Origin of the sequence: Corynebacterium silvaticum (assembly GCF_002162115.2) — a bacterium.
GTDB classification, from domain to species: domain Bacteria; phylum Actinomycetota; class Actinomycetes; order Mycobacteriales; family Mycobacteriaceae; genus Corynebacterium; species Corynebacterium silvaticum.
This window is the reverse complement of record NZ_CP021417.2, coordinates 690,461-805,445: the sequence shown is the minus strand read 5'-3', so window position 1 is coordinate 805,445 and position 114,985 is coordinate 690,461. Positions and strand designations below refer to the sequence as shown.

109 protein-coding genes, 1 tRNA gene, 3 rRNA genes, 1 other RNA gene and 9 pseudogenes (2 of these 123 cut by a window edge) are annotated in these 114,985 nt (G+C 56.0%); 37 read left to right on the top strand and 86 right to left on the bottom strand.

From position 1 onward, the window contains the following. Positions 1-1,429 (bottom strand): annotated as a pseudogene (locus tag CBE74_RS16295) (ATP-dependent helicase) (it extends 3,564 nt beyond the left edge of the window). Positions 1,430-1,634: 205 nt separating this feature from the next. On the opposite strand from CBE74_RS16295, the gene CBE74_RS16290 reads away from it, so the two are divergent. The 4 genes from CBE74_RS16290 (at position 1,635) to CBE74_RS16275 (ending at position 4,103) form a co-directional block, all read left to right on the top strand. Then, positions 1,635-2,393, top strand: coding sequence for a 3'(2'),5'-bisphosphate nucleotidase CysQ (locus CBE74_RS16290; RefSeq protein ID WP_087453628.1), 759 nt, complete (start codon positions 1,635-1,637; stop codon positions 2,391-2,393). 112 nt (positions 2,394-2,505) lie between these two features. After that, positions 2,506-3,306: a thymidylate synthase gene (locus tag CBE74_RS16285; RefSeq protein WP_087453627.1), complete on the top strand. Its 801-nt coding sequence runs from the start codon at positions 2,506-2,508 to the stop codon at positions 3,304-3,306. After that, the gene (locus CBE74_RS16280) at positions 3,306-3,833 is read left to right on the top strand and encodes a dihydrofolate reductase (RefSeq protein WP_087453626.1); all 528 of its coding nucleotides are present in this window, start codon (positions 3,306-3,308) and stop codon (positions 3,831-3,833) included. The genes CBE74_RS16285 and CBE74_RS16280 overlap by 1 nt, the downstream gene beginning before the upstream one ends. Positions 3,834-3,851: 18 nt before the next feature. Next, positions 3,852-4,103 carry a mycoredoxin gene (locus tag CBE74_RS16275; protein ID WP_013911060.1) on the top strand — a complete coding sequence of 84 codons (252 nt, stop codon included), beginning with the start codon at positions 3,852-3,854 and terminating at the stop codon, positions 4,101-4,103. Here the strand turns inward: CBE74_RS16275 and cobF are convergent. Continuing rightward, positions 4,100-4,855: a precorrin-6A synthase (deacetylating) gene (gene cobF / locus CBE74_RS16270; protein WP_087453625.1), complete on the bottom strand. Its 756-nt coding sequence runs from the start codon at positions 4,853-4,855 to the stop codon at positions 4,100-4,102. The genes CBE74_RS16275 and cobF overlap by 4 nt on opposite strands. A 6-nt stretch (positions 4,856-4,861) precedes the next feature. Continuing rightward, positions 4,862-5,140 (bottom strand): cg0963 family protein, encoded by a 279-nt coding sequence (locus CBE74_RS16265; protein ID WP_087453624.1) that lies wholly within the window; start codon positions 5,138-5,140, stop codon positions 4,862-4,864. A 183-nt stretch (positions 5,141-5,323) separates the two neighbouring features. Here CBE74_RS16265 and CBE74_RS16260 point away from each other — a divergent pair. After that, positions 5,324-5,396 (top strand) — tRNA-Arg (locus tag CBE74_RS16260). 331 nt (positions 5,397-5,727) lie between these two features. Here CBE74_RS16260 and CBE74_RS16255 read toward each other — a convergent pair. The 4 genes and pseudogenes from CBE74_RS16255 to CBE74_RS16240 all read right to left on the bottom strand — a co-directional run bounded on the left by CBE74_RS16255 (position 5,728) and on the right by CBE74_RS16240 (position 10,472). After that, positions 5,728-7,203, bottom strand: coding sequence for an ABC transporter ATP-binding protein (locus CBE74_RS16255; RefSeq protein WP_087453623.1), 1,476 nt, complete (start codon positions 7,201-7,203; stop codon positions 5,728-5,730). After that, entirely contained in the window at positions 7,155-7,982 is an 828-nt protein-coding gene (locus CBE74_RS16250) for an ABC transporter permease subunit (protein ID WP_087453622.1), read from the bottom strand. The genes CBE74_RS16255 and CBE74_RS16250 overlap by 49 nt, the downstream gene beginning before the upstream one ends. Further along, a pseudogene (locus CBE74_RS16245) lies at positions 7,979-8,936 on the bottom strand (ABC transporter permease). The gene CBE74_RS16250 and the pseudogene CBE74_RS16245 overlap by 4 nt, the downstream one beginning before the upstream one ends. After that, a pseudogene (locus CBE74_RS16240) lies at positions 8,930-10,472 on the bottom strand (ABC transporter substrate-binding protein). The pseudogenes CBE74_RS16245 and CBE74_RS16240 overlap by 7 nt, the downstream one beginning before the upstream one ends. A gap of 160 nt (positions 10,473-10,632) precedes the next feature. Here CBE74_RS16240 and CBE74_RS16235 point away from each other — a divergent pair. From CBE74_RS16235 to CBE74_RS16185, 8 genes and pseudogenes are all read left to right on the top strand, one after another. Then, entirely contained in the window at positions 10,633-11,631 is a 999-nt protein-coding gene (locus CBE74_RS16235; RefSeq protein ID WP_087453621.1) for a TauD/TfdA family dioxygenase, read from the top strand. Continuing rightward, positions 11,628-12,618: pseudogene (locus CBE74_RS24575) on the top strand (ornithine cyclodeaminase). The gene CBE74_RS16235 and the pseudogene CBE74_RS24575 overlap by 4 nt, the downstream one beginning before the upstream one ends. After that, a pseudogene (locus tag CBE74_RS24570) lies at positions 12,612-13,719 on the top strand (type III PLP-dependent enzyme domain-containing protein). The pseudogenes CBE74_RS24575 and CBE74_RS24570 overlap by 7 nt, the downstream one beginning before the upstream one ends. Next, positions 13,716-14,786 (top strand): cysteine synthase family protein, encoded by a 1,071-nt coding sequence (locus tag CBE74_RS16205; protein WP_087453620.1) that lies wholly within the window; start codon positions 13,716-13,718, stop codon positions 14,784-14,786. Before CBE74_RS24570 ends, CBE74_RS16205 begins: the two are co-directional and overlap by 4 nt. Beyond that, a complete protein-coding gene (locus CBE74_RS16200; RefSeq protein WP_087453619.1) occupies positions 14,777-16,183 on the top strand; it encodes an MATE family efflux transporter in 1,407 nt (468 codons plus the stop codon). Before CBE74_RS16205 ends, CBE74_RS16200 begins: the two co-directional genes overlap by 10 nt. A gap of 375 nt (positions 16,184-16,558) precedes the next feature. Next, positions 16,559-17,142, top strand: a pseudogene (locus CBE74_RS24565) (Ltp family lipoprotein). Positions 17,143-17,230: 88 nt separating this feature from the next. Beyond that, the gene (locus CBE74_RS16190) at positions 17,231-18,505 is read left to right on the top strand and encodes a cation:proton antiporter (protein ID WP_087453618.1); all 1,275 of its coding nucleotides are present in this window, start codon (positions 17,231-17,233) and stop codon (positions 18,503-18,505) included. Between the two features lie 239 nt (positions 18,506-18,744). After that, positions 18,745-19,653, top strand: coding sequence for a DUF1906 domain-containing protein (locus CBE74_RS16185; RefSeq protein WP_087453617.1), 909 nt, complete (start codon positions 18,745-18,747; stop codon positions 19,651-19,653). 43 nt (positions 19,654-19,696) lie between these two features. On the opposite strand, the gene CBE74_RS16180 is transcribed toward CBE74_RS16185, so the two are convergent. From CBE74_RS16180 to CBE74_RS16155, 6 genes are all read right to left on the bottom strand, one after another. Next, a complete protein-coding gene (locus tag CBE74_RS16180; protein WP_087454851.1) occupies positions 19,697-20,515 on the bottom strand; it encodes a hypothetical protein in 819 nt (272 codons plus the stop codon). Between the two features lie 147 nt (positions 20,516-20,662). Continuing rightward, on the bottom strand, positions 20,663-22,306 hold the full coding sequence (locus tag CBE74_RS16175) for a solute symporter family protein (RefSeq protein WP_087453616.1): 1,644 nt from the start codon (positions 22,304-22,306) through the stop codon (positions 20,663-20,665). A 2-nt stretch (positions 22,307-22,308) separates the two neighbouring features. Continuing rightward, on the bottom strand, positions 22,309-22,650 hold the full coding sequence (locus tag CBE74_RS16170) for a DUF485 domain-containing protein (RefSeq protein WP_087453615.1): 342 nt from the start codon (positions 22,648-22,650) through the stop codon (positions 22,309-22,311). 421 nt (positions 22,651-23,071) lie between these two features. Further along, entirely contained in the window at positions 23,072-23,902 is an 831-nt protein-coding gene (locus CBE74_RS16165; RefSeq protein ID WP_375167317.1) for an enoyl-CoA hydratase, read from the bottom strand. Positions 23,903-23,995: 93 nt separating this feature from the next. Continuing rightward, positions 23,996-24,856, bottom strand: coding sequence for an aldo/keto reductase (locus CBE74_RS16160; protein ID WP_087454850.1), 861 nt, complete (start codon positions 24,854-24,856; stop codon positions 23,996-23,998). A 77-nt stretch (positions 24,857-24,933) separates the two neighbouring features. Continuing rightward, complete coding sequence (locus CBE74_RS16155; RefSeq protein WP_166741008.1) at positions 24,934-25,110, bottom strand: hypothetical protein; 177 nt, start codon at positions 25,108-25,110, stop codon at positions 24,934-24,936. 327 nt (positions 25,111-25,437) lie between these two features. Here CBE74_RS16155 and CBE74_RS16150 point away from each other — a divergent pair, with 327 nt between their 5' ends. Both CBE74_RS16150 and CBE74_RS16145 read left to right on the top strand, forming a co-directional pair. Beyond that, entirely contained in the window at positions 25,438-26,058 is a 621-nt protein-coding gene (locus CBE74_RS16150) for a superoxide dismutase family protein (protein WP_087453612.1), read from the top strand. 186 nt (positions 26,059-26,244) lie between these two features. Continuing rightward, positions 26,245-27,750 carry a carboxyl transferase domain-containing protein gene (locus CBE74_RS16145; protein WP_087453611.1) on the top strand — a complete coding sequence of 502 codons (1,506 nt, stop codon included), beginning with the start codon at positions 26,245-26,247 and terminating at the stop codon, positions 27,748-27,750. Positions 27,751-27,824: 74 nt separating this feature from the next. On the opposite strand, the gene fkpA is transcribed toward CBE74_RS16145, so the two are convergent. Both fkpA and CBE74_RS16135 read right to left on the bottom strand, forming a co-directional pair. Continuing rightward, the gene (gene fkpA, locus CBE74_RS16140) at positions 27,825-28,184 is read right to left on the bottom strand and encodes an FKBP-type peptidyl-prolyl cis-trans isomerase FkpA (RefSeq protein WP_013241465.1); all 360 of its coding nucleotides are present in this window, start codon (positions 28,182-28,184) and stop codon (positions 27,825-27,827) included. 183 nt (positions 28,185-28,367) lie between these two features. Continuing rightward, the gene (locus CBE74_RS16135) at positions 28,368-29,663 is read right to left on the bottom strand and encodes a citrate synthase (protein ID WP_087453610.1); all 1,296 of its coding nucleotides are present in this window, start codon (positions 29,661-29,663) and stop codon (positions 28,368-28,370) included. Between the two features lie 666 nt (positions 29,664-30,329). Between CBE74_RS16135 and serC the strand changes: the two genes are divergently transcribed. The 3 genes from serC (at position 30,330) to CBE74_RS16120 (ending at position 33,709) form a co-directional block, all read left to right on the top strand. Continuing rightward, on the top strand, positions 30,330-31,460 hold the full coding sequence (gene serC, locus CBE74_RS16130; RefSeq protein WP_087453609.1) for a phosphoserine transaminase: 1,131 nt from the start codon (positions 30,330-30,332) through the stop codon (positions 31,458-31,460). A gap of 201 nt (positions 31,461-31,661) precedes the next feature. Next, positions 31,662-32,738 (top strand): septation protein SepH, encoded by a 1,077-nt coding sequence (sepH, locus tag CBE74_RS16125; RefSeq protein ID WP_087453608.1) that lies wholly within the window; start codon positions 31,662-31,664, stop codon positions 32,736-32,738. Positions 32,739-32,806: 68 nt separating this feature from the next. Further along, positions 32,807-33,709 (top strand): DUF6928 family protein, encoded by a 903-nt coding sequence (locus tag CBE74_RS16120; RefSeq protein WP_087453607.1) that lies wholly within the window; start codon positions 32,807-32,809, stop codon positions 33,707-33,709. Here the strand turns inward: CBE74_RS16120 and CBE74_RS16115 are convergent, their stop codons facing one another. The 3 genes from CBE74_RS16115 to CBE74_RS16105 all read right to left on the bottom strand — a co-directional run bounded on the left by CBE74_RS16115 (position 33,710) and on the right by CBE74_RS16105 (position 37,168). Then, positions 33,710-34,585, bottom strand: coding sequence for a TrmH family RNA methyltransferase (locus CBE74_RS16115; RefSeq protein WP_087453606.1), 876 nt, complete (start codon positions 34,583-34,585; stop codon positions 33,710-33,712). A gap of 156 nt (positions 34,586-34,741) precedes the next feature. Beyond that, positions 34,742-36,220, bottom strand: a complete 1,479-nt coding sequence (locus CBE74_RS16110) for an NCS2 family permease (protein ID WP_087453605.1) — start codon at positions 36,218-36,220, stop codon at positions 34,742-34,744. Between the two features lie 213 nt (positions 36,221-36,433). Then, positions 36,434-37,168 (bottom strand): DUF3027 domain-containing protein, encoded by a 735-nt coding sequence (locus CBE74_RS16105; protein WP_087453604.1) that lies wholly within the window; start codon positions 37,166-37,168, stop codon positions 36,434-36,436. A 56-nt stretch (positions 37,169-37,224) separates the two neighbouring features. On the opposite strand from CBE74_RS16105, the gene CBE74_RS16100 reads away from it, so the two are divergent. Together CBE74_RS16100 and CBE74_RS16095 are read left to right on the top strand one after the other, a co-directional pair. Further along, complete coding sequence (locus CBE74_RS16100) at positions 37,225-38,181, top strand: glutaminyl-peptide cyclotransferase (RefSeq protein ID WP_087453603.1); 957 nt, start codon at positions 37,225-37,227, stop codon at positions 38,179-38,181. A gap of 28 nt (positions 38,182-38,209) precedes the next feature. Then, positions 38,210-38,737, top strand: coding sequence for a DUF2771 domain-containing protein (locus CBE74_RS16095; protein WP_087453602.1), 528 nt, complete (start codon positions 38,210-38,212; stop codon positions 38,735-38,737). A gap of 70 nt (positions 38,738-38,807) precedes the next feature. On the opposite strand, the gene CBE74_RS16090 is transcribed toward CBE74_RS16095, so the two are convergent. Then, positions 38,808-39,200 carry a cold-shock protein gene (locus CBE74_RS16090; RefSeq protein ID WP_087453601.1) on the bottom strand — a complete coding sequence of 131 codons (393 nt, stop codon included), beginning with the start codon at positions 39,198-39,200 and terminating at the stop codon, positions 38,808-38,810. Positions 39,201-40,020: 820 nt separating this feature from the next. Between CBE74_RS16090 and CBE74_RS16085 the strand changes: the two genes are divergently transcribed. Beyond that, the gene (locus tag CBE74_RS16085; RefSeq protein WP_087453600.1) at positions 40,021-40,644 is read left to right on the top strand and encodes a resuscitation-promoting factor Rpf1 domain-containing protein; all 624 of its coding nucleotides are present in this window, start codon (positions 40,021-40,023) and stop codon (positions 40,642-40,644) included. A gap of 132 nt (positions 40,645-40,776) precedes the next feature. Here the strand turns inward: CBE74_RS16085 and CBE74_RS16080 are convergent, their stop codons facing one another. After that, positions 40,777-40,965 carry a hypothetical protein gene (locus tag CBE74_RS16080; protein WP_014836117.1) on the bottom strand — a complete coding sequence of 63 codons (189 nt, stop codon included), beginning with the start codon at positions 40,963-40,965 and terminating at the stop codon, positions 40,777-40,779. Positions 40,966-41,032: 67 nt separating this feature from the next. Between CBE74_RS16080 and CBE74_RS24750 the strand changes: the two genes are divergently transcribed. From CBE74_RS24750 to CBE74_RS16055, 5 genes and pseudogenes are all read left to right on the top strand, one after another. Next, positions 41,033-42,343: a hypothetical protein gene (locus tag CBE74_RS24750; RefSeq protein WP_259484473.1), complete on the top strand. Its 1,311-nt coding sequence runs from the start codon at positions 41,033-41,035 to the stop codon at positions 42,341-42,343. Beyond that, positions 42,312-43,340 (top strand): helicase-associated domain-containing protein, encoded by a 1,029-nt coding sequence (locus CBE74_RS24745; RefSeq protein ID WP_259484471.1) that lies wholly within the window; start codon positions 42,312-42,314, stop codon positions 43,338-43,340. The genes CBE74_RS24750 and CBE74_RS24745 overlap by 32 nt, the downstream gene beginning before the upstream one ends. Positions 43,341-43,453: 113 nt before the next feature. Beyond that, positions 43,454-45,104 (top strand): annotated as a pseudogene (locus CBE74_RS16065) (DNA repair helicase XPB). Positions 45,105-45,171: 67 nt separating this feature from the next. Continuing rightward, complete coding sequence (locus CBE74_RS16060) at positions 45,172-45,813, top strand: DUF3239 domain-containing protein (protein ID WP_087453598.1); 642 nt, start codon at positions 45,172-45,174, stop codon at positions 45,811-45,813. Next, positions 45,813-46,994, top strand: a complete 1,182-nt coding sequence (locus CBE74_RS16055; RefSeq protein ID WP_087453597.1) for a pyridoxal phosphate-dependent aminotransferase — start codon at positions 45,813-45,815, stop codon at positions 46,992-46,994. Before CBE74_RS16060 ends, CBE74_RS16055 begins: the two co-directional genes overlap by 1 nt. Positions 46,995-47,165: 171 nt before the next feature. Here CBE74_RS16055 and rrf read toward each other — a convergent pair. The 7 genes from rrf to CBE74_RS16020 form a co-directional block, all read right to left on the bottom strand. Continuing rightward, positions 47,166-47,282: ribosomal RNA gene (rrf, locus tag CBE74_RS16050) — 5S ribosomal RNA — on the bottom strand. A gap of 120 nt (positions 47,283-47,402) precedes the next feature. After that, a 23S ribosomal RNA gene (locus CBE74_RS16045) occupies positions 47,403-50,486 on the bottom strand. A gap of 370 nt (positions 50,487-50,856) precedes the next feature. Next, positions 50,857-52,377 (bottom strand): 16S ribosomal RNA (locus CBE74_RS16040). Together the 16S, 23S and 5S rRNA genes form the textbook arrangement of a ribosomal RNA operon. Positions 52,378-53,183: 806 nt before the next feature. After that, the gene (locus CBE74_RS16035) at positions 53,184-53,939 is read right to left on the bottom strand and encodes an iron ABC transporter ATP-binding protein (protein ID WP_087453596.1); all 756 of its coding nucleotides are present in this window, start codon (positions 53,937-53,939) and stop codon (positions 53,184-53,186) included. Beyond that, positions 53,936-54,994, bottom strand: coding sequence for an iron chelate uptake ABC transporter family permease subunit (locus CBE74_RS16030; RefSeq protein ID WP_087453595.1), 1,059 nt, complete (start codon positions 54,992-54,994; stop codon positions 53,936-53,938). Before CBE74_RS16030 ends, CBE74_RS16035 begins: the two co-directional genes overlap by 4 nt. Beyond that, positions 54,987-55,952, bottom strand: coding sequence for an ABC transporter permease (locus CBE74_RS16025; protein WP_134316251.1), 966 nt, complete (start codon positions 55,950-55,952; stop codon positions 54,987-54,989). The genes CBE74_RS16030 and CBE74_RS16025 overlap by 8 nt, the downstream gene beginning before the upstream one ends. A gap of 115 nt (positions 55,953-56,067) precedes the next feature. Further along, on the bottom strand, positions 56,068-57,060 hold the full coding sequence (locus CBE74_RS16020; RefSeq protein WP_087453593.1) for a siderophore ABC transporter substrate-binding protein: 993 nt from the start codon (positions 57,058-57,060) through the stop codon (positions 56,068-56,070). Between the two features lie 458 nt (positions 57,061-57,518). On the opposite strand from CBE74_RS16020, the gene CBE74_RS16015 reads away from it, so the two are divergent. Beyond that, a complete protein-coding gene (locus CBE74_RS16015; protein ID WP_259484469.1) occupies positions 57,519-57,650 on the top strand; it encodes a hypothetical protein in 132 nt (43 codons plus the stop codon). A gap of 54 nt (positions 57,651-57,704) precedes the next feature. Here the strand turns inward: CBE74_RS16015 and CBE74_RS16005 are convergent. The 17 genes and pseudogenes from CBE74_RS16005 to CBE74_RS15925 all read right to left on the bottom strand — a co-directional run bounded on the left by CBE74_RS16005 (position 57,705) and on the right by CBE74_RS15925 (position 75,433). Further along, positions 57,705-58,426: pseudogene (locus CBE74_RS16005) on the bottom strand (carbonic anhydrase). A 728-nt stretch (positions 58,427-59,154) separates the two neighbouring features. Continuing rightward, entirely contained in the window at positions 59,155-59,934 is a 780-nt protein-coding gene (locus CBE74_RS16000) for an ABC transporter permease (RefSeq protein WP_087453592.1), read from the bottom strand. Positions 59,935-59,936: 2 nt separating this feature from the next. Next, positions 59,937-60,764, bottom strand: a complete 828-nt coding sequence (locus CBE74_RS15995) for an ABC transporter ATP-binding protein (protein ID WP_087453591.1) — start codon at positions 60,762-60,764, stop codon at positions 59,937-59,939. A gap of 6 nt (positions 60,765-60,770) precedes the next feature. Continuing rightward, positions 60,771-61,109: a PLDc N-terminal domain-containing protein gene (locus CBE74_RS15990; protein WP_087453590.1), complete on the bottom strand. Its 339-nt coding sequence runs from the start codon at positions 61,107-61,109 to the stop codon at positions 60,771-60,773. Continuing rightward, positions 61,110-61,805: a DUF5808 domain-containing protein gene (locus tag CBE74_RS15985; protein ID WP_087453589.1), complete on the bottom strand. Its 696-nt coding sequence runs from the start codon at positions 61,803-61,805 to the stop codon at positions 61,110-61,112. It lies immediately after the preceding gene. Continuing rightward, entirely contained in the window at positions 61,805-62,131 is a 327-nt protein-coding gene (locus tag CBE74_RS15980; protein WP_087453588.1) for a PadR family transcriptional regulator, read from the bottom strand. The genes CBE74_RS15985 and CBE74_RS15980 overlap by 1 nt, the downstream gene beginning before the upstream one ends. Before the next feature lie 333 nt (positions 62,132-62,464). Then, the gene (locus CBE74_RS15975; RefSeq protein WP_087453587.1) at positions 62,465-64,033 is read right to left on the bottom strand and encodes a recombinase family protein; all 1,569 of its coding nucleotides are present in this window, start codon (positions 64,031-64,033) and stop codon (positions 62,465-62,467) included. Continuing rightward, positions 64,030-65,268, bottom strand: a complete 1,239-nt coding sequence (locus CBE74_RS15970) for a recombinase family protein (RefSeq protein ID WP_087454849.1) — start codon at positions 65,266-65,268, stop codon at positions 64,030-64,032. The genes CBE74_RS15975 and CBE74_RS15970 overlap by 4 nt, the downstream gene beginning before the upstream one ends. Before the next feature lie 81 nt (positions 65,269-65,349). Continuing rightward, positions 65,350-65,538: a hypothetical protein gene (locus tag CBE74_RS15965; protein ID WP_202971492.1), complete on the bottom strand. Its 189-nt coding sequence runs from the start codon at positions 65,536-65,538 to the stop codon at positions 65,350-65,352. Further along, positions 65,535-65,942 carry a helix-turn-helix domain-containing protein gene (locus tag CBE74_RS15960; protein ID WP_087453586.1) on the bottom strand — a complete coding sequence of 136 codons (408 nt, stop codon included), beginning with the start codon at positions 65,940-65,942 and terminating at the stop codon, positions 65,535-65,537. Before CBE74_RS15960 ends, CBE74_RS15965 begins: the two co-directional genes overlap by 4 nt. Before the next feature lie 156 nt (positions 65,943-66,098). Beyond that, positions 66,099-66,923, bottom strand: coding sequence for an N-acetylmuramoyl-L-alanine amidase (locus CBE74_RS15955; protein WP_087453585.1), 825 nt, complete (start codon positions 66,921-66,923; stop codon positions 66,099-66,101). Continuing rightward, positions 66,923-67,390 carry a phage holin family protein gene (locus tag CBE74_RS15950; protein WP_087453584.1) on the bottom strand — a complete coding sequence of 156 codons (468 nt, stop codon included), beginning with the start codon at positions 67,388-67,390 and terminating at the stop codon, positions 66,923-66,925. Before CBE74_RS15950 ends, CBE74_RS15955 begins: the two co-directional genes overlap by 1 nt. A gap of 82 nt (positions 67,391-67,472) precedes the next feature. Next, complete coding sequence (locus CBE74_RS15945; RefSeq protein WP_087453583.1) at positions 67,473-67,691, bottom strand: acetyl-CoA carboxylase; 219 nt, start codon at positions 67,689-67,691, stop codon at positions 67,473-67,475. Next, positions 67,688-68,110, bottom strand: coding sequence for a DUF1617 family protein (locus CBE74_RS15940; protein WP_087453582.1), 423 nt, complete (start codon positions 68,108-68,110; stop codon positions 67,688-67,690). The genes CBE74_RS15945 and CBE74_RS15940 overlap by 4 nt, the downstream gene beginning before the upstream one ends. A 13-nt stretch (positions 68,111-68,123) precedes the next feature. Further along, positions 68,124-71,990, bottom strand: coding sequence for a phage tail spike protein (locus tag CBE74_RS15935; RefSeq protein ID WP_225871178.1), 3,867 nt, complete (start codon positions 71,988-71,990; stop codon positions 68,124-68,126). Positions 71,991-72,062: 72 nt separating this feature from the next. Further along, entirely contained in the window at positions 72,063-72,755 is a 693-nt protein-coding gene (locus CBE74_RS15930) for a hypothetical protein (RefSeq protein WP_087453581.1), read from the bottom strand. Beyond that, positions 72,755-75,433 carry a phage tail protein gene (locus CBE74_RS15925; protein ID WP_087453580.1) on the bottom strand — a complete coding sequence of 893 codons (2,679 nt, stop codon included), beginning with the start codon at positions 75,431-75,433 and terminating at the stop codon, positions 72,755-72,757. The genes CBE74_RS15930 and CBE74_RS15925 overlap by 1 nt, the downstream gene beginning before the upstream one ends. A gap of 62 nt (positions 75,434-75,495) precedes the next feature. On the opposite strand from CBE74_RS15925, the gene CBE74_RS15920 reads away from it, so the two are divergent. Further along, positions 75,496-76,011 carry a hypothetical protein gene (locus tag CBE74_RS15920; RefSeq protein ID WP_087453579.1) on the top strand — a complete coding sequence of 172 codons (516 nt, stop codon included), beginning with the start codon at positions 75,496-75,498 and terminating at the stop codon, positions 76,009-76,011. 193 nt (positions 76,012-76,204) lie between these two features. On the opposite strand, the gene CBE74_RS15915 is transcribed toward CBE74_RS15920, so the two are convergent. From CBE74_RS15915 to CBE74_RS15780, 28 genes are all read right to left on the bottom strand, one after another. Then, complete coding sequence (locus CBE74_RS15915) at positions 76,205-76,624, bottom strand: hypothetical protein (RefSeq protein ID WP_087453578.1); 420 nt, start codon at positions 76,622-76,624, stop codon at positions 76,205-76,207. A gap of 18 nt (positions 76,625-76,642) precedes the next feature. Beyond that, a complete protein-coding gene (locus CBE74_RS15910; protein ID WP_087453577.1) occupies positions 76,643-77,239 on the bottom strand; it encodes a major tail protein in 597 nt (198 codons plus the stop codon). 17 nt (positions 77,240-77,256) lie between these two features. Beyond that, positions 77,257-77,568 carry a hypothetical protein gene (locus CBE74_RS15905; protein ID WP_233426091.1) on the bottom strand — a complete coding sequence of 104 codons (312 nt, stop codon included), beginning with the start codon at positions 77,566-77,568 and terminating at the stop codon, positions 77,257-77,259. A 29-nt stretch (positions 77,569-77,597) separates the two neighbouring features. Then, positions 77,598-78,035 (bottom strand): HK97-gp10 family putative phage morphogenesis protein, encoded by a 438-nt coding sequence (locus CBE74_RS15900; protein WP_087453575.1) that lies wholly within the window; start codon positions 78,033-78,035, stop codon positions 77,598-77,600. A 2-nt stretch (positions 78,036-78,037) separates the two neighbouring features. Next, complete coding sequence (locus tag CBE74_RS15895; protein WP_233426090.1) at positions 78,038-78,220, bottom strand: hypothetical protein; 183 nt, start codon at positions 78,218-78,220, stop codon at positions 78,038-78,040. Continuing rightward, positions 78,217-78,369, bottom strand: coding sequence for a hypothetical protein (locus tag CBE74_RS15890; RefSeq protein ID WP_233426089.1), 153 nt, complete (start codon positions 78,367-78,369; stop codon positions 78,217-78,219). The genes CBE74_RS15895 and CBE74_RS15890 overlap by 4 nt, the downstream gene beginning before the upstream one ends. Positions 78,370-78,372: 3 nt before the next feature. Further along, positions 78,373-78,690 carry a head-tail connector protein gene (locus tag CBE74_RS15885; protein WP_087453574.1) on the bottom strand — a complete coding sequence of 106 codons (318 nt, stop codon included), beginning with the start codon at positions 78,688-78,690 and terminating at the stop codon, positions 78,373-78,375. Between the two features lie 21 nt (positions 78,691-78,711). Next, on the bottom strand, positions 78,712-79,938 hold the full coding sequence (locus CBE74_RS15880) for a phage major capsid protein (protein WP_087453573.1): 1,227 nt from the start codon (positions 79,936-79,938) through the stop codon (positions 78,712-78,714). Positions 79,939-79,956: 18 nt separating this feature from the next. After that, on the bottom strand, positions 79,957-80,835 hold the full coding sequence (locus CBE74_RS15875; RefSeq protein ID WP_087453572.1) for a head maturation protease, ClpP-related: 879 nt from the start codon (positions 80,833-80,835) through the stop codon (positions 79,957-79,959). Then, positions 80,832-82,148 (bottom strand): phage portal protein, encoded by a 1,317-nt coding sequence (locus CBE74_RS15870; protein WP_202971491.1) that lies wholly within the window; start codon positions 82,146-82,148, stop codon positions 80,832-80,834. The genes CBE74_RS15875 and CBE74_RS15870 overlap by 4 nt, the downstream gene beginning before the upstream one ends. A 68-nt stretch (positions 82,149-82,216) precedes the next feature. Further along, positions 82,217-82,813 (bottom strand): hypothetical protein, encoded by a 597-nt coding sequence (locus tag CBE74_RS15865; RefSeq protein WP_087453571.1) that lies wholly within the window; start codon positions 82,811-82,813, stop codon positions 82,217-82,219. A 30-nt stretch (positions 82,814-82,843) separates the two neighbouring features. After that, positions 82,844-84,448 (bottom strand): terminase large subunit, encoded by a 1,605-nt coding sequence (locus CBE74_RS15860; protein ID WP_087453570.1) that lies wholly within the window; start codon positions 84,446-84,448, stop codon positions 82,844-82,846. A 113-nt stretch (positions 84,449-84,561) separates the two neighbouring features. Beyond that, positions 84,562-84,744: a DUF6900 domain-containing protein gene (locus CBE74_RS15855; RefSeq protein WP_087453569.1), complete on the bottom strand. Its 183-nt coding sequence runs from the start codon at positions 84,742-84,744 to the stop codon at positions 84,562-84,564. A 171-nt stretch (positions 84,745-84,915) separates the two neighbouring features. Continuing rightward, a complete protein-coding gene (locus CBE74_RS15850; protein ID WP_087453568.1) occupies positions 84,916-85,203 on the bottom strand; it encodes an Nmad4 family putative nucleotide modification protein in 288 nt (95 codons plus the stop codon). A 195-nt stretch (positions 85,204-85,398) separates the two neighbouring features. Next, positions 85,399-85,734, bottom strand: coding sequence for a hypothetical protein (locus CBE74_RS15845; RefSeq protein WP_087453567.1), 336 nt, complete (start codon positions 85,732-85,734; stop codon positions 85,399-85,401). Between the two features lie 95 nt (positions 85,735-85,829). Continuing rightward, complete coding sequence (locus tag CBE74_RS15840) at positions 85,830-86,027, bottom strand: DUF4314 domain-containing protein (RefSeq protein WP_087453566.1); 198 nt, start codon at positions 86,025-86,027, stop codon at positions 85,830-85,832. Beyond that, complete coding sequence (locus tag CBE74_RS15835; protein WP_087453565.1) at positions 86,024-86,680, bottom strand: hypothetical protein; 657 nt, start codon at positions 86,678-86,680, stop codon at positions 86,024-86,026. The genes CBE74_RS15840 and CBE74_RS15835 overlap by 4 nt, the downstream gene beginning before the upstream one ends. Further along, positions 86,677-86,862: a cell division protein gene (locus tag CBE74_RS15830; RefSeq protein WP_087453564.1), complete on the bottom strand. Its 186-nt coding sequence runs from the start codon at positions 86,860-86,862 to the stop codon at positions 86,677-86,679. The genes CBE74_RS15835 and CBE74_RS15830 overlap by 4 nt, the downstream gene beginning before the upstream one ends. A 145-nt stretch (positions 86,863-87,007) precedes the next feature. Continuing rightward, on the bottom strand, positions 87,008-88,258 hold the full coding sequence (locus CBE74_RS15825) for a site-specific DNA-methyltransferase (RefSeq protein WP_087453563.1): 1,251 nt from the start codon (positions 88,256-88,258) through the stop codon (positions 87,008-87,010). Beyond that, positions 88,230-89,414 carry a methionine adenosyltransferase gene (gene metK / locus CBE74_RS15820; RefSeq protein ID WP_233426088.1) on the bottom strand — a complete coding sequence of 395 codons (1,185 nt, stop codon included), beginning with the start codon at positions 89,412-89,414 and terminating at the stop codon, positions 88,230-88,232. The genes CBE74_RS15825 and metK overlap by 29 nt, the downstream gene beginning before the upstream one ends. 81 nt (positions 89,415-89,495) lie before the next feature. Then, entirely contained in the window at positions 89,496-90,071 is a 576-nt protein-coding gene (locus CBE74_RS15815; RefSeq protein WP_087453562.1) for a P27 family phage terminase small subunit, read from the bottom strand. Between the two features lie 280 nt (positions 90,072-90,351). After that, on the bottom strand, positions 90,352-90,480 hold the full coding sequence (locus tag CBE74_RS24810; protein WP_233426105.1) for an HNH endonuclease: 129 nt from the start codon (positions 90,478-90,480) through the stop codon (positions 90,352-90,354). Between the two features lie 400 nt (positions 90,481-90,880). After that, a complete protein-coding gene (locus CBE74_RS15805; protein ID WP_049619234.1) occupies positions 90,881-91,345 on the bottom strand; it encodes a hypothetical protein in 465 nt (154 codons plus the stop codon). Beyond that, the gene (locus CBE74_RS15800) at positions 91,333-92,709 is read right to left on the bottom strand and encodes a DEAD/DEAH box helicase (protein ID WP_087453560.1); all 1,377 of its coding nucleotides are present in this window, start codon (positions 92,707-92,709) and stop codon (positions 91,333-91,335) included. The genes CBE74_RS15805 and CBE74_RS15800 overlap by 13 nt, the downstream gene beginning before the upstream one ends. Next, a complete protein-coding gene (locus CBE74_RS15795) occupies positions 92,690-92,968 on the bottom strand; it encodes a VRR-NUC domain-containing protein (protein WP_087453559.1) in 279 nt (92 codons plus the stop codon). Before CBE74_RS15795 ends, CBE74_RS15800 begins: the two co-directional genes overlap by 20 nt. Positions 92,969-93,110: 142 nt before the next feature. Continuing rightward, a complete protein-coding gene (locus CBE74_RS15790; protein WP_087453558.1) occupies positions 93,111-95,372 on the bottom strand; it encodes a phage/plasmid primase, P4 family in 2,262 nt (753 codons plus the stop codon). Then, positions 95,369-95,812: a DUF7768 domain-containing protein gene (locus CBE74_RS15785; RefSeq protein ID WP_087453557.1), complete on the bottom strand. Its 444-nt coding sequence runs from the start codon at positions 95,810-95,812 to the stop codon at positions 95,369-95,371. The genes CBE74_RS15790 and CBE74_RS15785 overlap by 4 nt, the downstream gene beginning before the upstream one ends. Then, a complete protein-coding gene (locus CBE74_RS15780; protein WP_087453556.1) occupies positions 95,809-96,573 on the bottom strand; it encodes a phage antirepressor in 765 nt (254 codons plus the stop codon). The genes CBE74_RS15785 and CBE74_RS15780 overlap by 4 nt, the downstream gene beginning before the upstream one ends. A 270-nt stretch (positions 96,574-96,843) precedes the next feature. On the opposite strand from CBE74_RS15780, the gene CBE74_RS15775 reads away from it, so the two are divergent. After that, positions 96,844-97,656, top strand: coding sequence for a TIGR02391 family protein (locus CBE74_RS15775; protein ID WP_225871179.1), 813 nt, complete (start codon positions 96,844-96,846; stop codon positions 97,654-97,656). Positions 97,657-97,666: 10 nt separating this feature from the next. Here the strand turns inward: CBE74_RS15775 and CBE74_RS15770 are convergent, their stop codons facing one another. The 8 genes from CBE74_RS15770 to CBE74_RS15735 all read right to left on the bottom strand — a co-directional run bounded on the left by CBE74_RS15770 (position 97,667) and on the right by CBE74_RS15735 (position 103,301). Beyond that, complete coding sequence (locus CBE74_RS15770; protein ID WP_087453554.1) at positions 97,667-99,634, bottom strand: DNA polymerase; 1,968 nt, start codon at positions 99,632-99,634, stop codon at positions 97,667-97,669. Between the two features lie 76 nt (positions 99,635-99,710). Further along, positions 99,711-99,908, bottom strand: coding sequence for a hypothetical protein (locus CBE74_RS15765; RefSeq protein WP_002531048.1), 198 nt, complete (start codon positions 99,906-99,908; stop codon positions 99,711-99,713). Between the two features lie 12 nt (positions 99,909-99,920). Next, complete coding sequence (locus CBE74_RS15760; RefSeq protein WP_002536741.1) at positions 99,921-100,466, bottom strand: DUF2815 family protein; 546 nt, start codon at positions 100,464-100,466, stop codon at positions 99,921-99,923. A 5-nt stretch (positions 100,467-100,471) separates the two neighbouring features. After that, positions 100,472-101,614 carry a DUF2800 domain-containing protein gene (locus CBE74_RS15755; RefSeq protein ID WP_087453553.1) on the bottom strand — a complete coding sequence of 381 codons (1,143 nt, stop codon included), beginning with the start codon at positions 101,612-101,614 and terminating at the stop codon, positions 100,472-100,474. Continuing rightward, complete coding sequence (locus tag CBE74_RS15750) at positions 101,607-102,014, bottom strand: hypothetical protein (RefSeq protein ID WP_087454846.1); 408 nt, start codon at positions 102,012-102,014, stop codon at positions 101,607-101,609. Before CBE74_RS15750 ends, CBE74_RS15755 begins: the two co-directional genes overlap by 8 nt. Further along, the gene (locus tag CBE74_RS15745; protein ID WP_034236395.1) at positions 102,014-102,268 is read right to left on the bottom strand and encodes a hypothetical protein; all 255 of its coding nucleotides are present in this window, start codon (positions 102,266-102,268) and stop codon (positions 102,014-102,016) included. The genes CBE74_RS15750 and CBE74_RS15745 overlap by 1 nt, the downstream gene beginning before the upstream one ends. Before the next feature lie 101 nt (positions 102,269-102,369). Then, a complete protein-coding gene (locus tag CBE74_RS15740) occupies positions 102,370-102,876 on the bottom strand; it encodes an RNA polymerase sigma factor (protein WP_087453552.1) in 507 nt (168 codons plus the stop codon). A gap of 281 nt (positions 102,877-103,157) precedes the next feature. Then, a complete protein-coding gene (locus CBE74_RS15735) occupies positions 103,158-103,301 on the bottom strand; it encodes a hypothetical protein (protein WP_166741061.1) in 144 nt (47 codons plus the stop codon). A gap of 185 nt (positions 103,302-103,486) precedes the next feature. Here CBE74_RS15735 and CBE74_RS15730 point away from each other — a divergent pair, with 185 nt between their 5' ends. From CBE74_RS15730 to CBE74_RS15705, 6 genes are read left to right on the top strand one after another with little or no spacing between them, the layout of a single operon-like run. Next, a complete protein-coding gene (locus CBE74_RS15730; RefSeq protein WP_087453551.1) occupies positions 103,487-104,530 on the top strand; it encodes an ABC-three component system protein in 1,044 nt (347 codons plus the stop codon). Beyond that, positions 104,520-104,942, top strand: a complete 423-nt coding sequence (locus tag CBE74_RS15725) for an ABC-three component system middle component 2 (RefSeq protein ID WP_134316315.1) — start codon at positions 104,520-104,522, stop codon at positions 104,940-104,942. The genes CBE74_RS15730 and CBE74_RS15725 overlap by 11 nt, the downstream gene beginning before the upstream one ends. Then, a complete protein-coding gene (locus CBE74_RS15720) occupies positions 104,935-106,797 on the top strand; it encodes a coiled-coil domain-containing protein (protein WP_087453549.1) in 1,863 nt (620 codons plus the stop codon). The genes CBE74_RS15725 and CBE74_RS15720 overlap by 8 nt, the downstream gene beginning before the upstream one ends. Further along, the gene (locus CBE74_RS15715) at positions 106,770-107,000 is read left to right on the top strand and encodes a helix-turn-helix domain-containing protein (RefSeq protein ID WP_087453548.1); all 231 of its coding nucleotides are present in this window, start codon (positions 106,770-106,772) and stop codon (positions 106,998-107,000) included. Before CBE74_RS15720 ends, CBE74_RS15715 begins: the two co-directional genes overlap by 28 nt. Next, on the top strand, positions 106,997-107,665 hold the full coding sequence (locus CBE74_RS15710) for a XamI family restriction endonuclease (protein ID WP_087453547.1): 669 nt from the start codon (positions 106,997-106,999) through the stop codon (positions 107,663-107,665). Before CBE74_RS15715 ends, CBE74_RS15710 begins: the two co-directional genes overlap by 4 nt. A 16-nt stretch (positions 107,666-107,681) precedes the next feature. Beyond that, a complete protein-coding gene (locus CBE74_RS15705; protein WP_087453546.1) occupies positions 107,682-108,209 on the top strand; it encodes an HXXEE domain-containing protein in 528 nt (175 codons plus the stop codon). 128 nt (positions 108,210-108,337) lie between these two features. Here the strand turns inward: CBE74_RS15705 and CBE74_RS15700 are convergent, their stop codons facing one another. The 6 genes from CBE74_RS15700 to ftsE form a co-directional block, all read right to left on the bottom strand. Continuing rightward, positions 108,338-108,676 carry a cupin domain-containing protein gene (locus CBE74_RS15700; protein WP_087453545.1) on the bottom strand — a complete coding sequence of 113 codons (339 nt, stop codon included), beginning with the start codon at positions 108,674-108,676 and terminating at the stop codon, positions 108,338-108,340. 30 nt (positions 108,677-108,706) lie between these two features. Continuing rightward, on the bottom strand, positions 108,707-109,507 hold the full coding sequence (locus tag CBE74_RS15695) for a methyltransferase domain-containing protein (RefSeq protein WP_087453544.1): 801 nt from the start codon (positions 109,505-109,507) through the stop codon (positions 108,707-108,709). A gap of 559 nt (positions 109,508-110,066) precedes the next feature. Next, positions 110,067-110,448: a transfer-messenger RNA gene (ssrA, locus tag CBE74_RS15690) on the bottom strand. A 138-nt stretch (positions 110,449-110,586) separates the two neighbouring features. Further along, positions 110,587-111,078, bottom strand: coding sequence for an SsrA-binding protein SmpB (gene smpB, locus CBE74_RS15685; RefSeq protein WP_087453543.1), 492 nt, complete (start codon positions 111,076-111,078; stop codon positions 110,587-110,589). A 122-nt stretch (positions 111,079-111,200) separates the two neighbouring features. Then, entirely contained in the window at positions 111,201-112,103 is a 903-nt protein-coding gene (gene ftsX, locus CBE74_RS15680) for a permease-like cell division protein FtsX (RefSeq protein WP_087453542.1), read from the bottom strand. Between the two features lie 21 nt (positions 112,104-112,124). Further along, a complete protein-coding gene (ftsE, locus tag CBE74_RS15675) occupies positions 112,125-112,814 on the bottom strand; it encodes a cell division ATP-binding protein FtsE (protein ID WP_087453541.1) in 690 nt (229 codons plus the stop codon). Positions 112,815-113,121: 307 nt separating this feature from the next. On the opposite strand from ftsE, the pseudogene CBE74_RS15670 reads away from it, so the two are divergent. Beyond that, positions 113,122-114,757, top strand: a pseudogene (locus tag CBE74_RS15670) (AbgT family transporter). A 47-nt stretch (positions 114,758-114,804) separates the two neighbouring features. Then, on the top strand, positions 114,805-114,985 hold the 5' end (the start) of the coding sequence (locus tag CBE74_RS15665) for a P-loop NTPase family protein (protein ID WP_087453540.1). 293 nt of this gene lie beyond the right edge of the window; 181 of the gene's 474 nt are visible here — the first part of the coding sequence; it begins with the start codon at positions 114,805-114,807; the stop codon falls past the right edge of the window.

Here is a 114,985-nt window from a genome sequence, read left to right as displayed (position 1 = left end):
ACCATGTGACCTGCGCGCCCCACTCGTTGCAGCCCTGATGCAACTGAGGGCGGGGACTCCACCTGGACAACAAGTTCCACAGCGCCCATGTCGATGCCGAGTTCAAGAGAACTGGTGGCTACCACGGCTTTGAGGCTGCCCTCTTTGAGCATCCTTTCGGTCAAGGCTCGCTCGTCTTTGGAGACTGACCCGTGGTGTGCTCGCGCAATGGTCATGGGCGCTAGGCCCGCCACGTCACTGGCTTTCATGAGTTGCGCGGGTGTTCTGCGAAGTTGCGGGGAAGGCGATTCCGGGTCGTATTCTTGCGCGTAAATCTCGTTGAGCCGGCTGGTGAGACGTTCCGCAGTCCTCCTGGAATTCACAAAAATTAGCGTGGAGTGATGCGTCATCACGTCGTGATAAACGCGTTCCTCAATAAACGGCCATATCGATCCCTGCGTAGGAAGGGAAGATTCTAGCACGAGTTCCGTCTCCACTAACGCGGATCCGAGGCTGCGGGGGTCGTCGTATACGGCTTCCCCGATGGCGGAACCAGGCTGTGCCGTGGACACATCGCTCATGTCTGGAACAGGCACTCTGACGGTAAGATCCCACTGCTTGTCCGCGGGTGGATCCACGATGTCTACGGGGCGGTCTCCCGCTAAAAAGTGCGCTACTGCGTTAATCGGACGCACTGTTGCTGATAGCCCCACACGCTGGATGGGGCGGCCTGCCAGGCGTTCTAATCGTTCTAACGTGAGAGAAAGGTGTGCTCCGCGTTTTGTTCCGGCCACCGCATGGATCTCGTCCACGATGACGGTCTCAACGTTTTTCAGGATTGCTCCTGCTTTGGACGTCAGCATCAAGTACGCAGACTCAGGGGTGGTAATCAGGATGTCTGGGGTCTTCTCACCTGCCTGGCGCGTTCGGCGGCCGGGGTGTCCCCGGAGCGAACCGCCACGCTGATGTCGGAATAGTCCAGCCCTAACCGGGCAGCTACCTGGTTGATGCCGGTAAGCGGGGCACGGAGGTTGTTTTCTACGTCTACCCCCAATGCCTTCAGCGGCGATATATAGAGCACTTTGACGCCTTGGCCCGTGCCTTTGTCCGTTGAAGATCCCCTATGAGGTGCGGGGAAAGCCACGGTTTGGCCACCTGCCGCAGTCAAACCGTTGATCGCCCATAAAAACGCAGCGAGTGTTTTACCAGAGCCAGTTGGCGCAACAATGAGTGTGTTTCCGCCCGCTGAGATCTTTTCCCACGCACCTTTTTGTGCAGGTGTCGGAGCCGCAAAGACCTCTGCAAACCACGTTGCTGCCTGGGGGTTAAAACGCGACAGCACCGGAGAGTGTTCCTCAGAGCGCTCGCAGGAAGCGTCCGCATGGGCCGCAACGCGAGGCGTCTGCGGTTGATGGGGCTGGGGTTGCTCGTGGTGCTCATCCGACGACATGCCCTTATTTAACACCGTATGAGCCGTGTGAGGAGACGACGGCGTCATTATGGTGCGGTTGTTCCTGTTGTCCCTGTTGTTCCGCGGATGATTTTTCTTGAGCACGTAGGCAAGAGGAGGCAAGAAGCAATGAAAAAACTCACAAAACCAATACGCTGGTGTTCTAGTAGTGCGAAACGCCCGCACTCCACTAAACTTTAGAGTCATGACTGCTCACTTTGACGACGCGACCCTAACCAAGCGACTTTCCCAGGGAACGGGCGAAATCCTCAAAGGGGTAAGAAACGTAGGCCTTTTGCGCGGACGTGAACTGGGTGACGCAGGAGACGATCTGGCACAAAACTGGATTGCGCGTGTGCTGGAACAGCACCGACCCGATGATGGATTCCTTTCCGAAGAAGCCGCAGATAACCCAGAACGCCTAGGCAAAGATCGCGTGTGGATCATCGATCCGCTCGATGGAACCAAGGAGTTTGCTACGGGACGTCAGGACTGGGCTGTGCACATCGCTTTGGTGGAAAACGGCATACCAACCCACGCTGCGGTTAACCTCCCCGACTTGGGAGTTGTGTTCCACACGTCTGAGGTTCGTGCAGTGCGCGGGCCCTACGCCAAGAAGATCGCGGTCTCGCACAACCGACCTCCTGCTGTAGCCAACCACGTCGCTGAAAAACTAGGTTTCACCGCCGAGCCGCTCGGTTCTGCAGGCGCAAAAGCCATGCATGTGCTTCTTGGCGACTACGACGCCTACATTCATGCTGGTGGCCAGTACGAGTGGGACTCTGCGGCCCCCGTTGGAGTCAGCCTTGCTGCAGGACTGCATTGCTCGCGTCTCGACGGCTCCCCCTTGACCTATAACAACAAGGACACCTACCTGCCGGATGTCCTCGTCTGTCGTCCCGAGCTTGCCGACGACATCCTCTCCATGGCAGCCGCCTTCCGCGAGGAAAACGGCTCGTACTAGTTGCCCTTCGCCTCCCACTCGGGTTACTTTCGAGTGGGTTTTCTTGTGTCTTGTCCCAACTAATCCAGAGAAATAGTTAGGAAGCCACCACTAAAGTGGACTAGGATCAGGCATCATGATCTCCACACCTTACGAGGACCTCCTGCGCACAATTCTTTCTGAAGGATCTCACAAGGATGACCGCACTGGCACCGGAACCACGAGCCTTTTTGCACAGCAGATGCGCTTTGATCTGAGCGATTCTTTTCCGCTGATCACTACAAAGAAGGTTTATTGGAAAGGCGTTGTGGGCGAGCTCTTGTGGTTCCTGCAAGGCTCATCAAACGTCAAGTGGTTGCAAGACAATAACATCCATATTTGGGACGAATGGGCCTCCGAAGAAGGCGAGCTAGGTCCCGTGTATGGCGTGCAGTGGCGCAGCTGGCCTACGCCTCATGGCACCCATGTTGACCAGATCAGCGGCGCTTTAGACATGCTCAAGCGCAATCCGGATTCCCGACGCAACATTGTCTCAGCGTGGAACGTCGCGGAGCTAGAGAATATGGCGCTGCCTCCTTGCCATCTGTTGTTCCAGCTCTACGTTGCAGATGGGAAGCTCAGCTGCCAGCTATACCAGCGCAGCGCGGACATGTTCCTAGGCGTGCCCTTCAACATCGCTTCCTACTCAGCGCTCACGCATATGTTTGCGCAGCAGGCAGGCCTAGAGGTTGGTGAGTTCATCTGGACCGGAGGTGATTGCCATATCTATGACAATCACTTCGAACAAGTGGAGACCCAGCTCGCCCGTGAGCCTCGCCCCTATCCGCAGTTAGAGCTAACAAAGGCCAAGGACCTCTTCTCCTACGACTTTGCTGACTTCCAGGTCATCGGCTACGACCCACATCCAGCAATTCGCGCTGAGGTCGCGGTCTAATGCTGCGGGCGATTTGGGCGCAGTCCTGCGACGGAGTCATCGGCAATGGGGTCGATATGCCCTGGCATTTGCCCGAGGATCTCGCTCATTTTAAAAAAACCACGCTTGGCTGCCCAGTCATCATGGGGCGCAAGACGTGGGAGTCGCTGCCGCCGGCTTTTCGCCCGCTGCCGGGACGCCACAACTACGTACTTTCCCGCTCCGCAGCCGGTCAGTGGAGCGCCGGTGCCTGCGTGGTGAGCAAGCTACCCGACGTCCCAGACGCGTGGGTCATGGGAGGCGGACAAATTTATGCGGCAACCCTACCTAAGGTGGAGGAAGTAGTACGCACCATCGTGCGCATTGAGCTTCTCGACGTCCTCGGCAACTCCGCGGTTTCCGCCCCTGCGCTTGGCCCCGAGTTTGAGATCGTATCGGAAACTGAGTGGATGGCGTCGATAAGTGGAAAAGTGAACGAAGACTACCAAGCAGTAACTTCCCCACAGCCGCTGCACTACAAATTCCAAAGGTTGCGACGCACTCCCTGAACCAGTCATGATGGTGGGATGAAAGAACACGTAACTATTTACGCGGCCGACTGGTGCCCCTTCTGCCAGCGACTCATCGGTGCACTCAAGCGCACCAACACTCCGTTTACGCTTGTCGACGTGGAGACCGATGCCCAGGCCTCCGAATGGGTCAAATCCGTTAATAACGGCAACCGCATCGTCCCCACTGTCAAGTACTCGGACGGCACCACCGCCACCAATCCTCCAGCCTCCGACGTTCGCCGCAAGCTGGAAGAACTCACCGCTTAATCCGTAAGCTCACGGAGCAAGTAGGTATCCATAATCCACCCATGCTCGGCGCGAAGCGTTCGCTTCAAATCAGCGACCTGCGCGCCGATCTCTTTGACGTATCCTTCCCGGATGATCTGCTGTGGCGTGCCCAGGAAAGCGCCCCACCACATGTAAGTGTGCTCGGTGGCAACATCCATCCAAGCCGACTTGCCGTCAAGCATGACCACACAATTCCGACGATCTTTTTCCGACGTAGACGCAAGATTGCGCCCTGTGGTGATATGAATAGCCTCGCCGATGCGGTTGAGCAGAATCCCATGCGCCGCAGTAAGAACCTGAACAGCGGTAATCCCGGGGATTACCTCAACAGAGCACTCAAGGTCCTCTAGCTTCTGCATATGATCGATGATCCGCAACGTGGAGTCATAAAGTGAGGGATCGCCCCACACAAGAAACGCTACGGTCCCGTCCTCCGAAGAGGCACCCCGGATCGCCTCTGCAAGGAGGTTCGCGCGCTCTTTATGCCAGCGCAATACCTCTGCATCGTAATCCTTGGGGTCACGATCCCGCTCCGGGTCAGTCACCGCCACAATCGGCGTTCCTGGCACATGCGCATCCACAATCCCCTGGCGTAAAGCCAGCAGATCCGATTTGGTCTCCCCCTTATCAAGCGCGACCACCGCTTGAGCGCGACGAAGCCCCGAGATTGCCTGCAAGGTCAAAAACTCGGGGCTACCTGCGCCAATTCCTATAACAAGTATTGTGCGCACAGTTGTTTATTCGTCGTCTTCATCGTCGTACAAAGCGGCGCGATCAACCTCGGTGAGAAGAGCGTTCACGTTGGCATAATCGATGGAATGCTGCTGATGAAGGTAACGATCGCACACTGCAGACAGCTGCTTTGCATCAAACTTATTAAGCGTTAAAATCCGACGGCTGGTTCCGTCCTCTGCGGTCTCATCGAGAGCAAGAACGGCAGTTCCTTTTTCCTCAACCACAGTCGCGGTAATGGCACGACGCTCAACATCGTGAAAAATAGGGTGCTTGTCAGTCATGACATTTTCCTCCACACTTTTGAATCTCTCAACGAGCAACTGCTTCCAGCATAGAGGGCAAAACACACTTGCGGGAAGCTTTTCGCTTCCCAATACCAGCCAATTCTTAACTTCCTAGCAGTGTGCGGTATTCTTTTTGCCGAAGGCTCTTAGATCTCCACGATCTTCCCTCGATGCCTTTGCGCCCTAGTAGCTCAGTGGATAGAGCACGGCTCTCCTAAAGCCGGTGTCGGAGGTTCGATTCCTCTCTGGGGCACTTTTAAAATCCTCTTCTACCTGTACTTTTATGGGTAGGAGAGGATTTTATTTTTGCTGTTTTGGGGCTTTTTGAGGTGCTTTTGTCGTGGGAATGTCGTGGAATTTATATTCCCTATGCGCTAGACCCCACCTTCTCTTCCCCGGGCCTGCATTTCCATAGACAAAGTCCTCGTATCATGCCGCAAAGCCCCCTTTTGTCTATGGAAATGCAGGCTACGTCACCCCGCCTCCCAAAAAATTGTCGTTTTTGAGAACGCTAGAAATCCCCACCTGGCGTTTTACAAAGCACACCCTCGCTAGCGTTCTCAAAAACGACAAATACAGCAGTCTCAGAGGAAACCTCTGCTGTTTTCCCCGCAATGCTCTGCTACGAGTTGTTCATCGTGGGTAACAAAAACAACTCCTATCCCGCTGCGGCACAAGTCGTGCAGCACCGCCATCACACGTGCTGCGGATTCTGGGTCAAGTGCAGAGGTTATCTCGTCGCATAGGAGAACTGCCGGTTGTGTGGCTAGGGCGCGGGCAATGGCAACGCGTTGTCGTTGCCCACCAGAAAGTCCCGAAGGCAAGCGATAAGCGAGCTCCCTAGATATGCCTACGCGTTCGAGCAGCTCTACTGCCTGTTGCGTGGCCTCTTGACGGCCAATCATCCGCCGTTTTCCTACTCTCCCTAACCACCGCTTCTGGGTAGTGGCATCGCGTACGGCGCGAGCAACCGCGTCGACAGCTCGCATCTTTGGGTTAAGGGTGGATGCCGGATCTTGAGGGATTATCTGCAATTTTTTCGCATGCAATCGCGGCCACGGTGTAGACGCCTCACGGTGTATGCCGCGGTATTCCACTGTCCCTCGCCCTTGAAGATTACTTCCCGCTAAGTACCTCAACAGCGTTGATTTTCCGCTGCCAGATGCCCCCATAATGGCAAGCATTCGGCCAGGTACAACGGTAAAGGATAGGTCTGAGAAAAGGGTCGCCCCCTCATCGGTTGCATAGCTTAAGCCCGAGGCTCGCAAACATGAGTTCGCCTCTTCCTGCAACACCATGTCTGTCGCCGATTCCCCGCGCAGAGTCTGCGCCGGTTCACCAGCAGCACCCGGCGCTAGCGCCGCATCTCCATCAGCATCAGCAGTCACACCGCCAGCAGCACCAACGCCCTTATCCCCAACATAAACATGAGCATCCAGCAGATCGTGAAAAGCCCCAAGCCGATGCCCCGTGATAATGATGGCAACCCCGGAGTCGGCCACGCTGCGTAGGAGGGACGCGATGGTCTTGGCTGTCACGGGATCGAGACCGGCAAAAGGCTCATCTAGCGCGATAACGCGGGGTTTCCTAGACAGCGCTCGGGCTAAGGCCACTCGGCGTTGTTGTCCGCCGGAAAGCTGGTGGAGGCGCTTTGCCGCAGTGTCAGCGGGTAGGCCCACGCTGTGCAGAATCCCTGGGACATCCGCTGTAGGCGCTAGCTCGGTGAGCATCGCGTGGATCGTCATGAGTGGTGGAAGTTCGGCACCTGGGTCTTGTCCGACAAAGGCGACTTCTTCACGGCGAAAGCGCGCAAGTTCCGCAGCGCTGAGGCCCGTGGGATCGACTCCCCATACAGACAACGTCCCGGTCACCGTAGATCCCGCTGGTCTCTCCCCAATCAGGGCGAGCAAGAGGGTGGTCTTCCCGCATCCGCTAGGGCCGATGAGTGCTGTGATACTGCCAGCCTGAGCGCATAGTGCAGTGGTGGGGACAAGTTCGATGGCTTCTAGCGTCACTGCGATATCCGCCCGAATAAGAGGGCCGTTTGATGGCGTCGCCATCGTGTCTCCTTCTGCCCTATCAAAGCCATGACCGCGATGGATGCCACCGCCAGCATGGCTGCCGGAGCCAGGACGGCAAAGGGATTGAGGGTGATTCCCCCGGCATTGTCGCGCACCATGACTGACCAGGCAAACTCCCCCAAACGTGCTCCCACGCCAAGGAAGCTTGCCACGGCTAGTAGGTGCAATGCCTCCACTACTCTTAAGCCCCATACTGAACGCAGTACTGCAGACATGTTGGGCAAAATGTCGCGCATAATCACGGAGATGTCAGAGGCCCCCGCGTTCCGAGCAGCTTGGACATACCCCGAGTGCGCTACCGGGTATGCCGCAGCAGCGATGACCCGTGCAGCGTAGGGTGAACCGACGACCACCGCCACTACGACCAAAAGCCATAGGCCAGAATCCGGATACAGCACGGAGACAAGAAGAAGCACGATAACCGCTGGTGCTGGTACCAAGATCGTGGCGTCGGCACATGTCTCTACGATGAAACCCAGCTTTGGCTTTAAAACGCCAAAGCAGCCGACGATGGCACCTACCGCTGTGGTCAACGTTCCCGCAACCACAGCGGTGAGGATAAGCGCTTGTCCTCCATGCAGCACAGCACTGACTACACTGCGCCCCAGATGGTCAGTTCCCAATAATGCGCTGTTTCCTGCTGTATCAAAGGGCAGTCCTGCCGCCGCAGTCGGCGCGGGCAGATGAAAAAGCTGGGCGACGAGCGGCCCATATATGGCTGTAGCTAATACGAGCAGCGCAAGTATTTTCCGTGTCATACATTCACTTTCGGGGTGCACACGACTTTGAGAATGTCCGCCATCGTCAGTAGGAGGAGGATCAGTGCGCCAGTGGTTGCCAGGACCGCAAGAAGCACGGACACATCGCGCTGAGAAACAGCCGTGGCCACGGGTAAGCCCCACGCCAGGGTGGTTAAAGAGCGCTTCTACTGAGACTGTGCCGGCAATGAGAACACCGGCAGATGTTGCCATTGAGGTGGCAAAGCTAGGAAGCGCCAGCGGCAGCACGTGTCGTCGTAACAGGCTCGTACCCGTGATTCCCGCAAGGACGGCGCTGTGTACAGGTCGCGTGGAGGTGGCGTCGATAAGCGCTGCGCGCAGCACTCTGGAATTCCACGCAACCTGGGGTATCACAAGCACGAGCACGGGCAACACGTACATAGCCATTGAGCTGGGTAGGCCGCCGTCGATAATCGTGACGGCTGGCAGTACCCCCAGCCCCAGGGCGAACACGGCCACGAGAAAGACGCCGATCACGAATTCCGGGAGCGCAATAATGCTTGTCGACGCCCACTCTAATCCCCGAGACAGCCCCGACCGGGGTGGCCGCTGAACCCACCAGATGGAGGTTGCGATCGATAGGACTGCGGTAAGTCCAAAGGCACTTCCCGTGGTGGTGATTGTTACTGGCAAGGCCGTGGCCAAGAGCTCGGAGATAGGTCTTCCATGAACAGATACCCCAAAGTCACCGGTCAACGCTTTTCCTAGCCAGTGTAGAAACCGCGTCGCGGGAGGTCTGTCCAACCCCAGGCTTTGCTCAAGACTCGCGATAGCCTCCGGGGTTCGATTTGCTCCCAAAAGCGAGGCTGCCGCTTTTCCGGGGAGTCGATCAATGGCAAAAAAGACAAGACCTAAAACCACGAGCAGTGCACCCGCACGAATAGCGAGCCGTGGGAAAAGCCAGGTACAAGCGCGGGAAACTGCTTTTAGCACGTTTTAGGCCTTTTTACGGTCTCTAGGAGAACACGTCCGTAACCGGGAGCTTTGGGCAAACCGGACAGGCCTTTGGCCGCAATGTCCACGCCGTCCGATGCGCCCCAGACCAAGTAACCGCCGCGCTCGAACTCAATTTTTTGGAGTTTTTTGCTGAGCTGGTCAATCTTTGCCTGGTCAGTAGACGCGAGCAGTTCAGCATAAGCCGCGTCGAACTCGGCATCGTGGAAGTTGGACTCGTTTGATTTCGACGCCCCGTTGAGTACTTTTCCGGCAAAGAAGAGCACAGAATCATTGGTTCCCCAGTAGCCGCAATACAGGTCTACTTTGGTCCAGGTGCTGTCATAAAATTGGCCAGATTCCTGCTCCACCACCTTAATACGCACCCCGATCTCCCCCAGCTGTTCGGCGATAACCTTCATGGCTTCAACCTGGCCGGGTGCTTCTGGGGTGACAAAAAGATCGTAGGTCTTGGAGGTATCAAAACCGGCTTGATCCAGCAATGCCTTTGCTTTCTCCACGTCACGGTGGCGCACCAACGATGAATCGATATTGGGATCGCCGGTGCCCAGGATGTCATGAGCAACGCTGCCGTACCCTGACAACGCCCGCTGTACTACCTGCTCACGATCAACGCCCAGCCGCAGGGCCTCACGGACTTTCGGATCGGCAAAAGGTCCATCGGATGTGCGCATGATCAGAGGAATCACGGAGTCATGAGAACGCTTAATGATCTGAACATTGTCGTTGTTTTCTGCAGACCTTGCGGCAATGGGGCCTACTGCTTGCGCAAGATCAATCTGCCCTGCGAGCAGTGCGTTCGTCATAGCCGTGGTGTCTTCAAAAGGAACAACATGGATCTCTTCAAAGCCTGCGACCGTGCCATGATAGTCGTCGAATCGCTTCAGCTTTGCTGATCCATTATCCCAGCTCACCAGCTGGAAAGGACCTGATCCCACTGGTTTTTCTGGCGAGGATCCTTCTTTCATCACAAAAGTCATCAGGCGAGCAAGCATCGGCAGCTGGCTGTTGGGGGTCGCTGTCTTCATCTGCACGGTGCGTTCGCCAGAAGCAACGATGGAGCCGTGTTCCACGGGGAGTCTAAAACCATTGGCTTCGTCGGAAAGCATCTTGGTCAGCGACCACACCACGTCTTTGGGCGTGACTGCTGAGCCATCGTGGAACTTTGCGCCAGCAGCGATGGTGAACTCCCATTCCATGGGGTTGAGTTGTTTCCACTGCTCCATGAGGCGCGGGGCAACGATCTTGCCTGCGCCGGGAACCGTCAGAGCCTCCCAAATGAGAGAGCAGATAAGCATGTCGGAATCATTGGGCAGCAGCTTATAGGGGTCACGCTGGGCGCTCGCGGCCTTACCTAGCGCGCCGACTTTAAGGACCTTTCCCGAGGCCTCCGAGGTTTTTCCCAGACGAACCGTTGCTTGAGGTGTTGCCCGAGGTACAGCTTGCCACGGTAAAGGCTCCGAGGCCGAGCGCAGCGATGCTGGTTAAGAACTGGCGACGAGAAAGGTTACTCATTTTCCACCCTGATTGTTTCGAAATTACAACAAGTATTTTTGCTTTGACTTAAAGAACCGCAGGACCTCTTCCCACGCCCAGAATAATCTGGCAAGGCTGCCCTAAATATAACCCCTCCCGCCAGTGAAATTGAAAATAAATCCCATTTAAGCCTTTACGCATGATTGCAAAAAGGTTAGCCTCACCTCCATGCAAAAAAATCTTTATAGATGACGCACTCTCACACCGATTAATTAAATCTGCCGACGAACTCGCAGCGCTCTCGTCCATCAACGACCCCGAATCTGCCGCAGCCATCGATACGCTTCTCGACGATGAACTCGCCGATCTACGCGACGTTATCTGCCTCGATCCACGCCAACACGCCGCCCTCATCTCGGGACTTCCTTTCCCTGCGGTCAACGGCCCCACCCCGGCTTCGTGGCAAGAATGCCGCGGCAAAGTCCGAACGTGGCGGTTCATGCTTGCCATAGTGGCATCCGCGGTAGGACGTCCCTTCGGTTGGCTAGGACAACAAGAAGGACGCCTCATTACCGATCTCGTCCCCACCAAGGGCCAAGAAGCACAACAGGTGGGTGCGAGTAGCAGCACTTCCCTCACACTGCATACCGAGGATGCTTTTCATCCCCGCCGTTCTACCCACTTTGCACTGTTTGGGCTCCGCAACCCAAAAAAAGTAGGGACGACTTTAGCGCCTTGCGATCAAGCCTGGAAACACTTAGACGCGGATTCCCGCAAAGTCCTTATGACTCCCGGCGCGGTCATCCTGCCCGATGACTCCTACGCTGACTTTGACAACTCAGCCCCGGAGTCCATGACCGCCGTGTGGGAACGCGACCATGGTCTAGGTTTGCGTTTTGATCCCTCTTATACCGATCGTTCAACCGGATCACCACGCTGGTGGCAGGCCTATGAACAGCTCGCCGCAGCGCTCGATTCGGTGACATATTCAGTGCCCATCGAACCGGGGCAGCTAGTAATCATCAACAATGACACCTGTGTACACGGCCGAGTCCCCTTCACAGCAGACTACAACGGAACCGATCGTTGGATGCTCCGCATTAATATGATGGAGCACAATACCCAGCGTTTACCCTCTGAATCAGCAGAGCCCGGTTATGGGCAGCGCATCCGTTGCATCGACGGGCAGGTCCTATGACCAGCACACTCCGTATACTCCGCAGCGCAGACCTCGCCCACGTGGTAGTCGATCCCCAATCAGTTCTCAGCGCCGTGCGTACTGCGCTTACAGAGCTGGGGCGCGGGGATGCCGAATGCCCCGAAAAAATTACAGTCAAGGTTCCCACCAGCGTGAGTTACTCGATGCTGGGCCGTAGTTCGACGCTGTCTACCGTGGGTTTTAAAACTTCTTTCACGCACTGGGAACCACGCAACGCCGACGGGCACCGTGAAAAATCCTATGCAACCACGCTCACGCTTTACGACGACACCACCGGCGCCCCCATCGCCATGATGGATGGTGCCCCCATCGGAGCGTTAAGAACCCCCGCCGTCTCCGCAGTTTTGGCGCAGGCCGCTGGATGCAGCCCTACATCGACACTCGTTATCGGTTCAGGGGTCCAAGGACAACAGGCCTCCCCCTTCCTACTCACAGAATTTCCCACTTTGTCCCGGCTCATAATCTCAGGACATCACCCGGATAGTGTGGAAAGAGCAAAGGACCTTGCGTTGCGCTTAAAACAGCAGCGTCACGAGGAAGGGACATCACCGTTGATCTGGTCGATGACCCTGCGCCATTAGCACGCGAATGTGATCTTGTTATCGGGGCAGCCGGGCCCGATACTCCCGCGGTGGTTACCGCCAAGGACCTCCAAGAACATGCCACCGTCGTGGTGGTGGGTTATGGCATCGATGCCAGCGTCTGCCATCAAGCGGAGCGGATTATCACCACAAGCGAACGGCAGATGCATCTCACGGAACAGACTTTGCAGATGCGCACGGTGTTATGCCCGAAATAACTGCCGAGCTCCCCGCGCTTTTAGCTTCCCAACGCCCATTGCGGGCGTCGTCAGGCATTACTTCCTGTTACAACAGCGGCCTTGTCCTTACAGACATCGCAGTAGGTTCTGTTTTCGCGGCTGCAGCCATAGAGCAAAACCTTGGGGTGGAGGTGGACCTATGGTAGCCGCTCCCGTTTGTCGTGTGCCGATCCCCTCATGGCAGGAGGAATTAGCGCACTCACCGACATTGGAGAGCATCGCGCATGTCGCCCGTGGACCTTTCCACGTCCTATACCCGCGCAATTTCACGGACACGGCGAAACACTGGATCGACACCGCTGCAGATATCGGAATCGCTTTTGGTCTGCGCTTTGGCAAGAAATCCAACAAATCCGGATGCTTTGCGCCGTGCCTCGCCGATATATGTGCGCAGGGATACGACGCCGGAATCGACGTTGCCAGCACCAACGAGCTCCATGCTGCTCTCTGCGCAGGAGTGCCTGGAGAACAACTCGTGGTTACCGGCCCCACTCCAACCGCTGACCTTATCCGGCTTGCTACCTACCACGGTTCTCTTCTAACGGTCTCTAGGCCCGAGGACGTTGATGCGATAGCCAGGGTCATGCACGATATACAGCCGATAAAAAAGCTCAGGGTCATGCTCCGTCTTAGTTCTCGCGGACCACACACGCGCTTTGGTATGAGCCCCGAACAGAGTTATGCCGTAGCGCAGGCGTTAGAGTCTGGTCGCCACCGAGGCCTTCCTGTAAGCATCATCGGCGTGAGTTTTCATTGCAATGGATACGACTTAGACGAGCGTTAAAGACAGGGCGATTGCCCACGGAATCACGCTGCTGGCCGAGCCAGGAAGAAGTTTGTGCCAAGCAGTAGGAGCAAGCTACTTTCCCGTGCTCTCCTGCCACAGGCTTCCCAATGCAGAGGGAAACGTAACCGTTGTAGAGGGTACCAGCCTGAGCCTGTCTGAGCAGTGGTTTGACTCCGAGTACTACCCGGACCCGTATCTCATCCGTGCGGGGACAATCGTTGACCAGGGTGAACCCACGAGTTCCGCCGTGGCGGGATCTACATGCTTGGATGGCGATTACCTAAGCCGGAGGTTTATCCGCTTCCCCGACCGTCCCCAACCTGGCGACATTCTGGTCTATCCCGATACGGCGGGCTATCAGATGGATTCCAACGAATCCGCGTTTCATGGCAAAGAGCCTCCCAAAAAATTTGTCTTTTCCACTACCCCACACCAGCACTTCACAGAGGATTTTTCATGACCAACACCGTTGTTACCCGCGTATCCCAGCTCATTGGCAACACCCCGCTATTCGAGCTCGTCGCTACGCCTTCTGGAAGCCGAGTATTGCTTAAACTCGAACAATTTAATCCCTCCGGGAGCGCAAAAATTCGCATGGCGGAATCCATGATCAACGCCGCAGAAGCAGAGGGCAGGCTCCAGGCCGGCGGCACGATTGTCGAGTCCACCTCAGGAAACACGGGGCAAGGCCTAGCAATTCTTGCGGTTGAGCGCGGCTATAAATTTGTGGCTGTGGTGGATAACCACTCCTGTAAAGACAAACTCAATGCCATGAGCGCAATGGACACTCACCTCGAATATGTTGCGGCAGAAGGCGACGATGCGCTTGCGACCTCAGCACGCGAGGACTACGCCGAAGAACTTGGTCAACAACCCGGATGGGTTTTTATGAAGCAACACGACAACGAGGCCAATTCCAGGGGCTACTACCCCGCCGCAGACGAAATCATAGAAACGCTAGGACACTGCCCGTCTCATCTGATCAGCGCGGTGGGCACAGGCGGGAGCCTGTTCGGGGTGACCGAACGCCTTAATGAGCTGGGTTATCGGCCACACACTATAGGGGTAGAACCCGAAGGATCTATCGCTTTTGGCGGACCGGCGCATGATTACAGGCAATCGGGTACCGGTACTCCTGAGGGGGCCGTTATCGGCACTGCTGTACGCTACGATCTCCTCGATATGGGGGCAAAGGTCTCTGACATCGCTGCTTTCGCGGCTTGCCGGACGATCGCAAGGCATACTGGTCTGCTGCTCGGAGGTTCCGCCGGCGGAGCCGTTGTTGCTGCATTAGAGTTGCTTCCTACGCTGCCGGCTGGGTCCACGTCAGTAACCATGGTCTGCGATGGCGGCGAAAAATACTTGGATACTGTCTTCAACGACTCATGGATGCGCTCTCATAACCTGCTTGATTCCGACCTTGAGGAACAAATCTGGAAGCATATAACCGCATTGCGTGAGGGAGTATCCCCTGCCCCGCTAAAACTCACCCGAGTCTCTTGGTCAAAGGAAAAAACGTGCGTCTAGCTAGCTCTGGTTCACAAGATCCCGGCTTTTTACATAGGCAACTTCTGCGGCTTTCCCTCCCCTTAGCTGGGACCCAGCTGGCCAACATTGCGTTATCCACCACGGACACCATCGTGATGGGATATCTCAGCGTTGCGGCCCTGGCAGGTGGTGGTCTGGCGGTGATCTGGTTTAACCAAATTCGCACGATGGCGGTCGGCCTCCTTACTCCCTTGGGAAACCGTATCGCGCAAGTCCATGCACGCTACGAGCATAATCCCAGTACTGAGCTGCAACAAGAGATCCGCAATCTCACGCGCACTGGCCTGTTCTTAGCAACAGCGAGCGGGGTTATTGGTGCAATCCTTCTCGTCCTGATTAGTTACGCGCTGCCGTTGTTCGGCCAGCCGTCGGCGGTTACCGACGCCGCTATCCCCATGATGTGGGCTCTAGCCCCTGGTCTTATTCCGTGTCTCTGGTTCCAGGTATCACGGCAGTTTTGTGTAGGGCTAGGCAAACCACAATCGCTCTTGGGGATCACCCTCGCCATGGTCGTTGTCAATGCCTTGCTGAACTTTGCTTTTGCCTTTGGCTACGGGCCGTTTCCTGAGCTTGGTCTCGTAGGAATCGGTCTATCCACCACGCTCGTTCACTGCATATCTGCAGCCGCCTATTTCGTCTTAATCAACAGAAATCCTGACATTAACGCGTTCCACGCCATCGACTTTTGGCGTCGCGACGCAACCTCGTTCCGCTCCCAGCTCCTGCCGCATCTACGTACTCAGCTGCGTTTAGGGGCTCCGGTCTCAGCCACCTATGGCGCGGAAGCCGGCATGTTTTCGGTCTTAGCCCTCATCATGGGGTCATTCGGCGCTGATGCTCTTGCGGCTCACAATGTGGTGTACCAAGTTACGTTCATCGTTTTCCAAATCGGAATCGGTTTTTCCCACGGCAGCTCAATACTGGTCAGCCGTGCATTTGGGCTTCACGACGTCCACCTCTCCCGACGTATCGGTCTGCAAGCGCTAGCCACCATGATGGGAGTTGTAGCCATAGCCGCGATTTTTTTCCTTTTCACACCCGAATTTGTGCTCCGTCCTTTTATGCGTGATGCCACCCCCGAAGCACTGGCTCTCGCAGTGTCTTTGCTCATGATCGGCACGCTCATGGAGTTTGTGGATACTGGCCAAAACGTGGCAATCGGTGCATTACGAGGCATCAATGACACCTCAACAGGCCTTAAAGCTTCCCTCCTAGGCTATTGGGTTGTAGGACTTCCCGCTGCTTTAGCTTTTGCCTATGGTTTTCATCTCGGTCCTCATGGAATCTGGTGGGGTTTAGTCGCCGGGCTGGCAACATCGGCGTTCCTTTTATGGACCACCTTCCTACGAAAAACCCAGGCTCTAGAAAAGTCATAGGGCGCTACCTGCGAGTACGTACACCACAAAGATTGGTAGTTGTCCTGTAATTCAGGAACAGCTACCAATCTTCTTTTCTTTACACATAGGCCTCAAAAACTGGCTAAGACACCAACACACTTCAGCTAAAAAGTTTTAAAAACTTAGCATTTCCACTGGTGTAGCACCCATCTTCTTTCCTTCTTCGAACAATCCATCGCATGCTACACATCCAATTTCACAAGGGCTTCATATCTTCTATATCAGACAAGCACCGCGGTCCAGACTCTCGTGGAAACCGCGACCTATATTTTCTACGGATGCTGTGCTCGCGGTGTTTGTCACCCATGACAATCAATGACTATTCCCTCATAGTCCATGTTCAAAGGAGCACCGATGTCTGCACCTATCCCTCAGCCAACAGATAACCCATACACCCAGCAGCCTCCTGCAAAAAAGAAAGGTGGATGTTTTAAGTGGGGAGCCATCGCTGGTGGTGGTCTCCTCGTCCTTGGAATTGTATCTTCTCTGGGAGGTGGCGGTGACACCAACACTTCTGCAGGGTCCCCAACCACCCAACAGCAAGCTATAAACAACATTGCAGCAACGCCACAGCACAACGACGTTGCCACTGCGACTCAGACAACCGATGTTGCCGCTACCCCCGATGTCCCGCGTGAATTCAAAAATGCATTGCGCAGCGCCGAACAGTATTCAAAGCTCATGCACATGTCTAAAGCTGGTATTTACAACCAGTTAACATCCGAGTACGGGGAGAAATTCAGCCCCGAAGCAGCACAGTATGCAGTTGATACGATCAAAGCCGACTGGAGAACAAAAACGCACTGGAAACAGCAAAGAAATACCAAGACACTATGGCGATGTCTTCTGATGCAATTTACGACCAACTGGTCTCTGAGTACGGAGAAAAATTTACCCCCGAGCAGGCGCATTATGCCATTGACAACCTTCCGCAATAACATAGGTAGTTGAGATAGTAGCCCGGTATCGAGCCACCTTGCCCTGCCAATAAGGTTTTTGGGCAATGGTGGCTCTACCATTTATCCCATGTTGTATGCTTCTTCCGCGTTTTCTGCGGAGATTACTCTGGCGGCCGAAGCAAGCCAGACCGATACCCTTGTGTCCTTTGCGTGGATCATGGCGGCCGCGCTCGTAGCCCCGCTGCTCTCCTACGCCACGGGGAAACGTATCCCCGCCGTCGTGTTGCTCATCGCTTTCGGATGTCTCATTGGCCCCCACGTGCTGGGCTTGGCCTCGGAAGCCGGAGGCGTTGGATTAATCAAAGAAATCGGCCTAGGTATGCTCTTTCTTCTTGCCGGCTATGAGATCGATCCGGAAACCCTCCGTGGAAAGGAAGGACGATCCGGCCTTTCCACGTGGATCATATGTGCGGTGTTGAGCTTCCTCGGAGCTTTTGCCATCTTGGGCTTTGATAACTTTTCCACAGCAATCGTGCTTGCCATCGCCGTTACCTCCACGGCAATTGGAACGTTGCTACCGATTATGAAGCAACAGAATCTGCTGAACACCTCCGTGGGATCATCCCTCATGATTCATGGAGCAATCGGAGAAATCGCCCCTATTCTGGCCATGGCTTTATTGCTGTCGGCTCGCTCAACATGGATGACAGCTGCTGTCCTGTTCGTGTTCTTCCTCATCGCTATTGTGGTAGCCATTGTCCCCAAGACCGTGAAATTGTTCCTCCCATGGATGGGACGTGCGATGGTCGATGGGGCGGGATCAACAAACCAGACAGTCCTGCGACTCATCTTGTTAATGCTGGCCATCTTGATGGCTGTCGCAGCAGTCTTTGAATTAGACGTGGTCCTCGGGGCTTTTGCTGCAGGCTTTATCCTGCGACAAATGGTTCCCCAAAAGTACCGAGTAGCACTGGAACAGCGTCTAGATATTGTCGGTTATAGCCTGCTTATACCGGTATTCTTCATTTGTTCGGGTATGGCCATTGATCCCGCAGCAGTGGCAGAAAAGCCCTGGTTCCTCATCATTCTTATCCCGCTGATTTACATCACGCGCGGTCTTCCAGTCTTCTTGCGGGAGATGTTCTTTAATACTGGCTCGGGGCTAAAAGATTGGAGAGAAAAATTACAGCTGAGCTTGTTTGCCGCGGCTGCTCTACCGATCATCGTGGCAGTTACGGAAGTCGCCACGGCTTCCCGCATATTGAGCCACGAAAATGCGTCCATCATGGTAGCTGCGGGCTCTATCACTGTACTGCTCTTCCCCTTGCTCGCTAGTCATCTCAAGCCAGCGAAAGCTTATACGGAGTCCCCGCAACAGAATCAGGACGCCTCACATTCCTAGGCAAGACCGCTTTCTTGGAGGGTAGGGAGCACATTTAGTGGTGTGCTCCCCCTCGTTCTTTACGCCCAGAGGTGTTACTGTAGTTAAAACTATTGCCTGTAGCATCAAAATTCGCCCCACGAGGTTTAAACACATCCAAAAGCCTCATTTGTATCATGCGTCTGAGTTTTGCTGCCGCTGCATATTTCTGACCGACCCAGCACTTTTACACTGTTTGAAAGACAGGAAAGTCATTTAGCATGCCCAACTTTGATACTCCGATGTCCCGGCGTGGATTCCTCAAGGCATCTGCTGCCTTTGTCGGTGGCGCTGCCACACTGGCAGTGACTCCTGCCGCATCTGCCGCACCCGGACCGATCCTGGGAACCGTCATCGACTTTGCCGCCGGAGTTCCCCGCGCACACGATGTCAAAGCAGCAGGACATATTGGCGCCGTCCGATATGTTTCCCAACGTCGCCCTGGCACCGAAAACTGGATGCTTGGCAAACCAGTCACACTCGCAGAGACCACAGCCAATGCTGCTCTAGGACTCGCCACTGCATCTGTTTACCAGTTTGGCAAGGATGCTACTGCGGATTGGAAGCAGGGCGCCGCCGGTGCAGTAGTCCACGCACCACAAGCCATCGCCCTTCACGTCGGCGCAGGTGGCCCTAAAGGACGTCCGATCTATGTGGCGATTGATGACAACCCAACGCGCGCCCAATATGACCACCAGATCCGACCATATTTGCAGACTTTTGGCTCGGCACTCAGTGCCGCTGGCTATAGCCTCGGCATCTACGGCAACTACAACGTGATCGACTGGGCTATTGCTGATCGTCTTGGCTCTTTCTTCTGGCAACATGATTGGGGCTCCAACGGCCGCATCCATCCACGCACCACGATCCACCAGAAAGCTGGATACGCAAGCAAAATCTCCGGCATCGGCGTGGACATCAACAATGTGTACGCCTCGGATTGGGGTCAGTGGCTCCCCGGCACCGCCCCGGCAGCACCGCCTTTTCTTCCAGGCAACCCCGCTCCCGTAATTCCGGGTCTCCCCGATCTCCAGCAGCTCTCTTCTCAGCTTCCTATCAATATTCCTGCACCGCAGCAGGCGCAGATTAACGCTGCACTTGAGGTGCTCAAGATGATTAGCCCGCGCTAGGACCAACATCAAGCGGCGGCCTTAACACAAGGTCGCCGCTTAGTTATTTCCGCAAGATCTGATGCTGAACCAGATCGGTCAAGTCTTTTTGTGTTCCCACCACAGCTGCAGCCACGACAAAATCGGCTCCGAAAGATACCGACGAGTGCAGATCTCTGTCATTTGACCAGCCGAGTTTGGTTCCTTCCACCCCAGGTAGCGTGTACGTACCAAAATCCTGCACAGTGCCGTCGCTTGCTTTGCTTGCAACCGACCGCATCGCGGAGAGAACTTTAGACTCGGGATTCTCCCGCAACAGCTGCACAATAAAATGAACCACGTCATACGTTGACGTATATGAATAACCCCAGCGACCAACAGTTTTTGTAGCCTCTAAGCTGTATTTCCTAGCTGTTGCGTCTATGCAATCTGGATAGGCGTCGAAAAGCGCGTCTGCTATATCGTCGTCCGTTTTTTGGATCATCCGAACAGCTTTTATTTGTTCTTTGCGAGTTCCATGCTCAAAAACATAGTCGGCGATATACAGCTTGCTCAGGCTTAGCGCCGGCCGTGCAGTTCGTTCTGCCGCAGTTCCACGGTGCTCTCCTGTGCGCACATTCACATATGTAACTTGGTCGCGCAGCCAATCCACACCAGACGATTGCAATGGCTCCGCGGTATCAAACACGAGTGGTGCGCTGGGAATATCTGCGGCCGAGGCCTTGGGCTGACCGAGAGTAGCCAGGGCAGAATCACCAGAAGGTCCCTCCCCCGAGACAAAGGGAAGGGACACAAGAGCGGCCGCGGAAACAATCAGTGGTACACACTTCCACCGCGGTAGATACGGCGCGCAATATTCTGTCGCACCCGAACCACTATCCATGCGGACAATAATAGTGTCCGACGCTGATCGCTCAACGCCGGACACCACCAGATACCCCGAACACCGCGGCAAGCTCCGGTGATGACTCACCGCGGAGGTCTGTGAACGGAAATCCGTTAGGTTACGGGGATGCGACTAGGTTCGGGACTAGTGATCCACTGGAGCTTCGACACCAACACCGGTGAGGGAACGAACTTCCATCTCAGCCTGCAGGTCATCAAAGTTATCGGGTTTGCCCACCAAGGTTCCGATGTAACCAGCTAGGAAGGCCAGCGGGATAGAGACGATGCCGGGGCTGGTCAGCGGGAACCAAGCGAAGTCTGCGCCCGGGATCATCGATGTAGGCGACCCCGATACTGCTGGGGAGAAGATAATCAGCAACAGTGCCGCACCGAGTCCGGTGTAGATCGAGGCAATGGCACCCGTGGTGTTGAACTTCTTCCAGTACAGCGAGTACAAAATCGTCGGGAGGTTTGCAGAAGCTGCGATAGCAAAGGCAAGGGAGACCAGGAAGGCCACGTTTTGCTGCATCGCCAGGATGCCCAGGGCGATAGCCGCGACACCGATCACGATAACGGTGATACGAGAGACGCGCACCTGCTCTTCCTCGGTGGATTGTCCGTCGCGAAGCACTGCGTCGTAGATATCGTGAGCCACTGATGCAGAAGCAGTAATGGCAAGGCCAGCCACCACGGCGAGAACCGTAGCAAAGGCAACTGCAGAGATCAGAGCCATGAAGACAGGGCCGGCAAGTTCCAGAGCAAGGAGTGGGGCTGCGGCGTTAGCATTACCCGGCGCGGCCATGATGCGGTCCGGGCCAACGAGAGCGGCTGCACCGAACCCGAGGACCAGGGTCATCAGGTAGAAAGCACCGATCAACACGATTGCCCAGGTGACGGAGCGACGTGCTTCCGTTGCGGTTGGCACCGTGTAAAAACGCATCAACACGTGTGGCAGACCTGCTGTACCCAAAACCAACGCAATACCGAGCGAGAGAAAATCAAGCTTGGACGTTGCAGTCGCGCCATACTTCAGGCCTGGCTCCAAAATCTGGGAGGCGTCGTAGCCCTTCTTGGCCAGGTAATCGGAAGCCGCATGCGTGGAAACAGCCTGATCGAAGAGGTTGGAGAGCCCACCCTTGACCATCACAAAGACCAGAATCGTCATGATGGTCACGCCACCAACGAGGAGCACAGCCTTGATCATCTGGACGTAGGTTGTGCCTTTCATGCCACCGATCAAGACGTAGACGATCATGATGACGCCCACGACAGCGACGACGATCGACTGGGCTGCTTTGCTGTGCAAGTCGAGAAGCACGGAGACCAGCGCACCGGCGCCCGCCATCTGAGCGATCAGGTAGAACAGCGACACAAACAACGTGCCAAAGGCCGCAGCCACACGGACTGGCTTCTGCTTGAGGCGGAAGGAAAGAACATCGGCCATAGTGAAGCGGCCAACGTTACGTAGTGGCTCTGCAACGAGGAGCAAAGCGACGAGCCATGCGACGAAGAAGCCAATGGAATAGAGGAATCCGTCATAACCACTGAGGGCAATGGCTCCAACGATGCCTAGGAAGGAGGCAGCAGAAAGGTAATCGCCTGCGATAGCCAAGCCGTTCTGTTTTCCGGAGAAGGATCCGCCACCGGTATAGAAGTCAGAGGCTTCTTTGGTGGATTTACCTGCACGCAGCACGACGGCCATCGTGATCACGATGAAAGCGACGAAGACGATAATGTTAAGGACTGGGTTTCCTGCAGACGATTCCGCTGCAACATAAGAGGTGGTCATGTTTAGCCCTCCATTTCTTCACGAATCGCACGTGCACGCGGCTCGATGTTCTTGTTTGCGTACTTGATGTAGATCCACGTGATCACAAAGGTGGTCACAAACTGTGTCATTCCTAGGATCACGCCTAAGTTGATCGAGCCAACCACTTTCGTCCCCATAAAATCTGGAGCATAGGTCGCTGCGATAACGAATACGAGGTACCAGACGAAGAACGCGATGCTCATCGGGAAGGTGAAGGAACGATATGTTCGCTTCAGCTCCTTGAACTGGGGGCTCACTTGCATGGCACGAAACTCTGCAGCAGTTGGCTGCCGCACGCCATGCGCCTCAGTTGGTGCACTCATCTCGAATGCTCCTTTCCTCTGAAGTGTTCGGGGGTTTCAGACGTTGAGAGTCCAACCCGTGAGATCCGGGTCACAAACTCAATGGGTAAAAGTTACCCAAGTCACAAGATATTTGGATAGTAAATTTTCTAAACCTCCCTACCCCTAGCGTCCCAGCCACCCCCTCAAGCACCCTTTTACTGCACCAACACGGACGCAAGCCCACCCCCACATTTGCCACAATCAGTCTTTTGCAAATTTTGTTAATCCCGTATCCGCAAGTTTTCGCGGCTTTAACTTCTACCATTTGCCTTATAAAGCCCCACCCCGCTGGGCCTCACTGAGCGCCACCGATCCCCACCGCCGCATCTTGACCAACAGAAAAGGCGGGCCCCATATAAGGACCCACCTTTATGCACAGCAGCCAGTAACAACCGCAGGATTATCGCCCCTTAAACTGCGGCACCCGTTTTTCCGCCCGCGCTTGCCGGGCCTCCCTCATGTCCTCGCTAAACCAGCACTGAGAAAATAACACTTGCGATTGCTCATCCAACGCATAGTCGGTCTCACCGTAATTAAGCGCCCCCTTGAGCTGACGCACGGCAAGAGGCGCCAGACCAGCTACCTCATGAGCAAAAGCAACCGCTGCGGCATGGTCACCTCGGGATAGAGCGAATCCACTAGCCAAGGCAGCATCAGAGGTCAACGTTGCACCAGCAAGCAACAGGTTCCTAGCAAAGGCACCACCACAGAGCTTTTGTGCACGCCCTATCGTCCACCCATCAAGCGCAAAGCCCAAAGAGGCAGCAGGAACTTTAAACCATGCCGACTCCCCAACAACGCGGAGGCCGCATGCCAGCGCAAGCTGCATTCCGGCACCCACCGCAGGGCCCTGCACATTAGCTATTACCAGCACCTTTGCCTGAATAATCGAGTGCAACATGGCAAAGAGTGCATCATGAAAATCGGAACCATACACCGCTCCATCCGGGCCTTGCTCTCCCGCAGAACCAAGGTCTGCGCCTGCGCAAAATGCCCGCCCCACTCCGCTCACGACGACCGCGCGCACCGATGCATTATCGACGGCCGCAGCCGAAGCCTCAGAAACCGCATGCGCAATCGCTAAGCACATATCACGAGAAAGAGCGTTCCGACGCTCATCTCTATCTATAACTATGTGACGTACAAAGCCATCAGACGACACCTTGACAGTTTCTATCCCGCCCAGAGCATGCAAGGCCTCATCCTCCCGATCATGTTCAAGCAATCCTATCTTCTCCTCCTACACGGGGTCCTTTTCACTCTTCACAGCACAGTCACTCCGCATTAGAGTGGGCCCTTGTACATCTGGCGGGCGTCGAAAAGCTTAATCTTCCAGGCCTGGCCATTCGCGCGGATCAGGGAATGCTCTTCCACCGGTCGCGTCGAGTGCGGTGATTGCCTTCAGCTCTTCTTCACTAAGTTCAAAATCAAAAATATTGATATTTTCGCGCTGTCTATCAGGGTGAGCGGACTTGGGAACGACCGAACATCCCAGTTGCACAACCCACCGCAATATAATCTGAGCAGGCGATTTTCCGTATTTCTTTGCGATTGCGGCAACGATCGGCTCGTTCAACGACTCTCCGTGTCCCAACGGCGACCACGCTTCCGTAATCACCCCAAGTTTACGATGAACCTCCCGTTGATCAGGTTGAGAAAATCCCGGATGCAACTCAACTTGGTTCACCGCAGGGGCAATACCCGTCGCACGAGTTATCTCTTCGAGCACGTCAGGGTAGAAATTAGCCACAGCCACTGACTGCAATTGACCCAAGCCCTGTAGCTTTGCCACGGCTTCAAATGTCTCTACATACAGCCCCTTCTGCGGGCACGGCCAATGCACCATATAGCAATCGACATAGTCGAGGCCGAGTCGGGTAAGAGAATCCTGGAACGCACGCTGAACTTTATCCGCGCCATGCATGTCATTCCACGCCTTCGTAGTGATAAAGAGCTCATCCCGGGTCACATCACCAGCAGCAATTGCGTCTTGAATAGCCCGGCCCACCTCCTGCTCATTTTTATACAGCGCGGCGGTGTCTATATGGCGATATCCAAGATTAATTGCGCTGCGTACTGCGGTAACGGCATCTTCACCGCGTAATTCCCACGTCCCAAGGCCAATAATGGGCATCTCGGTGGCGTCATTGAGCGTCACGGTAGGAACGGATTGTGCATCAATCATCATCATTCACCTCTCAGGAGTCACGCAGGCTCAAACGTTGAAGACGTTAATCAGCGGCGTTCTTGAGGATCGCCCGTTTAGCGTCGCACTACTACCTTGGAGCCGATCTTAGAGAAAACCAAGAAGCTTCGCTTGGCATTCATCCGTTCTTTGTACATTCTTTCCCCATCTGCCAGCAGCCCCTCCCCGATCTCCTCGTCTCCCACATCCACCGGCAATAGAAAGCTACAGAAGATACGGACACTGCGAGCCAATCGACGTCAACCCTCTTATCACTCCACTTATTAGCCGGAGAGAATCGAGCGATAGTCAAGCACTATGTCTCAATCGATCCCCTCCGTTTCAATGCTTTTGCCTATATTTTTGACATTCATCTCAGCAGTCAAAAAACTTTCTTGACAACAAACGGCCAGTTCAGGGCCATATATTTCCAACACAGGAACATTAAAACAAGGGCAATATATATACAATTCTCAGTTTTCGCTACAATGTACCCAACAGCTATCGCGCACGCGCATACTGTCTCGCTAACCACAATCGTGGTTAGGGCTTTAACAGGTAATTTCCACGAAAGGAAAAACATGTCTCGCACATTGACACTCCGCGCTGCAGTAGCACTGGTCGGAGTTTCAAGCATTGCAGTCCTCAGCGCTTGTTCGAACTCAACAACAACAAAGGACTCCGCAGACAAAGCCATGACCTCCGCGGCTTCCACCGCAACCAACTCACACGCTTTTGCCACCGCCGAGCTAAAGAACCAATCCGGCGAAGGCGTGGGCACGGTTGAGTTCACTAAAACCGCTGCGGGTACCAAAATCACAGTGGCAGCAAAGGGACTGACCCCTGGTTTCCACGGCTTCCATGTCCATGACAAGGGCGTCTGCGAGGGCAACTTTAAGTCTGCCGGCGGACACCTTCATGGCAAGAATCAGCCACACGGTGATGGCTACCACCCACACGCAGGCGATCTTCCTTCCGTGCTCGTTAACGCAGATGGCACAGGACACCTTGAGGTGGTCACCGATGCTGTTGATGAAGAGCTACTTTTTGGCGCAGATGGGACGTCCCTGATTGTTCATGAAGGACGCGACAACTATGCCAACATCCCAGAGCGTTACGCACCTAACGGCCCAGATGAGGAGACCCTCAAAACTGGCGATGCCGGCGCCCGTGTCGCCTGTGGTGTCATCACCAAGAAGTAAAGCTCCTAAGGCTTTCTGATCTCGCAGCCCAATCCCAACAGCAGGCCCGTGCACAGGACTTCCCCGTTCTCATATGTGCACGGGCTTTCGCTTATTCAGACTGGCCTATTGATTCGCCGATACCCCCGACAGCATTGCGCCCGCGTTCCCGCATCTTTTCTTGCTTAAAACCGTTATCGTGGTCACATGACGCGCACATCTGCACACGATTTGATTACTGATGTTCTAGACCACGGCTCTTTTTATTCATGGGATACACCCCCACGCTATGGAGAAATTTCCGAAAGTTATCAAAGTACTCTGGCTAATGCACGAGAAAAATCTGGCGTAGATGAATCTGTTATCACCGGGGAGGGCACTGTCTGTGGGTATCGCGTAGCCATTATTCTCAGCGAATTTTCTTTTCTCGGTGGTTCTATCGGTGCAGCCACAGCCCACAGGATCATCAATGCCATCCATCGCGCTACGGCTGAGTGCCTTCCCCTGCTTATTTCTCCTTCTTCCGGCGGCACTCGCATGCAAGAAGGGACTCCTGCATTCGCGCTTATGGTGTCCATCACCACGGCGGTCTATCGACACAAAGACGCGCACCTGCCATTTTTGGTGTATCTGCGCAACCCCACTACCGGCGGAGTAATGGCTTCCTGGGGATCCGCAGGGCACTTTACTTTTGCCGAGCCAGAGGCACTCCTAGGTTTTCTCGGCCCCCGGGTAGTAGAACTCACCACAGGTACCCCGATTCCCCAAGGGGTCCAGTCTGGTGAAAACCTTGCGGCCAAAGGCGTCATAGACGGAGTAGTGTCTCCCCAACAGCTACGAGCAGCACTGAACAAGATTGTCAACGTATTGCTCATTCCTTCCACCACGAGCAGCCATACGCAGCTCCCAACTCCTGAACAAAGCTCCGTCCCCAGTGCATGGGAAGCTATCACGGCTACGCGCAGAAGCGATCGTCCGGGAATCCAATCCTTGTTATCTGCGATAGGCGAAGCCAACTACATTGAGCTCTCAGGAAGCGGCGATGGAAGGATATCGCCATCTGTGATCGTTGCCCTGGCCCGGATTGAAGGCCGCACGGTAGTCGTCGTTGGACAAGATAGACACGCACAACCCCCCTTTGCAGATTCCCAGCTAGGAACAGAGGCGTTACGATGCGCCCGGCGCGGTATTCAGCTAGACCACGACCTGCAGTTACCGCTACTTTCAGTCATTGATACTCCCGGCGCTGAGCTAAGCGCACATGCCGAGGAAACCGGGATGGCCGGCTCAATCGCCCGTACGCTGGGAGAGCTCGTCTCCGTTGATGTTCCCACGGTCTCCGTTATTTTGGGCCAGGGCTGCGGCGGGGGCGCATTGGCGCTGCTTCCCGCGGATAAAGTTTTGGCCGCCACTCATGCTTGGCTAAGCCCACTGCCGCCCGAGGGTGCGTCCGCCATCATTTATCGCGATGTTGACCACGCCCCAGCCATGATGGAAGAACAGGGAGTGTCTGCCTTCGCGTTAACGTCGGCAGGCATTGTCGACGCAATCATCCCCGAGCTACCCGATGCTGCAGAAGAACCCCAGCTATTCGCCGAACGGGTGCTCCATAGTGTCTCCGCAGCATTCACAGAGCTGCAGCTCGCTCCCCAGCGAGTAGGAAGAGAGCAGCGCTTACGCCACTATGAAAAGCTTGCCGACGCCCTCAGCTAACGGCCACGACAATCAAGAACCGCGCTGTTTTGTTCAAAACAGCGCGGTTCTTGATTTATTCTACGTGGAAAGAATTAGCCCACGTTGAGCAGATCGATCATGAACACCAACGTGCGTCCGGACAATGGGTGTCCACCGCCTGCTGGGCCGTACGCTGCCTCTGGTGGGATAGTGAGCTGACGACGCCCGCCCACTTTCATCCCTGGGATTCCTTCTTGCCAGCCTGCGATCAGGCCGGACAGCGGAAACTCGATGCTTTGGCCGCGATCCCATGAGGAATCGAATTCTTGGCCGGTTTCAAAGTCCACACCCACGTAGTGAACCTCGACGAGTCCACCAGGCTGCGCTTCCGGACCATCGCCTTCGACGACGTCAAGGATGACAATGTCCTCTGGCGCCGGACCTTCGGGCACCTCAATCTGGGGCTTTTCCATGGATCTCTAACTCCTAGGATCGTTGAATGGGGATGAACCCGGATTCCTAGCCTGCCTCGAACAGCTGAGGGCAAGACGAGGCACGCGAAAACCGAGCGCGTTTATTCCACTTTACTGGGAATTCACGCGCTCGGCCTCAAAATGCAGCTCAGCAAGCTTTGTGAGGAGCTGGTTGTGTGTCGCTTAGCGCTGTTCGCGTGGCGTCACTTTACGCAAAGTCTCACCGGTGTAGATCTGGCGAGGGCGGTTGATCTTGGTCGTGGTTGCCAGCTGCTCACGGTACTGTGCGATCCAGCCCGGAAGACGACCAATAGCAAACAACACGGTGAAGAAGTCCGTCGGGAAGCCCATTGCCCGGTAGATCAAACCAGTGTAGAAGTCCACGTTGGGGTAGAGCTTACGGGAGACAAAGTAGTCGTCGGAAAGCGCAATCTCTTCCAGCTTCATGGCTAGATCCAGCAGCTCGTCGCCGCCTAGGTGCTCCAAGATCTCATGCGCAGTTTCTTTCACGATCGCAGCACGCGGATCGTAATTCTTGTACACGCGGTGGCCGAAGCCCATGAGGCGAACGCCTTTTTCTTTGTTCTTCACGCGGTTCATGAAGTCGGTTGCGTCGCCGCCGTGGTTCTGGGCGATATCGTCCAGCATTTCCAGCACAGCCTGGTTGGCACCGCCGTGCAGCGGGCCGGACAGTGCGTTGATGCCACCTGCGATGGCAACGAACATGTTGGCCTGTGCAGATCCGATCATACGGACTGTCGATGTAGAACAGTTCTGCTCGTGATCTGCATGCAGAATAAGAAGCTTATCCAGGGCCTTAGCCACCACTGGATCGACCTCATAAGGCTCGGTGGGATAACCGAACATCATGCGGAGGAAGTTCTCACGCGCATTCAGAGAGTTGTCCGGGTACAGGTACGGAGCACCTTTAGAAGCGCGGTATGCGTAGGCCGCAAGCATCGGAACCTTGGCCAGCAAACGAACCGTTGCCTTATCAAGCTGAGCCTCATCCAGCGGGTCCAACTGATCTTGGTAATAGGTGGAAAGAATGTTTACTGACGATGCAAGAACAGACATCGGGTGGGCGTTACGCGGGAAGATATTAAATTGTGCTTTGAAGTCCTCGTCAAGGAGGGTGTGGTGACGGATCTCGGAGTTAAAGCTATGCAGCTCCTCCACGGTAGGGAGATGCCCCTTAATAAGTAGGTAGGAAACCTCATTGAAGGTTGCGTTCTCTGCAAGGTCTGCGATGTCATAGCCGCGGTGGCGCAGAATGCCGTTGTCGCCGTCAATGTACGTAATTTTCGACTCGGTCGAACCGGTGCTGACGTAACCGGGATCGAATGTAACGAGACCGGTCTCAGAGAGCAGTTTGTCTAACACAACGCCGTCGTTGCCCTCGGTTGCGTGAATGAGGTCCATCTCATATTCGCCACCGGGGTAGTGGAGTACAGCTTTGTCTTTGTTGTCAGTAGCCACAGCTTCCCTTTCAATTTGTACTTAAATTAACGCCTATTCAGGTGTAGAAGGACGCCGTATTAATCGTTAAAGACGAGACGCCGTTGCCCAAAACTATAACCTTTTCGGACTTTTAGCATCGGCACGGTGTCTCCTTATACGACGGCTGGAAGGTATCTCTACCCCCATTCAGCACGTAGTGTCCATCGGGAAAGTATCTAAATAAGTGCAGGTTACCGCACCCAGTCAGAGCAATCTAGCGCTAGGTGCCATCATTCTTTTCACGAAATAACGGCACCTATCCCAGCCGAGCGGTAGCCAACAACTGAACATACAAAGTTTACTTTATGCGTTACTTCATTAATAAAGATGTTGGCCAGCTTTACAGCTTTTCGGTCGAGCAATTCACAGCTTAGCAAATTTTGTGACTCACCCTACATTGCACCGTTTCACCCCCAGCAACAACCCCCAACATGCTGCAAAAATCATCCACCACACCCCCTCAAGCAACCCCGGCCTAACAGCGTCCTGCAATGATGCAATTTGCTAATCATTAAACCTAATTATCAACAGAAAAGACCTAGTAATTTATGCGCTTTGCCGGTACTATTCGGACTGGCTGTGACATTCAACTCACACGTTTCCGTGAGAACCCGAGGCAGCTTCCAATCTCTAGAAAGCATGAGCATGAGCGAGTTCCCCGTACTACCCAGCGATCTTCTCCCCGTTGACCCCAGATTTGGATGTGGACCTTCAAAAGTTCGCACAGAGCAACTCCTAGCGATCACCGAAAAAGGTCGCACAGTTATGGGCACTTCGCATCGTCAACCCGCAGTCAAAAACGTTGTGGGCAACATTCGGGAAGGCCTCTCCTCCCTATTCAACCTTCCCGATGGCTATGAAATCGTCCTTTCCCTTGGCGGAGCTACCGCCTTTTGGGATTGCGCAACCTTCGGCCTGATCGAATCCAAATCCGGGCATCTCACCTATGGCGAATTCTCTGGAAAATTTGCTAGTGCAGCAGCCAAAGCCCCCTGGCTACAAGAGCCCACCGTCATTTCCGCAGAACCCGGCGATGCACCGACTCCCGTTGCTTTAGACGGCTGCGACGTTGTGGCCTGGGCCCATAATGAGACGTCCACGGGTGCTATGGTCCCGGTCATCCGCCCAACAGGTTCTGAGGGTCAGCTGGTGGTCATTGACGCAACCTCAGGAGCAGGAGGACTTCCCGTAGAGATCGACCAAGCTGACGTTTATTATTTCTCACCCCAAAAATGCTTTGCCTCCGACGGCGGCCTCTGGCTTGCTGCAATGAGCCCAGCAGCTTTGGAGCGTATCCAGAAGATCAATTCTTCCGACCGCTTCATCCCGGACTTCCTCAATCTGCAGACAGCCGTCGATAATTCCCGCAAAAACCAGACGTATAACACGCCTGCGGTATCCACACTGCTCATGCTGGAACAGCAGGTTCAGTGGATGAATGACCAGGGTGGGTTGTCTGCCATGGTGCAGCGCACAACTGCGTCTTCCGATGCTCTTTATCAGTGGGCTGAGGCACGTCAGGAAACAACGCCTTTTGTTGCGTCGCCAGAAAAACGCTCCCTAGTTGTAGGAACCATTGATTTTGATGATTCCATCGATGCCGCACAGGTGGCTCGAATTCTCCGCGCACATGGGATTCTTGACGTAGAGCCATACCGCAAGCTCGGACGCAACCAGCTACGCATCGGCATGTTCCCAGCTATCGAGACTTCAGACATCAGAATCCTGACATCCGCAATCGATTACATCCTGGACAATTCATTCGCTCTCGCGTAACGGCAGTCCCGCCCCATGGGTGGCGTCGTTAAGCTTGTCGACGCCACCCAAACCTCACAGTTCTCTCAGTGCCCACCGCAGCCGCCCCATGGTTCTTCCGCAAGCATTCATCCCACATGCCGGCAGAGCACCGGCCGTTGGAGGCATCGCTGCGTTAAAGTAGAGGATGGTTATGTCCATCATCACAGCAAAGGAGTACTGATGCAGGAACTCGTTCTCATACCAAGCGAGTCCACGAAGACATCCCTTGTCTTCCACGCCGCTGAGTCCCCTGAGGACCAGTACTTCCTCGTCGTAGACGACTCCTTGCGTGCAACGCTGCTAGGAAAGACCTCCGAGGATCAATCCCCTGCGGCAACGAATACCGCTGAAGCTGATTCTGCAGCAGATGTGAAAGAGACTGCCTCTGAACCGGAAGAAGCTCGTCCCGCGGACGTTGCTGCCGTTTCGCCTGTTTCGACGGCAACAGACGCCCCTGAGCAACGCGAGCTGCGCACCAAAGAAATGGACCCCCGGCTCTCTACACCACTGGCTATGCGTCCACGAGAAATCCAGGATCGGATCCGGGGTGGCGCAACTGTAGCCCAGCTAGCAGAAGAAAACGGGGTCACAGAATCCCGTATTGAGCCCTACGCCCACCCAGTCCTGTTGGAGCGTGCACGCATCGCAGATATGGCTAAGCAGTCGCATCCCGTACGTGATGACGGGCCGGCACGTCTTACGTTGTGGGAAGTACTAGTCACTGCGTTTGCAGCTCGCGGCCTTGATCTATCAACCACACAGTGGGATGCCTACCGTGACGCCTCCGGCCAGTGGATTGCCACGGTGTCATGGAAATCCGGTGTCAGTGATCTCACCGCAGAGTGGTCTTACCACCGAAATAGCATGTCCTCTACCACCGCAATAGCTCGGAACGGGATTGCCGCAGATCTCATCGACCCCGATTTCATCCAACCCGTGCGAACAATCTCCCCGGTAGGAAGGCCACGCGCGGTCGATGTCTTTGACAATACTCGGTCTCCCGAGGCTCCTCAGGACCCGCATGCGGAGTCAGAGGTAGAAAAAACTCGCGATGATCTTCCCCCCATCACAGACGCAGAAGAAGCACAACGCGAGATTTCTTCTCAAGATTCCATAGAAGTTTCTGGCGAGGGATTCTTCCAGAGCCCAGACCAACAGCCTAAGACCCCCTCCAAGCGTCGCCGCAAGGCTGTGACTCCGCACTGGGAAGACGTTCTACTCGGTGTACGCACCAACACCAAGCGCCCCCGGTCTTAGTCATTCCCACCTCCGTTTTATCGCTTCCCTCCCCCACGTTTACTTCATTGCGATAAGGAACGATTCTTATGAGCACACCCGATTATGGAGATCCCTCAGCTCCACGTCACGACGCCGTGGTGACCTTGTGGTTTGTCACAACCGCGGACCCCGGCGCGGTTATAGCAAAGCAACCCCGAGCGGACCGAGGGTTTGGCCGAAAGCTACTAGCCCAACTAAATCCACGCTGGCCGATTACTCCCATTGGTCAGTTTTCCTTGAATCGTTCGGCACAGGCTTCCCCGCATGAGTTCTATATCGCGGGATTTGAGGGGCTTTCAATCATCCAAACAGGTGTAGCTGACGCCACTAAGCTGTCCAAGCTCAATCCAAAGCTTCGTTCCTGTATTCCAGCGGCAGATGTCTATGCCTTTGCGATCAACGAGGAGACCGGGCTAGGGGCGTTTGCGCATTGGACTGGCGACGCCTTACGGCGGTCTTTTTCCGCCCGCAGAGAACGCGTATATGAGGACCTAGGGCTTCCAGAACCCTTTGAAAACCCCTATTGGGCAGGAGAAAAAGCAGAGGACAGCGGAGGAATTACTCTGCCTTTCTGGCCCATTGAACTCATGTATGAGGCCCAAAGACAATGGCTCGGTTTTGACGTTGAGGATGCCTCCGACATCAACGTGGCTGCCTTTGCTGTCGACGGACGACCCGAGCCCAAACTCGTGGATCATCCTTCCGACCAGAAAAAGAGCATTCAGTCGTTGGTTACCACAGCTTCCTCCAAACTTGGACTGGGAGAATCTCGAAACGACTACGACGACTATGAGCAGCATGGTTCTGAGCCGCCGGTCACCGCAGAGCTGGCTCGTTACGCGGAAGTATCAAAAGATGTGGCCCAGCACCTCGCTGTTGCTGCGGGGAAAAAGATTCGAACTTTTTCCCGCAAGCTAGCTGAAAAGCTGCGTCACACCGACCGCCACTAATTACCTGAGCGATCTGTCACGCTCATAAAAAGCAATCGCGGCGGATGTGGCAAGGTTAAGCGAATCAGTTCCAGGTGCCATAGGAATGCGGGCGCGGACATCAGTTGCGCGCATAGCATGTTCGGTGAGCCCAGGGCCTTCAGCACCGACGAGGAGTGCCACTTTGTCGTATGGGCGCCCGGTGGTGGCGTCGACAAGCGCATCTGCAAGGTGTTCAGCCTCAGGGTGAGGGGTAAGGGAAACCAGATGGAACCCAGCCTCTTTCAGTTCTTCTAGTTCTCGTTGCCATGTTGTTCTTTTGCCACCAAAATGAGCAAAAGGTGTCCGGAGCACATGCCCCATGGAAACACGCACGACGCGACGATACAGCGGGTCTGTGCAACCATTGCCAAATAGGATGGCGTCCACGCCCATTCCTGCGGCATTTCGGAACATTGAGCCAATGTTCTCGTGATCGCCTACCCCCTCAAGTATGGCGACGGTATATGCTTCAGATACGGCCTCTGCGATGGATAGCCCCGCCACGCGGTCGGCCGCTGCAAGTAGTCCGCGGTGCATGTCAAAACCAGCCACGCTCGCCAGTGTCTCTCGATCCAGGGAGTAGACTGGGATATCACGCACCAGTTCGGCTATCGCGGGATCGCTAAGAAATGATTCGAGTTTGGCAGGAAAACCAATCAGACAGCGAACAGGAAAACGCGACTGTATAAGCCTGCCGACCACCAACGGCCCCTCAGCAATGACCAACCCTTTTCCGCCAGGAAGATCTGGTCGGTTGTCGGAATGATTCAAGTCTCGGAAATCATCAAGACGCGGGTCTTCAGGATCTGCGATATGCACGATGTTAAGCGCCGATGGAGTTGGTTGTTCAGTCACGCATTACATGTTATCGCGCGTGGGGATTCTTCAATGCCTCGGTAGTTCGAAGACCCTTGTGAGAGGCGTTCCGCACTTAATAAAACAAAACTCCCGATCAGGCACAGGCATGCCGTAATCGGGAGTCTCATGGGACATAACGCTGTCCACTAATGCTTAGCCAAGAGCCGACATAATCGGGTCGATGGAGAAGTACATCACAAACAACGCGGAGACCAGCCACATAATCCAGTGGATTTCTTTGGCTTTTCCAGCAAAGAGAGTCATCAGGGTGAAGGTAATGAACCCGACGCCGATGCCATTAGCGATCGAGTAGGTAAAAGGCATGATGACGATGGTGAGGAAGGCCGGGAGCGCAATGTTGAACTTTGTAAAGTCAATCTCGCTCACCTGTCCGATCATCATTGCGCCGACCACGACGAGGACCGGTGCAGCTGCTTCAATCGGCACTATCTCATACAACGGTGTAAGGAACATCGCGAGGAGGAAGAGAAGGCCCGTAACCACGTTAGACAGGCCGGTACGAGCGCCGTCTGCAATACCGGCAGCGGAGTCAACGTAAACAGTCGCGGAGGAAGCAGAGGCGCCACCGCCGATAATTGCACCTGCGCCTTCAACAACAAGTGCCTTCTTCATGTCCGGAAGCACGCCGTTGTCGTCGACAAGCCGTGCCTGCTTTCCTAGCGCCGTCATAGTTCCCATTGCGTCGAAGAAGTTAGCCAACACGAGGGTAAACAGCAGCAAGGTAGCGGCTAGGGCACCAACGCGGGTAAAAGCGCCGAGGAGAGAGACGTTACCAATGAGGGAAAGATCTGGGATTCCGCCAAAGCCTTCCGGAATCATCGGAATTGCAAGGCTCCAGCCTCCGGTGGGGTTATCCGCGGAAGAGCCAGCACCGGTCAGGGCTTCTACGATCATGCCGATGATTGTGGTCGCCACGATGCCGATGAAAAGACCGCCACGAATGTTGCGGATTACCATGAAGCCACAAATCAGCAGACCGATGATAAAGACAAAGGTAGGCCACGAAGCAATCGAACCATTGGTGCCCAATCCGACGGGGACAGTAGTGTGTGCAGCGTCTGGGAGGCGGCGCACAAAGCCGGCGTCGACAAGCCCGATAAGAGCAATGAACATGCCGATACCAACACTCATAGCGGCGATCATCGGCTTAGGAATGGCATCAAACACCGCCTGACGGAAACCAGAAACCGCCAGGATGACGATGATCACGCCGTCGAGGACTACCAGGCCCATGGCTTCTGCCCAGGTCAGTCCCTCAGTGGAGACCATAGAGACAGCAACAAGGGTGTTGATGCCAAGGCCGGCCGCAATGCCAAAGGGATACTTGGCTATGACGCCAAAAAGGATCGTCATTACGCCAGCTACAAAAGCAGTAGCTGCGGCCACCTGCGGAATACCAAGTACTGTTCCCTCGGAGTCAGGACTCGTCCCTAGGATGAGAGGGTTAAGGATGATGATGTAAGCCATCGCAAAGAACGTGACCACACCTGCACGAACTTCGGTTCCAATTGTTGAACCACGCTCACTGATCTTGAAATAGCGATCGAACGCGCCGCGAGACTTCTCAGTCTGCTTCGGCGCTGCTTGATCAGAAGTAGGCATAGAAGCCATCTGATTCGCTCCAAATATTTAAAAGAGGGATACCTCGGAAAACTTCCGCACACAAGATATTCCCATTCAGGAGCACTTGGATCAAACCGAAAATAGCCGACACACAGCGGGTTCATCCTCAAAACGAGTCATTTTTATCGTTTCTTGTGCCCCACAAGGGACATAATCGACGACAAAGCTGCTGCCCAGGGGTAGGGGTTAAAACCACCATATTTATTGGTTAGTACCAGCTGGAAAAATTTCTGGTTTTTCATCATCAAAGGGGCTATTTTCTACTACCCCAAGCGGCTCAGAGGGAGGCGTATCAGTGTGTGCACCGCACCCATACGTCGTATGAACTACGCGCCCATCCGCCGAATACTCGTTGACGCACACGCCGAAATCGTTTCCTACGGGTTCTGCAAGCGGGAAATAAAATGCGCATCCGCCACAATTGTGAGCCGCTTTCCTCGCATACTCAGACGAAGGACCAAAAGCTCCGTCTTTCCATCGTTCTGAGGCGGTCTGGATTCCCACCTTTGTCAGCTTCTTCGGCGTCCCAAAATCGTAAGCTGCTTGCTCCGAATCTTCAGTAAGCCGTGGATCATCTGGCCTAGGAGGAAGGAAGTCATTGGGGCCGAGGTCTCCCGGCTGAACTCGCTGGTGGTACGGGACCCAATCAGGTGCTTGCAGGGCTTCTTGTCCAGGCACAAGAGCAAGCTCGCTCACTGTTACCCAGCGGGAGCCACTGGCACATGCGACCACCACGTTCCATTCCCACCCGTTATATCCAGGTACGTCGGCGACAAAGCGATGCGTCGCGGAGGTTTCGTTGACGTTTCTTACCCCGATGTGGGCTCCGACTTCACCCTCCCCTAGTTCTTCTAGGGCGTGTCGTGCGACTGAAAGCGCCTTGGCACTCAATAACGGGCCGGACTGGCTATTTTTGGTATTACGTCTGTTCGGCACTCCCCTATTATCCAGCATCTATCCACAATCGATACATTGAGGGCACAATAACTGCTATGCGATTGCACCGTTTCACCTGCACGATGAAAGTCCTCAATCCACTGTTGATACTGCTACAGCGGTCGCATCTTCCGCGTAGGGATACACCCACCATGAAAGTTTTTTCAGTGGGTCTCCTCTCCATCGCGCTCGGCGTTACCTCGTGCGCTTCTCCCGCCGAGGTTTCCCAACCAACGCAAGAACCACTCGAACGTCCGTTGGAGCTGCAGGCAGAAATAATCTCGCGCCATGATTTCGACTCACGATCTTTTACTCAGGGGCTCGAAATGGACGGCGACTCATTAATCGTGGGAACAGGAGGATACGGAACCAGCTCGATCTACCGCACTTCTGTGGACAATATCCAGACAACGCGCAAGCAGCTTCCAGACTCCTTCTTTGGTGAAGGCATCACGGTGACTAAGACCGATCCGACTAAGGACAGTTCGCGGAAAATATGGCAATTGACGTGGAAAAATAATGTTGCAATCCAGCGTGATCCTGAATCGTTGGAGGAAACCGCACGGGCAACGTACCCGGGTGAGGGCTGGGGATTGTGCGCTTTCTCAGATCGCTTAATCATGTCTGACGGCACGAGCAGCCTGCGCGTTCTCGACCCACTGACTTTTGAGGAAATAAAACGGATCTCTGTTCGTGTGTCCAACGCCCAGGGACAAGCGATACCGGTAGAAGGGCTCAACGAACTGGAATGCGTTCCTGCTGGCTCAGGCGCGCAAACCGATACCGTCTATGCAAATAAATTCTTGTCCACAGAGATTCTAGGTATCGACGTAACCAGCGGCGTTGTCAGAGAGCGTATCGACGCCTCCCCTATCCCCAACAACGCACAACCAGATATTGACAACGTACTCAACGGCATCGCCCATATACCGGGCACAGACAACTTTTATATCACTGGCAAACGGTGGCCGGATCTCTACCGCGTCCGGTTTCTCCAGCGCGTATCCCCCTAGTTCTCCAGGCGAGGTAGTATTGCTCACCATGGCTAGTCGCAGAACTCGACGCAGAAACCTCATCCAGATTACCGCCCTCATCGTGGCGGTAGCACTAGTGGTAGCGGGGTCGATAGCATTCCAAACGTGGTGGAATAACCGTCCGGAAAAAGAACCGCGTGAGGTCGCGATCGAGGTTTCTTCGCCGTCATCTAGCCAAGAGGTTTTCCCTTTTAGTATCTGCGAACCCGGCGTCGAATGCCTGGAAAACACCGTTCCGGTTATAACCGTGAACGCGGATCAGGAACTCACCGTCAAAGTTCCATCACAAGTCTCCGACCATGACTGGTCTTTACTGAAAATCTATGATGATCCCACAGCAAACGATCAATCTTTCTACACCGCGCATGAGGCAAGTGAGGTCGCTGTCCCCGCTTCTGCGTCTTTGAAAAAGGATTCTCAGGATCGCACAAAGCTTGTTGTCGTTGAAGTCTCCTCCGTGCTCATAGGCCATGACGATAAGGGCGAGGAGACTCCATACACCGTCACATGGTCGATACGCGCCACGGTGACATAAAACCTTATGTAAGACAAATACCGACTATAAAGACATCCGTTTCTTTATAGTCGGTATATTATTTGTCTGCCTAGGAATCAAGTTCCTTTGCCACTGCTCGAAGTATTCCAGCTATCTGGCGTCCGTCTTTACGCTCTGGGAACCGGCCACTTCTCAGGCTTGGCTGTACCTTGAACTCTAAAATGGTCACAAGATCCGACACCATGCCATGAAGCTCCTCAGGGCTATGCTTGTGCCGATGTTGCGGCCTACGCGTCTTGGGCGCCTCAAGAATTTTTATGCGCAATGCCTGAGGTTTCTTCCCCACGTCCGCAAAATCGAACTCGATCCGCTGACCTTTTTCAAGCTTATCGACGCCCGCCGGCAACACATTCTTGCCCACGTAGCAGTCTTCGTCTCCAGGATTAGAAACGAATCCGTAGCCCTTTTCGGGGTCGTACCACCGAACTCTGCCAATCGGCACGACAAGACTCCTTCCATATTTTATCTACATGATCCTCATGGTTATCTTGCGATATTCGCACACAAAACCGCAGCAAATCACGCAATCAAGCACTCAGAGTCAAGTATGACAGGTACCTAGTTTCACTGACTCCTGCACCGACCCTTATGCGCCGATCCGAGATTTATCGCACGTTTCCCCACTGAAGCCAGCAATAAAAGAAACCACCGCGACTGGTTGTTATTCCTCAGACGATGCGGCGGCCTATGCACTGTTTTCCTAGGGAAAGTTCGAGATAGTAAAACTCAAAGTATAGCTCATTCCAGAAACCTCTCAAGACACCGTCACATCTACCTCACAGGTCACAATAAAAACAGCGATAAGGTGCAGATTTCCCCAAAACGCCTTCTTTTTAGCCTCTGTGATAAAAAATTTCTATCTCGCAACAACAGCCATTGACCAGCATTTTCACCCAAAACTCCCAGGAATTTCGCCGCTAAAAAGAAAGAAAAACGTGACACAACCGTTATAAACCAGTACCGTAGTCAATCGAGCACCGCGTAGGCCACCGTCCGATATCTTCGCCAGCCCCTGTCTGGATATCGAGCCGGTCTACGCATGAAGTGCAGAGGAATTGACCGTTCGCGGTTGAGCTCCGGCCCAACCAACTACACACAACTCACTCAGCAGACAGGGGCTCGTGGTTGACCACCGCACTCGGTACATTCGTATCGAGCGTGTGGTTCCTTCCCTGCAAGACATGCGTTTGTCCCATGGACTACAACACGCGTCCTGCGCTTACCACGATTCTCGGCGGCACAACGAGAGGAAACTTTCTTTAATGGCACGTCACGCTCGTAAGTCCGCTTCTGCACTGGCAAAGATTGCAGCTTCCACTGTCGCAGTCGGCTCAGCAGCCACCCTGTTCGCTCCCGCAGCATCTGCTGCACCAGATTCTGACTGGGATCGTCTTGCAGGCTGCGAATCCGGTGGCAACTGGGCAATCAACACCGGCAACGGCTACTACGGTGGCATTCAGTTCTCTGCAAGCACGTGGAAAGGCTTCGGCGGTGGGCAGTACGCACCAACCGCTGACAAGGCCACCCGCGAGCAGCAGATCGCCGTCGCAGAAAAGGTTCTTGCTTCTCAGGGCTGGGGCGCATGGCCTTCCTGCTCCGCAAAGCTTGGGCTTAACTCAGCACCAACGCCTCGCGATTCTGTCGCATCTGCACCAGCACCGCTACAGCAGATCGTTGACGACGCACAGAACTACGCAGCTGCATCCGGCCAAAACGCCGATAAGCTTGCTGTCGATGCGGTTTACAAGGTAGTCAAGGATCGCCTCGCTGGCTACGGCATCGGGGTTCACCCTGAAATTGACGCCTTCTACCAGGCCAACAACAACAATTTCGATGCCTTCTACCAGGCAAATCGCCAGGTAATTGATACCGCCATGGGCATGTAAAACACGCCTAAAATTTTAGGTCCCGCTAGCGCTACATTATTGGGCGCTAACGGGACCTATCTTTTTTATACACACATGTGGTGTCCTCGCTTGTTCTACAAGTGAGGACACCACAGATAGTGGAGCTACAGGCTACTTATTCACCCGGGTATAAGGGTGAACATAACCGGTTTCTTCTGCAGGAACAGGTAGCTCAATGTCGCCCCACGGGCTATTAGCACCAGCGACTTTAGCCACAAGCTCGGTCACAGCGTGCCCGCCACCCGGGACGTGTGCAGGCCAGCCCGGATCGACGTATCCTTTTTTCTCCATGTTTGCCATGTGTCCCATTGTTTCAAACTTTAGGGGTAAAAGTCACCTGAAAGAGCAACTAAACTGAAATACCATCATGTGCTCTTCTTTTGCCCCTTATACGTGGCCCCTCAATTTCCGCGAGTGGCTGAGTTCACTCGACGAGAAAAACCTCGCGGCCATCCTTAAAAATAGGCCCGATGTCACCCACCCGCTTCCTCCCGGAATATCCTCATTAGCTGCTCGTTTACAGCTACGCGCATCATTGGCGCGTGCATTGATGTCCCTCACTGCATTCGAGCTTTTGACGCTTGAGGCGGCCAGTTCCCTTGGCGCAGAACTCGAACCTGTGATTGCCCCCAATCTGGTGGATGCACTGCGTGACTATCTTGGGGAACAGGCTCCGGACAACCTTGATGTACTCGTCGAAGAAGCTGTCACCTCACTTGTACTGCGCGCCCTCATGTATGGTTCCCCCGCATCTTTCAAGGTTGTCCCTGAGGCAATGAACGCGCTTCCTACCGGATGGCAATTATTTGGGGTAAGCGCCCAAGAAGAAACCGATTTCCAGCAGGTTCTGGATACCTTGGATGAACGCGATCACAAAATCCTCACTACCCTTGACCGGTCCGGCGGCACAGGAATAACCAAAGATGCTGCTCCTGATGCAGACCCTCAGCGACCGATACCACGACTGATCGCGCAGGGGCTTCTCATACGGGTTGACGCCACGACTGTTCGGCTTTCTATGCCTGTGCGATACCTTCTGAGAGGCCAACAGCCACCGTTTATCCCTGTACTACCGAGTTCCCGCGTGGAGTTCGCCGCGTCCAGTAAGAATGATGAGAATAGCGCCGGGACTGGTCTAGAGGTGGTACGCCTTATGCGGATACTTCTGCGCGAACTCGGGCATGATCCCATGCCCCTGCTCAAAGACGGAGTTCTGGGAGTTCGTAGCGTCACCACGCTCACGCAGATTCTCGATTCCGACGAGCTCACAGCCCTCCGAGTCATGTCGTTGGCTATGTCCTGCGACTTGGTCGCCCGAGGAGTACCAGATCCTCTCCCCACCGACGACACAGGGGGTGACTATCTCTGCCCTACTCACCGCGCCGACGAGTGGCTCGTTTCTCCGCTGTCTCACCAATGGTCACAGTTGGTGTACGGCTGGTATTTTCATGGGATCTTGCGCCCTTGGGTGGTCAATACCCTAGATGATAAGGGCAAACCTCAACGCTTCCTTTCGCCAGCCACGTGGAATGAAAAACTACCGTCGCTGCGTGAGCTGGTTCTGCGGACTACGGCGCAGCATTCCACACCTTCAGGTATTTCCGATCATTCACTCCGCGCGAATATCGGTTTTGCAGCCCCACTGCGTGTGTCTAGGGTCTCCCCCCGAGCATATTGATCAGCTCGTTGCAGAAGCTCGTTGGATCGGCGTACTCACCGCGAGCAATGGCACTACTTCTGTGCTGGATGCCCTTGTCAAGGGAACCGAGACTACTGCGCTTTCGCGTCTTGATCAGATAACGCAATCCTTAACTCCTACAGAAGTCACACAGCTCATCCCCCAGGCTGATATGACAATCCTTGCTCCTGGCCCGCTGCCCCAGCTTCTTATGCAAGAGATGGCACTTTTGGGCGAGGCCGAATCGATGGGGTTGGCTAGCGTCTATCGCATCACGGAATCAAGCGTACGACGTGCCTTAGACGCAGGGCGTACGCCTGAAGAGCTCACAGGCTTTCTCAAGGCTCATGTCCTGGGTGAGCTGCCGCAATCTATCTCGTACCTCATCGCTGACGTTGCGCGTCGTCACGGCTCTTTAAGGGGTGGGCCCGCCGTAAGTTACCTACGTTGCGCCGATGAAGCTTTGCTGTTACAGGTCAGTCGGACCTCCGCGGCGGAAGCTGTTGGCCTCAGGCTCATAGCACCCACTGTCGCCATATCGCAGGCGCCGCTGGTTCGAGTGCTTCAGGCGCTGCGTGAGGAAGGTTTTCATCCAGTTGCTGAAGATGCCAACGGCATCAGTATCGATATCCGGCCCGCGCCCTCTCGCCTGTCCACACCGCTGCGGTCGCACCACCCAGAGGAAGACAATGAGGCACACATTGCTGCCGCCATAGCGTCTATTCTGCGACATGATGCTGCTAAGGAAGCCGTCGCGGCGGGCACAAAGGCGACGGTTCATGGTTCAGGAGTTCTCAGTGCGCTGCAGTCGGCGATTCGTGCCAAGCGCACCGTCACGCTCGGATTCGTGGACAAACATGGCCAAGCGGTGCATAGGGTGGTCACGCCCATCACTGTTTCTAGTGGTCAGCTTTCTGCCGTAGATCCTGTCGACGGTGCCATGCATCGTTTTACCATCCACAGGATCACCGAGATAGTGATCAACCAGTCCGAGTAATCCACGCCCTGTCGATATAACAGCGTATTCGTGCATAAAAGCTGGGATGCCACGGTGCTCAATGCCATAATGGACAGTCTGTATTTCCCTTGAGGGTTGAGGAGTGTTTCCCTGTGGCATTTGCTGACGGCCCGCTGATCGTCCAGTCGGATAAAACCGTTTTGTTAGAAATCGACCACGCCCAAGCCGGTGCCGCACGAGCAGCGCTAGCTCCCTTTGCAGAGCTGGAGCGAGCCCCTGAGCACATTCATACCTATCGGATCACTCCTTTAGCTTTATGGAACGCTCGTGCCGCAGGTCATGACGCAGAAGGCGTTGTCGATGTATTAGAAAAGTTCTCACGCTTCCCCGTCCCGCAGGCTTTGCTTATCGACGTCGCCGAGACCATGTCTAGGTACGGTCGAGTACGGCTGCACAAGCATCCTGCGCATGGTCTTATTCTGGAATCGGCAGAACCGGCAATCCTTGCTGAGCTGATTCGTCATAAGAAGATCCATCCCATGTTAGGCGCACAGATTGATGCAGAAACCATCGTTGTGCATCCGTCTGAGAGAGGTCGGCTCAAGCAAGAACTGCTCAAAGTTGGCTGGCCGGCTGAAGATCTCGCGGGCTACGTGGATGGTGAGGCTCACCCGATTGCGTTGTCCCAGGAGCATGAGCACTGGGAACTACGCGACTATCAAAAGATGGCTGCGGATTCCTTCTGGGAAGGCGGAAGCGGCGTGGTCGTGGCTCCCCTGTGGGGCAGGAAAGACCATGGTGGGAGCGGCTTCTATGGCCCAGGCGCAAGCCACCACCCTTATTTTGGTCACCAACACCGTAGCCGGACGACAATGGCGCGACGAGCTATTACGGCGCACAACGCTAACGCCAGAGGAGATCGGCGAATATTCCGGGGAGAAAAAGGAGATTCGACCGGTGACCATCGCAACGTATCAAGTGGTCACTCGTAAAACCAAAGGGGAATATCGTGCCCTTGAACTCTTTGATTCTCGCGACTGGGGACTCATTATCTACGATGAGGTCCACCTTCTTCCGGCACCGGTCTTCCGGATGACCTCCGATCTCCAATCCCGCCGACGCTTAGGCCTTACTGCAACGCTTGTCCGGGAGGACGGCCGAGAAGGCGATGTGTTTAGTTTGATTGGACCAAAGCGCTACGATGCCCCGTGGAAAGACTTAGAACAACGCGGGTTTATCGCTACCGCAGAGTGCACTGAAGTCCGCACGACCATGACAGAAGAAGAGCGCATGCTCTATGCCACAGCGGAAAACCAAGATCGGTATCGCATTGCTGCCTGCGCGGAGTCCAAGCTTCGCGCCGTCGATACGCTCCTGCAGCGCCATCAAGGCTTGCCGACGCTCATCATCGGCGCTTACATCGATCAATTAGAAGAACTCGGTACGCGTTTTGGTGTCCCCGTGATCGAGGGGAAGACAAGCAACAAAAAGCGTGAGGAGCTGTTTAACAAATTCCGCGCTGGAGACATCACCACTCTCGTGGTGAGCAAAGTAGCTAACTTCTCTATCGATTTGCCGGAAGCCGCAGTAGCCATCCAGGTGTCCGGCACTTTCGGCTCGCGGCAAGAGGAGGCGCAGCGGCTAGGAAGACTGTTACGCCCAAAGTCCGATGGCTCAGAGGCGCACTTCTATAGCGTTGTGAGCCGCGACAGCCTCGATAGTGAGTATGCAGCACATAGGCAACGATTCCTGGCCGAACAGGGCTACGCGTACCGGATCATCGATGCCGCCGACCTCATCTAGACAGTTAAGCTATAAGAGCAGCCCAAGGCTGCTTTCCGCGTATTTCTACCAAGGGACCTGACCAATCATGCAAAAGTTTTCTTTTCCTATCGACTCCGATTACGCTAAAAAGAATAATGAGTTATTAAAGGACACCAAGCGCTTACAGCTTTCAGCTGGTCTTTTTGGACTCATACAGCTCGTCATCGGCATCGCTTTGCTCTTGGCCCTAGGAGGGACCTTTGGCGGAATAGTTTTTGCGATTTTTGCGGTCATGGCCCTGATTAGCTTTGCGATGATAACCGTGATCCCTAAAAAAGTGGGAACCTCAGAAAGCCTCTACCAGAACTATCCTTTAGCAGCAGGAATGATCGCAGAGGTTAATCCCCGCGATTTTGTTGTTATGGCATTAGTCAACGCAAATGTTGATGAACAAGCTCCTCCCACGTGGGCTCTGGCTACTCGCAACATCACCAACCTTGAGGGCGTAGAGCGCACCGTGGGCGAACGTGTCCCGGTGGTTGCTGTTGCAGGGCAACGCTCTGTACACAGCCAAGGTACCTGGGACCAGATTTCTCCCATGCCCATCGGCTGGGCCACCACTGACCCCACCGTCATTGAACGCGCCATCGAGGAAATTCCTGACGAGCAGTGGAACACCTTGCACAAAAACCTCACACGGTTGGACGATGTTAAAGAAACCAAATTTGATCTGTTGGTGATCGACTAATGACGCATACTCCACATACTCCCGGCGTCCAGCGTCTAAACGAATTTGGCCAAACCATCTTTGCCACGATGAGTGCAAAGGCCGCAGAATTCCATGCGGTCAATCTTGGTCAAGGTTTTCCCGAAAGCGATGGCCCCGCGGCCATGCTGGAACGAGCTCAGCAAGAAATAGCTCAAGGCAACAACCAATATGCGCCGGCTCGTGGGATTCCTCGTTTGCGCCAGGCCATTGCCAGCGCCCGAGAACGACACTTCGGTGTCTCCTACGATCCCGACACCGAAGTACTTGTGACGGTGGGCGCAACCGAAGCGATTTCCGCCACGATATTGGGTCTCGTAGAACCAGGCGAAGACGTCCTAGTCTTCGAACCCTATTATGACTCTTATGCTGCATCTATCGCGCTCGCTGGCGCGCGTCGTATAGCTGCTGTTCCGCTCATTCCAGATGGACGCTCGTGGACACTCGACATAGATGCCTTTACAGCTGCGCTTACCCCGCGTACATCCATGGTGATTATCAATTCACCGCATAATCCAACGGGCGCTGTTTTTGATGAACAAACGCTCAAAGCCTTCGCTTCCGTCTGTGCTGAGCATGATCTCCTCGTCCTCTCTGACGAGGCTTATGAGCACTACACCTTTGGCGACCACTCTCATCTCCCGGTAGCTAGCCTTCCAGGTATGCGAGAACGCACCATTACGGTCTCCTCCGCGGCCAAGACATTCAACGTAACTGGATGGAAAACCGGGTGGGCTCTAGCCCCCGCACCGCTACTCAATGCAGTATTTAAAGCAAAGCAATTTATGAGCTACGTCGGTGCCACCCCATTCCAACCCGCTGTCGCTTACGCGCTAGACCATGAAGACGCATGGATTCACAGCACCGTCGCAGAGACCGAAGCTAAAGGCATTCTGCCTTCCGACGGCCTGCGCCAAGCAGGATTCAACGTCTACGACACCCACGGCGCTTTCTACGTTGTCGCCGATATCTCCTCTATGACCGATAAAACCGGCAACCAATTCTGCCTCGATCTTCCCCAAGAAAAAGGCGTAGCAGCCATCCCCATAGAGCCGTTTACAGGCTCTTCCGTGGGCTGGAGCAGCGCTGTTCGCTTTGCATACTGCAGAGACCGACAAGAGATCCTCACGGCGATTGAGCGTCTGATTGCCCCTGTTTGTTAGGGGTTGTGAACAACCTCCTCTAAAAAGCTTAAACCCCTTAACACCCCCTACTCGAGGGGGTGTTAAGGGGTTGTTTACGCGTAAAAAAAGGGAAGAGAGTCTAGGCACCACACCCACCCCCAAGGGGGTAAGGCATCATACCTAGACTCTCTTCCTACATATCAATTTTTTGGTTGGCGGCGACCTACTCTCCCACACCCTCCCAGGTGCAGTACCATCAGCGCAATCGGGCTTAGCTTCCGGGTTCGGAAAGGGACCGGGCGTACCCCCGACACTATAACCACCAACACATCCATAACAACACAACACACAACAGGTGTCATGTCAGACACTGCACAGTGAACACAAGCAACAAAACTCTACTATTCTTTTTAAACGCTCCAGGCACAACAATACTCGCACCACAATGGGTGGTTGTTTATCGGTAAATTAGTACCAGTCACCTCCAAGTGTTACCACTCTTCCAGATCTGGCCTATCAACCCCCTAATCTCGAGGGAACCTCAAAAGAAACCTCATCTTAAAACAGGCTTCCCGCTTAGATGCTTTCAGCGGTTATCCCTTCCGTACGTAGCCAACCAGCCCTGCCACGGGCGTGACAACTGGCACACTAGAGGTACGTCCGTCCCGGTCCTCTCGTACTAGGGACAGCCTTCTTCAAGTTTCACGCGCACGGCGGATAGAGACCGAACTGTCTCACGACGTTCTAAACCCAGCTCGCGTGCCGCTTTAATGGGCGAACAGCCCAACCCTTGGGACCTACTCCAGCCCCAGGATGCGACGAGCCGACATCGAGGTGCCAAACCATCCCGTCGATATGGACTCTTGGGGAAGATCAGCCTGTTATCCCCGGGGTACCTTTTATCCGTTGAGCGACACCACTTCCACAAGTAGGTGCCGGATCACTAGTCCCGACTTTCGTCCCTGCTCGACCTGTCAGTCTCACAGTCAAGCTCCCTTGTGCACTTACACTCACCACCTGATTGCCAACCAGGCTGAGGGAACCTTTGGGCGCCTCCGTTACATTTTAGGAGGCAACCGCCCCAGTTAAACTACCCACCAGGCACTGTCCCCAACCCAGATCATGGGCCAAGGTTAAGGTGCTCAATCCGATCAGAGTGGTATTTCAACTTGCGACTCCACCACACCTAGCGGCGCAGTATCACAGTCTCCCACCTATCCTACACAAACCGAACCAAACACCAATACCAAGCTATAGTGAAGGTCCCGGGGTCTTTTCGTCCTGCCGCGCGTAACGAGCATCTTTACTCGTACTGCAATTTCACCGGGCCTGTGGTTGAGACAGCAGGGAAGTCGTTACGCCATTCGTGCAGGTCGGAACTTACCCGACAAGGAATTTCGCTACCTTAGGATGGTTATAGTTACCACCGCCGTTTACTGGGGCTTAAATTCTCCGCTTCGACCCCCAAAAGAGATCTAACAGGTCCTCTTAACCTTCCAGCACCGGGCAGGCGTCAGTCCGTATACATCAACTTCCACGTTTTCGCACGGACCTGTGTTTTTAATAAACAGTCGCTTCCCTCTATTCTCTGCGACCACCGTCAGCTCCATCAGTCTGTCACCAACAATGGTCCCCCTTCTCCCGAAGTTACGGGGGCATTTTGCCGAGTTCCTTAACCACAGTTCACCCGATCGCCTTAGTATTCTCTACCTGACTACCTGTGTCGGTTGAGGGTACGGGCCATAATGACACTCGCTAGAGGCTTTTCTCGACAGTACAGGATCACCAACATCAACCAAAAAGGTCTACGCATCACGCCTCACCCATAATGCAGCACGGATTTACCTATGCCACGGGCCACACGCTTACACCACAATCCAATAAGTGGCTCGGCTACCTCACTGCGTCACCCCATCACTTGGCTACTACCAACGAAGGTCCCACGCACAACCACACACACCCACACAATGTATGAACACATGCAATTAATGGGCGGTTAGTACCACTGATTCACCACTTGTCGCATCACCACGGGTACCAGAATATCAACTGGTTATCCATCGACTACGCCTGTCGGCCTCGCCTTAGGTCCCGACTCACCCTGGGAAGATTAGCTTAACCCAGGAACCCTTAGTCATCCGGCGGAAAAGTTTTCCACTTTTCATTCGTTACTCATGCCTGCATTCTCACTCGCACACACTCCACACCCGGTCACCCAAATGCTTCACCACATGCACGACGCTCCCCTACCCAACCAACAAAAATGTTGACTGCCGCGGCTTCGGCGGTGTACTTGAGCCCCACTACATTGTCGGCGCAGAACCACTCGACCAGTGAGCTATTACGCACTCTTTCAAGGATGGCTGCTTCTAAGCCAACCTCCTGGCTGTCTTCGCGATCCCACATCCTTTTCCACTTAGTACACGCTTAGGGGCCTTAACCGGCGATCTGGGCTGTTTCCCTCTCGACCAACGGAGCTTATCCCCCGCAGTCTCACTGCCACGCTATAACATTACCGGCATTCGGAGTTTGGCTGACATTGCTAAGATTGTAGTCCCGCTCAACCAACCAGTAGCTCTACCTCCAGCAAGAAACACGCAACGCTGCACCTAAATGCATTTCGGGGAGAACCAGCTATCACGGAGTTTGATTGGCCTTTCACCCCTACCCACAGCTCATCCCCTCAGTTTTCAACCTAAGTGGGTTCGCGCCTCCACAAAGTCTTACCTCTGCTTCACACTGGCCATGGGTAGATCACCCCGCTTCGGGTCCAGGACATGCCACTAACAACACCCTCGTTAGGATTCGCTTTCGCTACGGCTACCCACCAAAAGGTTAACCTCGCGACATGCCGCTGACTCGCAGGCTCATTCTTCAAAAGGCACGCCATCACCCCACAAAAGAGGCTCTGACAGATTGTAAGCACACGGTTTCAGGTACTATTTCACTCCCCTCCCGGGGTACTTTTCACCATTCCCTCACGGTACTAATCCGCTATCGGTCATTACAAGTATTTAGGCTTACCGGGTGGTCCCGGCAGATTCACAGCAGATTCCACGAGCCCGCTGCTACTCGGGGACATGCACAACCAGCGCACACATGCTTTCACGTACAGGACTCTCACCTTCTACGGCAGGCGTTCCCACACCACTTCCGCTAACACATGCACAAACCAGCAAAAAGATGGCAGCCTTTTCACGCACACACCCCACAACACCACACACGCAACCCCTGCCAGGTATCACACGCACATGGTTTAGCCTCATCCACGTTCGTTCGCCACTACTAACGGAATCACAATTGTTTTCTTCTCCTACGGGTACTGAGATGTTTCACTTCCCCGCGTAAACCCCCACAACAGCTATGAATTCACTGAAGGGTAACCACACATAACTATGGCCAGGTTTCCCCATTCGGACACCCTCGGATCAACGCTCTATTGGCAACTCCCCGAGGCCTATCGCGGCCTTACACGTCCTTCATCGGCTCATAATGCCAAGGCATCCACCGTGTGCCCTTAAAAAACAACACACACAAAATATGCAAACAAAAATACCAAGAACTAAAAGAATAAAGATTTATTACTCGCGTCCACTATACAGTTCTCACACAACACAACCACCACACACACCACCAACCCCACACAAGGATCACCAGCACACACAGCAGCCATCAAGAATCAACACCAACACCACAGTGCATCATCCCAGACACCCAACAGCATACCAACCACTCATAAACACAACACTTTATTAATCAACCACACACACCATCACACAACCATGCACAGCCACCATTCTGTTGGCAGCACACAACCACACACAACTTTGCTCCACCCGGATTCAAAATAAACAACAACAAACACCAACCAGTGAATGCTGGAAAAAATAAAACTCCTTAGAAAGGAGGTGATCCAGCCGCACCTTCCGGTACGGCTACCTTGTTACGACTTCGTCCCAATCGCCGATCCCACCTTCGACCACTCCCCCCAGAAAACTGGTTGGGCCATGGGCTTCGGGTGTTACCAACTTTCATGACGTGACGGGCGGTGTGTACAAGGCCCGGGAACGTATTCACCGCAGCGTTGCTGATCTGCGATTACTAGCGACTCCGACTTCATGGGGTCGAGTTGCAGACCCCAATCCGAACTGAGGCCGGCTTTCAGCGATTCGCTTACCCTTACAGGCTCGCAACGCGTTGTACCGACCATTGTAGCATGTGTGAAGCCCTGGACATAAGGGGCATGATGATTTGACGTCATCCCCACCTTCCTCCGAGTTAACCCCGGCAGTCTCTCATGAGTCCCCACCATAACGTGCTGGCAACATAAGACAAGGGTTGCGCTCGTTGCGGGACTTAACCCAACATCTCACGACACGAGCTGACGACAACCATGCACCACCTGTATACAAACCACAAGGGATAACGTATCTCTACGCCGATCTTGTATATGTCAAGCCCAGGTAAGGTTCTTCGCGTTGCATCGAATTAATCCACATGCTCCGCCGCTTGTGCGGGCCCCCGTCAATTCCTTTGAGTTTTAGCCTTGCGGCCGTACTCCCCAGGCGGGGCGCTTAATGCGTTAGCTACGGCACGAAAGTCGTGGAAGACCCTCACACCTAGCGCCCACCGTTTACGGCATGGACTACCAGGGTATCTAATCCTGTTCGCTCCCCATGCTTTCGCTCCTCAGCGTCAGTTACTGCCCAGAGACCTGCCTTCGCCATCGGTGTTCCTCCTGATATCTGCGCATTCCACCGCTACACCAGGAATTCCAGTCTCCCCTACAGCACTCAAGTTATGCCCGTATCGCCTGCACGCCCGGAGTTAAGCCCCGGAATTTCACAGACGACGCGACAAACCACCTACGAGCTCTTTACGCCCAGTAATTCCGGACAACGCTCGCACCCTACGTATTACCGCGGCTGCTGGCACGTAGTTAGCCGGTGCTTCTTATACAGGTACCGTCACAAAAAGCTTCGTCCCTGTCGAAAGAGGTTTACAACCCGAAGGCCGTCATCCCTCACGCGGCGTCGCTGCATCAGGCTTGCGCCCATTGTGCAATATTCCCCACTGCTGCCTCCCGTAGGAGTCTGGGCCGTATCTCAGTCCCAATGTGGCCGTCCACCCTCTCAGGCCGGCTACCCGTCGACGCCTTGGTAGGCCATTACCCCACCAACAAGCTGATAGGCCGCGGGCTCATCTCGTACCGAAAAAACTTTCCACCACACACACTAAAATGTGGTCCTATCCAGTATTAGACCCAGTTTCCCAGGCTTATCCCAGAGTACGAGGCAGATCACCCACGTGTTACTCACCCGTTCGCCACTCGAGTACCCCCGAAGGGGCCTTTCCGTTCGACTTGCATGTGTTAAGCACGCCGCCAGCGTTCGTCCTGAGCCAGGATCAAACTCTCCACAAAAAATCAGTCAAAAAAGACCAACCAGGCTTCGTGAAAAGCCCAACCAAAACTGGCAAAAAACAAACAACCAACAAAAAATAATCCATTGATCATTCATCAAAAAAATAATGAAAAAAGTAAAGCAAAAAACACTAGTGACCATCGATGCCTTGACGAGACAACACAACAATCACCACACACAACAACACCCCCATATAAAAGAATGCCCTTATGTGCTCATCCACACAGCAACCACACACAACCACAGGGATTCCCATGATCATTATGGTGGATAACCTGTTTCACAGGTGCTTTCACAACATTTTCTTGGCTACCAAAATCTTTTAACAAGCAAGCCATACTTGCCGGCCAAAGCGTGTTCACCGTGATCATCACATAACCATCATGTAACAATAAATGTGTGTCAGCGACAACAACCACACGTGGTTATCATCTACCATGTTGACTAATAAAAAATATATCTATAAGTACATTGGTACACTATTGAGTTCTCAAACAACACACCCACACCCACACACACCAACCATGTTGGTCTGTGATGACTGTAAGAATAATTTTTGTTTATCGCCTGCTTGTTTTCCTCTCGCCTTACACTCACTGATTCACAATCACCTTCGTGGTGTTTGCCTCTGTGAGGGGCGCTGTCGGTCGCGGCGACTTACATAAAGTTACACACCACTTACAGAACACACAAATCCCCAGCTCAGAACATGTTTTTCACGCATTGTTTAAGCAACGTTCAATCAGCAGGGCCGTAGAAAGTATCAAAGCGCCGTAGGAAAAGAAGTTCCTACGGCGCTTTATCTCTAGTGATAACAAGCCAGTGGACCATCGGGCCCGTCAATGACGTGTACAGGAGTATTAAATATCTGGCTCAATATCTCGCTGTCCATCGCGGTGGCTACTGGACCAAAATGAGCCACGTTCCCGTCTTTAACTGCACAAATGTAGTCGGCATAACGCGCTGCAAAGTTGATGTCGTGGAGAACCACTATGACTGTTCGCCCTAGGTCGCGAGCAATATCGCGCAGGTGCCGCATCATTTGCACGGAATGTGCGATGTCCAAGTTATTGAGAGGTTCGTCGAGAAGCACATAGTCAGTTTCCTGCGCCAGCACCATAGCCACATACGCGCGCTGGCGCTGTCCACCTGAAAGCTGATCAAGGTAGCGGTTTTCTAATGGACGCAGGTTGAGAAAATCGATGTACTTAGAAACGATCTCCTCATCCTGTGCGGTTAGCTTCCCTTTTGAGTAGGGAAAGCGCCCGAAGCCGACAAGTTGACGCACGGTAAGGCGGGTGATGAAGTGATTTTCTTGTCTCAAGATGGAGACAATCTTTGCAAGGTCCTTGGATTTGGTAGCCGCAACGTCGTAGCCGGCTACGGCGATCTGGCCGGCGTCGATAGGCAGAAGCCTTCCGATCATCGTCAAAAGCGTGGACTTCCCTGCCCCGTTAGGGCCGATGAAAGCCGTGATACCGCCTTGAGGAATCTCAAGGTCAACAGGACCAATGGAGACTTCGCTGTTGTAGTTCTTTGCTACGTGATCTAGCTGAATCACAGGCGCCCCTTTTTCAGAATGACGATAAGGAAAATAATTCCGCCCACGAGCTCGATGATGATGGAGACCACACCTTGGGCGTAGAAAATATGGTTCATCACAAAGTATGCAGACGTCAGAATCACAAATCCCAACGCCCACGCCATAGGAAAGACGTACCTGTGGTCAAAAGTATTCGCGCATTGATACGCCAACGTAGCTACCAAGAATCCCAGGAACGTCATCGGCCCAACCAGAGCGGTTGAGGTGGCCATCAGCACCGATACAAGCACCAAAGTGAGCACTGATAGCACTTTGTAATTCATTCCAGCGTTGATTGCTACTTCACGCCCCAGCTGCAGCAGATTGAGTTGCCTTGCCAGCATAAGAAGCGTTCCGCCAGCTACGAGTACCAAAGGTATGGCGATCGGGAAATATACGGGGTCTGCATTGCTGATAGAGCCAAAAAGCCGTGCAGTTAGCACGTCGAATTCGCTCGGGGTAAGCAACCGTTGCATAAAGGTAGCAAGACTGCCTAGACCAGCGCCGATAATGATTCCGATGAGCAGCAAAGCATGCATATTAGAGTTCTTACCTGTGAGCAACCATGCGTAAAGCACCATCGATAGGCCGATCATCAACGCAAGTTGCAGAAGGAACATCGGCACAGTGCGCGACTGCATAAGCCCCACGGAGCCAAAGAAAAACACTGTCGACGTATGAATCACACGGTACAGCGACTCAAATCCCATAATTGACGGTGTAATAATTCTATTATTTGTCACCGTTTGGAACGCCACTGTGGCCAGCGACTGGCAAAAAGCCACCACGGCCATCGCAATAATGGCGCTTGTCCGCCGTTCTGCGATAAGCCAAAAACGCTGCGTGCCAAAGGGCATCGGATTTTTGTATACTAAAAGACCAAAAGCGCAGGACAAACCGGCAAAAACAACGATGGAAAGAATTATCCAATATCGCCGTTGCTCCCCACGCGTCTGAAACGCCCCGGATCGCCGATTACTGGTCGAATCCTGGGGATCGTGCGCTCTTACTTTTTGAGATAGTCCCCTAGCCACGTCGAACCTGCCTCACAATGAGCCCCACAAAAACAACTGCCCCAAACATGCCCAATACCACGGAAACCGGCACTTCAAAGGGGGAAATGATGGTGCGCGAGAGGAGATCGCAGACAGTCACCAGACCTATTCCGCTCAGACACACCCACGGTAGATTTCCCCGCAGGTCATCTCCCCTAAAGATGGAAACCAGGTTGGGAACGATAAGACCCAAGAACGGCAGATTGCCGATAACTACAGTGACAACGCCAGTCGCAAGAGTGATCAGCGCCGTGCCAATGAGCACCATGCGGTTGTAATTGACACCGATGTTGGTTGCTATATCCTCCCCCAAGCCCGTGGCGGTTAAACGATCCGCATAGAAAAAGACCGCGACAACCACTAGTGCTACCGCCCACAGAACCTCATATTGCCCCTTAGATACAGAGGTGAAGCTTCCTTGGAACCACACCCCCAAGGTCTGCAAGGTGTCAGTTTTTAGTGCAACAAAAGTAGAAACCGAACTGACCACAGCACCCAACATGATTCCAATGATCGGAACTACCAGCGAAGAGCGCAAGGAGACTCTGCGTAAGAAAAGGAAAAAGACCATTGTTCCAGCGAAAGAAAAGACCACCGCGGAAAGCATTCGATCCAGAATGCTGGCTTGCGGGAACGTCAGCATGCAAAATAGCAGTCCCAACCCTGCCCATTCCGTGGTTCCTGTAGTAGTCGGTTCCACGAACCTGTTCTGAGTGATCATTTGCATCACGAGGCCGGACATCGCCATCGCAGCTCCCGCCAGAACAAGGGCTACGGTTCTTGGAACCCGAGTAATTCCAAAAATGTCTACTTCTCCGCCAGAGAAAATGTCATATTCGCCGGTGAGAAGAGAAACTATAAGCAATCCGACGACGGCACACGTGGCCAAAAGAAGGCGGACATTGAAACGCTGCGTCAGCGTAGTATGTGTTTTCATAAAAATCGAGCTCTACGAGCGACTATCAGTGATGAACGGCAGAACGGGGATTGCTCAACCTCTCGGTCAGCAATCCCCAGTCTTTTAATAAAGTCCACCACACACGGCACAGATGTTATTTACCTTGCTCGAAAGCGTCGGCAATCGAATTGAAGATCTTCGTGTACGTGATGATCGACTCATTGCGGTAGGTATCCTGCGGAGCAACAAGTACTTTTTGGTTCTTTACCGCAGCAACTCCTGTCAGCGCCTGGTTCTTAGCAATCACGTCTTTAGCAGGTGTGTACTTTGCGTCATCAGCCATGATGGCGCCATCACGGTCGAGAACGAAAATCCAGTCAGGGTTTGAATCCGCAATTGCCTCGACAGAAATGTCATCGCCCTTGTGGTTTGAGGAAGCTCCCTCAATCTGTAGGGCAGGCTTGAGACCCAACAGGTCAAAAACGGAACCATAAACACGGCCGACGTGCGGCGCAATATAGCCGATCGCGCCTCCGGATACGTTCACGGCCATGACTTTGTCAGATCCGTTGTAGGCTTTCTTTGCCCGCGCAACGGCGTCCTCAAAGTCTTTTACAAGCTTCTTAGCTTCGTCTTCTTTATTAAAGATAACGCCCATTTCAGTCACCTGGCGCTTAAGCTCCGCATCAAAGGCTTCGCCGTCGCGAGGTTCAAAGTCCACGATAGGGACACCGGGGTTAAGCTTTTTCATCTCTTTGTAGTGCTGGGAAAAGCGCTGGCCAGAGATGATCAGATCTGGGTCGGTAACCACCATTGCCTCAAGGTTGGGTTCACGGTGAGTTCCCAGGTCCACGATCTGATCGTTGTTGAGGAAGTTAGGCACGGTCGACGGCGCGATCGGCTTAGGCACAGCCACAGGGGTCACGCCCCACTGATCCAAAATTTGGAACGTGCGGTTATCCGTAGCAACAACCCGCTCAACAGGAGTTTTAATCTCGACTGTTCCGTAGTTGTCCTGAACGGTCACGGTATTTGCACTCGACTGTGCATTGGTAGCGCTGTCTTTAGTACCGGAATCGCTACAAGCGCTCAAAGCAAGGCCAGCCGCTGTAAAAACCGCAGCGAACTTAGTAAATCTGGAGACCATAAGACCCTTATCCTTATCGATATGGATTGGCAAACCTCAGTAAGCACAGGCTTGCTTTCACTCGATCCAAGCTATCGACACCCTCAGGAAAAGACAAGAATTTTAGACATCCCCAACCGCCCACCCCGCCACAATTCACATCCATGCAGGTCACAACCCAATAAAACAAAAGCCCGAACCCATAAGGGGGGTAAACTTACTTACCCCCAGCCATCCGAAAGAGGTAGCGCGTTCACATTCCTCCCCACATTTGAAGTTAGCAATGAAGATAATAGTTTGAATCAATGAACTTTCTTGGAGTGGGGACGTTCGGGCTACGTATGAGGAGTTTCCCGTGGACGTCGTAAAGCTTCTTTGCAATCGGCCGCTTTCTTCGAACATGTAGGCCAACAAGCAAGCATCGATGTCACGCCCCTTTCCCATAATGCGCATATACGCACAGTAGAAAAGAAAACGCCATGCTTTTTAACGTCATCGTTGTTCTTTTAATGATTGCCGCCGCAGCGATGCTCATCACAGTGGCCTTGCATAGCGATCTTCAAAAGCACAGGCCGCATACAACAACACGACATGTTCAGCGCATGGTGTGAGCCGCCCCGTTCCCGCGACACTCGTTCTCACACCATGCACATTGAACACATCAGCTAAGCACCCACAAAGATGCCTTTTTCTTGATCAAACTTGGTCACATCACCCTTGCCGATGTCATAGTGATACGCCTCCAGCTTGAGATCGCCCGCTTTCACCCGCTCCATCACAAAAGCATGAGACATCAAGTTATCCAGCTGGGCCGCTGCATTAGCCTTTTCTAGGCGGAGTGAGAAATCTTCAGCGTTACGGTCGCCGTCGAGTTTAGCGAGCACCCCCTCGGAACGGGTCAATCAATCATGACTAGCCGGCAACTTCTGTGCATACTCATCGAGATGCTGCAGCGCTGCCATACCACCACAATTGGAGTGTCCGATAACAGCGATAGTGGAAAACCCAAGCTAGACACCGCGTACTCTACCGGGGCAAGGACTCCGAACTCAGGCTTGCTAGCGTGCGGGATAATGTTGGCGATATCGCGTAGGTGGAACAACTCACCGGGTTTGGCCGACAAGAGAGTTTCTGCGTCGATGCGTGAATCCGAGCATGTGACCACGAGCGTGTGCGGGGATTGAGAATCCGCCAAGCCCTCATAGAGTTTTTTATTGTCGGGGTAGGTAGAGTCCTCAAATTTGTTGATTCCATCGGCAATGGGGTCACCCGTGCCGCTGGTTGCTTTAGTTGGCTCAGTTGTGCAGGCGGCAAGGGCTGTGGCCCCCGCCCCGAATCCCAAGGCCTGCAAAATCTGGCGACGACTGTATGACTTCCTTGTAGGCATGCGCAAGCTCCAGTCTCTAGTCGTACTTTTGATTCAAAAATATAGCATTTTTGTTCTAGCCGACGAGCTGAGATAGGCAGCGGGATCAGTGGCCGCATAGGCACATGGCACTCTGCGCCACCAAAGTTAAAACAACGTATGAGCAGAGAAAACAGCAACATTCGGCCACGCGTCACCTGAGGCTCCACCGCTAGCAAAAATCTGTGAGCAAACTCTCTTAAAACTGATGCGGAAGCATAATTTTATAGAACCGACATGTCGTCATTGACGAGAGGCACAATCAACAAAATGTCGCCCCATAGGTTCGCCTTCTGTACGCAATTCATGCCAAATGTGTGCCAAAAGTGAGGATTTTTGTGACTATCTGTGGCACATCACAGATCTTCTGCATTTTGCGTTTTACAGGTAAATGAGTAAAAACCCCGCTTACCAGGGTGGTAAGCGGGGTTAGGTTGTTACTTAGACGTTCATTTTGATACAAGCCGGATTTTGGGTGCAGAGATGCAGCTTTGGGTGCAGACCGTGGGGTTTGGGTGCAAAGGCCGAATAGTGGGTGCAAGTTGATGATTTACTAGCCGCGTACCGTTTTCTTTCACACAAGCACCCACACAACTCCATTATTCATACCAACAATCTATAGCGCTCATATCAGCAGGTGAGGCACCGCTGCGATTACGCGTTCAATATATGTAACCTGTTTCACCGAGTCTGTGCCCCGCATTTTTAGGCTAGTTAAGTTCTACCCTGTTGAAGATTTGAGTGGAGGCGGCAAGTAACGCAATGATTAGCACAGTGCTGCTCGTCAAGGGCCAGGCCCAAGGTATTTGAAGCGTGTTTTGGGCGAGGTTGTTGATGAGGCTGGTGAGGCCCAGTGGGGTTTCGTTGCCCTGCTGGGTGAATATTGCTGAGACCATTATCAGCAGGTAGGCTGCGAATCCGGCTCCCAGTGGAGCGCCAACGCCTTGTTTGAGGGTTGCCGCGACAATTTGGATGCCGTGAATCAATATGATTTGCACTGCCCAAACCAAACTCGCCAGCATGATTGGGGCAAGGTTTGCGTCCGGGAATAGTGGCACGGTTCCTGCCCAAGTCAAAGCAGCGCTGAAAACGGCAAGGAACAAGGTGAATAACCAGCTGGTAAAGGCCGAGCTGATGAGGTAATGCGAGCGGCGCACGCTGCCAGGGAAGATGAAGGGAATATCGCCGTTGCCGGTAAGCGCACTGCAGCTAAAGGCGTTCATTGCGACCAGGACGATGGTAAGGATTTGGGTGAGGTGCTTTATCCATCCGGCGTAGGCTTGCTGCCAGGAAGGTTCGGGTATTGAATCTAGTAGCGCTGTTACTTCTGGCCCGGCCAGGAATTTGATGATGTGCGGCGTGTATTGGGTAAACAATCCCTGGGTGAGAGCAAGGACGGCGAACACCCCGGCGATAATCCACGTACCATAAGAACGCAGCAGCCAGATAGCCTGATAGCACCAAATCAAGTAGAAACTCGATGTATTCACGATTATTTGCCGCCTTCCTTGGTTAGTTTGGTGAACAGTTCATCCAGACCGGTCAAGGTGGGGCGAATCTGTGCCTGAGCGTCAAGAGCACAAATAGCGTCCGTCACTGCCGTAGCAAGGTCTGAGCGCACGGTGACGTTAAGCGTGACGTGCTTAGTTTGTTGAGCGAGAAGCTCCTCTAACGGTCCTTGCGCGAGCAAGTTGCCGCGATGCAAGATGCCCACGTGGGTTGAGACATTGGCAACGTCGGTAAGAATGTGAGAAGAAAATATTATCGTCACGTCCCCAGTCAGCTCACGCAGTAACGCCAGGACGTCTGCTCTGCCTATCGGGTCGAGCGCACTAGTTGGCTCGTCTATTAACAGTAGTTTCGGTGCGCCAATTAGTGCAGCTGCTATCCCTAACCGTTGTTTCATACCTCTGGAAAAAGAACCAACTCGCCCTGGCGCCCGATCAAGGTTAACCAGATTCAGCAGCTCACCACTTCGTTCCGCCGCCAGGTCTGGAGTGATTCCGCTGAGCCTGGCCAGGGTGATGAGTGCATCCTTAGCGCCAAGCCACGGGCTGATTTGGGGAACATCGGGCAGGTAGGAAACACCGGGGACGGGTTTGACTGGAAGTTTGCCGCGTTCTGCGCCCAGCACGGTGGCACTACCGCTACTGGCAGCAGCCAGGCCTGCAAGAATCCGCAACGTGGTAGTCTTACCAGCCCCGTTTTCCCCCACAAACCCATAGCAAGACCCTTTCGGAACCTGCAGATTGATGCTGTTTAACACTCGATGTTTACCAAAAGATTTCGACAAATCCCTGGTGGCAACCGCTAAATCCATACTCAACTACTCCTTTTGCTCTTTATAGAGATTGGACACCACGGAAGTCACATCAACTTCACGATGCTCAAGACTGGATTCTTGTTCGTACTCGCGCTGCAACTTAAGCTGCTTACGCTCGCGAGCATTCATCACCAAAAAGGTGATTGGACCAATCGCTTGGCCAAAAACAATCACGCAAAGCCAAGCCAGGCGATTTAGTCCAGCTATTTGGCTTCGTTTATCGCGCGATAAACGAAGCAAAGCCCATACCATCGCCACCAAATGCACACCAATAAGTACGCAAACTCCGATGAATGCTGGCGTGGGTAACTCCAGCAATTTATCTACCCCATTAATCCCCATTTACCTGTTCTCCTTTGACTCATGCAGCTTGGCTTCTAACTGCCCTAACGCGGTTTTCACATAAGCAAGTCCGGTGCCGCCAGAAACCAAGGGCCACAGGATTACGCAGGCTCCCGTGAGCCAGCGGCTCAGTGGGGACTTATCAGTGGCGCGGCACATCGCTATCAGCCAGGCTAAAGACATAACTTCTACACCCAGCAAATCAGCTTGACTGGCTAAACGAGCCGCTTCACCAGATTCTGGCTCATCACGCCGCAAAACCCGTGGTGCCAGCGTTGCGACACCCGTCAATACCACCGGAGGCAGGGCAAGCAGCTTGCCTGAAGCAAACTTTTGAGATGCCTCCGTTGTTGACCATCGCACAGGAACCTGGCTTTTGCGACTCAAAGCCACCGCACATGCCACGACACTAACCCCACCAGCAATAGTGACCAATGTCACGCCACGCTTCAAAGCTACCGGAACATAATCTGCCAGATCAGGTAGAGAATCATCAGGACGAATCAACCCCAACTTCACACCGACAGCACCCAGATTAATATCCCAACCCAGCCCATATTTTCGAGGAATCAGCAAGCGCGGATTCTCCGGCTCAAAACCATCCAACACGGCATCGGTCCGCCCCAACCAAAGCCCCGAGACAGGCATCCCTAAAACACGTAACTGGCCTTCATCATCAGCCCCAAACCACTTCATCACCGCGTCTCCTTCTTCGCTGTCCGTTCAACTGCCGCATTAAGTGCCTCCCACTCCAAGCGCAGCTGCACCAAGCGAACCTGCCCAGATTCAGCCAACTCATAAACCTTCCTCGGCGGCCCCACCGGAGATTCCTCCCAAACCGTAGCCACCAACCCAGATTTACGCAGGCGAGCAAGCAACGGATACAACGTCCCCGCAGAAACCTCCAACCCCGCCTCATCACGAAAACGCTCCACAAGCTGACCCCCATACGACCGATGAGACGCAAGCAGGCCAAGAACAATCAACTCAATGGCACCTTTACGTAACTGCGACTCACCCATCCACACTCCTTTGCCTAACCAGGTTGCTTGCATAACATAGTACCATGAAATGAGCCAAAAGAAGCGTCTTCAAACGAACACCAAACTCCTTCTCCTATGTAGCCACGCTGATCAAAAATTGCGCTAGAGTAACATTTTTCGACGACGACTCCCAGATCTTTCAGACTAGCTAGGTGCAAAGGCTGAGAAGGAGGGTGCAGTTGAACAATTGGCCTGGTCGCGTACGGATTTCCTAGGTGCTCCGGTGGTGCTCGTGCCTTTAGAACGCCTAGATACCGCTAATGATGTCTTTGCGAATTCGTCAGGCGATTCCCAGACGTTACTTGCCGGTGCTCATGCTTTGAAGTGGATTTCGATAGCTCCGTTAGCGGTGATAGTGGCGTAGTCGACGAGGGTGTTCCAGGCTTGGTCGGAATATTCCAGTGGTGGCTGGGTGGCGAGAAAGTCGCGTATCTCTATTGCTTGTGCTCGACGGTGGTGCAGGTCTTTGATTTTGCTGGTGACGTGTTGTTGCTCGGTTTGGAGTTGTTGGTGCCGTTCTTCTAGTTGTTGGTAGCGGCGGTCGTAGTCATCAGGGTCATGTGCGGTTGCTGCTGCGATGGTGATGAGTTGGTTCATCAACGTAATGGTTTCTTCGATCCGCTCCCCTACCTCAGCCTGTTGGGATTCAAGTTCGCTGGTGTCGTAGACAGTCTCGTCGAGCAGCCGCATGGTGTCGTCAAGGACGGCGTGATCGGTGACGAGTTCGGTCAATGCTTTGACGAAGGCTTCTTTGATTTGGTCTTCGGTGACGTGCGGGGTACTGCAGGGTGAGTCGTTTCGGTATTTGTTGTTGCACCGCCAAATATAGCGTCGGTATTTGCTGGTGGAGTGCCAGACTTTCCGCCCAAAACTGCCGCCGCAGTCAGAGCAGGTGATCATGTTGGCGAAGGGGTGCGTGTTGGAGGTGCCTTTGCCTGCCCGGCGGGCGAGTTCTACTTGGACGGCGTCCCACGTGGCAGGGTTGATGATGGGTTCGTGGTTGCCGGTGACGTAGTATTGGGGTACTTCACCTTCGTTGACTTTCATGGTTTTGGTCAAAAAGTCGGTGGTGAAACTCTTTTGCAGCAGCGCGTCGCCTTTGTATTTCTCGTTGGCCAGGATCGAACGAACAGTAGAGGGCGACCAAATTTGTTTGCCACGCGGGGTGCGGATCTGATCAGCGGTGAGTTCTTTGGCGATAGTTTGCGGGGTTGCACCTTGAAGGAAGCGGGCGTAGATGCGCCGCACGATCGGGGCCTCAGTTTCGTCGATGACAAGGTTTCCGTCCTCGCCTTTCTTGTATCCAAGCAGGGATGCGTAGGGCACCATGATTTTTCCGTCGGCGAAGCGTTTCCGGTGACCCCAAGTGACGTTCTCAGAAATGGAGCGGGATTCTTCTTGGGCAAGTGAACTCATGATGGTGATGAGTAGTTCGCCTTTAGAGTCCAGGGTCCAGATGTTTTCTTTTTCGAAGTAGACCTCCACGCCTGCGTCTTTGAGCTGGCGGACGTGGGTGAGGGTATCGACGGTGTTGCGGGCAAACCGGGACACGCTCTTGGTGAGGATCAAATCGATTTTTCCGGCAAGGGCGTCAGCGATCATGCTTTTGAAGCCCTCGCGGTGTCTGGTGGTGGTGCCGGTGATGCCTTCGTCGGCGTACATGCCTGCGAATTCCCACTCGCTGCGCGATTGGATGTGGCGGGTGTAGTAGTCGATTTGCGCCTCATAGGAGGAGGCTTGTTCCTCAGCTTCGGTGGAGACCCGCGCGTAGGCCGCCACTCTACGCCGACGCTGAACACCCTGGGCCGTGGCATTGTGTCCGGGTGTTTTCGTGGCAGGTATCGCGGTAACCCGCTTGCGCCGAATTTGCGTCGTGGTCATCGTGCGCTCCTCTCGTCCAGGCTCACCGTCACTGGTGCTTCGCCGCTGGTGGTGTGGATGGTGAGTGTGCGGTCGGCGTTGACGACGATCTTTGTCAGGTGCGTGAGCGCGTGCTCGTCGTCCCAGTCGTCGAGGCCGAGCACGCTGGCACAGACCCTGGTGAGGTGTGTTTCTCGGATTTGGGGTGCCCGGCAGGGGTTGCCTTTGCCTTTGGTGGCGGTTTCGCACCACCAGAACTTGTATGTCGACGCGCGGCGTTTCTTGGTGCGACGGTGATAGAACCTGCCACAGACAGAGCATTCGATCCGAGATGTGAGCCCGGTAGTTCCACCTGAGGGTGTGGCTCCACGTCCAAGATGTCTGCGCCGGGCAAACTCGGCTTGGACGGCATCGAACGTGGCTTGGTCGATGATCGCCGGGTGGGATTCCTCGACGAGGTAGCGTGGCAGCTCGCCAGTGTTGGTATGACAGTTCGATTCTGACACTTTTGGCCGATAGTACTTTTGCAGAATCACGCGGCCGGTGTAGATTTCGTTTTCGAGCCATTTACGGATCGTCTTCCCACGAAACTTGGCTCCGCGCCTGGGCGTGATCCCTTCAGCATTCAGCTGGGCGGCTGTGGCTTCGGGTGAGATGCCCGCCAGGAACTCCGCAAATATCCTTCTGATGATCTCGGCTTCGGCCTCGATGACGACCAAGTCACTACCCACGTATTGGTAGCCGTAGGGTTGGCGCGAGTGCATGAATCCGTCGGCGTATTTCTTCCTGATCCCCCATTTGACGTTCTTTGACATGGATCGGGATTCTTCCTGTGCAAACGATGCCAATAGGGTGAGCAGGAGTTCACCGTCAGCGGTGGCGGTGTCGATCTGTTCACGTTCGAACCGCACCGCCACACCCAGGGCTTTCAGTTCACGCACAGCCTCGAGCAGGTCAACGGTGTTGCGGGCGAGCCGGGAGATCGACTTCGTCAAAATCACATCGATGCCGCCTGCCCGGGCAGTGTCCATGAGGTCGTTGAATCCGTCGCGGTGTTTGGTGGAGGTGCCGGTGATGCCTTCGTCGATGAACACACCCGCATAGTCCCAACCAGGGGTGGATTGAATCAGATGAGAGTAGTACGAGACTTGGGCGGCGATCGACGACAACTGGCGTTCGTGCTCGGTGGACACCCGCGCATAGGCCGCAACCTTCAACCGCTGTGGCCGGGCTAGTTTTGCTGGGATCACCCTCATCTCACCCACGTGCATCAATCTCCTTTCGCCCTTCGTTTTCCTTTGTTGGCTAGGGGTTTGGTGGTTGTATCCATGTACGCTCTAAACCCGGGTTTTATCCAGTCGAACCCGCACAATCAGCGCCCCCACCACAGCAGCCGACTCGTCTGTGATTCGGGCGAGAACGGTGTTCGCTTCCTGTTCGGTGAGCGCACCGGCCTGAGCAAGTTGATTGATGAAGGCGACCTGGCGGGTGAGGTCGACTTCGGCATCGAAGATCTCGCTGGTCATGGTCTGCCGCCTCGGGTGTTGAAGCGGTGGCGGATATAGCACGGGTGCGAGCAGTACTTGCGGTGCTTGTTTCCGTAGGCATCGAAACCCTCACCGCAGGCGGCGCAGGTGAAGGTGTAGATCGCTTGCCGGTTGAGCCGCTCCGGGTGGGCATGCCACCACGCCAGGCGGCACGCATCGCAGCAGAACCTTTGCCCTGCTACCGCTGGCTCGATATGGCCGTTGCACTGTTCGCATACCTTTGCAGGCTCAGACTCGACTGCCGGGGCGGTGGTGATGTTGGCTCTGCGGCAGATTGACTTCACCGTGTTGCGTGACATGCCCAAACTGGTGGCGATCTGCCCATACGATGCGCCTCGGCGGCGTAGCTCCATAACTTGCTCACGGGTAATCTCACTCGCCACGGCGCTCTCCTCATCAGTAGGTCTCTACTGACAGGGCTTCGAGCCACACCGATTTATAACCACCCACTCCCCCTTGGCCAGGAAAACGAAAAAGGCCCCGCCACCACCTCGAAGGGCAGCAGCGGGGCCATTGACTCATCGGTTGGGATGGAGTGTTTAGTAGCCGAGTTTCTGATTCACGCGTTTCTGGACGGCGGCATAGTTCGCACCGAGCCTGCGGCGGCGTTCGTCACCGTTGCCGTACTCGCCGCGAATCACCGCATCAGCCAGCGCATCGATATTGACGGAGGGCTTGGTCGTGGTTTTGCCTGCGAGTTTCTCGTTCACGCGCTTCTGGACGGCGGCATAATTCGCCCCGAGGCGGCGCTTGCGTTCCTCGCCGTTGCCGTAGTCACCACGGATGACCGCATCAGCCAACGCATCAATATTCGGTGCTGGTGCTGGCGTGGGTTGCGGTTTGGGTGTCGGCGTGGTGCCACTCATCTGGTCGTACCAGTACCCGGCGCGCGCCATATACGCCTGGTGTTGGGTTCCGGCGAGGGATGCTGGGCAGGCGGTAGCGGAGAAGTGGGAATGTCCGAAGACGTTTTTACCCCACGCGGGGCGACCAAGCTTGTAGTACTTGCAGATGGCTGCGACCAGGTGTGCTCCGTTATCGAGGCAGGCCTGGGATACGCTCCAGGGAGTTGTGGTGGCGTCTGCATGTTCGATACCAATACTGGTGGTGTTGGCATCCCAGTTTCCGGCATGCCAAGCGGTGTCGGAGTCCCACACGAGCTGGCCGATTGTGCCGTCGGATTGGACTTGATAGTGGGCACTTGCTTGGCGGGTTTGCCACACGTCCCAGCAGCCACGGATGGTGAGGTTGCCTGCGTTGTGGTGGATGATGACCTTATCGATCTTTCGGCCGTTCCTGCCTGGGGTGTAGTGCTTGTTCATGATGAGGTCGATGTCGGCCTCAAGGGTGTTCCAGTTTTTCATCAGTGATTCTCCTTTTCGGTTGGGTTTTCAGTAGTTGGTGGTTCGGTCAGTGAGGGTCGGGTCTCGGCGCGGTTGGCTATCGCGTCGAGTGCGCCGCGCATTTGGGCGGGGATGGGTAGGCCGAGGCGGGTGGCGTTTTCTACCAGCGAGATGCCTTCGTTGGATAGGTAGAAGAAGATGACCGCCGCCCGTAGTACGCCTGGTGTGCCGAGAACATGGACGTCGATGAGGTGTGCGAGTCCGACGAGGGTGAAGATGAGGATTTTTCGGCTGATTCCTCTGAACCCGACGGAGCTGGACAGGCGGCGCTCTGAAATGGCGGCGAGTACGCCGGTGATGTAGTCGGCGATGGCGAAGACGATCAGCGCGTAAACCAAACCGTCGAGACCTCCAAGGTAAGCGGCGAGCCAGGCACCGATACCGGCGATGGTGGTTTGGATGGTGTGCCAGATGGTGTGTATAGCCATGAGAGTGGTCCTTATCTAGGCATAAAAAATTGCCCACACCCACCTGGGGTGAAGGCATCACAATGTGCTGCTGCGCAGCGATTTACATGGTCGGGTCGGTCAAGACCTCGAGAATTGGCAGACTCAAGTCGAACGATGCCGCCTTGGACACTGGCAGTTCCTGGGCTTCGATATGTGCTGCTGGTGGTGCGGGCGTGGCATCGGATTCAACTGGGATAATCGGTAACTGGACTTCTTTGCCTGACGTTGGCTTATCGGTGTTGGGTTCGGTCAGTTCGGTGTTCTCGTTTTCGGTGCTCATTGGTTGTCCTTGGTGATCGCGTCGTAGAGGACGTCGTAGGCTTCGGCTGCTTCGCCAGACAGTTCACCGTCATAGCCGTCGAGGAAGGTTTTCACGTCTGTGAGGTGGCCGTCGTAGGTGGGGCCGGAGACTTCAGCGACCGAGGCCAGCAATTCGGTGCGTGCGGCAAGGAACTCACCAGCTTTGTCGGGGTTGGCGAGGACGAAGGTGCCATCGTCGGCGAATACGGGGCGGCCGTTATCGTCGAGAGTGGCGTAGGCGGTGACGAGGTCGTATTCGTCTTCCCCGAACCGGGCAATCGCCTCTTTCACCAACGTCAGCAGTTTCGAGCGAGCCCTGGATTGTGCCGCTTTGAGCGGCATTCCAGCGAGTAGCTCTGCGATGGGCTGCAGATGTTGGTTGGCGAGCATGATTTTCATGGGGTTTCCTTTTCTAGGCGAGGGTTGTGGACATGGCCGATAGGCCGGTGGTGGAGAAGTACTGCCAGGTGATATTCGAGCCGCTTCCGGAGATGGATTTAATCCACCCTTGGTTGAGCAGGCTGAGGATCGTGTTCATCCGGCTCATCAAATCTTTGGTGCGCTCAAACAGGCGGGTCATGTTGTAGTACGAACCGTTGGTGACGACCATGACGTCGTAGGTGTGGAAGACGATCTTGGAATTCCCGGTTTGTCCTACCCAGCCCGGATGCGTGCCCTTCCCGGCCAGCGTGCAGTCTTGCAAGGTCACGTAGCGCGAGCCGGTGGTGTAGAACTTGTAGCCACCAGTACGCAGGTCACTACCAAGGTGGATACCTGATTTGCCGTAAAACAATCCTTTCGGGTCGAGCGTGAGGCAGGTGTAGTAGTCTCCGCCGTTGGTGTTCTGGTAGGTCCATGCGACGTAGTCGCCACGATAGGCGAGCTGGTTGACGATGCCTTGCACATTCGGTTTGTTCTTATGCGCCCGCCGCGCGAACTCGCCGATATAGCGGGTGCCGTACCAGAACTGCATGCCAGCGCTGGTGATCTTGCCTTCCAAGGTGGAGCCGTCATACCAAGCGATCTGATACGGGGTGATGCGGATGGAGCTGGTCCAGCCTGCCAGGCCTACTTGGATGGCGTTGGTGGCGAGCTTGTCCGCCGTAATCGAGCGCGCGGCGATCCTGTCTGCGTTGAGATACCCGGTGGTGATCTTGCCAGCATCCAGGGAGGCGATCTTCGCGCTCGTGACCGCTGCGTCTTTGATCATCGCGGATTGAATAAATCCGTTGGCGATCGTGAGCTTATCCGAGGTAATGCTGCCTGTTGCGATGCGTGCAGCCGAGAGCGTCCCGGTCGTAATCTTGTTTGCCGATAGATTCCCGATTTTTGCGTCCGTGATCGCCCCATTAGCGATCATCGCCGTCTTGATGAACCCCGAAGCGATCGTGAGCTTGTCAGAAGTAACAGAGCCTGCAGCGATACGGTCAGCGGCCAAAAACCCAGCCGTGATCTTTGATGCTGAGACATTAGCGATCTTGGCATCATTGATCGCCGCGTTCGCGATCATCGCGTTGGTGATAAAACCGGATGCGATGGTCAGCTTGTCGGAGGTAATACTTCCTGCGGCGATGCGGGCGGCGTTCAATGTGCCTGCCGTGATCTTCGAGGCCGACAGATTCGCGATTTTCGCGTCATTGATGGCGGCGTTCGCGATCATCGCATTCGTAATAAACCCGTTAGCGATACTGAGTTTGTCGGAAGTTACTGCTCCTGCCTGGATGTTGACGGCGGTGATGGTATTTGCCGCGATTTTGGCCGTGGTGATCGCCCCGTCTTCGATCAGCGTGGCTGGTGTTTGACGCCGGATTTGTACGTCCCACACCGCGACTTCGGCTCCGGTGACGGTGGCTGCTTCCACGAATAGTCCGAAGCGAACCTTGGCTGTGTCGGCCGGGACCGTCAGCGGCACACTCGTCGTGGCTTCGCTGTTTTTTGTGGTGGCTGCCAGATGCCCCCAATATTTCCATTCACCTGTGGAGGCAAGCTGGCGCTGGGCGTGTAAAACGATCTGTTGGGCGCCGTCCGAGCGGGAGAAACGGAACGAGCCCACAAATTTGTCGCCTGGGCGGACCTCGATCACAGTGTGGGTGAAGTAGGTACCCGACTGAGTTCCCGTTGCCTTTCGGCTGAGCTTCCCATCTGTGCTCATCCAGCCCGGATAGGAGGCATAGAAGTCAGGATCGCCCCACAGGTTTGTTCCATCACCGACCACAATCCGGTTCGCTGCCAACACGCCGAAGAAGGCGGCATCACCGACGATCCGCTCCACAACAGCCTTGCCCATCCGGGCGCTACCTGCCACGAGGGTTGCGGTGTCAACGGAGGCGATGATCTCATGGCGCAGCTTGCGTTGCACCCAGGTTTTGCCGTCCCACTGCCACTGACCGCGCAGCTGGCCACCTGTTTGTTGCCACCAGGTATCACCAATGCGGCTGCCAAACCCAGAAGGCGGGTTGCTTGAGTAGGTGATGGTGTTTTTCGTGTTCGCCGATGCCGCAATCAAAGTGTTCACCTGCGCGGTGGAGGGCCTGGCAGAGGCGAGCGTGTATGCGTCATCGGCGCGCTTGTGAGCATTCGAAATGTTGGTACTTGCTTGGGTGACGGCCTGCTTCGTTTGTGCTATCTCGGTGTTGGCTTGCTTGAGCTTCGTGTCGATCTGCTTCGCCGTATCCTCAACCTTGGTGGCAGTGAGTTGAGCACGCTGTGCCACATCCTTTACTGCTTGAAGGTCTGTTGTGTGTTGGTCAACCACAGTGGCGATCTTGGTCGCAAACTGGTTCACCTCCGCAGCCGTATCTCGTGCCGTTTGAGCATCGCTGCGGGCTTGCATGAGCTCCGTGTTTGCTTCCTCGAGGCGTCCACTCAACATGCTCATCGCACTATCAACCCGAATGGTCTGGGCCTTGACGTCCTCGACTTCGCGGCGTGCGGCATCCAGTTCCGCGCTGATTTGGGCATGATTCAGATCGGTGGCGAGCGCGACCCAGCCGGGCTGGCCAGTGTCAGTGACCCGATAGATCCAGATCTCGGTGGTTTCGTCGCTGCTTTTGAACCACGTATCACCGAGGTGAGCTTTCTCGGGTTGGGTGGTGCCGTAGTAGTTAGTGTTTTTCCCATCCGCACTAGCCAACGCGAATCCTGCCGCATCCGATGCCTGTAAAGCAGCGCTCATCGCAGACTTGACTTGCCCGGTGACAGACGTGAACTTCCTAGCAGTAGAACCCAGTTCGACCGAGATGTAGTGGCGCGACAGTGGGTTGTATTCGTAGGCCACGACCCGCGCCGACAGCGCAATCCCAAGATCACTGTGGCGGACGGTAACCGTGTCGCCAATCTCCACGCTTTCCAGCTGCGCGAGATCAGCGTACTCGCAGGTTGTGGCGAGGTCGACGAACCGCACCTTGTAGGAGGCGGAAGGCTCATCCGCATGCTTGGCGCTGAATTCTGCTGCCGCTAGTCGGCGCAGCTCGCCGTGTGCTTGGTCGAGTGGGAGTTCGCCCTCACGCGGATTGTCGTTATCGGTGATGGCTTTAACTTGCCCGTAGCGGATGACGCGGATACGCGGCACCACATAATCGCTGATCTTCGGGCTATCCACATAGAGTTCAGGTAGTAAGAGTCCGTCGTAGCCGACTGGCAAAATCCTCGTCGCCACGGTCGAAAAATCAATGGCTGATTCGAAGCCGGTGAGGTTTTTACGGTCACGGATGACCACCCCGTGGTTGGCTCCACGCATAGGTGTGTGGTGGATCAGCCAGTTATCCCGCATGATCTCGCCGCCCCAACGCGAAACAAACGTGTTGTCCTCGCTAGTGTCCATGAGCGCTGCGGCGATGGGCATGCGCACCATCCGCGCCGAGGATCGCGTCACCGTATCCGAGCTTGTGGCAGTAAACCCGTGGCTCGCGTTCGCCGCACCAAGAATCTGTGTGAGTGCGCCTGTGGCGGTCTTATTGACCACGTAGGTGTCGGCGATGAGGTTCGCGGCCAGATCATAAAACACATGAAACGCCGACACTTCCAGCATGCCTTCGAGGGTGGTGACGACCTCGCTAATCCGAAAACCCTGCCGCAGCTTCAGCCCCGGAACAGGTGCAGCCACAATGTTCTCAAGCGTTAAGTGCTCGGCTGCTGGCCCGTCTGCCAAGTAGGTGAAGGTTAGTGAGAATTCACCGCCAAGCTCTTCCGTGACAATGGGGTTGATAATCTCCCGATCCAAGACACCAAGGCCAGTGGTGGTGAAAGTGGTGGTAGCGCGGTCGTGAACCGTAATCATGAGAGTGCCTTCCAAACAAGACGATGGCCACCCAAGCAAAAAGGGGACCGTCAGAAATTAAGTGAGCTGGTGTTAGGGGTTGCGCCAATTCGCCACGATGACCACTTTTGAGATGCCAGCACCGAGCGTGACTCGATTCAGCCCAGGCTTGAAGGCTGGGAACGGCCCGGTGAGCGCATCGGTTTGGACCTTCCCGTGGCCGTGTGCGAGGAGACGTTCACTGTCGAGCGTGACCTGCCCGGCCGGTGAATTCACGTGATGGATTATCGAATTGATGGTCAAGGACAGTGCACCCGTGCCCGTAATTGTGATGACCGGATCAGCGTCGAGTAGGCCAGGGTTGGTGATCGTCCCAGATGCCGTGAGTGTTACCGGCTTCAATCCCTCGGTCAGGTAGGTGAAGGGTTGGCAGGTCAGGTGCGTACTGAAGAACCCCCACCCCGGCAAGTCCCGGTGTAGTTCGCTCACTTCGCAGTGCTTGACCTTGCGATACACACCCGGCTCACCAGTAAATGCGATGGTCTGGGCATTGGTGAGGTGGTTGGCAGCTGCCCGGTACTGCTCACACCCGCCACGAATAGGAACAGCGAGTTCAAGATCGAGTTCGGTATCTTCCCAGCCGGTCAACCTAGTCAGGGTGCCTGCTCTGCCTTCAACCTTAATATCGTCCACCGCACGGATGGCTGCCGGGATTGCGACCGGCGCGGTCAAGCGCAGACCAAGCGATACAGAGGTCACCGTGTTGTTTAGGGTGAAACCGTACATTAGTAGCCTCCTGCCATCAAACTTTGCCGCCGATCAAGACGCGCGAGTTGTTTGTCGAGAGCGGGTGCAAGTTTGCCGACCAGCGTCCCATCCGATAACGTCACCGAAATATCCAAAGACCCGAGGATGCGTTTGGCGGTCGCGTCCACGATGCTTGCCACATCCACCCGCTCACGATCAGCCCCATCATTCGCGCCACGGTTGAAGGTGACAGGTTGTGGGGTGAGATCAACGCTTGGTACCTGTAGGTCTGCCACCGCCTCGATCGGCACGTTCAGTCCATCCTCAAGGTCAGCAAAGGCGTCTATCGTCTCGCGCGCCAACCCAGAAGCGGCAGTCACGGCCTTGTTGCCATCGGTGCGGATGGAACCTGCCAGGCCTTCGACAAGCATGCGCCCTGCCCACGCCATCTTCCGGGACGGGCTGTGGATACCAAAGAAGCCGGTGATCGAATCCCAAATACCTGATGCCCAGTTCGACACCGAATCCCACAACCACCCAGCCAGCGACTGGATACCGTTCCACAATCCGTAGACGAGGTTCTTACCCGCTTCAGCCATCTGGCTCACACCCTGACCAACAGCCGAGACAATACCGGTAATGATCTGTGGGATCGCTTGGACGATCGTTGAAATAATTTGTGGCAACGCCGCCACGAGCGCCGTGAGCAGCCCAATACCTGCTTGGACAAGTTGCGGGATCGCACCGGCAATGCCATTGATGATCGCCGAAATAATCTGGGGCAACGCCGCCACGATCGTCGTGATGATGGTCGGTAGAGCACCAATCAACGCCGTCAATAGCTGAATACCGGCCTGGATGAGCTGTGGGATCGCACCAACCACGCCGCTGACGATCGCGGTAATAATCTGTGGCAACGCAGCCACAATCGCCGTGATGATCTGCGGCAACGCCCCAATCAACGCCGTCAAGAGTTGGATTCCTGCTTGGATGATTTGCGGGATAGCACCAACGAGGAAGGTCACGATGCCGGTGATGATCTGTGGGAGGGCTTCGATAATGACAGGGATTGCTGCGATCAGCCCTTCGGCAAGTCCGGTGATGAGCTGCAACGCCGCATCAAGTAGCAACGGCAGGTTATCGACCAGCCCCTGCACCAAAGCCACAAGCATTTCCACCGCCGCGGGGATCAACTCCGGCAGGGCTTCACCAATACCAGACACCAGCGTGGCGATGATCTGCACCGCCGCCTCAAGCAGAGACGGCAGGGCTTCGATGATGGCCTCGACCAGCGCGATAATCAGCGTCACCGCCGTCTGCGCTACTTGTGGGAGCACGTCAATGATGCCCTCTAACAGTGCGGTGAGAATGGACATGCCGGTCTCGACCACCATCGGCAACTGCTCAGCAATAAAGCCGAGGGCTTCTTGCAGGACTTGGCCGAGGGTGTCGATAAGGGCGGGTGTGCCACCTTCTTCGAAAGCTGCGGTCAGTTCGTCAATCCAGCCACCCACCATCGGCAACACCGAACCCACCAACGCCTCCGACAGCCCGCCAGCCAGCACACCTTTGAGGTTTTCGACCCCATCCTGCAACGTGGCTAGCTGTCCGGAGAAGGTTTTCGATTGGGCATCCATCGCCCCATAGAACCGGCCACCTTCAGCCGTAGCCGAAGCGAACGCGTCAGCAACCATGTCAGCGCTGATCGCACCCTTGGCCATGTCCTCTTTCAACTCGCCAATCGACTTGCCAGTCTTACGGCTGATTTCTTCGAGGGGGTTGAATCCGGCGTTAATCATCTGCAGCAGATCCTGACCGGTCAACTTGCCCGTCGAGGACATTTGCGCGAACGCGAGGGTCAACGATTCCATTTTCACGGCGTCGCCTTGGGAGATGTCGCCGATCTCGTGCAGGTGCTTTTGGGCGTCCTCCAACGACATGCCGAAGCTGAGGAGGGTCTGCATGTTGCTGGCGAGGTCTTCCATGCCAAACGGGGTCTTCGCTGCTTCAACCTTCAGGTCATTAACGAGCTGCTGGGCACGCGCCTGATCACCGAGCATCGTGGTGAAGGAGGTGGTGTATTGCTCCATGCGAGCGTTGTACTCCACGCCTTCCTTCAGCGCTCCGGCCATACCGCGACCAATCGAAGCGATCGCATGCCCAATACCCTTCACGCCCGCAATGATGGCTTCAGAGGCGAGATTAGCTTTCAACACGTCACCGAAAACACGCGTCTTGCCTGAAGTGGTGTCCATCTCGTCTCCGAGATCATCCACAGCGCCCTCAAGACGCACCGCATCCTTCGCCGCACCCTTAGCATCGTCACCAGCACCGTCAGCCTCATCACCAAACTCCGTCAGGGCGTCGTTGTTGGCTTTGAGTTCGCCTTCAAGCTTGTTCAGCTCTGCACCGGCGTTGTTGAGCTGGATCTGCCAATTCTTCGTGCGGCTATCGTTCTCACCAAACGATGTGGCGCTGTTTTGCAGGGCTTGGCGGAGGGTGTCGATCTTGGTTTTCTGCGCCTCGATCTCCTTGCCCAACACCTGATTCCTGGCCGTCAATGACTCAGCCGACTGGTCGTTCTTATCGAACTGAGAGGCCACCAGCTTCATCTCCGAGCCCAACACCCGCATCTCACGGTTAATATCCGTGATCGCCTTCTTAAACTCCCGCTCACCCTCCAAACCAATCTTCAAACCAAACGTCGAATCAGCCATCAGGGTTCACCTCCAGTGAGAAAATGAGAGAATTAGAATGGAACTGTGTGGAAGGAGCTGCCATGGATGAGATCCCTGATAAAGATTTGGATTTTGACGTCAGAGCATTCGCAGAAATGTTGACTGAACTACCAGCATGGATGCCTATATCTTCATGGTTTGAGGAAAGTGACCCCCAGAAGAGCGGACGATGGTGGTCATCTCAAAGAGAACACCTCATCTTCTATTTTTTCGAGGGGCTGTATCCCGACCCTCATTACAATGACAAGCCCCGTAACGTGAATTTGTCGGCGCAGAGAAAGTACAACAGTCTGCGCTGTCCCGAAGCGAAAGTCTGGCTAGCAGAGGCGCTGCACGCAGTACCTCCGGAAAGATTGAAGAGCATTTGTAACGAGGCTCTTCTGATTGAGAGATCTGGATCTCAGCGTTTGAGCTTCATAAAAAAGGAGATCCCGTGGGAGAAGATCGCCAAAAGCGCTAAACACAGACCAGAACTTCAACGACGTGCGCAACTAACTGAAACGTTGGATGAACAGAGCCAAGAGATCGATACTGCCATGAAGAACCACAACACCTAAATCCCGGCGGGGATTACATCGTCGATGTACCGGTGGCGGGCGGGTTCGGCTCGCCCGGTTTCGATGCGCCAGCAGTCGATGAGGTCGAGGAGTTCTCCAAAGACGGTTAAGCCCACCTCGTCTCTGGTGAGGTTGAGGTGGGCTATCCCGATATACGTCAGCCTTGTGAAGACGGCTTCTGGTGTGGTGTCAACTAGCCGTCCTTGGCTGGGGTCGCGGCTGGTTCTTTTGGGGCTTCGGTCGTGATCGCACGGCGCGTTCCCCGCTGCAATGCTTCAGCGATCGCACCCCGGTAGTCAGCCAGATCCGCCGGCACCGTCAGCAACTCCACCGTTTCTTCAGTGAGTTCGGGACGTGTGCTGTCGGGGTGGCGCAGGTTGTGAATCTGCACGGACTGGTTAGCGAGCAGGGTGATCAGCCAGATCACCTCACCCAACGTCGTCCCCAGGTCACTCGACGTTTCGAGGGCTTCGCCGAGGTGTTCCAGACCGCCGTAGCGCTCCGCGATGACTCGGGTGGCGCGGGTAGTGAGCACCAGCTCGAACTCCTCACCACCGATCGACACTGTTGCGGATCGGGTGGGGTCAGTCGCCGGAATCGTTGTCGTTGCCATAATGCCCGTCCCTTTCTTTTAGGCTGCGGATGCTTCAGTCGCGGGCTCGTACACTTGGGCATACCAGCCCGTGATTGTCTCGGGCTTCACCCCGGGGCCGCCTTCGGTGACTTCGGCCTTCCACGGGTGACGACCCTTCGCGTCTGGCTTGTTGCGTCGCAGGATCGTGCCCTCAATCGAGGGGGTGGAGAACGTAATCGAGTCGGCTTTGGTGGCCAGCGTCGTGGTCGGCAGGGCGAACTTCACCCGGTAGAGCCAGAAGTACTGGTACTTACCGTTAGAGCGTGCGGCGCGGAAGCCGATCGCGATTGGTGCTCCGCCGTCCTCGGAGGTGGAGATAAGCACTCCGTTGCCGTCCAGAGTTGCCCCGGTCAGTGCGGCGGCAGCCTCACCGCCCAGATCATCCACCCCGAGGGTGAGGGTGCCGGATTTGAATTCCTTCACGATCTCGCTCGCCCCGTCGTCGGCGTACAGGATCGCCTCAGCCACCTCCACCGAAAGTTCGGCGGAGATGGCTTTTGCGAGCTGTTTCGGGGCGGCGTAGGTTTCCTCACCCGTGTCTGGGTTTTCGGTGATCGTGGCGTAGTAGAGCTTGTCCAAACCAATCGTGGCCATAAAGTAGTGTCCTTTCACTAGTACTGGTGGTGGGATGCGATATCGAGCGCGTAGTGGTGGTAGCCGGTGTCGGCCTCGAAACCGACATAGCGACGTGCCGTGACCGTGAGTCCGGCGTCGAGGAGCGCCTTGGTGAGCCGGTCACGGATGGGCAGGTAGTTGCCAGTGGTGAACACCGCCAGCCGAGCTTCCTCGATCTCGACGCCAGGGGTGTTGTCGGCGAACACGTCGAACATGTCGCCGAGCGGTGTGGCGACGAGGTAAGTGGCCGGTGCAGGGCTGTCGGTGTAGAAGCCGACGGCGATGGGCAGACCGAGCCGGTCAGCCACCCCAGTCACTCTTTCCAGGAGTGGGGCAGTCATGGTTTCACCTGCCCGATCCTGGCGGCCAACGCCTGCTTCATGGCCTGGATTGCGCCGCGCCTGGTCTGGCTCCTGGTGGGGGCCAGAAACGGCCGGGCAGGCTGATCACTGCGGCCGTGTTCGAGAACGTTGGCGATCAACGCATTCGAGCGCCCATCGCGCCGGTTTTCAGCGAACCCGACCTTGATGTTGTGATCCCCTTTGCTGTTCACCTTCACCCTCGTGGTGCCGAGCGCGCCGAGCAACTGGCCGGTCGAACGTGACGGCCCCTTCGTGCCCGCCCCGATAGCGGCGGCGAGATTCGAGCGCATCCGAGGTTCCACCACGGCAGCCCCCGCACCGAGCACCTCGCCTGCGGAGGTGTCCAGCACGCTGGATGCGGCGTTCAGGGAGTCAATGAAGGCGTTGGGGAGCCTGATCTGCACGCGCGCCATGGTCAACTCCCTTCAGGCGTGACGATGTGGGTGAGGATCTCCACATACCTGCCGATCTGTTCGACGCTGTCGATCACGTAGCGGCCGTCCGGGCTGGTGATCTCCATATCCGTGCTGACCAGGAGGCCGGGGATGGCGCGGATTCGGAACAGCCGGTCGGCTTTCGTGTATGCGGCACGGTTCACCCACGCCGCCGAGGCGTGCCGGGTCTCCACATACGCCCGCACAGTCGCCCGAACCTCATCGCGTGTAGAGTTGTAAAGCCCGCCTTATCACGGACGGTGACTGGGGCGATGAGATCGATCGTGGTGCGCATCGAACCAATCGAAGCCATGATCTACACCTTCCAGTTGCGGTCGAGTCGCAGCAGGTTGTTGACCGCGTCCCACACGGCTTTGGCGGCGTCGGGCTTGTCTGCCCAGAAGCCTGCGGTGGAGCCGTCGCGGGATTCGTAGAAGTGGCTCGCGAGCATCACGATGCCTTGGCGGGTTGCCCCGGACATGGCGGTCTGTTCGTAGTGACCTTCGGGCAGGTGCTGGTAGCTGGTGGCGTAGGAGGTGGCCGCATTGACTAGGGCACCAATCAGTGTGTCGTCGTCATCGAAGGTGATAAGTAGGTTCGCCTTCACCTGCGCAACCAAATCAACAGCGGTCATTGCGGCCACCTCCTTATCTAGTTAAGCTCCAGTCTTCTGAGTCAGCAGCTTGACCGCTTCAGGCAAGACGAGCTTCCCGTCCAGGCGCTGGGAGGCCAGGAATCCCACCTGCCCGGTAGTTGCGAACAGCTCGTTGAGCCGCTTAAACGAGCGACCTTGACGGTCGGCGATCCAGTAATAGCCCAAGTCACCGAACGCGACCGTCGACGCCCCAGCCTTGATTTCGGGCACGAACGCCGACGTATGCACCGGACGGCCCAGCACCATGTCGGGCGTGCCTGCGGTCAGCGCTGGCTGCCACAGGTACTGGCCGTTGCCATCCTTGAGCTTGCGCACTGTCTTGACGGTGGCGTCGTTCATCAGCCATACCGCGTTCTTGCGATACGGGGCACGCAGACTGTAGTGCAGGTCGATCAGCTCGTCCGCGCTGATGTCGGTGGCCTTCGCGGTGGTGACCGTCTTCTCCCCGCCCCCGGCCGGGGCGAAGATGCCGGTGGGCTTACCCTTACCATCACCCGTGAGGAAGGCCTCCTCTTCAGCAGCGCCGATCCGGCGAGCAAACTCTGAGGCCAAATACTGCTCGACATTAAACGCGGCATCGTTCAAGAGTTCCTCTGAAATCTTGAGAAAGGTGCCGAGCTTAAACGCGCTCAGCGTCACCTGGGTGAAGGCTTCATCGGATTCGGTATAGGGCTTGCCCTCATCAAGCCACCCAGCCGTGCCATGGGTGGAAACCACTGGGATTTTACGGTCCCCGGACGTGGTTTGGATGACCTTGGCCAGGCCTCGCATGATGTTCTGATCCTGAAGTGAGGAGATCAGCGTGCGTTCGAACTCGTCTGGCACCAGGTATCCGCCTTCGGTGTCGACGCCTTCGGACAGTGCGTTGCGCACCTCCATCGGTGAGACGTTCAGGCGCATCGCATCCCAAAACGCCCGCTTATAAGCAGCGCTCGCACGCGGCGTAGTTGGCTTGGCCTCATCATCATCTGGATTCATACCCGGCATGGACGTGAGCGGCATGTTCGTTGCCTTCGCGAGGTCAGCGTCGCGGCGCAGGGCGCGCTCACTACGGGCGATCTCATTGGTGAGCTTGTCGATCTCAGCCTCCATACGGGCGTAGGCCTGGTCGTCCTCGGCGGACAGGCAACCGGTGGCGGTATCGCGGCGTTCATCGAGGAACGCCTTCGCAGCCTCCCAGGTTGCGGCGCGGCGGGTACGCAGGTCAGAAATTGTCATCGTGGACATAAGAGGGTTCTCCTTCATTCAGTGGGCTCGGTTAGTAAGTTGGGCGTACAAATCAACAACCCGCCGACCACGAGAACCAGCGGGCAAAACAGGGGTGCCGGGCGGGGCATCCGGCTGGTGGTGGGTGCAGGCTGCGACAAGCTGCTGCTCTGAGGTGCGCCGGGCGAACACCACACCGCCGGTGCGGTTTTTCTTGGGCGGGAACGGCGGCCCCTTCTTGGCAGGCTTGCCGTCGTCCTCCCCGTCTTCGTCCGGCTTATCGTCCGGCTCGTCAGACTCGGGCTCGTCCTCGTCTTCGTCGGGCTTCTTGTCGGCGTTGAAGATGGGGTCGCGGCTGCCGGTGAGCAGCTGGTCGGCGAAACCCATGTCGATCGCGGCGCGCGCATCCATCCAGGTCTCTTGATCCATCAGCTTGGACAGCTTCGCCCGGCTCATCCCGGTCTTGAGCTGGTAGGCGTTGACGATGGACTCTTTGACCGAATCAAGCATCGACATCGCTCTAGCGAGTTCATCCTTATCGCCGACCGCCATCGTGGCTGGGTTGTGGATCATGAGCATCGACACCGAGCTCATAGCCACGGTAGATGCTGCCATGGCAATCACGGACGCAGCACTGGCAGCGATGCCGTCAATGTTGACGGTCACCGTGCCTGGGTAGTCGATGAGCATGTTGTAGATCTGTGCGGCAGCCACCACATCACCGCCCGGGCTGTTGAGCCAGATCGTCACCGGACCAGACCCAGCATTGAGTTCATTGGCGAAGATGCCTGGTGTGATGTCGTCGTCGAACCATGATTCTTCAGCGATCGCCCCGTTAATACGCAAAACCCGGCCAGGATCACCAGCCGGGTCATCAGTTGTGGAACCATCTGGTTCCCAGTTCCAAAACCGCCTCATATAACCTTCCTTTCACATCTGTGTTCCACACCAGCACCATCAGAGGACTGGCGAGAAGCCTCATCTGTATCGGCAGCCGGGTCTGCAGTGGTGGCGTAGGCTCCGGCCATCGGGAGCGGGAGCATGTTGCCGTTGACCAGATACACGTCCCCGCCTTGGTCTTCAGGGATCCGGTCGAGGTTTTCTAACGCCCGGATATCATTCGCGCTCATCCACCCGTTCTGGCGGGCGGTGGCATACCCGTTCATCCGTGACTCGTAATCCCCACGCAACAAGCCTTCGACGTTGAACTTCACAAACACCGAAGGCTTCTCACGCGGTGTGAGTAGCGTTTTGTTGATGGCTTGTTCCCAACGGATCACCCACGGATCCAGCGTGTACTTCACAAACTCCAACGACTGCTGCTCAATATTGGAAAACGAGCTCTTATCGAGGTCGCCGATCATGTGCGGTGGAATCCTAAAGATCCTGGCAATCTCGTTGATCTGAAACTTCCTCGTCTCCAAAAACTGTGCCTGCTCCGGAGAGACAGAAATCGGCGTGTACTTCATGCCCTCTTCTAACACCGCCACTTTGTTACCATTCTTGGCTCCACCGAACGTGGCCTGCCACGACTCCCTCACTCTGGTGGGGTCTTTGATCGTGCCCGGATGCTCGAGTACGCCTCCCGGTGCGGCACCGTTAGCAAAGAAACTCGCTCCGTAATCCTCGGTTGCTTGGGCGAGGCCGATAGCGTTTTTCGCCATCGCAATCGGTGAATAGCCCACCAGCCCATCAAACCCAAGACCTGGGATATGCAGCACGTCTTGGGGTGTGAGCCGGACGCGTTCCCACCTGCCTGCCGGTTCATCCCACGAGGTTTGATACTCGTAATAGAGCTGTTTGGTGTCCAGATCACGGCCGACCGTCATCCGGTTGGGCATCAACGGATAGAGCCCGATCACCTCATCGCGGCCGTTGCGCACCACCTGCGCGTAGGCGTTGCCCCACAGCAGCAGGTGGGTCATGAGCGTTTCCCGGAACACGAAGCTGGTCATCTCCGGGTTCGGTTCGTCATGCAAAAGCCGATACAGAGAGTGGTCAGTGGCCTTAACCTTCGACCCATCCGTCTCGATCTGGTAGACGTGCAACGGCAACCCCGCGATTGCCTCCGCCAAAATCCGCACACACGAATACACCGCTGTCATCTGCATCGCCGAACGCTCCGTCACCGCCCGCCCAGACGACGTCGGGCCAAACAAGAAGCTATAGCTGGAGTCCAGTGGGTGGTTGGCAGCTGTCTCTCTTTTTCGCATGAAAACTGGTAGTCGCATGTGTTGCTCCAAAAAAATAAAGAGAGCCCTTAAAGTCAAGGACTCTCTTTTGTGGTCGAGATGTTGGCTCAGTATCTGTGGGAGTAGAAATCTAAGATCGGAACGCCCTTGTCGATCAAGAAGTTTCCGATTCCGGTCTCGATACTGCCTCGCTCCATACCTTCAGGGAAGTTGATTAAGGGGAATACGAGGACAAAACTCTTGTCCCATTCTTTGCCAAGCTCGCGGATGATGATTCCAGACGTATTCGCTGTCTGGCCCGGCTCTGGCATATTGAAATTGATATCATTACTCATTGCTACGACACCAAGATACCCGTCCTTCGTGAACTTCATCCAGACCATATCCTTACAATCTCCCCCTTTGGCGCAGATAGGACTGTAGATAGCCTCTTTTATGTAGGAACTCAGGTCTTCATCGCAGTGAAATGAAGGTAGTTCAACGCGGGGATTTGCGCACTGATCCATGCGAAGCGCCTCAAGGAATTCGTTCACGTAAAGGCATATGAGATCAATCTCCACAGGATCGTGTTGCAGCTGCTCACGCCCCTTGTTAATGCGGCATTGATCCCCGTGCTTAACCGAACTGCGCTCCCTGCTGGGGCGATTGGTCACCTGGGTTAAAACGCATGCTTCTTCGAAGTTAAGGGGGGCTGTATTATCCATCTTCAAATACTATACCTATTCGTAGGGTACCTATAACATCAGTAGTCCTCGAGTGTCATAAACGGACTCGCTGACAGGCCCGGTGCCGCGTCTGATCGCCCGGTCTAGGGCCATGATCGTGGCGACCACACCGTCGATCTTCTCCGTGGATTTTTGTTTGTCGGGTTTGATGTTGCCTGCCGGGTCGGTGCGCACGTGAATGTTGTCGACCATCCAGGCCAGCACCGGGTGGCCGCCATGAGCGAGCTTGCCTTCCAGGGCGAGTTTCATCAGTTCTTTGGACGGTGGGCTCATGTCTTTGAAGCCTTGGCCGAAGGGGACGACGGTGAAGCCAGCATCGTCAAGGTTTTGGCTCATTTGCACCGCACCCCACCTGTCGAACGCGATCTCACGGATATCAAACCGGGTACCCAGGTCTTCGATGTGGTGCTCGATGTGGGCGTAGTGGACAACGTTGCCCTCGGTGGTCTCCAGGAACCCTTGCTGTTTCCATAGGTCGTATGGCACGTGATCGCGAGCCACACGTAGTGGCAGGTTGTATTCGGGGATCCAAAACCACGGCGCGATCCGATACTTATCGTCGGCTCCGTAGGGCGGGAAGACGAGCACGAACGCGGTGATGTCGGTCGTCGAGGCCAGATCGAGGCCACCGTAGCAGGGTCTGCCTTCTAGGTCTGCGAGGTCGACGGGGTCGTTGTTGTGGTTCCACACGTGCATGGGCATCCACCGCACCGACTGCTTCACCCACTGATTCAATCTCAGCTGCCTAAACGTGTTCTCCTCAGCCGGATTCTGCCGAGCAGAATTACAGGCGGCACGCACTTTCTCGATCGGAACAGTCACATCCAGGCTCGGGTTGGCTTTGAACCAGACCTTCTCGTCAGTCCAATCATCATCCGCATCAGCACCATAGATGACGGGATAGAAGGTGGGGTCGTGTTTCTTGCCTGCCAGAATATCTTCGGCTTTTTGGTGCTGCTCATAGCAAATACTGTGCGTGTCGGTGCCAGCCGTCGTAATCAAGAAATACAAGGGCTGGGTTCGCGCGTCACCTGAGCCTTTCGTCATCACATCAAACAGCGCCCGATTCGGTTGAGTATGCAGCTCGTCGAAGACGACACCGGAGATGTTGAACCCATGCTTGGAGTACGCCTCCGCCGAGAGCACTTGGTAGAAGGAGTTGGTGGGCTTGTAGATGATCCGCTTCTGGCTGGCGAGGATCTTCACCCGCTTGGACAGGGCGGGGCTCATACGCACCATGTCGGCCGCGACCTCGAACACGATCGAGGCCTGCTGCCGGTCGGCAGCGCAGCCGTACACTTCAGCGCGCTCCTCACCATCCCCGCACGTGAGCAGCAGGGCGACGGCAGCGGCGAGTTCTGATTTGCCCTGCTTCTTGGGTATCTCGACGTAGGCGGTGGTGAACTGCCGGAACCCATCAGCTTTCACCGTGCCGAACAGGTCACGGATGATCTGTTCCTGCCAGTCAATAAGGTGGAAAGGCTTACCTGACCACCGGCCCTTCGTGTGCTTCAAGGCTTGGATGAACGCGACCGCGAAGTCGGCCTTCCGCTTGTCATAGCGGGAGCCGTCAGCCATGAACCGAGTCGGCGTGTAGGTGTCCAGTTGTCGCATCGTGTCCCACCTCCGTTCCTGTGGGCATAAGAAAAGCCCCACGAGTTGGGGCGTGGTCTACGAGCGGTGCCCCATCCAGGTGATGGGGCTGCCAGGCCGGGTTTGGGGCCGGGTTAGTGGGCTTGTTGTTGGCCGAGTTTGTAGGCTTCGGCGAGCATCGCTTTCAGCCCCCAGACGCTGACTTCGATGAAGTCTTCGGAGTCGTTCATCCGCTGGTCGAGGTCGCCTCGGTTGGCGATCTCGAAGCTGTGGTTCTTCGCGATCTGTAGCAGCTGGTTGGCGGTTGTCTTGTTCATGACCTTCTCCTTTGTTCTTGTTTGGTCATGTATATACAGCCATAGCCGCCAGGCTATATCCAGTCGTATTCGGCCTAATCAGCGAGGAGTTTTAGCCAGATATATCACTAACGAGCCACACCGCCAGGCAGGTTATTGCTTACCGGGCGGTGTGAACGGTTGGGTGAGCGTTTAGATGTGGGTGAGCGTCCAGGCAATCGCGTGTCCGGCATCAGCAAACAAGTGGTCGGCTTCGGTAACTAATTCCAGGCCGCATTCGTTGAAACCGCGCGTGTCTGGGCCAAACCCGTTGATCGGTTCTTCGATCAGTCGGTAGACCTGCGCGTTATTGCCGAACCCTTCGTCCTTTGTCCAGGTGGCAAACGTGGCGAGCACGTAGTTGCCGTGTGCGAGGATCGCCCCGTAGGAGTCGACGCGCATTTGCAGGGCTTCGGTGGTGAGCTTCTCGGTGGTATTCATGGCTGTTGTCCTTTCCTCAGGTGGTGTTCTTTTGTCATGTACATACAGCCATAGGTGTGGGCGCTTATCCAGTCGTATTTGCCCAGATCAGGCACTATTTTTTGGGATCTACAGCACTTAAGAAAACCGTGGAGAAACAAGGCTTGTGACGAAGGGGAAGCCCCGCTTGTAGCAGGGTTTCCGGGTGCCAGTGGGTCAGGCGTTGCGGGTGATGCTGTAGTTGGCCAGGTCGCGGGCGTTCAGGGGTGCCAGTTCGCTGACCATGTCGATGGCGCGTCGGTAGCCGTCGGTGACCTTTTCGATCTCTTCCGGGTCGAGGCAGCCGTATGAGGTGGTTTGGATTGTCCACTGGCCGGTTTCCCAATCCCGGTACAAGGGCGGGATGTACGGCATGAGGGCTGCGGGGCGGATCTCGATCGCGAGGTCGTTTGTGGTGTCGATGGTGACGATGATGTAGCCGAGCCGGTTCGCATTCTCGACCAGGCGCTGGGTGGTTTCTTCTTCGATGCTCATCTTTGTCTGGGTGTTCATGGCTGTGTCCTTCTCTTGAGGTGGCGTGTCTTCGTCATGTACATACAGCCATAGGTGCGGGCACTTATCCAGTCATTATTTGCCCTGATGAGCCGCTATTTTTCAGGCTCTTCGGTGGGTAGGGTTTCCCAGGAGTCCTCGCCCGGGATGAGCCCCAGATTCGATCCGGTGTCCCAGTCGACGTGGACGGTGCCGAGGTCGTCGACGAACGCCACGGTGCCTAGCGTGCCGGGGCGCAGCGTCGTGTACGGGTCGCTGGTGGCGATCAGGCGCACCCGCTGGCCGGGAGTCATGGCCGGTTCTCCTTCTTACTTGCTGGGGTGCGCCAGGCGGCGTCGCCTTCGAGGCCTGCCAGCAGGATGCGGCGTGCCTGCTTGTGTTCGGGGCCGATGAAGCCCAGGGAGAGCAGGAAGCAGCGCATCGTGTACTTGTCGTTGCCGGGTGCAGGCGGTGTGGATCGGATCCGGGTTGCCTCCTGGGCTCGTTGGCAGAGCCCGGCTACAAGCGGGATCACCGCCTCGCGTGCCGTCTCCGGGGAGATCGACTCACACCACGGGAACGAGACCGTCTGGTCATCGTTGAACTGCACGGGTGTGGCCGGGATGCCCAGGGCTTTGGCGATCAGTGGCCCTTTGGCTGCTAGGAGCGCTTCGAGGTTGGCGCGAGTGCGCTCACTCCACCCGGTGGTGGGCATCGTGACCGTCAACGCTACCTCGCCCGGGTCGGCGGTTTCAAAGCCCGCCTTGTGGGCGGCCTCGAGCACGGCCTGCGCCTCGATGCTCTCTGGCAGGTAGAGGGTCCAGTCCCGATCCAGCGTGGTGTCTGCGATCTCGTAGGCAAACGAGGGTGTGCCCAGGTAGGTGGCCTTGGTGCCAAGGTGGTCGGCGAGAAGCTGGGCGAGCTTCTTCCTGCCCGTTTTGTGCGGGGTGAAGGCGAGGATGCTCATGCCACGACCTCCTGCTCGAACCAGGCTGCCACCATGGTGAGGAAACGCGTCGGGTCGTACTCGATCACACGCACCACCAGCTGGTAGCCGCGTGCTGTGGCAATCCGCAGGGTTTCCTCGGGGTCGGACACGTTGACTCCGGCTGCGATGAGCTCGCTGATTTCGATGTGTAATTCACTCATGACCAGTCCTTTTCGCTCGGTTCCCCCAGGTGTGGGGGTGTTGTGGTCATGTACATACAGCCATAGGTTTTTCCGCTTATCCAGTCGTTTTTGCCCTGATCAGCGGCTCATTTTCACGCCCCTGTTTTGCCTGCATTTCCGGGGTTTATTCGCAGTCGCGGTCGACCTGTTTGACCAGTTCCAGGTACGTGTACTGGGTGCCGTCGCGCTGGCAGGTGATCCCGGCTGCGTCCCCGGTCGCGTCGGCGTAGCGGCGCAGGATCACCGAGGCGTACTTTTCGTCGAGCTCCATGCAATATGCGATGCGGTCGGTCTGCTCTGCTGCCATCAGGGTCGAGCCGCTGCCAGCGAAGATATCGAGGATGATCGCGCCTGTCTGGGTGGAGTTGCGGATCGGATAGGCCAGTAGGTCCAGCGGCTTGCTCGTCGGGTGGTCGGAATTCTTTCGCGGCTTGGCGAAGTTCCAGATCGTGGTCTGTTTCCGGTCAGCGAACCACTTGTGCTTGGCACCTTGCTTCCACCCGTAGAGCACGGGTTCGTGCTGCCACTGGTACGGCGAGCGTCCCAGCACGAGGGAGTCTTTGACCCAGATGCAGCATCCGGAAAGTTTGAACCCGGCGTCGATGAACGCTTTGCGGAAGTTTAGCCCTTCGGTGTCGGCGTGGAACACATACGCCGACCCGCCCTTGTCGAGGACACCCGCCATGTTGGTGAACGCTGTGAGCAGGAACTCGTAGAAGGAGTCGGCCTTCATCGCGTCGTTTTTGATCGTGAGCCCGTCGGAGGACTCGAAGGCCACGTTGTAGGGCGGGTCGGTGAGCACCAGGTTCGCGCTCTTGCCGTCCATGAGCACTGTGACATCACCGGGGTTGGTGGCGTCCCCGCAGACCAGCCGGTGTCTGCCGACGGTCCAGATGTCCCCGCGCTGGACGAACGATGCGGCCTCAAGAGCGGCGGCGAGGTCGAAGCCGTCATCGGTGACCTCGTCATCGTCGAGGGAACCTATCATCTGGGCGATTTCATCGTCGTCGAAGCCGGTGAGCTCGGCATCAAAGTCGGCCGCGTCCAGGTCGGCGATGAGCAGGGCCAGCTTGTTCTCGTCCCATTCGCCGCTGATCTTGTTCAACGCCACATTCAGCGCCTTCTCGCGGGTCTCATCAAGCTCGACGACCACGCAGTCAACATCGGTGTGGCCAAGGTCGGCGAGCACTTTGAGTCGCTGATGCCCACCGACCACATTGCCCGTGGTCTTATTCCAGATGACTGGTTCGACATAGCCGAACTCGGTCAGTGAGCGTTTGAGTTTCTCATACTCTGCATCGCCTGGCTGGAGGTCTTTACGCGGGTTGTAGTCAGCAGGCCGCAGTTCACTGATGGGCATGGGTTTGACCAGCATGAGTGGTCACCGCCTTTCGCAACGAGTCAATATGGCTAAACGTGTCCTCCCAGGCTTGCCCCGGGTAGCCGAGGTGCCCATAAGTCGAATAGTTCGCGTAGCCCGGTGCCCGCAGCCGCAGCAGGTCGATGATGGCTGCTGGGCGTAGCGGGAACACCTCGCGTGCAGCAGCGGTGAGTAGCCAGTCTGGGTGCTGGCCGGTACCGAACGTGTCAACAGTGAACGCGACCGGATCAGCTTTCCCAATCGCATACGAGACCCCGACCTGGCATTCCTCAGCAAGACGTGCATCCACAATGGTTTTAGCGATCAACCGCGCCATGTAAGCAGCCGACCGGTCAACCTTCGAAGCATCCTTACCGCTAAACGCCCCGCCACCGTGAGCCGCCAGCCCGCCATAAGTGTCAACCATGAGCTTGCGACCGGTCAGCCCCGTGTCAGCTTTCGGGCCACCAACCATGAACGAGCCAGAGGGGTTGACGAGGATCTCGGTGTCAGCACTAATCGGCCGGTAAGGCTTGCAGGCTGGAGCCACGATCAGCGACGTCACCTCAGCCACGAGCTCATCGAGGTCTTTCGTGGCTTCGTGTTGGACCGAGACCACCACCGTCTCCACGGCCACCGGGCTACCCGTGTCGTCATAGCGCACGCTCACTTGAGCCTTACCATCCGGCTTAATCCCAGTGATGATTCCTTGCGTGCGGGCCTTATCCAGGCGGGCGCAAATCTCGTGGGCTAGCACCAGCGGCAACGGCAAACGTTGCGGGGTCTCATTAGTGGCATACCCGTAAACAGTGCCCTGGTCACCCGCCCCTTGCAACGCGAACGCGGTATCATCACCGCCGCGTGCTTCCAACGACCTAGCAACTCCTGCAGCGATATCTGCCGATTGGCGACGCACCCACACAAAGATGAGGAACCGCCACGGACGATAACCCGCCCGCACTAGCGCGTCCCTTACCGATCGGCGGATACGAGGACGCACCGTCGACGAAATCTCACCAGCGACAATCACCCGGTGACCAGAAATCATCACCTCAACCGCCACACGGGCTGCCGGATCATCCAACAGCACGTCATCGAGAATCGTATCGGCAACCAGGTCACACAGCTTATCGGGATGACCAATACACACAGCCTCAGCAGTCTTCAACACAACCAGCACTTTCCTTTCATGACATGACCACACAAAAACGCCTGCCCCTAGACGGACAGGCAAAAGAAAATGATTCGAAGCTTAGGAGCGGGCTTTCAGCAGCCGCTCCATCACCTCATCACCAGGAGCCGCACCCGAATAATCAGTAGTGCAGGTGGCGCGCACGATCTCGTAAATCTCATACCAATACACATTCGCCTGCTTCCCAAACGACTGCGACATGGCTACGAACGGGCTGGCGATCGCAGCTCCCGTGGTGGGGTGCTTACCCAGCAGACCGAACTTGCTGATCGCCTGCTCACACTGCACATAGCGTGCGAACGCCTGCGCATACAGCTCAATTAGGCGCTTCGAGACGAACTTGGTACAGCCCCGCGCATCCAGCCAGTTCCAGGTCTCCCGGTACACCAGGTCCGCGCCGAGTGGTTTGCCGTCGCGCTGCTCCGCGCTCAGGTACTCGTCCGGTTCAGGCATCGGCTCGCCCGCAAGCACCGCACCATCGCCGATGTCGGTGCCGTCCAGGTCGAACACATCGAGCTCGGCCGGTGTGGTGAGCCGTGTGGCGGGGCGGCCTGCAGCAAGCTTCTCATTCAGCGCGTCTGGTTTTGCGCCTGCTCTCACGCGGCGTCCGCCACGGTTGGTGCCGTCTTTTGCCATGGTGTACCTCCTTTCCGTGGCCGTCGTGGCCTTGGAGTGGAGGCCGAATTTCGCTCGCTGGTGCAGAAGAATTCTTGGGACGGGGTCAATACCCCGTTTGATTCGGGGACTTTGTGCGCGGTTGGCCCCGCCCGCTGAGGAACCCGAGCGCGGTAGAGATCCGATGCCCCCTACCCCTCGCACAACGCTGCGACGTTGCCCCGAGAACGGCGAACACCGTGCAGGTGGGCATCGTTGAGGGTCGCAAACCTCGGCGCGTTACGCGGGCTTACGCGCGTTCTCAGTAGCTGTAAACCCTGGGTTGTTGCCGCCATCGGTCGTCCTCGCGGGCGGTCTTGGATGAGTGGCACTGCTTGCACAGCGCTTGCAGGTTCGCCTCGTCATGGGTGCCACCGCGCTCGAGCGGGATGATGTGGTCAACCTCCTGGGCTGGCGTGACGCGCCCGTTCGCTTGGCAGTGTTCGCACAACGGGTGGGCTTGGATGTAGGTGTTGCGGATTTTGCGCCAGCGGTGGTCGTAGCGCTTGTTGATCGCAGGGTCACGCTGATACGTCCGGTACCGCTCGTCTTCTGCACGAGCGTGAGCCGGGCAGAAGCGGTGGTCGGTGAGTTCTGGGCAGCCGGGTTGGGAGCAGGGGCGTTTCGGTTTCCTCGGCACCACACCCACCTCCCACAAATACGGCAAGACCCCCAGACGGGCTACCGAGGATGCGTCTGGGGGTCTTGACCTAGTTGTCAACCGCTTACTACGTTACGGGCTGGTTTGGGGCAAGTCATCCGCGTTTGCCGACACCTTTTATCGGGTGGGTTCACAAACCACTTGGCCCATACAACGCCGTCGCCAACCGCCCCAGCGCCCGTGACTTCTTCTGGTGCGCGGTGGAGCGTTCTACGTAGAAGTGGTCGCACACCAGGTTCACCGCATCCTCCTGCGGGCCGTCGCCGAGGAAGAACGCCTCGAGCACAAACCTGTCATCCTCCGACAGGAGTCCCCAGGCTGGGAGGAACCAGTCGAGGTATTCGCGGGCTTGGCGTTGGCGTTCGGCGAGCAGGTCGATCTTGTCCAACGTCGCAGCAATCCTGTTTTCGTTACCGTGCGGATTCACATAGCGCGGCAGGCCATCCAACCTGGGCGAGGCTGGGTGGACGAGATCCTCCCGAAGCTGATCTGCCACGTGGCTGGTGTCGCCTGCGGCGTGCTCCATGAGTGGGTAATCCTGCAGGGCGGCGATCGCGGCCTTGCGGGTGTCTAAGTATCGGGTCATGACATGCATTCGGTGTGCTCCTTCGAGGTGTGTAGTTCGTGAGTGACCGCATCGATCAGCGCGGACTGCGTCAGGTTCTTCGACTCCAAGGCTGATAGGGCGGCGTCGTCGAGGGTTCCGGTGGTGGCCAGATGCGTGATCGTCACCGGCTCGGACTGGCCTTGCCGATACAGCCGGGCATTCGTCTGTTGGTAAAGCTCGAGGCTCCAGGTCAGAGAGAACCAGACGAGCAGGTTGCCACCGGCTTGGAGGTTCAGGCCATGCCCGGCGGAGGCTGGGTGGATCAGCGCGAGCGGAATCTGACGGGCATTCCACGCCTCGATGTCGCTACTGGTCTTGAGTTCGCGAGCCTGTGGGAATCGTTCGGTGATTCGTTGCAGGTCGTGTCGGTACCAGTACGCCACCAGCAGGGGCTGACCGTTGGCGGCCTCCACGAGGTCTTCGAGCGCGTCGAGCTTGCGGTCGTGCACCTCGATGACCTCGCCGTCTTCGTCGTAGATCGCTCCCGAGGCGAGCTGCAAGAGCTTGCCGGAAAGGGCGGCGGCGTTCGCCGCGTCGACGATCTGCCCGTCGAGGTCGAGCACCATCTCATCTCGCAACCGCTCATACACCGCCCGCTCCTCACCATCCAAGGCGACGGCGGTCGTGGTGACCGTCAACGCGGGCAGTTGGAGGTGGTCGGTGGTGCGCATCGACAACGTCATGTCGGCGATAGCGTCGTAGATTTCCTCCTCAGCGCCTGCCCTCGGCTTGTACGTGAACACCTGCATTCCGTTGCGCTTATCCGGCAGGAACCACTTGTCGCGGTAGCGGGTGATGAATCTGCCGAGGCGTTGGCCGCCGTCGAGGAGCCGGAACTGCGCCCACAAATCCATCAACCCATTCGAGGCTGGCGTGCCAGTCAGACCCACGATCCGCGCGATCCGTGGGCGGACGGTGGCGAGGGCTTTGAAGCGCTGAGCCCGATGATTCTTGAAGGAGCTCAGTTCGTCAATGACGACCATGTCGAACGGCCACGTGCCATCGAACTGTTTGACCAGCCACGGCACGTTCTCCCGGTTGATGACCGTCACCATCGCATCCCGTGCGAGCGCGTCCAGCCGCTCGGTCTTGGTGCCGACAGCGATAGCGATCGTCAGCCCCGCGAGGTGATCCCACTTCCGGGCTTCAGCAGGCCAGGTGTCACGAGCCACCCGCAGTGGTGCGATGATCAACACGCGGCGGGCTTGGAAGGAATCCAGCAGCAGGTTCCAGATCGCGGTCAGGGTGATCACGGTCTTGCCGAGTCCCATCCCGAGCAGGATCGCAGCCTGCGGGTGGGTCTCGATGAACCGGGTGGCCTGGGTTTGGTAGTTATGCGGCTGATAATGCATCGAGCACCTCCTCAACGCCAGCCAGGCTGTCGACGATGAGCACGGCCATCTCGTGATCGGTCAGTTGCTTCATGCGGCGCGCTTGGATGGGGCGGGGTTGGCGTCCGGGTGCTTTCAGTTCGACGAAGACGACGCGTCCATGCATGATGCAGATGCGGTCTGGGACACCATTGGTGCCGGGGCTGACGAGTTTCCAGCAGATCCCGCCAGCCGCCTCAACGCCGTGTTTCAGGGCTTGTTCGATGTGGTGTTCGTTCATGGTCGTTTTTCCTCAAAGGTTTTTCTTGTGGGGTGACGACCGGTGACGAGTCAATCCATACCTTTTATATAGAGAAATACACTCTGTATTTTCCTTACGCGGGGTATAGAACTGATCGTCATCGGTCGTCACACGCAGTGGCTTAGTGGGTAGTGTCGAATTCGGATTTGATGGCTAAACCGTGGACGAACATGCCGTTTCTGGTTTTCTTGCGCACATAACCAGCTTGTTCGACGGCGGAGTTGAAATCCATCATTGGACGAGCCCACCCGGCAGTGTTTTGTGCCCACGCCCGGTAGGTCTGGTAGAGATCGCCCGCACGCTCTGACAGGCCAGGGTCGACGTCACAGGAGTCCTCGAGGAATTGGGTGAACCAGTCATTGTCTTCCCGGTATGCCGCTGACGCTTCCACGACCTGCCGGGGCGGGTTGAGGTGGTAGTCCTCTGTGTGGATGAGGCGTGCGCCGTCCATGATCCACGCCAGAATCGCCCCGCCAGCGTGCTGATAGAGGTAGTCGGCGTAGTTCTTGATGTCGCTAGATCCTTCGATTTTCGCTTCGAACGGGATGACGATCAGCCGCCGCCAAATACCGGCATCCATCGCCCCCACCCTGGGTAGGTGGTTGGTGTAGAGGATGAGGGTGTGGGAGGGCGTGAAGGCGAAAGGGTCTTTGAATTTCTTTTCCGCCGAGATTTCGTCCGTGGAGGCCAGCTGTTTCACATTCGAGGTCGATATCCGCATCCCTTCCTCGGTCTCGGCCGCGATCAGCAGACGTTTTCCGCGTGCTTCGGCTAGTTCGGGTTTGACGTTGCGCCGCACCCCGACGGTAAGCGCGTCTGCCGAGATCGAGCCGGAGTAGTTGCCCAGCACGCGGGCGATCGTGTTCCAGAACGTGGATTTGCCGTTGCGGCCGTCCCCGTAGGCAATGATCAACGCCTCGATGAGCACTTTCCCGATCGCGGCCAGCCCGCAGACGCGTTGCACGTACCCGATCAACTCCGCGTCGCCGCCGAAGGTGACGTTGAGCGCGTCGAGCCACATCTGCTTGCCCTGATCGGTGGGGTCGACGGCGGTTTGTTTGGTGACCATGTCGGACGGGTCGTGGTCGCGACGGCTGCCGTCGCGCAGGTCGAACGTCGCCGAGGGGGTGTTGAGCAGGTACGGGTCGGCATCCAAGACCTGCGGGTCGATGAGCGCGAGGGGTCGGGCTTGGCGCATGACGGCGAGGATGGTGCGGTCTGAGCGGCATTTGTAGATGAACTTCATCCACTCCTGGACTGCGACCATCTGGTGGTAGGCCCGCGCCTGCTCTCGGCTAAACGCCGCCAGCGCCTTGGTCTTGCTCATCGCCACCAACATCGCGGTCACCCCGAGTTCCCCGGCACGCTCAGTCACCTGGTCGAGTTCGGTCTGAGCCTGTTCGAGTTGGCGGGTGGTGAGTTCTTGGACGACGTGCTGGACTTTGGGTTCGTTTTCTTCCCACACCCCGTTCTCGTAGGCCATCCACGCGGTCGCCGGCGAATAGCAGATCCGTCCCGCGTACTCGCCAGCCAGGATCGTCGCCTGCCCCACATCGGTGAGATCATCCGGCCGCAGGCTCGTCAGCTCCGCATACGCCTCCGGCGACAGATACCCCGGCTGCGCCTCAACCTTGGCGGCGAAACGGCACGCCGAGCCCCAGATCGACTCCAACTCGTGATCCGACAGTGGCGGCTCGCACAGGGATGCTTTCCGATCGAACAAGTCCCGCGCTTGGGCGGTCTGCCCGTAACGGATCAGCACCCTGCCAGCGAAGCGGGAGAGGATGGCGTTGCGGGAGCCTTCCCCGATCACCTGAGTCGAAGCATCGAACGCGGCGAACACGTCGATCTCGTCGGCCTCGTCCAGCCAGGCATCCAGTAGCTTCGTACCGTCGTGGACGGTGATGTGGGAGTTGATGGTGCCGTAGATGAACCTGCCGGCATCCAACGCCTGCGAGTCGAAGAACCCGAACCGGGTCGCGAGGCGGCGCTTCAACCCCGCATATACCTCCGCGTCCGTCACCGGGTTGATCGGGAAGTAGACGTGGAAGCGCGGCCTGGCCGACAGTGCGCCCTTCGGCTTCTGGTTGTTGCGGCTGGTGGCGGTCATGAACACCACACCCGCCATGAGCTCGCCGAGGGTCTCCGATGTGATCCAGTCGGCGGGGTTGTCGGTGTGGTCGTTGTCGATGTCCATGACGACACAGTCCGAGGAGATGAAGCTCGCAGAGGAGCGCCGGTCGCCGGTGTAGGTGGCGGCGACATGATCCAACTGGGTCACCTGCCCTAGTCCCGTCTGGTCGGTGATGTGGTGGTGGTTCGGGTAGTGGTTGTTGTGCGCATTGCCGCTACTGGTGGCGGCACATAGGGTGAACGGGGTCATGCGGGGTGCACCTCCTGGAAGTCGGCGTCGAAGAAGCGGACGGGGAGGTCCATCTGGTGGGCCCAGTCGATTTCGGCGCGCATCCCCGCGCTGACCCGGCCGATGTAGGCCCATAGTTGTTCGCACTTCGAAAGCAGGATGCGGTTGAAGAACATGGCCAGCTCACGGGCATCCGGGTCGGTGTCGTCCATGAACTGCGGGTAGTGCAGGTGCGGGGCCAACGGAATTTGCCGCGCGGAGACAGCGAACGCGCTGAAGCGGCGGGCAAGCTTGAGGTTGGCTTCCACATCGCCGGAGTACGGGGAGCAGATGTACACCAGCGGTCGGTACCCGTACTCGGCGCGCTGGATCGCTTTCAGTGCCTTGTAGCAGGTGGGGTCAGGGTATCCTTCGATGTTCTTGGTCGGGATTCCGCTATCGAGAAGCGCGGTGGTGGTCATCTGGCGTCCTCGCCTTCACGCTCGATTACCGGCAGCAGCCTGCGGGTGTTTTTCAACAGGTCGTAGATGAACAGGCGTCCCTTCTGCGTCCAGTACATGTGGGTGCGGGTCTTGCCCTCGTCGTACTCGTGCGTCTTTGACTGGGTGTAGCCCTGCTCAGCGAAGCGCGCGTAGAGGAACCAGCGGCCGGACTGGTGGAACTGCACCTGCTCCTCGCGCAGAATCTGGTTGAGCTTCTTCGCCGACAGGCCGTAGTCCTTGGCGATCTCGGTGGTGGTGATCAGCGACGGCGATGCCAGCACCACGTCGTAATAGGACACCTTCGGTGCCGCCTCCAGCAGGGCTTGTTCGGCGGCGAGCCGCTTGGCCCGCTCGACGCGCAGGGTGGCGATCGCCCGCTCCAAGAACTCATCATCATTGAGCAGCTCGTCAATGGCGTACACGCCGTGACGGCGGATCGACGGCAACACCTCGTCGAACACCCACGCCTCGAACTGTTCGGCGGCGGGCAGCTTGGAGGAGACGATCAGCCGGTACAGGTCACCTTCGCTGATGAACCTGACCTGCTGGATGCCACCAGGCGTCTCAAGGGGGTAACGAAACGGAACCCCCTTGCAATGATCTTGGAGTGCCTTGCTCGGGTTGGCGTAGCCGAGGGCGGTGGCCACATCCCGGCCGCAGAACAGGATCTGCCCGCCCGAGGTGATGGTTCGGATCGTGCCGAACTCGTGGTTGGTGAACGCTTGTAGCGCGGTAGCCATGACCGGCTCCTTTTCTGAGAGCCGGGTAGACAATCGCGGGCGCGGGATGCGCCAGGCTCTCACCTGTCAGGCACGGCAGGCACCGAAACCGGACGCGGCGTGAGGAAGGCTCTCGCCCATACGCCCCCGCGGACCGGCGAATCCGGACGGGTCAACCCAAAGTCGATTGCGCGGAGAGCCTCGGGTGGTGCTGGAGCCGCAGACAGCGAGTAACTTCGTACGACCTCGCGGTAGAGTTGTTCACAGAAAGGCGGCGCGATGGTTCACAAAATGACTCCATTTCCTACCGCGCTCATCACTGCAATCTCTGATGTTCTTGCCCAAACTGATGCACCAGGACTAACAGGCTCTGAACTGAGGCAGGCATTGCAACGCTGTGGGGATTTTGTACTTCAGGATGGAAATAACAAACGCGAGTCTTTGGCAATCGCGCTTAGCAACATTCAAGCTAAGCAGGGAGCGGGAAATATCGTCATACGCTTCATCACCGAGGCCCTGAATCCTTCCATTTACGCCCAGCCAGGCCAGCGGGAGCGTTGGCACGAACTTCGAGAGCAAATCAATGCTGTACTGGCGATGCACAAGCTCAAGGTCAACGATCAGGGGAAAGTCAGCAGATTGGCGCAGCCACCACGCTCCCTAGACGAGGTGGAGGCGCTGACTAACAGCTTGAAGCGCCAGCTTGAGTATCGAAACTGCCATTCAACCCTCCTGCAATACTGCAATCAGGAACTCATCCACCAGTCGCTCTTCCATGCAATTAGTGAAGCGGCAAAATCCATCCCTGATCGCATTCGCTCTATGACTGGGCTCACTCAAGATGGAGCCGCACTATTTCACGAAACATTCGGGTCAAGAAACCAAGAACCGCTAATAATAATCAATGATTACAAGGATGACTCCGACCGTTCCGAGCAGGAAGGATTCAAGAACCTCCTGATCGGTATTCACGGGCATTTCCGCAATCCACGCGCGCATCGCACGCGGCAGGGATCACAGGAAATGCCGGACGAGTTCCTCGACGCTTTCGGAACCTTCTCCTACGTCCATAAACGCCTCGATCGGTCACACCGGAAGCAGTAGAACACTGCGGTCAGTCCTTGCGATAGTAGTCGCACTCGTACCCGTCGGCGTCGAGTGGCAGTCCTGCTGCCCAGTCGGGTGGGGTCGTCATGAGCTGGCAGACATCGGCGATGGTGAAGCCGGAGTCCTCGGGTTCGTCGATGACGATTTCGTCGTGGACGTGCATGACAATCCGATGCCCGGCCTCGGCGACGAGTGTCATGGCGTGGACGAGGAGGTCACGAGCGACTGCTTGGACGATGTTCTCGACGAGTTTCCCGCCGTAGGTCTCCAGCCGCCCCCACTTGCGTCCGGTCGTGACACCGCTGTAGGTGATGGAGGTGCCGCCCCACCGGTTCTCACCAAGCTGGGGCTTCACGTAGGCCAGCCGCCTACCAGAGGGCAGGGTGATGAACAAGATGCCGGACTCGGCAGTGAAGCTGAGGTTGCGCAGCCGAACAGCCTGGCGGGTGGTGATGGCGTCGAGTGCGGCCTGCTCGACGTCGGCCCAGAGTTGGACGATGTTGGGGTTGGTTGCCCGCCAGGCGTCGACGATGGGTTTGAGTTCGTGCTCGGCCAGCCCCATCCGTAGGGCACCCATCGCCTTGAGCGCTCCGACGGAGCCGTTGTAACCGCAGGCCAGCGTGGCGATCTTCCCCTTCTGGCGCAGCTCAGCGTTGATGCCGTGTTTTTCGACGGGGACGCCGAACATGCGGCTCGCGGTCGCGCAATACAGATCCTTGCCCTGCTCGAAGGCTTGGAGGGTGGTGTGTTCTCCGGCGAGCCAGGCGATGACGCGGGCTTCGATCGCCGAGTAGTCGGTGACGATGAACCGGCACCCGGCACTGGGGATGAACGCTGTCCGGATCAACTGGGACAGCGTGTCTGGCACGGAGTCGTAGAGCAGTTCAAGGGCGTCGAGGTTGCCCTGCCGGGTGAGGGCGCGGGCTTGGTCGAGGTCGGGCAGGTAGTTACGGGGCAGGTTTTGGACTTGGACGAGGCGTCCGGCGAACCGTCCGGTGCGTCCCGCTCCATAGAACTGGATAAGGCCGCGTGCCCTACCGTCCGTGCCTGTAACGTTATGCATCGCCTGGTACTTCTTCACCGAGGATTTCGCGAGGTCGCCGCGCAGCTCCAGGACTTCTTTGACCTTGCCCGTGGCGGACTCGAGGGCGGCTTCGACATCAGCCTTCGCCAAGGACGACATCTCGCAGCCGTGGGCGGTGAGCCATTCCTTCAACTGGATCGGTGAGTTCGGGTTCTCCAACCCGGTCAACTCCCGCGCCCGCGCCAACGTGGCGGCACGATGCTGGTCGTCCAGGGTGACGGCAGCGTCTGCGAGGGTGTGGTCGAGCAGGATGCCGGTGTCGTTGATGCGTTGATCCAGGGCGTAGGCGTCCCACTCGGCTTCGGGAATCGGAAACGATGAGAGCCGGTCGTGGAGCGCGAGTTCGACCTCGACGTCGCGCTGGTTGTAGTCGATGAACTGTGCCCAGCCGGTCGGGTCGCTGCTGGGCAGGTTACGGGTGCCGCCACCGTTGAGCACGCTGGGTGTGGCTGGCGTGCAGAATTGCTTGATCAGCCGCTTACCCGCCGTATCCTTCTGAACGTCAAGGTCAAGAGCCGTACCGACCGCATCCAAGCTCATCGGCAGACCGAGGTAAGCCGACCACACCATCGTGCAGCGCCACTGGCTCGGGTCAAGAAACCCGGCCGCCAACAGCTCGGGGTGATGACGCTGCAGCCACGCGGAGAGCGCGACCCGCTCGAAGGCGGCGTTATGCGCCCACTTGACCACGCCCGGGTCCACCAATGCTGCGAGCACCTCGTCGGGCAGCCCACCACCACTGGCGAGATCGACGACTTCCACCGGGCCGCCGTCGATCGAGTAGCCGAAGATGAGGAGGCGGAAGTCGGGGTGTTCGGCATACGGGTAGACGCCGGTTTTCGCTAGGGGTGCTGGGCTGAAGGTTTCAATATCGATAGCGATCTGGCGCATCAGGGCTCCTGGACAGTCGGGTAGGCGAAGGTGAGGGAGCCAACCGGTGTTTGGTGGCTCCCTCACTGCTGGGGTGTTACTTCGGGTCGAGGTTGTAGGTGGCGTTCATCCTGTCGAGCTCGGCCTTCTCCTTGGCGATCAGCTCATCGATGCGCTGACGTTCGCGGCGTTTGGCCCGCTTGTCCTTAATCCAGTAGTAGCCCCAGACCATCCAGAACGGGATCAGGACGTAGACCCACACGGCGAGGGTGATGGCGTTGAAACAGTCACTCATGATTCAGCCTCCTTAGTTGAGGAAGTCGTCGGCCGGCGCGCCGAAGTCGGACTCAGCGGAGACGCGGCCTGCGCCAAGGGGTTCACCGTCGCGGATCTTCTGAATGTTGCCCAGCCCGCACGCCACACCCTTGTTCCCGTTCGTGTTGAACGCGTAGAACGACAGGGAGACGCGGGCGTAGCAACCCGAGTACACCTCGGAACGGTCAAGGATCGGAGAGACGTTCTCGTCCACAACTTGCGGCGGAGTGAGGCTGTTGGCGTTGACGAAGAAGCTGTTGGCGTAGGCTTCGTCGTCACGCTCGGTATCCCCGTCACGAAGCGGCAGCTTCAGAGCCGCCTTGTTCGGCCGCTTGCCCCCGAACTTGGCCGTACCGGCGTCGATCGCCGCGTCGATGGCCTTCTCGATAGCTGTGATGGTGGTGGTGTCGGCCTTCGGGATGATCAGCGACACGGAGTACTTGGGCTTGCCGCCCTGGATGGAGTTCGGCTCCCACACGTGAGCGTAGGAGAGGCGGACTTCGCCGGTGACGACGCGGGTGGGGTTGTTGGTTGACAAGGTTGTTACCTGCTTTCTGTTTTCGTGAATTCGGTTTGTGCGCTGTGGATTTCCAGCGCGGGTCGTTTGTCGGTGTCAGGCGCGAGCGTCGGCTTACCCACGGGCTTGACCACGAGGTCGCCGAGCACCTCGTTGAAGGTCTTCTTGCCCATGAGCCGTTCCATCGCAGTGAGCGTGATGAGTCTGCGGTCGTAGATGTCGGCGTACCCGGCAGCTTCAGCCGCTTCGGCGACGGCGTTCTCGTCCGTGTACTTGCGGACAGACCGTCCGGCGACGAGCTTGAAACCATCCCAGTGCTTGCCCTGGTTCACCGCCTGCGAGAGCGCGTAGGCCTCCACATCCGCAGCCCACGTTTTGAGCTGTGGAATCCTTGTCAGCACGTCCGCAATCTCGCTGCCGGACAGCTCGGCCGGTGGGGCGAACTCGTGCTGGGCGAGCGCGAGGTTGGCTTCGGCGCGTGCTCGGCACGTCGGTGCGATGCGGCAGAACTGGCACCACGAGCCGGGACAGAACTCGCCCCCGCCCGCCGCAGCCAACTCGGCCTTCGGCTTCACCTCGGTCTCAGCCCACGCGAGGAGCTCTGCGACGGAGGTTTCCCAGGTGTCGACGTTGCCTCGCCGGGGCTGGTAGATCGTCACCGCAACATCGGTGATGTCATACAAGTCCCCGAAAGCGTGGACGGCTCCGAGCGCGTAGAGCATGAGCTGCGGGTTGCGCTCGGCCTCGACCAGGACGCCCTGCCCGTACTTCAGATCGATAATCTGCAGCTTGGGTTCGGCGATGATCACACAGTCGCCGGTACCGAAACCGCCCGGCACCACATGGGAGAAGTCGAGGCGCTGCTCGATCAACACCTGCGGATCACCACAGGTCTCCCGTGCCAGTGAGATGTGTTCCTGGACGAAGGCGACGTAGTCGTCGGTCAGGTTCTCCATCTCGTCGTCGATCCAGTCAGATTCGGGTTTGAAGGTCGGCGCTTGGTGGAGGGAACGCCGCAGCTTCCACTCCGCCAGCGCGTGTGCGACGGTGCCCTGCTCGGCAGCATCCGACGGAGAATCCGGCTCACGGGATTCGAGGACGGTGCTGGGTGGACAGTTGAGCCACCGGTGCGAACCCGACGCCGAGAGCAGCGCATGCTGGTCAGGCATCGGACAGCTCCTTCGCCTTGGCCAGCAGCCACCCGTACTTCGCCGGGTCAACCGCCGACAGCTTGTCCGCGCCGGTGGCGACAATCAGCCCACGCACCTGCTCGGTCATGCCTTGGCTGGAGAGCCCGGCGAGCACTCCACGCACCTGCGCCAGCGACACCGACTCCGGCTCAGGTGCCGGTTCGGGTGCCTGTCGGTGGGCGGCCTCGTACTCAGCGGCGGCCTGCTCCAGGTCGGGTTGTGCGAGCCCGGCGGCGGCGATCGGACGAGCGCCGGACATCCCGGCGTGATCCTCGAACCCCTCCCACGCGGTCTCCTCAATTGCGGCGGCGAGCATGGTGACGCCTTCGGCGATCCGGTTCAGCGCGCCAATGAACCTGTTCGCGTCACTCACCGGGATCATCGGTTATCACCGCCCTCGCGGGTGACACCTGCCGCGTCGGCCAGCGCCATCAGGTCGTCGTCGGTGTCGGCGACACGCACCTCGACGGTGGAGGCTTCGGAGCCGGGCAGGAGCACGGCCATGCGGTGCTGGGGTCGGCTGGTGCCGAAGATCGCGCGCAGCATCCGCCTGCTGGGGCGGATTTCTTTTGCAGCGAGTGCGGCAGCCGGGCTGGGATGCTTGGCGATCTTGATCTTGAGCTTGGTGGGCATCCGGGTTTCCTTCCATGTGAGTGGTGGTACGCCCCATCACCGGGCTAGTGAAGGGAGTGCCTTGCATCTGTCAGGCATGGGACGCACCGAAACCGGACGGCCTACGACTCGGTGAGTGTTTTGCGCAGTTGGGCCAGGCCGCGCGAGACGGCCTTACGCACCGCATCGGCACTGGTCGGCTGGCCTGCGCCGGTCTTGTCGGCGGCGATCTCGGTGAACCGGTCGCCGTGGAGCACATGCAGCTCGATGTACTCGCGCTGCGTCGCAGTCAGCGGACTCAGCAGTTCGACCACCGCCAAGTTGGCCTCGACCTGCGCGGTGAAGTCCGGATCGTCCGAGGCGAAGTAATCCGCGCCCAGCCCGCCACGCTCGTCGTCATCACCGTGGCCGGGTTGGTCGACGGAGATGTCGGAGCGGCGGCGATTGTCCAGCTCGCGGTACTCGGCGTACACGTCGTCGAGGTAGGCGCGAGCCCACTTCGGACGCGAAGCCGGATCGCGCAGCTGGGCACGCAGTTCTTCGCTGTCGGGCAGGTCAGGGACGGGTAGGTCGATGGTGTTGCCCCTGGGGGTCAGGTACGGGACAGTGAATTGATTGTTGAATGCCACGTGAGGGCTTCCCTTCTTGCGAAGGGAGACCTCGTTGAGGGCAACCGGCGAGAGACCGTGGTGTTGAGCGGAAACAGTGACGGGCACCGACCCGACCCGGGGTGAACCCGGATACAGGTGGTGCCCATCAAGCGCTCAACGGAGGTCTCCCGAATACGGTTGAAAAACGCATGCGGGTGTAGGAGGAAGGGCGGCCGGCCGGTGACCGGTACGGCTCTGACCGCCACAGCGGTTGGGCTGTCCTGCCGACTGACGTCTGGCCAGCAGGACAGCCGTGAGGGCTACTTGCCCTTACGCGGCTTGGCCTGAGCCAGCGCCGAGGCTGCGACCGACTTCGTCTTGGCCGAGGTGCGACCGTCGCGCAGCAGTGCGGACGCCTTCTTGGCGACCGGTCGAGACGTCTGCTTCGTGTTACGGGTTCCCATGTCCCTGTTCACCTCCTCGCGACACGTTCGTGTACTTGATGTTTAGAAACGTGCACGCCGAGGTAGAATCGACATATCTTCGTCCCAAGGACTGCACTCGGTTTCTAAACCTGTTTTCACGATAGGAAAACGAGTCGCTGGCACCCGAGACGAGACAAGACTGCAGAAGACGGAGAGGAGACGAGATGGCAGCAAATGCAGACCCTCGCTATGCGCTGGGCGCTTTCTGCCGAACCGTCCAACCCTTCATGTCGGGAGTCGCCCGGACAAAGAAGGGGTTCATGAAGGACTTCTTCGACGCGGTGATGGATAAGGAAACCGTCTTTGTCGAAACGTCCGCGCACGAGAAGAAGCGGGAACCTGGAAAGACGTCGATCACGGTCGGAGTGTGGGCCGGGATCAACGAGACCGACCTCGTACGGTTTTTCAACGGGGACAGGAAACTGCCCGATTGGAAAGCCCGGGACTTCCACAATCATCTGGACACCAGCAAAGTTGAAGAACTCTGTGACCCCATAGGCGTCGACGCCCTCGCTACGTTCCAAGAGCAGCTCACGGTGGCCAACATCAATGTGCACGATGTAGGGAAAGTGCCGTCCGCTGTGGGGCAATGGCTGAAAGCGATCCTGTGGTCAAACAGCAACGACCGGGATCTACTCGCCGACGGTGCCGCCCCGCAGGAGCAACCAGATTTGTTCACCAACCTGCCGCTAGCCGAAGGCAGGATCAACGGCGGCAAACTTCATTTGGGGTCTTCTTCGCTGCCATGGAAGCCCACACCGAAAGTTCCCGAGTCGCCCGATCCTGCACTCGAATCCGGCTACACCACACAGATGTTTGCCGCTCTCGCCGAGCACCTGGGAACTCCGGTTGCCGATCTCAGTGACCTGCCCGATCGATACCGGAAGGCGTTCGCCAGGCAGCGTGGGCATTTCTGGGATGCTGAAGGGGTTCGCCGCAACCTTCGGGATCTCATCCCCGCTGGAGAAAAGGAGTTCTCTGCGATGAAGGAAGACCTGTTCGACGGGGTCGTCGAAATCTGCGAGGCGGACTACGACGACGGCTACCTGCGGATGAACGCGACCTTGAGCAAGGCAGCCGACTTCGCGTTGAACGGTTCGGTCATTGTGAAATTCCCGTCGATGGTGCGGGCAACTCACAAGAAGGGCATGTGCCACATGCTCGTCAACGATGATCAACTGCACTGGGTGGTCTGCCGTGACGACTAGCCTGTTCAACACACCCGAGGAGACAGCGACCCGGCTCACCATGTGCCTCTCGCGGGTGCCGCGTTCATTGAGCCTTGACGAGACCACAGCGCTCGATATCGCGGCGACCTACATGAAGCAGTTCGGGTTCGGGAACAAGAGCCTTCACGGCGGCACCCCGTACGCGGTGGCCGAATATGATGCCCGCCGCAGACGCGTCCACGCCGGGCTTGCCCGGCTGGTACGTACCGGGCTGGCGTCCACCGGCGATAACGGCATCACGTTTGGCTCCACCCCTGCCGGTCAGAGCTTCGCGCAATCCCTTGACGGTGCGTACGCGGACGCATACGGGCAGGCCATCGGTCAACTCCTGGCACGCGGACTCGACGTTGTCGTAGTGCAGGTTCAGAAGAAGGTGATGCAGCATGGGTAAGCTTTGGATTCGCCAGGTCAAGGCCACCAGAGATGACAGCACCGCTTCGATCATCGATCTTGCTCCCGGTCTGAACTGCATTGTCGGCCCGTCCAACACCAGCAAGACCAGAATCGCGAAGACGATCGCCTTCGCATGTGGCGGCAAGGATCTTCCGTTCACCGATAAAACCGGGTACACGACCGCAGCCGTCACCTTCGTGACAGCCGATGGTGAGGTGACGCTGTCGCGCTCCACGAAGCGAGGATCAAGCATCGAGGTGGCCTCGACCGATCCCAACGTGGAGTCGGGAAAGTACTCCCGCAACAACAAGAGCAAGCAGCCAGTCAACAATCTCTTGATCGGACTGTTAGGGATCAATCCAGGTCGTCAGGTCATCACCAACGAGGCGTTCAATAAGGTGCGCTTCACCTGGCACGCGATTGAACACACCCTCCTAGTACCCGAGAGCGAAATCGGCCGCCCTGACCCCTCCATCCTTCTTCCGAAGTCTTCTAGCGCTCAGTCGCTGACCCAAAACCTGTCGGCACTGCTTGTCCTGGCACAAGACGAAAACTTCGACGAGGCAACATCCCGCGAGAGCGCTTCGGACAAGCGCGCCCGCCGCAGGGCTGTTGAACGCTACATCTACCAGCAGCTCGACATCATCCAGGCACGCAAAGCCGAACTGGAACGCGCTGAACAACAGGCCGCAGCCGAGGGAGCAACCATCGAGGCATACCTGGCGGGGCTAAGGGCACAGCTGGAAGACCTGCAAAACCAGCGGGAACACATCCTCACCCAAGACGGCGAGTTGATCACCACAATCAGTCACCAGACCCAAGAACTTGAAGGACTTGAAATAGCCGTCGAGCAGCGCGGCACCCTGATCACGCAATACGATGCGGACATCGCCCGGCTCGACCTTCAGCTCCAAGGCATGAGGCACGACCAGACCCACCCTCATCCCGACACCTGCCAGTTCTGCCACAGCACAATCGCAACTCCGCCACCAACTGACGAGGACATCGCAGCCTTCGAAACTGAGATCGCTCGTATCCAGCACCTCAAGCAGGAGGCCACGGATGACCTCGACCCCCTACGCCAAATCGCAGCCGACCTTGCCGCTGACCTTGGGCACAACAAGCAAGCACATGTCCAGCTGTTGAATCAGCTCACCTGCAACCTCGACCCGGCCACGCGTGCCATCCAAACCCAGATTGATCAACTCGCCGCCGCGCAGCGAATCAAAGCTGAGCATGAGCAGCTGGCTGAGCTTGAGTCTCGCTTCCAGAAGACGCTGGATGGAGACGATGAAGCCAGCGACCCGGATGCCGAAAAATTCAAACCGCTAGAATACTTCGACGGCGATTTCTACTACTCGATGACCAGATCCATGCAAGACATCCTGGAGCAGGCACACTTCCCGAGAGCCCAAAGCGCAGCCTTCAATCGTCAAGTCTTCGACATCGAAATCGCGGGGTACGCCAAAGCCGAAGAACAAGGCAAGGGCTACTGCGCCTTCTTCAACACCGTCGTTGTTCTCGCATTCCATGCGTTCATGAACCGCCGCTCGCCCCATGCGCCCGGTTTCGTCCTGATCGACACCCCCCTGCATGGCTTCGACGAGGGCAAGAACACCCCAAACACCTCAATGCGGGCCGGGCTGTTCGAGTACTTCGCCGAACAAGCCAAAGACCAACAAATCATCATCCTGGAAAACGCCGACCGAACCGAAGGTCTCGAGTTCAATGAGGCGACAACGGTCATTGAGTTTTCAAAGAGCAAGACACGGGGACGCTACGGCTACCTAGACGATGTGTACGACGTTGCAGAAGAGGAACAGCGATGGCAAACCCCCACAGCTTCACAGTGAGCTACAAGCCCTTGTGGAAACTGCTTATTGATAGAGAGCTTCAAAAGCAGGACCTCCGGAAGATGACCGGACTTTCGGGAGCGACCATCGCCAAGCTTGGCCGAGACGAGAACGTCACCACAACCGTCCTCTTGAGAATCTGCGAAGCGCTCAACTGTGACCTATCTGACATCGTGACCCTAGCAAAGAAGGAATTAAAATGAGCACACCCAACATCAATCGGCACAGATTTGACCTCTGGAAAGAGGATGTTTACCAATCCGTGAAGATGTACAACGAATGGTTCCTTGAAGCTGCACCTGAGGCTTACCGTAGATCTCGTTCTGCCGTTATTGATGAAGTCGAGCATCTCTTTGAAGCTACTAATTACATGAATCGGCTTACTCCACAGGACATCATTGAGAATCCCCAGATCATCGGCACACTTCGGATGGTCACGGCGCCACCCATCGCTCGTGACCGCCTAGTTGGTCTTGCCGATGTTCCGAAATCTCTCGTGAACACCCTAGAACAAGGGCGACCTCCTGCCCGGATGTCTGATGTAGCGCTCCGCCAGAGCCTGACTCAGATTATTGCAATCATTATGGAGTTGCTCGACGACACCCTTTTCGAATGGGTTGAGACGAAAACGCCACCGTCTCATAAACAGGTCGAGCTTGCCTCAGTAGTAGTGGGAGATCGTAGATGCGGTGCTGTGACCGACCCCATTATTCGTAACGCCCAGGAAGCGCGCCAAATGGCTGTTATGCGGGAATGGCTGACCGCGCGGGGTTACCGGGAAGAACGCTTCTCTAGCGACGTAGCTTTGCGTAGCCGTCGTTCTTTGCCCACAACCCGTAGATTTGAATGGACTTCGCGAACGAATTAGAAGCAGGGAGAATCAAATGGAGTGGACCGTTATTGCGTTCTTGTTTCTTTTCATCTGGCACGAGATAGAGGAATTCTTCGTGCTAGTTCCGTGGCTCCGCCGCAATTCAGCACAGCTCCCAGGTATAGCCGGACGCCGAAGCATGTCCTTGGCCCAGGCCGTCTTTATTGCCAGTGAAGAACTTATTGTGCTCATTGTAATCTGTCTCTGGGCCGAAGATGTGTGGGTTTTAGCCGCAATGATCGCCTACACCATCCACCTCGTCATACATTGCGCTCAGATGGTGTACACCTATATCAAGCGCTTTCCTCTGCGGCTATGGTCCGCACCGTTGCAACTACCGATCATGGCTTGGCTTATCATCGCCCACCCTAGCCAAGGAGCAATCAGTCTACCTGTTGCTTCAACCATCACGGTTGCCGTCATGTGTATGAACCTAGCTTTCATGCATTGGTTTACGAACAAAGTCCTCAGCCGATCCTTCTTACCTATGCAAAGCGGCATTATCGCAACCAACCTCCGCAACCAGCCTCCGGAAACATAATCCGTAAGATCTTCATTCGGCAGTTTCCTCGCGTGCACTGCAAGCTGTTTGAAACTGAGCAAACAGAGGCGAAAGCTTCCTTTAGTTCTACGTGGTTAAAGGAAGCTTTCGCCAGTGTTCAGTCTTTTCTATCGGAGCATATAGAGCACCATTTTGGCTTTAGTCAGTGCCTTCACGGCGTGCGGGAGCCTAGTAGTGAAGTGGACTAGCCCACCTGGTTTGAGGATGACAGTTTTATTGTCGCCTGTTATCTCAAGTTCACCTTCTAGGGTCTGCACGATAACTGGCATGGCTGCAGTGTGCTCTGAGAGCTCTTCGCCAGCATCGAAAGAAAACAGTACGACATTAACGCCTTCAGCACGCATTAGCGTTTTCGACACAGTGGAGTTTTCGGCATATTCGATCTGTTCGGCGAGATTGTCAATGAAACCAAGTATTGAGTTTGGGAGAAGTTTGCGTTCGCTCATTATTTCTGGTGTTCTTTCTTCAGTCTTTTGCTATTGGGGTTTGCGCGCAATAATCGCGATGCCCGTAAGTTGCTTCTGGTATTCGCTGAAGGTGGAGCGCATCGCTAAAACGCGCTGACGCAAGTCTTTATCGAGGATAACATTTTTGAGTATCCTAACCACCCCAAGTAGTCCCTCATCAGCGAGATTGCGGCGCAACGACAGCAAAGCCATCGGCTCGAAGCCTACCCACTCAATAGCAAACCCGGCTCGTTTAAGCACCTCGCACCATTCGTTTTCGGTTAAGGGACGCGCATTGACGCGAATTGACTTGGCAAGGTTCTTTCGCAGCGCGTCAGCCAGTTGCAAGTCAATATTATTTGGAACGAGGCCGAGCTCATGAATTGCGTAGCACCCGCCCGGAGAAATCAATCGGAATGCTTCGGCAACGATTTCATTCTTGCCTTTCTCGCCCTGCATGGTCAACATAGCTTCACCAACCACTACATCAGCCGAAGCCGCAGGCAAGCCTGTATCTTGTGCTCGCGCATCAATTACTTTTCCACCATACGGAGTAACGACCTGTTTAACGTTGGCAGCCGCATCGGGATCTTGCTCCACGCCTAGATATGACGCAACTCCACTCTCGACGATAATCTTTGCGGTTCGCCCCAAGCCTGGAGCAAACTCGATAATCCTACTTCCGTGGATATCTGCTTGCGAGAGCAGGCGCGTGGTGAGTTTCAAACCACCGGGACGTAGAACTTTCTTGCCAGCACGGGCTAACACCCAATGGCCGGCCGCCGTTTCTGTGGGACGTTCACTTTGCGGTACTGGACTAATTTGGACCATACCAGAATCATACCAGAAATTAGGTCAGCCTTACCTTGGTTATTAGAATTGTTTCATTGCCCCTCTTGCGAGTGATATACCATCGACATAACCGAGCGAGGTTCGCTTTCGCTGACCATCATCAGCATCCTGAACCGCTACGACTTTTCGAAATCAAAAAACGGGGATCTTCTGATAGAAAATGAGCTTAGTCACAAGATTGCCCACCAAGAACTTTTCAATGTCGCCTGTTCTTTCCTCTTAATTTCGTACTGAGCAGCAACCCGTCAGACCCCATGCAAAAGGCTTAGCATTTTCCACTGGGGAATTTGCGTACGCTGCTTATCTATACTTTACACTCTAAGTCGTGCCCTAATTCATACCCAATGATTAGTCAAAGACGACGTTTTCTGGATAATCGCACCTATTGCATGCTTTGCGTGCGTTAACGCTTCTGATACGCGAAAACCCCGCTTACTGAACTGCTCCCCATTAGTTGGACTGAGAAATACCAGCCAAAACGCCGCCCATTCGAGGAAAACAAAAGGACGCCCATCTTGTATCAAAATGAGCGTCCTATTGGTGGAGCTGCCGGGAATTGAACCCGGGTCCTACGCAACCTCGCCAGGGCTTCTCCGTGCGCAGTCCGCGCATAGATCTCTACTTGGCTCTCCGGCTAGGACGAACACACCCGGATGATGAGCCCAGTCATCGGTAAAAGTCCCGATCCACCCCGTTGACACGATGGAATCAGCAAGTCTCTTAGTCGGTGCCAGACACTAGGCCAGAGACAAACCTAGGCTGACAGACACGCAGTTCGCTACAAATTAGGCAGCGAGGGCGTAGTCGCGCTGAGTCTTCTCGGCGCTTATCAGTTTGCTACGACGCTTACGGTGGTCTCTAGCCTGCACCGGCACGCTTCCCCTGGCTCAATCTACGCAGTCGAAACCAAAATCAGCCCCTCATGCGGCTACGGATTGGGATGCTGTGCAGCATATCCGTAGTTCGAATCATCCTACTCCGTGCAATGAGCAGCTTCAAGTCCTCCTGCAGTACGTGCTGCCGAGGGGACGTCGATAAGCTGCAAAGACAGGAATATTTTATGCGTGGATGCTTTTAACGCGACGACCAAGTTCTCGAACCACTTCGCGCTCTTCGGTCCTGCGCTTGATGTCTTGGCGCTTGTCATAATCCTGTTTACCTTGGGCAAGGCCAAGTTCCACCTTGAGCCGTCCACCAGAAAAATAGAGGGACAACGGCACAAGTGTCTTGTTGCCGTCGCGAACTTTACCCATCAACGAGTCAATCTCGCGACGGTGCAGCAGCAGTTTACGGGTCCTCTTGGGGCTATGGTTGGTCCACGACCCCATGGAATAGATCGGTATGTTGAGGTTGCGGAGCCAGACCTCGCCCTCATCAATAGTGGCGAAGGCATCGACAAGGGAGGCCTTGCCCTCTCTTAGCGATTTAATTTCTGTACCGAGGAGGACAATGCCGCATTCGTAGGTCTCTAGAATCTTGTAATCATGGCGTGCCTTGCGGTTAGTCGCGATCACAGGATTGTTGTTTGCAGCTTTTTTCTTCTTCGCCATAATGCCACTGATCGTACCTTGTGCCCGCCTTACGCATGCAAAAACCTTCCACACCAGCTTGATGTGGAAGGTTAAAGTTCTCACGCTACTTCGCCAGTCCACAACCAGCGGCTCATACGTGTTTATTTACGCACATACCAGCGGAGCGTGATTTGAGCGGTGATAGCTGCAAAGACCACTCCGATCACTGCCACAACCGGGGCCACTGCCCAGATGTCGGTGCTCGTCACCCTTGCAATGAGCTGGGAATCGTAGAGGCCCTTGAGGGTCTTGTCCACCACCCATTCCTTGCCACCAAACAGCGCCACTCCGGAGAGCACAGCGCCAAAGAGTGCAGCGATCATGGCTTCAAGCACAAAGGGTGCTTGGGTATACCAGCGAGAGGCACCCACCATGCGCATGATCGAAATTTCTTCACGACGATTAAATGCAGCAATTTGCACCATGTTCACAATCAAGAACACTGCCGCAATCGCCTGAATCGCCGCGAAAATGAACGTCGCGTTACGAATGGAATCGAGGTTATTCGTCGCTCCGCGCAGATCATCCACCTGATCCACAATGGTGCTCACTTGCTCCATGCCACGAACTGCATCAAGTGGCTTGGTGTCTAGCGGGTCTACAAGGCGAACATGCAGCGCCGCTGGCAGGGCATCTTTAGATGTTTCTGCGACAAGCTGCGGGTCTGTGTCCTTGAAAACCTCGACAAAACGCTGATACGACTGCTGCCGACTGCGGAAGGTGACAGATTCGATCCCTGCTTGGCCATCGAGCTTTTCACGCACCTGCTTGCATGCGTCCGATGCACAGTCCTTGTCATTGGCAGAGATGTCCTCGTTCAGCTGCACCATGACTTCTACACGATCAAGATAGATATCTTTTGTCGCTTCAGTCATGTGCGTGACGAGGAAACCGGTAGCCAGAAGCGCTAGAGAAATAGCCGTGGTAATGATGAGCGCAATGGTCATCGTTATGTTACGTCCGAGCCCGCGGAAGGCCTCTCGGAATACAAATCCAAGTTTCATGAGGTTCCTTACCTATTGCACCTATTGAGCTTCGCCGTAGACACCGTGGGCATCATCACGCACGAGCTTGCCCAGGTTCAGTTCAATAACACGACGGCGCATGTCGTTGACGGCCCTCGCATTGTGAGTGGACATAACAACGGTTGTGCCCGTCTTGTTGATCTGATTAAGCAAAACCATGATGCCGTCGGAAGTTTCGGGATCCAGGTTGCCGGTAGGCTCGTCGGCAAGCAAAAGCAACGGCCGGTTGACAAAGGCGCGGGCTACGGCCACACGCTGCTGCTCACCGCCGGAAAGCTCATGAGGCATACGGTGCGCTTTTCCAGAAAGACCCACCATTTCAAGGGTTTCGGGCACCAGTTTGTTAATGCGGCTTTTCCGTGTCCCAATAACTTCTAGCGCAAAGGCCACGTTGTCGTAGACCGTCTTCTGCTGCAAAAGGCGGAAATCCTGAAAGACGTAACCAATGTGCTGGCGCAGCTTGTTAATTTGCCGGCCATGCAGCTTATTCACGTGAAAATCGGACAAGTAAAGATCACCGCTCGTGAGGTTCCCCTCTCTGATCATGAGCTGCAAGAAGGTTGATTTTCCCGAGCCGGAAGGGCCGATGAGGAAAACAAACTCGCCTTTATCAATAGTGAGCGAGAGGTTATCTAGCGCCGGCCTGGTAGACGTTTTATATGACTTGGTGACTTTGTCAAACGTGATCACACTTGAACACCTTAGCCAAACCACTGTGACAATTGAAACGTTTGTGACAAATGGGATCGAATTTCCTTATATGTGTGACGTTATAGCCATGGCGCTTAACGACGCCCCCCATCTTCCGCACTCCCACCTAGCCAGAGGCATGCCCCGCTACAGCCCTGGCCATACCCATAATCACAGCTACTTATTGAGATGCCGCCCCTCCCCTCAATCACCCCGAATGGATAAAGTTTTCATAAACCTATGAGTCGCGTCACTTTTATCGCATTAGACTAGCGCCCATCACTTCCCCAAAGATCGGAGCCCAGAAATGAGCACGACTTCAGAGCAGAAGCTAGACAACAGGCACGACGCGCCTCCCAAGCCGAAAGGATTTCTGGGGTTTGTGGAGCGCGTTGGTAACTTACTCCCAGACCCTTTCTGGCTTTTGTTATTCTCGCTGGACTGGTAGCGATCAGTAGCTGGGTGGGTTCAAAGGTCGGCATGACCGCCACTAATCCCCAAGACAATTCCCCAGTTGCCGTCACTAATCTCCTGACCAAAGACGGAGTAAGCAGAATGCTTACTGAGGCGGTGAATAACTTTGTGTCTTTTCCGCCTCTCGGAGTGATCCTGACAGTCATGCTCGGAGTCGCTGTAGCCGAGCACTCTGGTTTTATTAGTGCACTTATTCGGGCCATGGTGGCTAAAGTAGGCCCACGCACACTGACCTTTGTGGTTGCGCTGGCGGGAGTCACCGGCTCTATTGCATCGGATGCCGTTTACGTGATCCTTATCCCTTTGGGTGCCATGAGCTTTCGGGCGCTGGGAAGATCACCGATCGTGGGCGCCATGGTCGCATTCGCTGCATCATCGGCGGGTTTCAATGCCAGCCTGATTCTGAACATCACTGACGTGCTGTTGGGCGGGATTTCCACATCTGCGGCACAGCTCGTGGACCCCGAGTACCATGTTTCTCCCCTGGCAAACTATTTCTTTGTAGTGGCCTCCTCTATCATGCTTGCGCTAATCATCACACTGGTCACTGAGCTTTTTATCAAAAAGAAGGCGCGCGAGTTAGTAGATCATGACCGCATCGATCATTCCGAGCTCACTTTTCCAAGAATGCGGACGGCTCTCCCGGCGCGCAATCTCACAAAGACGTCAACGCTGTCACAGACGACGAGCTGGCAGCGGAAATCAAGCTGCATCCTAGTGAGGCTCGCGCCCTTGTGCTTACTGGTGGCGCTTTTGTGCTCATGCTCGCCATATACTTTGCGTTGCTGTTTATCCCAGCGTCACCGCTGTATTCAGAAGCAGGAGCACTGACGAGCCCCTTGATTAAAGCCATCGCGGTTCCTATCGCGATGATGTTCTTAGGGTTAGACATCGTTTATGGTGTTGCCGCTAAAACGATCACAAGGCTGGGAGATATTCCCGAGTTCATGGGGCGTGGACTCAAGACTCTCATTCCTATGATCGTCTTGTTCTTTATGGTTGCGCAGTTCCTGGCATGGTTTCAATGGTCGAATCTGGGCATGTGGACTGCGATTAAAGGGGCGGAGTTGCTCCAGCAATGGGACCTACCGGTCTACGTGTTATTCGGCGCGCTGGTCGCTATGGTCGCCTTGCTCAACTTGGCTATTACATCGGGCTCGGCCCAGTGGGCCCTTATGGCACCGGTGATTGTGCCCATGATGATGTACATAGGGGTTTCTCCAGAAGTCTCGCAGATGCTCTTCCGCATAGGCGATTGCCCGACAAACATCATCACTCCCATGAGCCCTTATTTCGCTCTAGCACTGACGTTCCTCCAGCGCTATTACAAGCCTGCAGGTGTGGGAACCCTCATGTCCTTAGCTCTTCCCTATTCCATATCCATGCTGGTGGGATGGTTCCTGTTCTTTGTCTTGTGGTACTTCTTGGGAATTCCTATCGGCCCTGGGACCCCTATTCATTATGGATAAAGCCAAACTCTGAGAGCTAGGCTGCCGCGCTGAGTTATTCTCAAGCGATGAAGATTGCAATTATGGGGTATTCGGGTGGCGGAAAATCAACACTTGCCCGCCGCCTAGGTGCCCAGCTGAATATCCCAGTTTTGCATCTTGATTCGGTTCACTTTTCAACAGGCTGGGTGGAGCAAGATTTCGCAGAAGAATCCGCAGACGTCGAGTCGTTTCTCAACACGCATAGTG

Bases quoted from the DNA above. Each gene is read 5' to 3' on its own strand.
- CBE74_RS15830 (WP_087453564.1), bottom strand. From the start codon at position 86,862: ATGAGTGAATTACACATCGAAATCAGCGAGCTCATCGCAGCCGGAGTC.
- CBE74_RS16025 (WP_134316251.1), bottom strand. From the start codon at position 55,952: ATGAAAACACATACTACGCTGACGCAGCGTTTCAATGTCCGCCTTCTT.
- CBE74_RS16015 (WP_259484469.1), top strand. From the start codon at position 57,519: ATGCTTTTTAACGTCATCGTTGTTCTTTTAATGATTGCCGCCGCAGCG.
- CBE74_RS15790 (WP_087453558.1), bottom strand. From the start codon at position 95,372: ATGACCCCGTTCACCCTATGTGCCGCCACCAGTAGCGGCAATGCGCAC.
- CBE74_RS15805 (WP_049619234.1), bottom strand. From the start codon at position 91,345: ATGCATGTCATGACCCGATACTTAGACACCCGCAAGGCCGCGATCGCC.
- CBE74_RS16120 (WP_087453607.1), top strand. From the start codon at position 32,807: ATGAGCACACCCGATTATGGAGATCCCTCAGCTCCACGTCACGACGCC.
- CBE74_RS15935 (WP_225871178.1), bottom strand. From the start codon at position 71,990: ATGATTACGGTTCACGACCGCGCTACCACCACTTTCACCACCACTGGC.
- CBE74_RS15840 (WP_087453566.1), bottom strand. From the start codon at position 86,027: ATGACTCCCGGCCAGCGGGTGCGCCTGATCGCCACCAGCGACCCGTAC.
- CBE74_RS16265 (WP_087453624.1), bottom strand. From the start codon at position 5,140: ATGACTGACAAGCACCCTATTTTTCACGATGTTGAGCGTCGTGCCATT.
- CBE74_RS15715 (WP_087453548.1), top strand. From the start codon at position 106,770: ATGGCAAACCCCCACAGCTTCACAGTGAGCTACAAGCCCTTGTGGAAA.
- CBE74_RS15930 (WP_087453581.1), bottom strand. From the start codon at position 72,755: ATGTACGGTTTCACCCTAAACAACACGGTGACCTCTGTATCGCTTGGT.
- CBE74_RS15980 (WP_087453588.1), bottom strand. From the start codon at position 62,131: ATGGGTGAGTCGCAGTTACGTAAAGGTGCCATTGAGTTGATTGTTCTT.
- CBE74_RS15765 (WP_002531048.1), bottom strand. From the start codon at position 99,908: ATGAGTGACTGTTTCAACGCCATCACCCTCGCCGTGTGGGTCTACGTC.
- CBE74_RS16190 (WP_087453618.1), top strand. From the start codon at position 17,231: ATGTTGTATGCTTCTTCCGCGTTTTCTGCGGAGATTACTCTGGCGGCC.
- CBE74_RS15920 (WP_087453579.1), top strand. From the start codon at position 75,496: ATGGATGAGATCCCTGATAAAGATTTGGATTTTGACGTCAGAGCATTC.
- CBE74_RS15815 (WP_087453562.1), bottom strand. From the start codon at position 90,071: ATGGCAAAAGACGGCACCAACCGTGGCGGACGCCGCGTGAGAGCAGGC.
- CBE74_RS15885 (WP_087453574.1), bottom strand. From the start codon at position 78,690: ATGACCGCTGTTGATTTGGTTGCGCAGGTGAAGGCGAACCTACTTATC.
- CBE74_RS15800 (WP_087453560.1), bottom strand. From the start codon at position 92,709: ATGCATTATCAGCCGCATAACTACCAAACCCAGGCCACCCGGTTCATC.
- CBE74_RS15870 (WP_202971491.1), bottom strand. From the start codon at position 82,148: ATGCGACTACCAGTTTTCATGCGAAAAAGAGAGACAGCTGCCAACCAC.
- CBE74_RS16110 (WP_087453605.1), bottom strand. From the start codon at position 36,220: ATGGCTTCTATGCCTACTTCTGATCAAGCAGCGCCGAAGCAGACTGAG.
- fkpA (WP_013241465.1), bottom strand. From the start codon at position 28,184: ATGGAAAAGCCCCAGATTGAGGTGCCCGAAGGTCCGGCGCCAGAGGAC.
- CBE74_RS16080 (WP_014836117.1), bottom strand. From the start codon at position 40,965: ATGGCAAACATGGAGAAAAAAGGATACGTCGATCCGGGCTGGCCTGCA.
- CBE74_RS15910 (WP_087453577.1), bottom strand. From the start codon at position 77,239: ATGGCCACGATTGGTTTGGACAAGCTCTACTACGCCACGATCACCGAA.
- CBE74_RS15735 (WP_166741061.1), bottom strand. From the start codon at position 103,301: ATGGGAACCCGTAACACGAAGCAGACGTCTCGACCGGTCGCCAAGAAG.
- CBE74_RS15770 (WP_087453554.1), bottom strand. From the start codon at position 99,634: ATGCGCCAGATCGCTATCGATATTGAAACCTTCAGCCCAGCACCCCTA.
- CBE74_RS16160 (WP_087454850.1), bottom strand. From the start codon at position 24,856: ATGATTGATGCACAATCCGTTCCTACCGTGACGCTCAATGACGCCACC.
- CBE74_RS15940 (WP_087453582.1), bottom strand. From the start codon at position 68,110: ATGAAAATCATGCTCGCCAACCAACATCTGCAGCCCATCGCAGAGCTA.
- CBE74_RS16085 (WP_087453600.1), top strand. From the start codon at position 40,021: ATGGCACGTCACGCTCGTAAGTCCGCTTCTGCACTGGCAAAGATTGCA.
- CBE74_RS15915 (WP_087453578.1), bottom strand. From the start codon at position 76,624: ATGGCAACGACAACGATTCCGGCGACTGACCCCACCCGATCCGCAACA.
- CBE74_RS15730 (WP_087453551.1), top strand. From the start codon at position 103,487: ATGGCAGCAAATGCAGACCCTCGCTATGCGCTGGGCGCTTTCTGCCGA.
- CBE74_RS15825 (WP_087453563.1), bottom strand. From the start codon at position 88,258: ATGCTGGTCAAACCCATGCCCATCAGTGAACTGCGGCCTGCTGACTAC.
- CBE74_RS16280 (WP_087453626.1), top strand. From the start codon at position 3,306: ATGCTGCGGGCGATTTGGGCGCAGTCCTGCGACGGAGTCATCGGCAAT.
- CBE74_RS15835 (WP_087453565.1), bottom strand. From the start codon at position 86,680: ATGAGCATCCTCGCCTTCACCCCGCACAAAACGGGCAGGAAGAAGCTC.
- CBE74_RS15710 (WP_087453547.1), top strand. From the start codon at position 106,997: ATGAGCACACCCAACATCAATCGGCACAGATTTGACCTCTGGAAAGAG.
- CBE74_RS16020 (WP_087453593.1), bottom strand. From the start codon at position 57,060: ATGGTCTCCAGATTTACTAAGTTCGCTGCGGTTTTTACAGCGGCTGGC.
- CBE74_RS15745 (WP_034236395.1), bottom strand. From the start codon at position 102,268: ATGCCCACCAAGCTCAAGATCAAGATCGCCAAGCATCCCAGCCCGGCT.
- CBE74_RS15925 (WP_087453580.1), bottom strand. From the start codon at position 75,433: ATGGCTGATTCGACGTTTGGTTTGAAGATTGGTTTGGAGGGTGAGCGG.
- CBE74_RS15965 (WP_202971492.1), bottom strand. From the start codon at position 65,538: ATGACCAGCGAGATCTTCGATGCCGAAGTCGACCTCACCCGCCAGGTC.
- CBE74_RS15860 (WP_087453570.1), bottom strand. From the start codon at position 84,448: ATGCGACAACTGGACACCTACACGCCGACTCGGTTCATGGCTGACGGC.
- CBE74_RS15955 (WP_087453585.1), bottom strand. From the start codon at position 66,923: ATGAAAAACTGGAACACCCTTGAGGCCGACATCGACCTCATCATGAAC.
- CBE74_RS15865 (WP_087453571.1), bottom strand. From the start codon at position 82,813: ATGGATAATACAGCCCCCCTTAACTTCGAAGAAGCATGCGTTTTAACC.
- CBE74_RS16060 (WP_087453598.1), top strand. From the start codon at position 45,172: ATGCAAAAGTTTTCTTTTCCTATCGACTCCGATTACGCTAAAAAGAAT.
- smpB (WP_087453543.1), bottom strand. From the start codon at position 111,078: ATGGCGAAGAAGAAAAAAGCTGCAAACAACAATCCTGTGATCGCGACT.
- CBE74_RS16170 (WP_087453615.1), bottom strand. From the start codon at position 22,650: ATGAGTGCACCAACTGAGGCGCATGGCGTGCGGCAGCCAACTGCTGCA.
- CBE74_RS15755 (WP_087453553.1), bottom strand. From the start codon at position 101,614: ATGCCTGACCAGCATGCGCTGCTCTCGGCGTCGGGTTCGCACCGGTGG.
- CBE74_RS15950 (WP_087453584.1), bottom strand. From the start codon at position 67,390: ATGGCTATACACACCATCTGGCACACCATCCAAACCACCATCGCCGGT.
- CBE74_RS16100 (WP_087453603.1), top strand. From the start codon at position 37,225: ATGCGATTGCACCGTTTCACCTGCACGATGAAAGTCCTCAATCCACTG.
- CBE74_RS15845 (WP_087453567.1), bottom strand. From the start codon at position 85,734: ATGAACACCCAGACAAAGATGAGCATCGAAGAAGAAACCACCCAGCGC.
- CBE74_RS15890 (WP_233426089.1), bottom strand. From the start codon at position 78,369: ATGGCTTCGATTGGTTCGATGCGCACCACGATCGATCTCATCGCCCCA.
- CBE74_RS16150 (WP_087453612.1), top strand. From the start codon at position 25,438: ATGTCTCGCACATTGACACTCCGCGCTGCAGTAGCACTGGTCGGAGTT.
- CBE74_RS16205 (WP_087453620.1), top strand. From the start codon at position 13,716: ATGACCAACACCGTTGTTACCCGCGTATCCCAGCTCATTGGCAACACC.
- CBE74_RS15855 (WP_087453569.1), bottom strand. From the start codon at position 84,744: ATGAACAAGACAACCGCCAACCAGCTGCTACAGATCGCGAAGAACCAC.
- CBE74_RS15795 (WP_087453559.1), bottom strand. From the start codon at position 92,968: ATGAACGAACACCACATCGAACAAGCCCTGAAACACGGCGTTGAGGCG.
- CBE74_RS15990 (WP_087453590.1), bottom strand. From the start codon at position 61,109: ATGGGGATTAATGGGGTAGATAAATTGCTGGAGTTACCCACGCCAGCA.
- CBE74_RS15695 (WP_087453544.1), bottom strand. From the start codon at position 109,507: ATGGTCCAAATTAGTCCAGTACCGCAAAGTGAACGTCCCACAGAAACG.
- CBE74_RS15785 (WP_087453557.1), bottom strand. From the start codon at position 95,812: ATGACCACCACCGCGCTTCTCGATAGCGGAATCCCGACCAAGAACATC.
- CBE74_RS15720 (WP_087453549.1), top strand. From the start codon at position 104,935: ATGGGTAAGCTTTGGATTCGCCAGGTCAAGGCCACCAGAGATGACAGC.
- CBE74_RS16290 (WP_087453628.1), top strand. From the start codon at position 1,635: ATGACTGCTCACTTTGACGACGCGACCCTAACCAAGCGACTTTCCCAG.
- CBE74_RS16250 (WP_087453622.1), bottom strand. From the start codon at position 7,982: ATGACACGGAAAATACTTGCGCTGCTCGTATTAGCTACAGCCATATAT.
- sepH (WP_087453608.1), top strand. From the start codon at position 31,662: ATGCAGGAACTCGTTCTCATACCAAGCGAGTCCACGAAGACATCCCTT.
- CBE74_RS16175 (WP_087453616.1), bottom strand. From the start codon at position 22,306: ATGACCACCTCTTATGTTGCAGCGGAATCGTCTGCAGGAAACCCAGTC.
- CBE74_RS16180 (WP_087454851.1), bottom strand. From the start codon at position 20,515: ATGGATAGTGGTTCGGGTGCGACAGAATATTGCGCGCCGTATCTACCG.
- CBE74_RS16235 (WP_087453621.1), top strand. From the start codon at position 10,633: ATGATTGCAAAAAGGTTAGCCTCACCTCCATGCAAAAAAATCTTTATA.
- CBE74_RS15705 (WP_087453546.1), top strand. From the start codon at position 107,682: ATGGAGTGGACCGTTATTGCGTTCTTGTTTCTTTTCATCTGGCACGAG.
- serC (WP_087453609.1), top strand. From the start codon at position 30,330: ATGAGCGAGTTCCCCGTACTACCCAGCGATCTTCTCCCCGTTGACCCC.
- ftsX (WP_087453542.1), bottom strand. From the start codon at position 112,103: ATGAAACTTGGATTTGTATTCCGAGAGGCCTTCCGCGGGCTCGGACGT.
- CBE74_RS15875 (WP_087453572.1), bottom strand. From the start codon at position 80,835: ATGAGGCGGTTTTGGAACTGGGAACCAGATGGTTCCACAACTGATGAC.
- CBE74_RS15880 (WP_087453573.1), bottom strand. From the start codon at position 79,938: ATGTCCACGATGACAATTTCTGACCTGCGTACCCGCCGCGCCGCAACC.
- CBE74_RS15975 (WP_087453587.1), bottom strand. From the start codon at position 64,033: ATGACCACGACGCAAATTCGGCGCAAGCGGGTTACCGCGATACCTGCC.
- CBE74_RS15995 (WP_087453591.1), bottom strand. From the start codon at position 60,764: ATGGATTTAGCGGTTGCCACCAGGGATTTGTCGAAATCTTTTGGTAAA.
- CBE74_RS15850 (WP_087453568.1), bottom strand. From the start codon at position 85,203: ATGAATACCACCGAGAAGCTCACCACCGAAGCCCTGCAAATGCGCGTC.
- CBE74_RS16055 (WP_087453597.1), top strand. From the start codon at position 45,813: ATGACGCATACTCCACATACTCCCGGCGTCCAGCGTCTAAACGAATTT.
- CBE74_RS15775 (WP_225871179.1), top strand. From the start codon at position 96,844: ATGACTCCATTTCCTACCGCGCTCATCACTGCAATCTCTGATGTTCTT.
- CBE74_RS15780 (WP_087453556.1), bottom strand. From the start codon at position 96,573: ATGGCTACCGCGCTACAAGCGTTCACCAACCACGAGTTCGGCACGATC.
- CBE74_RS16145 (WP_087453611.1), top strand. From the start codon at position 26,245: ATGACGCGCACATCTGCACACGATTTGATTACTGATGTTCTAGACCAC.
- CBE74_RS16095 (WP_087453602.1), top strand. From the start codon at position 38,210: ATGGCTAGTCGCAGAACTCGACGCAGAAACCTCATCCAGATTACCGCC.
- CBE74_RS15970 (WP_087454849.1), bottom strand. From the start codon at position 65,268: ATGAGGGTGATCCCAGCAAAACTAGCCCGGCCACAGCGGTTGAAGGTT.
- CBE74_RS16275 (WP_013911060.1), top strand. From the start codon at position 3,852: ATGAAAGAACACGTAACTATTTACGCGGCCGACTGGTGCCCCTTCTGC.
- CBE74_RS24750 (WP_259484473.1), top strand. From the start codon at position 41,033: ATGTGCTCTTCTTTTGCCCCTTATACGTGGCCCCTCAATTTCCGCGAG.
- CBE74_RS16255 (WP_087453623.1), bottom strand. From the start codon at position 7,203: ATGGCGACGCCATCAAACGGCCCTCTTATTCGGGCGGATATCGCAGTG.
- CBE74_RS15985 (WP_087453589.1), bottom strand. From the start codon at position 61,805: ATGAAGTGGTTTGGGGCTGATGATGAAGGCCAGTTACGTGTTTTAGGG.
- CBE74_RS15945 (WP_087453583.1), bottom strand. From the start codon at position 67,691: ATGAGCACCGAAAACGAGAACACCGAACTGACCGAACCCAACACCGAT.
- CBE74_RS15900 (WP_087453575.1), bottom strand. From the start codon at position 78,035: ATGGCGCGCGTGCAGATCAGGCTCCCCAACGCCTTCATTGACTCCCTG.
- CBE74_RS15700 (WP_087453545.1), bottom strand. From the start codon at position 108,676: ATGAGCGAACGCAAACTTCTCCCAAACTCAATACTTGGTTTCATTGAC.
- CBE74_RS16185 (WP_087453617.1), top strand. From the start codon at position 18,745: ATGCCCAACTTTGATACTCCGATGTCCCGGCGTGGATTCCTCAAGGCA.